The following is a 112609-nucleotide window of genomic DNA, read 5'->3' on the forward strand; positions in this document are numbered from 1 at the left end:
AAACCGCAGCGCAAGCTGATTCAGAACATCGGCGGCGAAGCTCATACCAGAGCAACGATCTTGTCCTATGAAAGCAACGGGTTGATTCTTTACGGCTTCCCTTGACCCCGTACGCCTTCCGGCTGGTGGTGCTGCTCACCGGGAGACCCCGAAACCCTGCTTCTTCATGTCGGCGACCGTGTCGTCCTGCATCTTGTGCAGGGCGGCGGCGAAGTCCGACTTGTTCTTGGCGGCGGAGCCGAACGCGTCCTTGAAGGAGGCGTAGGCGACGTTCACGTTCGGACCCCAGGCCGCCGGCGCGGTGGTCTTCGCGATCCGGGCCGCCTCGGGGTAGAAGTCGGCCTGGTTCGAGAAGTAGTCCGGCGGGTTGGAGAACGCGCCGCTGAGCTGGGCGGACGTGGAGGCCGGGTAGATACCGCCGTCCTTCGCCAGCGCGTTGAGGGCGTCGGGATCGGTGTTCAGCCACGCCGCGAACTCGGCGGCCGCCTCCCGGTGCGCGGAGTCGGTGGTCACGGCCGTGGAGGAGCCGCCCCAGCTGCCGGTCAGGTCCTCGGTCGCCGACCACTGCGGCAGCGGGGCCATCGCCCACTTGCCCTTCGTGTCGGGCGCGGCCGTGGTAAGCGTCCCCGGCGCCCACACGGCGCTCACCCAGGCGATCTGCTTGCCGGTGTCCAGCGCCTTGTTCCAGGCCGGGGTGTACATCGGCTGGTTGTCGATCGCGCCCTCCTTGACCAGCCCGCCCCAGAACGCGGCGACCTTCCGGGTGGCGGTGTCGTCGATCGCGACCTTCCACTTGCCGCCGGACGTGGTCCACCACGTGGCGCCGGCCTGCTGGGCCAGACCCGCGAAGAGGCCGGAGTCGTTGGCGGAGAAGGTCGTCAGGGACTTGTCCGGCGCCTTCTTCTTCAACTGGCGGGCGGTCTCGGCGAACTGCTCCCAGGTGGTGGGGACCGTCAGGCCGTACTTCTTGAACAGGTCCTCGCGGTAGTAGAACATCATCGGGCCGATGTCCTGGGGTATCGCGTAGACCGCGTCGGTGCCGAGCGTGGTCTGCTGCCAGACGCCCTCGGCGAACTTGTCCTCGACGTCGCCGACCTGCTTGGAGATGTCGGCCAGCGCGTCATTGCTGACCAGCGTCGGCAGCGCCTGGTACTCGGCCTGCACCAGGTCCGGGGCCTTCTTCGCCTTGTGCGCGGTGAGGATCTTGGTGACCAGCGTGTCGCCGGACGCCTGCTTCTTCACCGTGACGGTGATCCGGTCCTTCTTCCCCGGCCCCTTGTTCCACAGGTCAACGACCTTGTCCATGCCGGGCGTCCAGGTCCAGTACGTCAGTGAGACCGGGCCGGACTCGGACGTGCTGTCGTCCCCGGAGCCGCAGGCGGCGAGGGTGGTCGCGCCGAGCGCGACGGCGAGGGCGGTTGTCACGAGGCGGCGGCGCTTCGTGTGCGGCATGGTTTCTCCCCTGACCTGGGTCCCCGCCCGCTGCGGGGACTGCCATGCAGATGTGCACGTTCACATGACCCGGATCTCGTCAGCTGCAAGTCCCTGGCATGCTTCTGTGAGCGTTCACAGTAGAGAAACATCCCGGACACTTGTCAATGGTTGTTGCTGTGCGGTTATGTTGGGCTCACATCACCGCTGCTGTGTGTGAACGTTCCCAAATGATCGATTTCCCGGGAGAGATCCATGCCGGACACCAGCCCCAGGGGCCTCACCAGGCTCGCCTTCGGCGGGGACTACAACCCCGAGCAGTGGCCGGAAAGCGTCTGGCAGGAGGACGTCCGGCTGATGCGGGAGGCCGGTGTCACGATGGTGAGCGTCGGGATCTTCTCCTGGGCCCTGCTGGAGCCGGCGCCGGGGGAGTACGACTTCGGCTGGCTGGACCGCGTCCTCGCCCTGCTGCACGCCGGCGGCATCCGCGTCGACCTCGGCACGCCCACCGTCTCCCCGCCCGCCTGGTTCTACCGCGCGCACCCCGAGGCGCTGCCCGTGACCGCCGAGGGCACGCGGTACGCGTTCGGCTCACGCGGCGCGATCTGCCACAGCAACGCGGACTACCGGGCCGCCGCCAAGGCGATCACCGTGAAACTCGCCGAACGCTACGGCGACCACCCCGCGCTCGCCCTGTGGCACGTGCACAACGAGTACGGCGTCCCCGTCTCGGCCTGCTACTGCGACTCCTGCGCCGCCCACTTCCGCCGCTGGCTCGCGCGGACCCATGGCACGGTCGAGGCGGTCAACGAGGCCTGGGGAACGGCCTTCTGGGGCCAGCACTACACCGGTTTCGAGCAGATCGGCCCACCCCGGGCCACCCCGACCGTCGGCAACCCGGGCCAGGCCCTCGACTACAAGCGGTTCGCCGACGCGACCATCCGCGAGAACTTCCGGGCCGAACGCGACATCCTGCACCGCCTCTCCCCGGGTGTGCCGGTGACCACCAACTTCATGACCGCGCTCAGCCAGTGCGACTCGATCGACTACTGGGCCTGGGGCCGCGAGGTCGACCTCGTCACCAACGACCACTATCTGATCACCGACGGCCGCCGCACCCACGTCAACCTCGCCATGGCCGCCGACCTCACCCGCTCGGTCGCCGGCGGAGCGCCCTGGCTGCTGCTGGAGCACTCCACCTCGGGCGTCAACTGGCAGCCCCGCAACCCCGCCAAGGCACCCGGCCAGATGGCCCGCAACTCGCTCGCCCACGTGGCCCGCGGCTCCGAGGGCGCGATGTTCTTCCAGTGGCGCCAGTCCCGGCGCGGCGCCGAGAAGTTCCACTCGGCGATGCTGCCGCACGGCGGCACCGACACCCGGGTCTGGCGCGAGGTGGCCGAACTGGGCGCGTCCGTCGGCTCGTTGAGCGGCATCCGCGGCACCCGCACCGAGGCCGACGTGGCCATGCTGTGGGACTGGCAGTCCTGGTGGGCACAGAACCTCGCCTGGCGCCCCAGCGAGGACCACGACCCGCGCGAACGCGCCGACGCCTTCTACGCGTCCCTCTACGACCGCCACCTCACCGTCGACTTCGCCCATCCGGAAGCCGACTTGTCGGTGTATCCCCTTGTCGTCGTACCCGCCCTGTACCTGACGACGGAGGCGGCCGGGAACAACGTCCGCGAGTACGTCGAGAACGGCGGCACGCTCGTGGTGTCGTACTTCTCCGGCATCGTCGACGAGCACGACGCCGTGCACGAGGGCGCCTACCCCGGTGCGCTGCGTGACGTCCTCGGCCTGACGGTGGAGGAGTTCTCGCCGCTGCTGACGGACCAGCGGGTGCGGCTGACCGGCCCCGACGGCGCCGGGTCGACGGAGCTGACCGGCGACGTGTGGACGGAGTTCGTCGTGCCGCGCGGCGCCGAGACCGTGTGGGAGTACGCCGACGGGCTCACCGCGGGCCGCCCGGCCGTCACCCGGCACCGGCTCGGCCGGGGCGCCGCCTGGTACGTCTCCACCCGCCTCGACGCCCACGGCCTCGACGCCCTGATCGGCCGGGCGGCCGACGACGCCCGGATCCCCCCGCGCACCGACCTGCCCCGGGACGTCGAAGTGGTGCGCCGCAGCGGCGAGTCCGGCACCTATCTCTTCGCGATCAACCACACCGCCGGCGACACGAAGGTGCCGCTGGACACGCCCGGCACCGAACTGCTGACGGGCGAACGCGCCGCGGGCCGGCTCGCGGTTCCGGCGGGGGCCGTCCGGGTCGTACGACTCGACGGCTGAGCAGGCCCCCCTCCGCCCGCGTGTGCCACGAGAGCCGCGGGCGGAGGGGCTCTCCTCCAGCCCCACTGGAGGACACCCCTCCCCAGTTACGTCGAAGGGACGACGGACGATGAAGTTCCATCCCAGACGCACCATCAGAGCCCTGCTGCTGCCGCTCGCCGCCGGGCTCGCCCTCACCGCCGTGCCCGCCCAGACCGCGCAGGCCGCGAGCACCCTGACCAACGGCGGCTTCGAGTCCGACGGCACCGGCACGGCCACTCCGGCCGGCTGGTCCGAGTACGGAGACACCGGCGCCTCGTACACCGAGTCCGGTGGCCACAGCGGGAGTTACCGCCTCACCCAGTACGCGTCCGCCGCCTACAAGGTGGAGACGTACCAGTATCTGTCGGGCCTGACCAACGGCAGCTACACCCTGACCGCGTGGGTGCGCTCCAGCGGCGGTCAGAACGCCGCGTACATAGCGCTCAAGAATTGCGGGAGTGCGGAGCAGCGTACCGATCTGCCCGTCTCGTCCAGTGGGTGGATCCGCATCGTCACGCCGGTCAATGTGACCGGCAACCAGTGCACCATCAGCATCAACAGTGACGCGAACGCCGGCAACTGGATCAATGTTGACGATCTGACCTTCACGTCCGGCACGACCGGTACATCCATCCACGGCGCCGACATCTCCTCCCTCGCCAAGAGCGAGGCCAAGGGCGGGGTCTACAGGACGAGTTCCGGCACCACCGGCGACGCGCTGGCCATCCTGAAGTCCTACGGCATGAACTACGCCCGCCTGAAGGTCTGGGTGAACCCCGCGGACGGTTACAACGACAAGGCGCACGTCCTCGCCATGGCCAAGCGCATCAAGGCGCAGGGCATGAAGCTCCTGGTCGACTTCCACTACTCCGACACCTGGGCCGACCCCGGCGCCCAGACCAAGCCGGCCGCATGGGTGGGCCATACATACAGTCAGCTCAAGACAGACGTGTACAACCACACGTACGACGTATTGAACGCCTTGAAGGCTCAAGGCACCACCGCCGACATGGTCCAGATCGGCAATGAGATCAACGGCGGCATGCTCTGGGCCGAGGGATCGACCGACAACTGGAGCCAGCTGGCCGGACTGCTCAACTCGGGCTACGACGCCGCCAAGGCGGTCAGCTCGTCCACGGTCGTCGCGCTGCACCTGGCCAAGGGCGGGGACAAGGCCGGCACCGAGTGGTGGTTCGACAACGCCGTGGCGGACGGCGTGAAGTTCGACGCGATCGGCCTGTCGTACTACGGCTACTGGCACGGCCCGCTCTCCGACTTCCAGAGCACGCTGGACGACGCGGCCTCCCGCTACGGCAAGCCCGTGTTCGTCGCCGAGACCGCCTACCCCTTCACGCTGGCCCAGGACGACTCCCTGGAGAACCAGATCGACACCACCGGCGAGCTGGTGAGCGGCTACCCGGCGACGGTGGCCGGCCAGACCGAGTGGATGAACGACGTGGCGAGCATCGTGGAGGCCGTCCCGAACGGCCGAGGCCTCGGTGTCTTCTACTGGGAGGCCACCTGGACCGCCGTCACCGGCAACGGCTGGGATCCCACCGACGCCACCTCCGGCAACGGCTGGGAGAACCAGGCCCTGTTCGGCTACGACCGCAAGGCGCTCTCCTCCATGACGTGGTTCAGCCACCGCTGAACCACCCGTGACGGGGCCCGGCCTTCGGGGGCGGCCGGGCCCTCGCCCCGTGTCCGGGCCCGGCCGGTGCTCCTCGGTCGCGCGGCGCTCCGTACCGGACAACGGCCGCCGAGTCCCGGACGCGACGGCGTCGCCCGGGCCACAGTGGGAACACTGCGTACGAGGAGGCCGGGGACGGAGGGCGGACGGATGACGGGAACTCCCTCGGGCCGGATGCGGAAGGCGATCCTGGAATGGCTCAAGGACCCCTCGGCCCACTTCCCCGCCCGCGGCCGTCGCGACCTCGCCGAGACCGGCGTCACCGCCCGGGCCGTGGCCGCCAAGCTCGGCGTGCCCTGCCGTACCGCCCGCGCCCACCTGGACTTCCTCACCCGCCTCGGCCTGCTGCGGGCCCACCGCGTGCGCTGCCGCCGCTACTACCGGCGCGACGAGATCCGCATCGTCGAAGTGGCCCGGATGTTCGAGAAGGGCTGGTGAGCACGCCGTTCCCGGACCGTCGTACAGGCGCAACGCCGCTCGGCCGTGCGGCGGTACCCTGGTGCCCGGCCGTGATCACCCGTCGGGGCGGGCCGAACAGGAGACGTACCAGCATGACAGCCCCGGAAGCCGAGAGCATCCGTGTCCGCGCCGCGTCACGCGGGCGGGCCGAGTGGCGTACCCAGGGTCCCGTCGTCGCGGTGGTCGCGATCGGCGGCGCCGTCGGCGCGACGGCCCGCTACGCGCTGACCCTCGCCTGGCCCACGCCCGCCGGCTGCTTCCCCTGGGCGACCTTCTGGACCAACGTCATCGGATGCGCCGTGATCGGCGTGTTCATGGTCCTCATCACCGACGTGTGGGCTGCCCACCGCCTGGTGCGCCCGTTCTTCGGCACCGGCGTCCTCGGCGGCTTCACCACGTTCTCCACCTACGCCGTCGACATCCGCAAGCTGGTCGAGAGCGGCCGCCCGGGCCTCTGGCCGGCCTATCTCGCCGGGACGCTGTGCGCGGCCCTGGCGGCGGTGTGGCTCGGCGCGGTGGCCGCCCGCCGGGTGCTCATCAGGAGGCAGCGATGACGTCGCTCAGCGGCCGGGCCCTCCGGCTCACCGTCTACATCGGCGAGGACGACACCTGGCACCACAGGCCCCTCTACTCCGAGATCGTGCACCGCGCGCACGCGGCCGGACTCGCCGGGGCGAGCGTCTTCCGGGGCATCGAGGGCTTCGGCGCCTCCTCCCGCATCCACACCTCGCGCCTGTTGTCGCTGAGCGAGGACCTGCCCGTGGCGATCGTCGTCGTGGACACGGAGGAGCGGGTGCGGGCGTTCCTGCCGCAGCTCGACGAACTCGTCGGCGAGGGTCTGGTGACCCTGGAGGAGTGCGAGGTCGTCCGGTACGTGGGGCGGACGGCGGGACCGGACGCCGCGGAGCCGGAAGGTAAGAAGTCGTTGTGAACTGGCTACTGGTCATCGCGGGGGCCCTGGTCGGTGCACCGCTGCGCTACCTCGCCGACCGCTCCGTACAGGCCCGCCACGACTCGGTCTTCCCCTGGGGCACGCTCGTGGTGAACGTCGTCGGCTGTCTGGTCCTCGGGCTGCTCACGGGCGCGGCCGCCGCCGGGGCCGCCGGGCCCCACCTGCAGCTTCTGCTCGGCACCGGGCTGTGCGGCGCGCTGACGACCTACTCGACGTTCTCCTACGAGACCCTGCGGCTGACCGAGGCCGGTTCCGGGCTCTACGCTGCGGTCAACGTCGTCACGAGCGTGGCGGCCGGGCTCGCCGCGGCCTTCGCCGGGGTCTGGCTCGCCGGAGCGCTGTGGGCCTGATCCCTGCCCTACGGTCGGGCATAGTAAGACTGTCTACAGCACTGTCGACCAACTCTCCTCAGAACTGGATCCCATGAGCGCCATCTCCGTCGGTCAAGCCGTCGTCCTCGGAGTCGTCGAGGGGGTGACCGAGTTCCTCCCGGTGTCCTCCACCGGTCACCTGAAGATCGCCGAGGGGCTCATGAACATCCCCGTCGACGACACGTCCGTCGTCGCCTTCTCGGCCGTCATCCAGGTCGGCGCCATCGCCGCCGTGCTCGTGTACTTCTTCAAGGACATCAAGCGGATCGTCTCCGCCTGGTTCCGCGGTCTCACCAACCGCGAGGAGCGCTACCACCACGACTACAAGTTCGCCTGGTGGGTGATCGCCGCCACCATCCCGATCGTCGTCGTGGGCCTGGCCGCCAAGCCGCTGATCGACGGTGCGCTCGGCTCCCTGTGGGTGGTGGCCGGCTCGCTGATCGTCGGTTCGGGCGTGATGTGGGCGGCTGACCAGATGGGCCGGCACAAGCGCGGCGAGGACGACACCTCGTTCAAGGACGCGATGTGGGTCGGCTGCTCCCAGATCCTCGCCCTGCTCTTCCCCGGCTTCTCCCGCTCCGGCGCCACCATGTCCACCGCGCTCATCCTGGACCTGGACCGCGTCGCCGCCACCCGGCTGTCGTTCTTCCTCGGCATCCCGGCCCTGACCGGCGCGGGCATCTACGAGCTGAAGGACGCCCTCGGCGCCGGCGTGGGCGCGGCCCCGCTGGCCGTCGGCACCATCGTCTCCTTCGTGGTCGCCTACGCCTCCATCGCCTGGCTGCTGAAGTTCGTCGCCAAGCACTCCTTCAACGCCTTCGTGATCTACCGGATCGCCATCGGCGCGGGCCTGCTCGGCCTGCTCGCCACGGGTGTGCTCAGCGCCTGATCCGCCTGTCCTGGTCGCTCACGGGGTGTGGATGCCTGTATTCAGGTGCCACACCCCGTGAATGTTTCCTTGCCTCGATGCCTTGACAGTCCCGGCGCGCAACCCGCAGGATCGCTCCCGTGAACCTGTCAGACAGCCAGACAGGTGGTCTGGGCCCCCGGCGTGTCAGCGCCATGGAAGCGGTCCTCGGCCACCTTCGCGGCGCCATCGAACGCGGCGCGTACGCCATCGGCGACAAGCTCCCCTCCGAGGCCGAGCTGTGCCGCACCCTCGAGGTGTCCCGGCCCGTGCTGCGCGAGGCGCTGCGCGCGCTGCAGACGATGGGCCTGACGGTCTCCAGGACCGGCAAGGGCACCTTCGTCGTCGCCAGTGCCGTCGAGGACCCCACCTTCGGCGACTACGCGGCCAGCGACCTGCTGGAGGTCCGCCGGCACATCGAGATCCCGGTCGCCGGGTACGCGGCGACCCGCCGCACCCCGGAGAACCTGGACCACCTGGCCCATCTGCTCGACCGCATGGAGCGGGAGACGGACACCACGGCCTGGGTCGCGATGGACACCCTCTTCCATCTCGCGGTCGCCGAGGCCGCCCAGAACCCGGTCTTCCGCCGGGTCATCGAGGAGATCCGCGACGCACTGGCGCGCCAGTCGGCCTTCCTCAACGAGCTGGGCGGCCGTCGTGAGCAGTCCAACCGCGAGCACCGGGCGATCGTCGAAGCGCTGATCGACGGTTGCGAAGACGACGCGGTCGAGGCCATGAGCCACCACCTGGACCGCGTCGAGACGACCCTCACCGACATCGTGCGTCCCCAGCGGACGGACCTCCCCACGGAAGGCGGACCCGAGGCGTGAGCGAGCAGCACCTCAAAGACGAGACGCGCCCCTCGTCCGGCCATGTCGACGCCGGAGACGCCGGCTACAGCAAAGGCCTGAAGCACCGGCACGTCAACATGATCGCCATCGGCGGAGCCATCGGCACCGGCCTCTTCCTCGGCGCCGGAGGCAGGCTCGCCGACGCCGGGCCCTCCCTCTTCATCGCGTACGCCGTCTGCGGCGTCTTCGCCTTCCTGGTCGTGCGCGCCCTCGGCGAACTCGTCCTGTACCGCCCCTCCTCCGGTGCCTTCGTGTCGTACGCGCGGGAGTTCCTCGGGGAGAAGGGCGCGTACACCGCGGGCTGGATGTACTTCCTCAACTGGGCCACCACCGGCATCGCCGACATCACCGCGGTCGCCACCTACACCCACTACTGGGGCATGTTCTCCGACATTCCTCAATGGTTGATCGCATTGATCGCGCTGGCCGTCGTGTTGACCGTCAATCTGATCTCGGTCAAGATTTTTGGCGAACTGGAGTTCTGGTTCGCGATCGTCAAGGTCAGCGCACTGGTGATCTTCATGTGCATCGGCATCTTCCTGCTGGTCACCCAGCACCCGGTCGCCGGCCACCACCCCGGCCCGTCCCTGATCACCGACAACGGCGGCATCTTCCCCAACGGCATGCTGCCCATGCTGCTGATCATCCAGGGCGTCGTCTTCGCCTACGCCTCCGTCGAACTGGTCGGCGTGGCCGCGGGCGAGACCGAGAACCCCGAGAAGATCATGCCGAAGGCGATCAACTCGATCATGTGGCGCGTGGGCCTGTTCTACGTCGGCTCGGTCGTCCTGCTCTCGATGCTGCTGCCCTGGAACAAGTACACCGCCGGCGAGAGCCCCTTCGTGACCGTCCTGTCGAACGTCGGCATCCCGGCGGCCGGCGGCGTGATGAACCTGGTCGTGCTCACCGCTGCCATGTCCTCGCTCAACTCCGGCCTGTACTCCACCGGCCGCATCCTGCGCTCCATGGCCATGAGCGGCTCGGCGCCCAAGTTCACCGGGCGGATGAGCCGCAGCCAGGTCCCGTACGGCGGAATCCTGCTCACCAGCGGTATCTGTGTCCTCGGCGTGGGCCTCAACTACGTCGTCCCCGCCGACGCGTTCGAGATCGTCCTCAACTTCGCGGCGATCGGCATCCTCGCCACCTGGGGAATGATCATGGTCTGTCATTTGTTCTTCTGGCGGAAGACCCGGCAGGGCGAGCTGACCCGGCCGTCCTACCGGCTGCCGGGTTCCCCCTGGACCGAGATCGTGACGCTGGCGTTCCTCGTCTCCGTCCTGGTCCTCATGTACGCCGACGGCGGCGCCGGACGCACCACCGTGCTGTGTCTGCCGCTGATCGCCGCAGCGCTGGTCGCGGGCTGGTACGCCATCCGCGGCCGCATAGCGCGCCCGTCCACCGGTGCCGACGCGTGACCCGCGAACCGGCCCGATCCGACTCATCGATACAGGCAGTGATGTACAGCAGTTCCCCCGCCGACGCACCCGTCGTCCGCGAACCCCTCCACGCACCCGTCGCCCACCTCGTCCGCGACGGGGTGGTCGAGGGCATCCACTACGGTTCCGTCGTCGTCCTCGGCGCCGACGGCCGGGTGGACTTCCAGCTCGGCGACATCGAGGCCGCCTTCTACCCCCGCTCGGCCATCAAGCCCGTGCAGGCCGTGGCCATGCTGCGGGCCGGGCTGCCGCTCGACGGCGAACTGCTCTCGCTGGCCGCCGCGAGCCACTCGGGCGAGGAACGCCACCTCGCCGGCACCCGGCGCATCCTCGAACTCGCCGGGCTCACCGAGGACGACCTGCGCAACGTCCCCGACATGCCGTTCGACCCGGTCGTACGGGACGTCTGGATCCGCGAGGGCCGCCTGCCCGACCGGCTCGCCCAGAACTGCTCCGGCAAGCACGCGGCGATGCTGTGGACCGCCAAGCTGAACGACTGGTCCCTGCCGGACTACCTCGACCCGGCCCACCCCCTCCAGCAGGCCGTCCAGGAGATCGTCGAGGACCTGACCGGCCAGCGGGTCGCCCGGGTCACCGTGGACGGCTGCGGCGCGCCCCTGTTCTCCATCTCCCTGCACGGCCTCGCCCGCGCCGTCGCCCGGATCGCCTCCGCCGCGCCCGGCACGCCCGAGGCCCGGGTCGCCGACGCCATGCGCGAGCACGCCGAGATGGCCTCCGGCTCCGGCCGCGACGTGGCCGCGCTGATGCGTGCCGTGCCGGGGCTGCTCGCCAAGGACGGCTTCGAGGGCGTGCAGGTCGCCGCGCTGCCCGACGGCCGGGCCGTCGCCGTGAAGATCGCCGACGGGGCGAATCGCGCCCGTGTCCCGGTCGCGGCGGCCGCACTCGCGCGCGCGGGCGTGGACCCCGAGTCGCTGACCGAGTTCGCGGGTGAGCCGCTGCTCGGGGGCGGGAAGCCGGTGGGGTGCGTGCGGGCCGTGCGTGCGCTGGATCCCGTTCCGTTCACCACCTGCGCGTAGTGCGCCGCGGAATGCCGGTCGTTCGGGGGACTGCGGGTCGTCGCCGGTCCGCGGGCCGTTCGTGGCTGGTCGCGCAGTTCCCCGCGCCCCTGTGGGGCGCGCTTACTTTCACCCCCTCAGAAAGAGGACCTGAACCCTCATGACCGCCGCCACCCGCAGCGAGCACGACCTGCTCGGCGACCGTGACGTACCCGCCGACGCGTACTGGGGTGTGCACACCCTGCGTGCCACGGAGAACTTCCCCATCACCGGTACGCCGATCTCCGCGTACCCGCATCTGATCGACGCCCTGGCCGCCGTCAAGGAGGCCGCCGCGCTCGCCAACGAGGAGCTGGGGCGGCTGGCGCCCGAGAAGGCCCGCGCGATCGTCGCCGCCTGCCGGGAGATCCGGGCGGGCGGGCTGCACGACCAGTTCGTCGTCGACGTCATCCAAGGCGGCGCCGGCACGTCCACCAACATGAACGCCAACGAGGTCGTGGCGAACCGGGCGCTGGAACTGCTCGGCCACGCCAAGGGCGAGTACACGCATCTGCACCCCAACGAGGACGTCAACCTCGGCCAGTCCACCAATGACGTCTACCCGACCGCCGTCAAGATAGCGACGGTCTTCGCGGTCCGTGGACTGCTCAAGGCGATGGCTGTGCTGCAGGACGCCTTCGCCCGCAAGGCCGTCGAGTTCCGTGACGTGCTCAAGATGGGCCGTACACAGTTGCAGGACGCCGTGCCGATGACGCTCGGCCAGGAGTTCTCCGCCTATGCCGTCATGATCGAGGAGGACCGCAGCCGTCTTGCCGAGGCCGTCGAGCTGATCCATGAGATCAACCTCGGTGCCACCGCGATCGGCACCGGTCTCAACGCGCCCGCCGGCTACGCCGAGGCCGCCCGTCGGCACCTGGCCGCGATCACCGGGCTGCCTCTGGTCACCGCCGCCAACCTGGTCGAGGCCACGCAGGACTGCGGTGCCTTCGTCCAGATGTCCGGCGTGCTCAAGCGGATCGCGGTCAAGCTCTCCAAGAGCTGCAACGACCTCAGGCTGCTGTCCTCCGGTCCGCGCGCGGGCCTCGGCGAGATCAACCTGCCGCCGGTACAGGCCGGTTCGTCGATCATGCCGGGCAAGGTCAACCCGGTGATCCCCGAGGTGGTCAACCAGGTCGCCTTCGAGGTGATCGGCAACGACGTCGCCATCACCATGGCCGCCGAGGCCGGACAGCTCCAGCTCAACGCCTTCGAGCCGATCATCCTGCACTCGCTGTCGGAGTCGATCACCCATCTGCAGAGCGCCTGCCTGACGCTCGCCGAGCGCTGCGTGAACGGCATCACCGCCAACACCGAGCGGCTGCGCGCGACCGTGGAGAACTCCATCGGCCTGGTCACCGCGCTCAACCCGCACATCGGCTACACCGCCGCCACCGACATCGCCAAGGAGGCCCTCGTCACGGGCCGGGGCGTGGCCGAACTGGTGCTGGAGAAGGGCCTGCTGCCGGCCGAGAGGCTTGCCGGTCTGCTGCGCCCCGAGGTCCTCGCCGGAAGTGTGGCACCCCTCGCCTGACCTGCGGCAACGCGCACTCGATGACGCTCTGGGACCGGACGGAAGGCACAATGGTGATCATGACAACGACGTCGTCCCACACCTTCCTGCCGGTCCTGGAGCGCATCGCGGAGGAGATAGGCCGCACCCCCGGCCGAGGCCGCCCCGCCGACTACATCCCGGCCCTCGCCGCCCGCGACGCGCGCAGCTTCGGCATGGCGGTCGCCGAGCTGGACGGCACGGTGTACGGGGTGGGGGAGTGGCGGCAGCCCTTCTCCGCGCAGTCCATCACCAAGGTGTTCACACTCGCCCTGGACCTGGCCCGCGAGGGCGACGAACTCTGGGAGCACGTGGGCCGCGAACCCTCCGGCAACCCGTTCAACTCCCTGGTCCAGCTGGAGTACGAGAACGGCATCCCGCGGAATCCTTTCATCAACGCGGGCGCGCTCGTCGTCACCGACCGCCTGCAGACCCGTACCTCGGACGCGGCCGGGGAACTGCTGGCCTTCCTGCGCGCCGAGAGCGGCAACCCGGCCCTGGACTTCGACCAGGAGGTCGCGGCCTCCGAGACCGCCCACGGCGACCGCAACGCGGCCCTCGCCCACTTCATGGCGTCCTACGGCAACATCGACAACGACGTGACGGTCCTGCTCGACCAGTACTTCCGGCAGTGCTCCGTCGCCGCCTCCTGCGCCGACCTGGCCCTCGCCACCGGCTTCCTCGCCCGGCACGGCATCCGCGCCGACGGTGGCCGGCTGCTCACCCGCAGCCAGGCCAAGCAGGTCAACGCGGTCATGCTGACCTGCGGGACGTACGACGCGGCCGGTGACTTCGCCTACCGCGTGGGGCTGCCCGGAAAGAGCGGCGTCGGTGGCGGGATCATCGCGGTCGTGCCGGGCCGCTGCACCCTGTGCGTATGGAGCCCGGGCCTGGACGAGCGCGGCAACTCGGTGGCCGGGGTGGCCGCGCTGGACCGGTTCACGACCCTCACCGGGCTGTCGGTGTTCTGACGGGACTCGTCGGCACGGGATGCGGAAGGTGCCCCCACCGGTCACATCTCGGCCCCCACCCGGAGGGCTCGGCGTCTCCTTCCGGCCACCCGGCGTTGACACGCTGAGTCAGTGTTGGCCATGGCATTCCCCGTCGATCTCCGCCGCTGCCAGTTGCTCGGGCTGGCCGGTACCGCCTTCCTCGCGCTGGGCGGTGAGACCGCCGGTGCCCTGCCCGTGCAGGACCTGCTGGCCCCCGCCTCGGCGCAGGCGGCGCTCGGTCTGGTCGGGGTGTACTTCGGTGTCGTCCTGCTGATAGCGGCCTGGGTGCTGCTCGGCCGTCTGGTGCGCGGACCGCGGCCGCCGAGCCCGCGCGCCCTGCTGCTCGTGCTGGCCGTGTGGACCGCCCCGCTGCTGCTCGCCCCGCCGCTGTTCAGCCGGGACGTCTACAGCTATCTCGCACAGGGCGCCATGGTCGACGCCCACATGGACGTCTACGCCCACGGTCCGGCCCAGCTCGGCGGCCCGCTCGCCGTCGAGGTCGCGCCGATGTGGCAGCACACCGGCGCCCCCTACGGCCCCGCCTTCCTGGGCCTGGCCTCCGCGCTGTCCGGCCTGACCCGCGGTGAACTGCCCGCGGGCCTGCTCGGCATGCGCCTGGTCGCCCTGCTCGGTGTGGCCCTCATGGCCCTGGCGCTGCCCCGGCTCGCCCGGCACAGCGGCGCCGACCCGGCCGCCGCCCTCTGGCTCGGCGCTCTCAATCCGCTGGTGCTGCTGCATCTGGTGGCGGGTGCCCACAACGACGCCCTCATGCTCGGCCTGCTGGGCCTCGGCCTGGTCGCCGCGCGGGGCCGGCGGCCGGCCGGCGGGGTCGCCGGGGCCGTCCTCGTCACCCTGGCCGCCCTGGTCAAGGCACCGGCCGCGCTCGGGCTCCTGGCGGTGATCGCCCTGCGGGTCCGCTCCGGCCGGCCGCCGCTGCCGACCGTCCTGACCACCGTGGCCACCTCCGCCGCGACCACGGTCGCCGCCACCGCCACAGCCGGTACCGGTTATGGCTGGATCGGTGCCCTGGCCACCCCGGTCTCACCGCAGAACTGGGCGCTGACCAGCCTGCTCGGCCGGGCCACCGGCGCCCTGCTGGCCCACCTCGGCAGCAGCCTGGCCCCGCTCGCCGTCCCGGCCTGGCATCTGCTGGGCCTCGCGGTCACCGCCGTCGTGGTGGCGCTGATATGGCTCCGGCTGCGCCCCCGACCGGTGTACGCGCTCGGCCTGAGCCTGCTGGCCGTCGCCGTGTTCGGCCCGGCGATCCGCCCCTGGTACGTGCTGTGGGGCCTGTTCCTCATCGCCGCCGCCGCGCCCAGCACCTCGATACGGCACCGGGTCGCGGCCCTGGCCGGCGTCCTCGCCCTCGCCGTCCTGCCCGACGGCGGCCCGGCTGACCCGGGGCAGCTGGTGCTCGCCGTCTCCGGCGGGGTGCTCGGCGTGGTCGTCCTGTGGCAGGCCCACCAGGCGGCCCAGGCCCCGGCACCGGGACGCACCGCGTGACCGGGCCGCGTACCACTCGCGGCCGTGTGCTGCTGGTCCTCCTCCTCGTCGCCGCGGTCACCGTCTTCACCGCGACCGTGCCGCTGCTGCGCGACTTCTTCGACCTGCGCGTTTACTACGGGACCGTGCACACGTGGGTGCACCACGGCGGCCGGATCTACGACTACAAGGTGCCGGGCACGACGTACGGCTTCACCTACCCGCCGTTCGCCGCCCTCGCCATGCTGCCGCTGGCCGTGCTGGGCCGGAACGCCGCGATCGCGCTCTGCCTGCTGGTGAACCTGACCGCGCTGGCGGTGGTCCTGCGGATCCTGGCCGGTGCCGGCTGGCGGCGGTACGGCTGGTACCGCTGGTCGCTGTGCCTGTGTGCACTGGCGCTGTTCGAGCCGCTGCGGGACACCTTCAGCTTCGGCCAGGTCAACCTGGTGCTGCTGGCCCTCGTGCTCGGCGACTGCCTGCTGCTGGCGACCGGCCGGGGGCGCCTGGCGGGTGCCGGGATCGGGCTCGCCGCGGCGGTCAAGCTGACGCCCGCCCTGTTCATCGGCCTGCTGCTGCTCGCCGGGCGTCGCAGGGCTGCCGGGATCGCGACGGCCGTGGCGGTCGCGGTGACCGCGCTGGCGGCCTGGGCGGACCCGCGTGCGTCCCGCTTCTACTGGACCGAGGCGCTGTGGGACACCAGCCGGGTGGGCCGGCTCGGTTACGTCTCGAACCAGTCGCTGCAGGGCGTACTGGCCCGGCTCGGCGAGACCGGCCGGCCGCTGTGGGCGACGCTCGTCCTGCTGACCCTGTGCGCGTGGGCCTGGCGGTCCCGTCGGGCGGTGAAGGCGGGCGACTGGCAGGCGGCCTTCGCGCTCACCGGGGCGGCGGCCTGTCTGGTCAGCCCGATCACCTGGGTGCACCATCTGGTGTGGCTGCTGCCGTCGTTCGTCGTGCTGGTCCGCGCCGGGCACCCGCGGATCGCGGGCGCCCTGTACGCGGTGCTGTGCACGAGCGTGGTGTGGCTCTGGTACGACGGGGCGTCCGGCATCGGCGGTTTCCTCGGCAGCAACCTCTACACGTGGATCACGCTGGGTCTGCTGCTCGGGCTGCCGACGGGTCAGCCGCGCGCGGACCGGCTCCTGGCCCGAAGAGCGAGCACCATGGCCGCCGCGCCGAGCCCCGAGATCCCCGAACCGATCGCGATGCCCGACCAGTCCGAGGCGTCGGCCGGCCCCGGTGAGGCGGCCGCGGCCACCGGTACGGCCGCCGGCGGTGCCGGGGGGCGGGGCTTGGCGCGCAGGCCCTCCAGCGAGCCGACCGGATCCACCCGCCCGGCCGCGTCGAAGCCCCAGTCGAGCAGCTCGCGCGCCTCTTCGTACACCGTGGAACCGCCCACCTGAGGGTTCATCACGGTCACCAGAAGCGTGCGCTTGCCCCGGTGGGCCGCGGCCACCAGGGTGTTGCCCGCGTTGCTGGTGTAGCCGTTCTTGATGCCGAGCAGCCCCGGATACGGCTTCACGCCGTTCGCGCCGGTCAGCAGCCGGTTGGTGTTCTGGATCCCGAACGACCAGCCGCCGGCGGGGAACTCGGCCTCGGCGGTGGAGCAGTACCGGGCGAAGTCGGGGTTGCGCAGTCCTTCCCGGCCGAAGATCGCCAGATCGTAGGCGGAGGACACCTGGCCCTCCGCGTCGTAACCGTCGGGGGAGACGACGTGGGTGTCCATGGCACCGAGCGAGCGGGCCTTCGCCTGCATCTTCCTGGCCGTGGCGGCCCAGCCGCCGGACATCGAGGCGAGCACGTGGACGGCGTCGTTGCCGGATCTGAGGAAGACCCCGCGCCACAGGTCGGCCACCTGGTAGCTGTGGCCCTCCTGGATGCCGACCAGGCTGCTGCCCGCGCCGATGCCGGCGAGCTCCTCGTTCCGTACGGTGTGCCGCATCGTGCCCGGCAGCGTGGGCAGCACGGTGAGGGCGAACAGGGTCTTGAGGGTGCTGGCCGGCGGCAGTCCGAGGTGGGCGTCGCTCGCGGCCAGCACCTCCCCGTTTCCGGCGTCGGCCACCACCCAGGACAGTGCCGACACATCCGGCAGCTCGGGCGCGCCCCGGTGCCGCCGGACGTGTGTGCCGGAGCGGTAGAGCAGGGACGGACCGGGCATCGTGGCCCGGGGGGCGGGCGGGGCGGGTTCCCCGACGGGCGGGGCGGAATCCGTGGCCCGGTGTCCGGCGGAGGCGGCGGCCGGCGTGAGCACCAGCACCCCCGCCACGCACAGGGAACAGGCCGCCACAGCCGTCCGATGAGAAAGTCCGTTAATCATACAAATCAACCTAGGAACGGGTCCGCCGTTCTTCGCGCGGTCCGGGCCGTTCGGCCCACGCGAGCAACCCGGACGAGGCACCCAGGGGTCGTGAGCCGTGGTCAGGGCGTCGGCAGGGTGGGCCGGATCTGCCGTAGGAACGTGGCGTTGTCGGGGGTGGCGCGCAGCCGCTCCAGCAGGGTCTCCAGACCGCAGGAGCCGCCCTCCCGGGAGCGCAGGGCGCGGCGCAGACCGTGCACGGCCGTCAACTCGGCCGGGGTGAGCAGCAGTTCCTCGCGGCGGGTGCCGGTGCTGTCGACGTCCACGGCGGGGAAGCGGCGGCGGGCGGCGGCCTCCCGGTCGAGGCGCAGCTCCATGTTGCCGGTGCTCTTCAGCTCCTCGAAGTAGTAGCCGTCGGCGCGGGAGCCGGTCTCCACCAGCACGGTGGCGAGGACGGTGAGCGAGCCGCCCTCCTCGGCCTGGCGGGCGGCGCCGAAGAACCGCTTCGGGCCGAGCAGCGCTCCCGCGTCGACACCGCCGCTCAGCGTGCGCCCGCCGACGGCGGAGGCGTTGTTGTGGGCCCGGCACAGCCGGGTGAGCGAGTCGAGCAGGACGACGACGTCCTCGCCGGCCTCCACCAGACGCTTGGCCCGCTCGACGACGAGTTCGGCGAGCGCGATGTGCTCCTTGGGCGTCCGGTCGAAGGTGGAGGCGTACACCTCGCCGTGCACCGAGCGGCGCATCTCGGTGACCTCCTCGGGCCGCTCGTCCAGCAGCAGGACCATCAGCCGGCACTCGGGGTGGTTGCCGGCCACGGCGGCGGCGAGCTGCTGGAGCAGCACCGTCTTGCCGCTCTTCGGCGGGGCCACGATGAGGCCGCGCTGGCCCTTGCCGACCGGCGCGAGGAGATCGGTGACACGGCCGGCCAGGCCGGCCGCGGGGTGTTCGAGACGGATGCGGTCGTGCGGGTGCAGCGGGGTGAGGTCGCGGAAGCGGCGCCGGTCGCGCAGGTCCGCCGGGGCGCGTCCCTCGACGCGCGTGATCCCGGTCAGCGTGCGCCCCTCGCCCCGGACGCCCTCGACGAGGTCGCCCGTGCGCAGCCCGTGGCGCCGGACGAGAGCCGCGGGCACCTGGGGGTCGGCAGGGCCGGGCAGCAGGCTCGCGGCCCGCAGCTGCCCCTTCCCGTGCGCGTCGATGTCGAGGACACCGGTGACGAGCCGGGCGGCCGGGGTCTGTGCGACCACGGCAGGGTGTTCGAGTGTGGTGGTCATGGACGGGGGTCCTTTCACGGACGGAAGAAGCAGTGTGGGAAGGGGGGAGAGGCCGCGAGCGGGAGGCGGGTACACCTGCCTCCGGGCGGCGCGAACGACACCTCGGGTACGGCGGAAAAGCCCTGGTCACGAGGTGGTGCTGAGAAAGGCCCGGGCCGGTCGGAAACCTCGGCCGAGGGGCTGTTGGAGAAGAGAGCGGCACCGGTGTCCGTACGACGGGACACGCACATGCGCTGATCGCACTATACCCGTGCGTCCGCTTCGGTCAACATGATGGCGTCCGCGTCCATTCCCGCCCGGCTCCGTCCGACCCCCAGGAGAAACCGTGGAGAGCACGCCCGCCCGGCCCCCGCACCGACTGGACCCCTCCGGCGGCTGCCCGCACGCCGTCAACGCGCGACTGCTGGCCGACGGCGCCGTGGCCCCCGTCGAACTGCCCGGCGGCATCGCGGGGATGGCCGTGCTCGGGCACGAGGCGCTGAAGGAGTTCCTCCAGCATCCCGAAGTGGCCAAGAACGCACGGCACTTCAGGGCGTTGCAGGAGGGGCGGATCGCTCCCGGCTGGCCGATGCTGACCTTCGCGACCGTGCGGGGCATGACCACCGCCGACGGCGACGACCACCGCCGGCTGCGGTCCCTGGCCGCGCGGGCCTTCACCCCGCACCGGGTGGCCGAACTACGGCCCATGATCGAGGAGTTGACCGCCTCACTGCTCGACGACCTCGCCCGCGCCGCCGCCGCGGGAGACGGTGTCGCCGATCTGCGGCGGCACTTCGCCCTGCCCCTGCCGATGAGCGTCATCGGCGAACTCCTGGGAGTGGAGACCGAGTTCCGCGACCGGCTGCACCACCTCAGCGACCAGGTCGTGGCCACCGACACCACACCGGACCGGGCCATCGCCGCCAACCGCGAACTCGTCGCGGTTCTCGGCGAGATAGCGGCGGCGAAGGCCGCCCGCCCTGGCGACGACCTCACCAGTGCTCTCATCGCCGCCCGCGACGAGGGCGGCGACCGGCTCGGCGACCAGGAGCTGATCGGCACCCTCGTGCTGATGATCGTCGCCGGGCACGAGACCACCCTCAACCTGATCACCAACGCCGTCCGCGCCCTGTGCGACCACCGCGACCAGCTCGACCTGGTGCGCGCGGGCAAGGCGGGCTGGGCCGACGTGGTGGAGGAGACCCTGCGCTGGGACGCGCCGGTCAGCTACTTCCCCTTCCGCTACCCGGTGCGGGACCTGACCGTCGCCGGCACCCTCGTCCCCGCAGGCACCCCCGTCCTCGCCGGCTACTCCGCCGCCGGCCGCGACCCGGCCGCGCACGGCCCCGACGCCGACCGCTTCGACGTCACCCGCCCCGCCCGGCCCGACGCCGTACGCCATCTCTCCCTCGGGCACGGCGCGCACTACTGCCTCGGCGCACCGCTGGCCCGACTGGAGGCCGGGATCGCGCTGGAGCGGCTGTTCACCCGCTTCCCCGCCCTCGAACTCGCCGCCGACGAAGCCGGCCTGCTGCCGCACGCCGGCTTCGTCGGCAACAGTGTGCGCAGCCTGCCGGTACGGCTCGCACCGCCCGAGGGCTGAGCGCCTACCTGCCGTACGCCCGCCCGACAGACCTTTCCCGGCGCGTTTCTGGTTCCGGCCAAAGGCCCTCCCTGCGCCGCCACCACCGCACTTCGGCGGTATGGGGCGAGGGACTTGGCGATCACGGGTCGACTGGCCGGGACATGCGCGTTCATCAGCGGCACGGGGGCCGGAATCGGGCGGGCCGTGGCACAGGTGTTCGCGGCCGGGGGAGTCATGCGCTCCCTCGCGCCCGTCGACCTGTCCACGGAAACCGGCGCCCGGCAGTGGACCGAGGCCACGGCAGGCGCACGGGCCGCAACATGGTCCTGGCCTTCGAGGACACCACGGTGGCGGGCGTCATCCCGGCGGCGCGGGCCAGGCGCCGGGTGTCGTCCATCGACGGATCCGCCTGCTACGAGCTGGGCATCGCCACCAGCACCGTGCGGCCGGCGGTCGGCAACGGTGCCCTCGTGCGGCTGGGCGGCTCCGTCCGGACCGTCACCGGCACGTCGTAGCTGATCTCCCTCACCCCGGCGCGGACGCGGCCGTACGGACCCCGGGCGGCACGTCCCCCGGTGTGCGCGTGACGGCACGCCGACCACGCTCACACCGGGCCGGACCCGCACCGGTGCCCTCGTCCTGACCGTGGCGTGACGAGGTGGCGGAGGCGCGCCTGCCGTACGCCGGTCACACCGACCGCGCCTGCGCCTCCTGCGCGATGGCGTCGAACCGCGCACCCATGGCCTCGGCCAGCGCGTGCGCGCCGGACAGCGGGCGGACCATGACCATGAAGTCGTCGATCAGGCCGTCCTCGTTCACGTGAAGGAAGTCGCAGCCCGTCAGCTCGCGGTCGCCCACCCGGGCCGTGAAGACCAGCGCGTGGTCGCCACCGTTCGGGTCGCCGATCTCCCGGACGTACCGGAAGTCCTCGAAGACCTGGGCGACCGCGCGCAGGATCGCCGCGGTGATCGCCTTGCCGGGATACGGCTTGAAGACGACCGGGCTGGAGAAGACGACGTCCTCGGCCAGCAGCGCCACGGCGGCATCGAAGTCCCCGGCCTCCACCGCCTCGCGGAACGCGCGCATCGGATCACCTCTATAGTCAACTAATTGAATAGGTGCGGATGACATTAATCAACGACTGTTAGCCTGTCCATATGTCGCTCAAGCACGCCGTCCTGGCCGCCCTGCTGGAGGGCGAGGCCTCGGGCTACGAGCTGTCGAAGGTGTTCGACGTCTCGCTCGCGAACTTCTGGCCCGCCACCCCGCAGCAGCTCTACCGGGAACTGGAGCGCCTCGCGCAGGACGGGCTCGTCCAGGCCCGGACCGTGCAGCAGGAACGCCGGCCCAACAAGCGGATGTTCACGCTCACGCCGGCCGGCCGGGCCGAGCTGAGCGCGTTCGCCGCCGAGCCGCCGAAGCGGCCCACGGCCATCCGCGACGAACTCCTCATCAAGATCCAGGCGATGGACGGCGGCGACCCGGAGGTCACCCGGGCACTGATCGAGGAGCGCAGGGGCTGGGCCCACGGAAAGCTCGACCGTTACCGGCGGGTGCGCGACCGTCTCCTGGACGGGCGGACCGAGGAGGAGTACCTGCGCACCGCCGACCGTGTCGGGCCGTACCTCACCCTCATGGCCGGGATCGCCTTCGAGGAGGAGAACCTGCGCTGGTGCCGGCGGGCCCTCGCGGTCCTCGCGGAACGGGTGGCCCTAGGCTGAAGTGATGTTCGGTCCCGAAGGTCCCAGCCTGCGTGAACTCGCGGTGCAGGCGCTGTCGTCCGTGGAGCGCGGCTACGATCTGCTCGCCCCCAAGTTCGACCACACCCCGTTCCGGACGCCCGACGAGGTGCTGGAGTCCGTCGGGCGGACGCTCGCCCCGCTGGGCCCGTTCGAGGACGGGCTCGATCTGTGCTGCGGCACGGGTGCGGGCGTGCAGGTGCTGACCGGGCTGTGCCGCCGCAGCGTCACCGGCGTCGACTTCAGCGCGGGCATGCTGGACGTGGCCCGGCGCCGGGTGCGGCCGCCCGCGGCAGGGCCCGAGGTCGCCTGGGTGCGCGGCGACGCCCGGGCGCTGCCGTTCCCGGCCGCCTTCGATCTCGTGGTGTCCTTCGGGGCGTTCGGTCACTTCCTGCCCCGCGAACTGCCGGGCCTGTTCGCCCAGGTCCACTCGGTGCTGCGGCCCGGCGGCCGGTTCGCGTTCCCGGTGCTCGCCCCGCCCCGCCCGACCGGGCCCGGCTACTGGATACTGCTTGGCTTCGACGCGGCCATGCGGGTGCGCAACGCCCTGTGGCGGCCGCCCTTCGTCATGTACTACCGCACCTTCCGACTCGGCCATGTGCTGCGGGAGTTGGGGCAGGCCGGCCTCGGCGCCGAACTGCACGCGCTGCCGGAGTTCGGGCGGCGCGGCGACGGCAGCCCGCGGGTCCGGCTGGTGGTGGCCCGGCGGGATCAGCCCGCGGCGGGCAGCGTGAACTCGTAGACCAGCGTGTCCTGTTCGTTCACCACCAGATCGGTGATCTCCAGCGGCCGGGCGAACTGGTCGTGCACCCACCGGGTCACCCGCACCGAGGAGGCGTCGCCGACCTGGCTGATGGCGTCCCGGTGGTGCAGGGTCAGACCGGCCTTGCGCATCCAGTCGTAGGCCCGCCGCAGCTGTGCCGGGGTCGCCCCGTCGGCGCGTTCCCGGTAGCGGGCCAGCTCCGCGACCTCGGCCAGTGCCACCGCCGAGAACGACGTGACCGCGGTGCGCAGCGAGCGGCCGTCGGGCGTCGCCGACCGGTAGCGGTGTACGAGCGTCGGCCGGTGCGGGGCGAGTCCCAGCGCCCGCGCGTGCTCCGGCGGTGGCGCCTCCCAGGTCACCGTGGCCCGGTCGACCGCGCACGGGTCCGCCGGGCGGGCGCCCAGCGGGAAGGTGGGTGTCCCGGGCGCCTCGACCGGCCGGCCGGGCAGCGTGGCGTGGCTGCCGCGCCGGTCGGTCGCGACCAGACCGCCGCGGCGCAGCACCTCCAGCGCCTGCCGGACGGTCTCCCGGCTCACCTGGTAGTGCGCGGCCAAGTGCCGTTCGCCGGGCAGCCGTTCGCCCGGGGGAATGGTGCCGGCGCGCAGTTCGTCGAGCAGCAGAGCCGCGATCCGCCCGTACAGGGGCCGGTCGTCGCCCTGCGCGGTTTCGTGGCTCGGTGCGGGTTCGTGCGGGGTGGTGCGGGCCATGCCGCGCCCTCCTGTGGTGACAAGACGTAGCCGTGCGGGCTCATTGCGCGACCACAATTAGCATTGGTCTAAACCACAAGGGAAGAGCGGCTCGGCGGTTCGGCCGAAACCCGCGCCCTCTCAGGCGTACGACCGCAGCCAGCGCACCTGGTGGGCCTCGTGGAAGGGGCCGCCGCCCTCGTGGTCGTTGAAGTCGTACACCTCGATCGCCTTGTCCTCCTGCGCCCAGGCGTTGAAGGCCGCGAACACCGTCGACGGCGGGCAGGTCTGGTCTTCCAGGGCGGCGGAGAACAGGGCCGGTGCCCGGCCCCGGGCCGCGAAGTGCACCCCGTCGAAGTAGGACAGCGTGCGCCGCACCTCCGCCGAGCGGCCGCGGTGCGTCTTGAGGAACAGGCCTATCTCCCGGTACGGGTGACGGTCCGTCAGGGTCGTCGCGCGCGGAAAATCGCACAGGAACGGCACGTCCGGCGCCACCGCGACCAGGTCGGGGACCAGTCCGCCGACGGCCAGGGTGATGCCGCCGCCCTGGCTCGCACCGAGCGCCACCGTCCGCGTCGCGTCGGTCAGCGGATGCGCACGTGCCGCCTCGACCGCGCGCACGGCGTCCGTGAACACCCGGCGGTAGTAGTAGTTCTCGGGCGCGTCGATGCCGCGCGTCATGAAACCCGGGTACGCCGGTGCCGCGCCCACCGGATCCGCCGTGCCGCCACCCGCGCCCCAGGCGCTGCCCTGGCCGCGGGTGTCCATCGTGAAGTGCGCGCGGCCCGTCGACGCCCACAGCAGGTTCTCGTGCGGCAGACCGCGCCCGCCGCCGTAGCCGATGAACTCCACGACCAGCGGCAGGGGTTCCGCCGCGCCGGCCGGCAACCGAAGCCAGCCCTTGACGGGGTGACCGTCGAAGCCGGCGAACGTCACGTCGTACACCTCGACCGTGGACAGCCCGGTGTCCACGGGCTCGAAGCGGGCGTCCAGTTCGTGCTCGCGCGCCTGCTCCAGGGTCTTGTCCCAGAAGGCGTCGAAGTCCTCGGGCTCGGTGGACTCACTGCGGTATGCGTGCAGTTCGTCGAGGGAGAGGTCGAACAGGGACATGGGCGACCGCCTTTGAGAAGGGCCTACGGGTCAGCTCACCGTACGTGAACGATCGCAGGCCTGACCAGGCCCCACAAGGCGTGCAGACGCGGTATCCGAACGGTCGACGCGCCTGGTCATACGGTGGGCAAGCGCTTGCGCCCGGCAAGGGGCGACCCGCCTGTCAGGGCCTGGTGACCGGCGCCCCGTCACGTCCGGGGCTGGGTCCACCTCGGCCCGGTCCGCGCCCACGCGCGTTCCCACTCCGCCATGCGGTGGCGCAGCGCGGTCCGGCGCTCCACGGCGTGCGCGAAGAGCACGACGGCCGCCGTGCCGCCCGCCGCGCACACGCCGACGGTCACCGCGTGCTGCCAGACGGCCGCTCGGTCCGGCGGCGGGGCGACACCCCGGCCGCGCGAGTCGAACCACACGGACACCGTGTCACCGGTCCGGGTGCCCGCCGGTACCCGGGTCCAGGCGGTACGGGTCGCCTTGCCGGGCTCGGTCCAGCGGACCTCGGCACGGTAGGGGCGCTCGCGGTCGCCGCCCTCCACCGCGGACGCCCGCCGGGGCGGGTCGCCGATCACCAGGGCACGCACCTGGTGGCGTTCGGCGCGCGCCGCCGTCGCGAGCGCCCGGGCCTGGTCATGCGCGCGCAGGCCCGCGGCCACCCCGACCAGGGGCGCCACCACGAACAGCAGGACGGTGACCACCAGCACCGTCCACGTCTCCACGACATCGGAGCGGCGCCGCAGCGGATTGCGCTGCCAGCGCCAGCCACGCACCCGGGTCCGCATGACCACCTCCTCGCCCCGCCGCAGCCGGAACGCCGGACGGGCCGCCGTCACGGGCCCGCCGCCCCCCACCGCTCACGCACACGCGCGTCCACACCCGTCTCGTACCCCGTACGGTGCCCCTCGCTCACGCCATGAACCGCGAGTTCAAGCCCGCTTGGAGCGCGGAACGAGCCATGCGCCCCACGATCGCGCGGACGGCCCCGGCGTGCGACCCGAGTGCCCGGCCCTCGGGCGCGGACGCGCGTGTCAGCCGAAGCGCTCGATGCGGATCCGCTCCACCGGCTGCCCGGCCGCGACCAGCAGCCGGGACGCGTGCTCGGCGAACCCGTTGGACCCACACACATAGGCCTCCCACCCACCGGGAGGCTGCTCGGCCAGCAACGGGGCCACATGTGCGGCCGCCATACGTCCCACCGGCATCCCCTGTGGGGCGCTGCGGGTGAACACGGGGGTCGTCTCCGGGCCCAGCTCCGACGCGTAGATCAGCTCCTCCGGGCTGCGCGCCGACACCAGCAGGCGCAGCGGCACCGTGAGGCCGCGCAGCCGGTGGTGCCGCACCATCGACATCAGCGGTACGACCCCGGAGCCGGCGCCGATCAGCAGCGCGGGCCGGTCGCCCGGCCAGGCGAAGAAACCGCTCAGCGGCCCGCGCACCTCGACGGTGTCACCGGGCCGCGCCTGGGTGTGGAACCAGCCGGAGACCTCGCCGTCCGGCACATGGTCGAGGGTCAGCTCGATGTGCCCGCGGTCGTCGGGCGCCGACGCGAGGGAGTAGTGGCGCTGTGCCGTGTAGCCGTCCGGCGCGGTCAGCCGCAGCAGCAGATGCTGACCGGGCAGATGCCCCGCCCAGTCCGGCACGGCCAGCCGGAACGTGGCCGTGTGCGGCGTCTCGCGCCGGAGCTCCGTCAGCGTGGCGGTCTGCCACCGGGCCGCCGCCTGCTCGCTCACCGCGATCCGCCCGGGCACGGCGAACCGCGTCGCGGGGACGACGGAACCGGAGGGCGCCGTGGTGGACGGCACGTTCAGGTCGGCAGGGGGAACGGTCGTGTGGGTCGTCGGCGTCTCAGTCACCGGAGTACCGCTGCTCCTCCCAGGGATTGCCGCGCTCGTGGTAGCCGTTGCGCTCCCAGAAACCCGGCTCGTCGTGGTCGAGCAGCGTGAGGCCCGCGATCCACTTGGTGCTCTTCCAGAAGTAGAGGTGCGGCACGATCAGCCGTGCCGGGCCGCCGTGCTCGGACGGCAGCGGCTCGCCGCCGTACTCCCAGACGATCCAGGCCCGCCCGCCGGTGAGGTCGGCGAGCGGCAGGTTCGCGGTGTACCCGGTGTGGGAGTAGGCGACTGCATGTGTGGCAGACACATGGGGCCGCACCACAGCGAAGAACGCGTCCAGGGAGACGCCGCCGAAACGGACGCCGAACTTCGACCAGCCGGTCACGCAGTGGATGTCACCGTCGTACGCGGACTCCGGGAGCGCGTGCGCCGCGTCCCAGTCCCAGGTGTGCGGCCGCTCCACCAGGCCGTCGATACGGAAGGACCAGTCGGCCGGGGCGAGGTCGGGGGTGACCTCTGCGGACAGGACGGGCCAGTCCGCGCCCGCGTCGTACTGGCCGGGCGGCAGTCCCGGGTGGTGGACGCGCGGGCGGCCCGTGAAGCCTCGCGTGACGTTCATCCTTCAACCGTACGCTGTCGCACCCCGTGCTCCGTCCCAGGTCACTGCCCCGATCATGGCGCCTGTACGAACTCTTTCGGGCCCAGGGAATAGCTCTGCGGCGCTTCTCCTTTGCCCTCGGTGCCGGCACCGGTAGACCGGTGACAGCGCGAGAGAAGCGAGGGAAGAGCATGCCCAAGGCGTATGTCTACACGCGGCACGGCGGACCGGAGGCCGAGGCGCTGACCGAACTGGACCGCCCGAGCCCGGGCCCCGGCGAGATCCTGATCGCGGTCCGCGCGGCGGGAGTGAACCCCGTCGACTGGAAGCTGCGCCAGGGCTTTCTCCGCCCCGGTGAGCACGAGCGCACCTTCCCGACGGTCTTCGGCAGCGAGGCCGCCGGCGTCGTGGTGGAGGTCGGCCCGGGGGTCACCGGCTTCGCCGTCGGCGACGAGGTGTTCGGTAGCACCGTCCACGGCGGCTACGCCGAGTACGCCCTGCTGAGCGCCGGTGTGACCGCCCGCAAACCTGCCGCGCTCTCCTTCGCCGACGCCGCCACCCTCCCGGTCGCCGCGGCCACCGCCTACGACGGCGTCCGCCAGCTCGACCTGCCCGCGGGCGCGACCCTGCTGGTGACGGGCGCGGGCGGCGGTGTCGGCAGCGCGGTCGCGCAGATCGCCCGCGCCTTCGGACTGCATGTCGTGGGAGTGGCGAGCGAGGGCAAGAAGGACTTCGTGGAGTCGCTCGGCGCCGTGCACGTGGCCTCCGGGCCCGACCTCGTCGAGCGGGTGCGGGCCGTCGCGCCCGACGGGATCGACGGGGTGTACGACCTGGTCGGCGGCCCGGTGCTCGCCGAGGCCGCCGAGCTGCTCAAGGACCGCGGCAAGCTGATCACGGCCGGTTCCCCGCTGGAGGCCGTCACCGCGCTGGGCGGGGCCCGTGTCGAGCGGGCCCGCACCGCCGCCGTCCTGGACGCGGTCGCTGACCTCGTCGTACGCGGCGAGCTGAAGCCGTTCGTGACCCGCACCTTCCCGCTCGCGGATGCCGGCCGGGCGCTGCGCGCCGTCGAGGAGGGGCACACCCGCGGCAAGATCGTGATCGAGGTGGCCGCGTGAGCGTCATAGCCGGCGCGGACGGCGACGACCGGACCGGCACCGGCGCCGCCCCGCACGTCCTCGACAACCCCGCCCTGGCCGCGCTGACCGGCCCGCACGCCCGGTTCGCCGAACGGCGCGGCCGGGTCCTGCGCTACCCGGCCGACGTCTCCCCGTGGCTCGCCCTGCCCGACGAGCCGGACGCGCAGGACTGGGCGGACCTCGCGGCGCTGGCGGGTCCCGGCGCCGAGGTCCCGCTGCCGGGCTTCCGCGGCGAGGTGCCGGACGGCTGGGAGATCACCTTCCGGATCGAGGGCGTACAGCTCGTGGACGACTCCCTCGCCGCCGCACCGGACGCCGAGGCGGTCCGGCTCGGCCCGACGGACGTGCCCGAGATGCTCGACCTCGTGGCCCGCACCCGGCCCGGACCGTTCCTGCCGCGCACCATCGAACTCGGCAGCTACCTCGGCATCCGCCGTGAGGGCGCGCTGGTCGCCATGGCGGGGGAGCGGCTGCGCCCGCCGGGCTGGACCGAGATCAGCGCGGTCTGCACCGACCCGGCCTTCCGCGGCGAGGGCCTCGCCACCCGGCTGATCCTCGCGGTCGCGCACGGCATCCGGGAGCGCGGCGAGACACCGTTCCTGCACACGGGCGCCCAGAACACGAACGCGATCCGGCTGTACGAGTCCCTGGGCTTCCGGCTGCGCCGCCACACCGCGTTCGCCGCGGCCCGGTTCCCGGAACGACTGGCGCACGACCGGACGGCGGTACCGGTGGCGTAGCCGGTGTCCGCGGGTCGCTGCCGTTGCCGTTGCCGTTGCCGTTGCCGTTGCCGCTGCGGCAGCGGCAGCGGCCGTCCGCCGCGAGCGGGGCGGGTGCCTGCGAGCGGCACGGCGCCCCGCACCGCCGCGTCCCGCGCAACCGCCGTCACGCCCGCACCAGGAGTCCCGCCCGCACCAAGTGCCGTACAGGCGCGGGACCCGGACACAGTGCCTCACGGGCGCGGCAACCGGACCAGGCCGCCCGGGTCAGCCGGAGCCCGTGGCACCCGGCCCGGCGTTGTAACGCTCCAGATAGGCCGCGAAGCGGACCAGGTCCTCCTCCGGCCAGTCGGCGAGCCGTTCCCGGAAGGCGGCCCGGCGGCTGCGGGTGACCTGGGCGAGGATCTCCTCGCCCGCCTCCGTCAGATGCAGCACCTGGACCCGGTGGTCCTCCGGATCCAGCCGGCGCTCGATCAGCCCGGCCCGCTCCAGCGCCGCCACCTGACGGCTGACCGTCGACTTGTCCAGGGCGTAGTGCGCCGCCAGGTCCGTCGCCCGGCAGCCGCCCTGCTCCTCCAGGTGCCCGAGCAGGGTGTACGACACCAGCGTCAGCTCGGGGTGCATACGGCCCGCCGAGGCGCGAGCCCGGCGGGCGAAGATCGTCATCTCGCGCTGGATCGTCTCGACGGCCGACTCCGCTGCGGTCACGGGAATACCTCCTCCGGCGTTCTAGTTGTATAGTACAACTTGATGTGGAAGTTGTATAAGCCAACCTTTGGAGGTCGTGCCCGATGAGGTCACCGGCACTGCGCCATGTGCTCACGCACCTGATCACCCCGCTGTTGATGTGCCTGGGCATGGGGCTCGCGTACATGGGGGCCTTCGTCACCCCCGAGCCGCACCACCTGCCGGTCGCCGTAGTCGGCACCACCCCGCAGGCGAAGGTGTTCGCCCAGACGGTCAAGGACACCGCGGGGGGCAAGCTCGACATCCGCACGGTCGCGACCCGTGCCGACGCCGTGGACCTGCTGAAGTCCCGGGACGTGACCGGCGCCTATGTGCCGAGCACCCATGCTCCCGAGCTGCTCGTGGCCAGCGCCGCCTCGGACATGGGGGCGACGGCCGTCGAGAAGGTCTTCACGCCGGTCGCCGCACGGGAGGGCATCCCGCTGAAGGTCACCGACGTGGCCGCGCCGGTCGCTGACGACCCCACCGGTCAGGGCCTGTTCTTCCTGCTGATCGCGGTCAGCATCGGCTCCTACGCCTCGGTCGCCGCCCTCGGCGCCGCCGGTGCCGCGCTCCCGATGCGGATACGGGCGCTGCTCGCGCTCGGGGTCTCCGCCGTGGTCGGCGGTATCGGGACGCTGCTCGCCGGGCCGGTGTTCCACCTCGCGCACCACGACCTCGCGAGCCTGTTCGGGATGGCGTGGCTGTACTCCGCGGGCATCCTCCTCATCGGTGTCGGCCTGCACACCTTCCTGAAGCGGTGGACCACACTGACGATGATGGTGCTGTTCGTGATGCTGAACTTCACCAGCTCCGGCGGCCTGTTCCGCCCCGAGCTGCAGAACGGCTTCTTCGGCACCCTGCACGCCTTCTGGAACGGCGCCGGCTTCGTCGAGGGCATCCGCAGCCTGCTGTACTTCGGCGACGACGGCCTCGCGCGCAACGTGTGGACCCTCGTGGTCTGGCTCCTGGTGGGCCTCGTCGTGACCGGGATCGCGGCCCTGTACGAGCGGCCCCGGCACGCCCGGCACGCGGCCGCCCACGGCGAGAGCACCCCTCGGCCGGCCGCCGTGCCCGCCCCGGCGCGCACAGCTGAGGCCACGGCCGGTCAGGACACCGAGCGGGATGCCGAGCAAGAGGTCGAGGAAGAGGTCGAGGAGACGGTCGGCGTCTGATCCGACGCCGACCGCGGCCTTCCGCACCAGCCAAGGACTTCCACGCCGGCCGGGGCCTTCGACACCGGCCGGGACCACCGGTCACCACGGAACGGACGCGGACACGGACAGGGAGCGCACCGCCCGGCGTCGGGCGGCGCCCCCGCCGGCCTGCCCGTCATCCCGACGCCGAGCCGATCGTCACCACCCGCGCCCACGCGGGCGGCGTGTCCGGCCGGTAGCCGGGATCGTTCTCGTCCCAGGACCCGCCGGCCCGCGCGAACAGACCCACCACCGTCCGGCAGGCCGGCCGCGCCTCGGGCCACGGTGTCTGTCCGTCGGTCAGGACCACCACCACGTCGGGCCGCGTACGCAGCGCCCGGGTGAACCCGGTGCGCAGGTCCGTCCCGCCGCCGCCCATCAGCTCGATGCCCTCCGTCCGGCACAGCGGCTGGACGGTCTGGGCCGCGGCATCGCAGGACAGCACGGTGACCAGGTCCCGCCGTCCGCCGAGGGCCCGGGAGATGGCGGCCACCTCCAGCAGCGCACTGCCCAGTTCGGCGTCGCTGACCGAGCCCGAGGTGTCCACGACCACACAGACCCGAGGCGGTCTGCGCCGCAGGCTCGGCAGTACGACCCCGGGCAGGCCGGCCGAGCGCCGCGCCGGGCGGCCGTAGCGGTAGTCCTCGCCCGCGCCCCCTCCGGAGACCGCCGAGCGGAGCGCCGAGCCCAGCAACTGCCGCCACGGCTGCGGCGGATGGAACACCTCCTCGGCCCAGCGCCGCCAGCCCTGCGGGGCGCTGCCCGGAGCGCCGTTGATGCCCTGGGCCACCCGGAACCGGACCGCGTCCCGCTCCTGCTCGCTCAGTCCGTGCGCGCCGTCGGGTCCCAGCTCCCACGCCCGGTCCAGCCCGTCTGCGCCGCTGCCGCAGTCCAGCCACGCCAGCCGTCCCAGCCATGACCCCAGCCGGAACCGCCCCAGGTACTCCTCCATCAACTCGCCTGTGGGCAGCCCCAGTCTGTCCGGTGTCACGGCGTCCTCCGGGCACACCAGTCCGTCGCCGTACACGTCGTCGTTGATCTCGCAGTCCCCGGCGATGTTCATCCGCAGCCGTTCCGCCGGACCGGTCAGCCCGCGCTCACGGGCGACCCGGTCGCCGCGCCCGTGGTGGTCGCGCAGCAGATGTGACACCTCGTGCACCCACACGGCGGCCAGTTCCTCGACCGGCGTACGGTCCACGAACGCCGGGGAGGCGTAGCACCGCCAGTACCGGTCGACGCCCATCGTCGGCACCTGTCGCGACTCCACCGGGTGCAGTGCGAAGAGTGCCGTGGCCAGGTAGGGCCGGACGCGGGCGGCGTGGAGGCGTGCGGCGAGGAGTTTGCCGAGGTCCAGTGCCCCGGGTGCGGTCGGTGTCGTCATCGGGTTCCGGTGGTCCGGCGGCCGGTTTCGCCGGGGTGCCGGGACGGGGGGCGTACCGGCCCCGTCGGCTGTTCGTCCCCCGTCGGCACCTGTGGTGATCCCGCCGGGTGCGGTGCGAGGAGTGCCGTGGCCGGGCTGGACCGGCCGGCCACCGCGCGATGGTCGCCGAGGTCCGCTGGCCCCGGGTGCGGTCGGCGTCATCGCCGGACTCCGGTGGCTCGGCGGGCGGCTTTGTCGGCCCGTCGGGACAGGGACACCACCCCGGCCAGCCGATCGACCGCCGCCGGCACCTGCCAGTCCTCCCGGCGCAGCGAGGCCAGCGTGGTCGCCGGTACGACCACCACGTCCGGGGCGCCGCTCTCCATCGCCCGCACCAGCAACGCCCAGGCCGCGTCCCAGCGGTCCCGCTCCGGTCGCTGGCGCACCGCGGCCACCACCCCGTCCAGCGCGGCCTGCCGCAGATCCCCGCGCTCGGGGAGCACGGCAGCCGCCGGGTCCGCCAGCAGCGACTCCGGGTCGGGCAGGTCCATCCGGTCCAGGCTCGCCAGCAGCTCCAGTCCGGGACCGTCCCCCACGGTGCCCCGTACCAGCAGCGACAGCACGTCCCGCGCGGATCCGGCGGCGGTCGCGAAGGCGATGAGCCGCAGCGTCGCCTCCCAGCTCCGGGGCGACGGCCAGGCACCGCCCCGCCGGCTCTCCCCGGTGGGCAGCCGGTGCACGAGCCCCGGCCGCGCGACCAGGAAGGCGCACACCGCGCGGCGGGCGAAGTCCACCGCGTCCGCCAGCCGCTCCTCGTCGAGCCGGGGCAGGGTCGCCCGCGGCCAGGTCCCGCCGAGACCGCGGACGACGACGTCGTGGTCGTGGGTCCACTGCAGATGCACGAACCGGTTGGCCAGCGGAGGGCTCAGCTCCCAGCCGTCGGCGGCCGAGGAGCGCGGGTTGGCGGCGGCCACGATCCGCACCCCGGGCGGCAGCCGGAGGGCGCCGATCCGCCGCTCCAGCACGAGCCGCAGCAGCGCCGCCTGCACGGCCGGGGGAGCGGTGGACAGCTCGTCCAGGAACAGCAGCCCCCGCCCGGCGCGCACGAGCCGTACCGCCCAGTCCGGCGGGGCCATCGGGACGCCCTGTACGGCGGGGTCGTCGCCCACGACGGGCAGCCCCGAGAAGTCGGACGGCTCGTGCACACTCGCGATCACGGTGGTCAGCGGCAGGTCGAGAGCGGCGGCGAGCTGGGTCAGCGCGGCCGTCTTGCCGATGCCGGGTTCACCCCACAGCAGTACCGGAAGGTCGGCGGCCACGGCCAGGGTCAGTGCCTCCAGCTGGATGTCGGCGCGCGGCTCGGTGGTGGTGTCGCGCAGCAGGGTCAACAGGGTCTCGGCCACGTCGAGTTGAGGAGCGGGCGGGAGGGAAGCAGTCATGTGGGATCACCTGAGGGGTGTGAGGTCGACAGGAAAGGACGAAGGTGGTCACGCTCCGTCAAGTGGGCGTGAACGCAAGGGAGTTCAACCCTGGTGGCGGCGGTGCCGGCGCCGTGTCGGGTTGCGGTACGGGTCGGCGGGGGCGTGGCCGGGGCCGGTCAGACCGGCCCGGTAGAGGCCGTAGGCGATGCGCCGCCGCGCCGCGGCCGCCAGTTCGTCCCGCAGCGGCCCCTCGCGCAGCACCGCGCCCGGACCGAGCAGCGACTCGACCACGGCCAGGGCCCCCGCGCTGTCGCCGTGGTCCAGCCGCTCCCGGACGCCGGTGAGGCAGTCCGGACGCCGATGCGCCTCGTCGACGAACCGCAGACAGGGCAGCGGAGGACCGCCGAGCGCGGCCAGCAGCTCCTCGCGCCGGATCTCGTCCGGGCCGTGGTCCAGCGGGACCAGGACGCCGTCGACCAGACCGATCCGGTGCCGCTCCCCCCGGCACTCCACGAGACGCGCCTCCGCCACCGGGTCGGTGCCGCGCGGCGGCCCGGCCGGCCGGTGTCCGGGAGCCAGCGCGGCGGCGACCAGCGGGTGCAGCCGGTCGGGTGCCAGCAGCCCGGCGCGAAGCAGTTCCAGGTCGGGCGGGATCCAGGTCGCCGCGTCGGGCAGGACGGGCAGCGCGGCGAGCCCTTCGGCCGGGGGCCGCGGTGCGCGCCGCAGACCGGGTGCCCCGCCGCCCTTGTCCGGGGACAGCTCCAGGACCAGCCCGCGCCGGCCGCCGCACCGTACGGCGAAGGCACCGGCGGACCGTCCCTCGGCGCCGAGCAGGATGGCCGCCTCGGCCGCCCACCGGCCCACGGCACAGCCGTGCTCCGGCGGTGCGAGCCCGAGCGGATCGGCGTCCGGCGGCGCGGGCCCGCCGGCCCCGGAACGGTCGCGCAGCTCGGCGGCCCTGCGCGCGTCCCACAGGTGCCGGTGCAGATCGAGCCGGTAGCGCCGGCTGGGGCGCGGATGGGGATGGCCGCCGCTGTGTGCACGGGCCGGATCCCACAGGGCCAGGCTGATCCGCTGGCCGGCGTCGGCCCAGGCCGGCGGGGTGCGGGCGACGAGCGTCGGTGGACCGGCCCGGCCGGCTCCGGCGTACCGGGCCAGCGTGAGGGTCAGCCCGGGGCGCATCAGCCCGTCGGGCGCGATCCTCGGCATGTGCCAGCGCAGCAGGTCAGGGGCGAGATGGCGGAGGTCGGCGCGGAGTCGGGCCGCCAGCTCCCGGCCGTGGACTCGGGCGACGGAACGAAGATCGAGGTCGACGTCGATCCGGGCGGCGGCGCAGGCACCCGCCCAGTCCCCGGCGGCACGGCGGACGGTGGCGAGCTCGATCATGGACGGTGGCACGGCGTACGCACGCACGCGCTGCCACAGGGAAAGCCGGGAATCCCCGTACGCGGTGAAGGTGGGCATCAGCACTCACCTTGCGCGGACGGGACCCCCAATCCGAGAGTGGAGTGAGTCGTCATCGCAGGGATCGTAACCACGGGCCGGGCGGCGCGTCACCCGCTTTTCCGCGGCGGCTTCGCGCGGTCGCTCCGGACCGGCTCCGCGCGGCCGTTGGGGTAGGGTGGCCGTCCGGTCGCGGGCGTCGCGGCCCCGATCGCCGAGGAGGTGGGACCCATCACCGCTGTGTCAGCCGGGGTGCTCTCTCCTCAGGACGGCGCGGTGCACCGGTAGCGGTGACCGCGGGAGCGCCCACCGGTCAAGCGCTCCCGAAAGGCTCTCGCCCTCCGTGGCCACTTCTTCTTCCCCCTCGTCTTCGTCTTCCTCTTCCGTTCCCTCCTCCTCCGCCATCGTCTCCGCGCTGCGTGCCGCCGGTTGCGTCTTCGCCGAGGACGAGGCGGAGTTGATCCTCGCCACCGCCCGTGACGTGCGGGAACTGACCTCCATGGTGGACCGGCGCGTCGCCGGGCTCCCGCTCGAACAGGTGCTTGGCTGGGCCCAGTTCCACGGGCTGCGCGTCCACCTGGACCCGGGGGTGTTCGTCCCCCGCCGCCGTACCGAGTTCCTGGTCGACCAGGCGCTGGCGATGGCGCCGCACGCGTCCGTCGTCGTGGACCTGTGCTGCGGCTCCGGCGCGCTCGGCGCGGCCCTCGCCGCCGCCCTCAACGGTGCCGAGGTGCACGCCGCCGACATCGACCCGGCCGCCGTCCGCTGCGCCCGCCGGAACCTCGCCCCCTTGGGCGGCCGTGCCCACGAGGGCGACCTCTACGCCGCCCTGCCCCACGGACTGCGCGGCCGCGTCGACGTGCTCATGGCCAACGTGCCCTACGTCCCCACCGCCGAGGTCCCCCTGCTGCCGGCCGAAGCCCGCGAGCACGAGCCGCTGGTCGCCCTGGACGGCGGCGCGGACGGCCTCGACGTGCTGCGCCGGGTGGCCGCCGGGGCACCCGAGTGGCTCGCCCCGGGCGGCTGCCTGCTGACCGAGACCAGCCGACGCCAGGCACCGGACGCCCTGAGAGCCTTCGCGGACGCCGGCCTGACGGCCCGTCTGGCGGTGTCCGAGGAACTGTACGCCCACGTCGTGGTCGGCGAACTGCCCTGACCGCTACGGCAGTTCCTGTGCCCGGGCGATGAGCAGGGCGACGTCGTCGTGGTTGTCGGGGTGGTGCAGGGTCCGCAGGAGGAGGTCGCAGGTCTCCTCCAGCGGGCGGGCGGGGTCGTCGAGCAGGGACAGCAGGAAGTCCAGGCGCTCGTCCAGCGAGTGACGGCGGGTCTCCACCAGCCCGTCGGTGTAGAACACCAGCTCGTCGCCGGGCTCGAAGTCGACGGTGACGGTGGAGAAGTCGATCCCGCCCACCCCCAGCGGCACCCCGGTGGGCAGGTCGAGCAGCTCCGGCGGCCGGCCGGGGCGGACCCGGACCGGCGGCAGATGGCCGGCGTTGGCGATCCGGCACTGCCGCAGCCGCGGGTCGTGGACGGCGTACACACAGGTCGCGATGGAGTGGTCCAGGGCCGACGTCGTCTTGTCCAGGTGCTCCAGCAGCAGCGCCGGGTCGAGGTCGAGGGCGGCCAGTGTGGTGGTCGCCGTACGCAGCCGGCCCATGGTCGCCGCCGCGCTGATGCCGCTGCCCATCACATCGCCCACCACGAGCGCGGTGTTGCCGCGCTCCAGCGGGATGACGTCGAACCAGTCGCCGCCGACCTCGCTGGTGGCCCCGGCCGGCTGATAGCGGGAGGCCACCTCCAGGCCCGTGGTGACCGGCGGATGGCTGGGCAGCAGACTGCGCTGCAGCGTGAGGGCGGTGTTGCGGGCGTTCTGGTACCAGCGCGCGTTGTCGATCTGCACGGCCGCGCGGTTGGCCAGCTCCCGGGCGAGCAGGACGTCGTCCTCGTCGAACGGCGCCGGGTTGCGGGTGCGTTTGAGGTCCAGGGCGCCGAGCACCTCGCCGCGCGCGATCAGCGGCACCGCGAGATACGAGTGCAGGCCCGCGCGGCCCAGCAGTGCGGCCGCCTCGGCGGAGCGGGCGATGCGCGGCAGGTCCTCGTCCTTGACCTGCGGCACCAGCACCGCCTCGCCCGAGCGCACGCACTCGGTGACCAGGCGGTCGGGCGCGTACCGGGCGATGCGGCCGGGCGGGTCGGCGGCGCGTACGGCGTCCGAGTCGTCCTGCGGGCGCACCGCGAGGGCCCGGATCACCGCCGACTGCGCCGGGCCAAGTGTGCTGCGCCGGCCGTCCACCACCGCGTCCAACAGGTCCACGGCGGCCACGTCGGCCAGTTCCGGTACGGCGACGTCGGCCAGCTCGCGGGCGGTGCGGTCCAGCTCCAGCGTCGTACCGATGCGGGCCGAGGCGTCCGCGATGACCGCGAGCCGGCGCCGGGCCGCCTCCGCCTCCACGGAGGCGCGGTGCTGCTCGGTGATGTCGACCACCGAGACCGCGACGCCGAGCACATGGCCCATGGCGTCCTCGAGCCGGTACAGCGAATGGGCCCAGGTGCGGTCCTCGTCCGGGTCCGCCGGGGTACGCCCGACCAGCGTGGCGTCGATCACGGGCACGCCGCTGTCCAGCACCCGCCGGGCGCCCGCCTCGAAGAGCTCGGCGTTCAGCAGAGGAAGTACCTCGTGCAGGGTCCGTCCCGTGTGCTCGGCGGCCGGCACCCCGTTGATCCTCTCCAGGGCCGGGTTGACCGAGACGAACCGCAGTCCGGTGTCCAGGACGGCGTATCCGACCGGTGACTGCTGCACCATCCGTTCGGACAGGGCCACGTCCTGCTCCAGCCGCCGTACGGTCGACTGGTCGGCGGCGAGTCCGAGCGCGTACACGTCACCGCGGTCGTCCAGCAGCCGCATGTTGCGGAACTCCACCAGGCGCGTGCTGCCGTCCTTGTGCCGGACCGGGAAACCGCCGGCCCAGCTCTGCCCGGTGCGCATCACGTCGGCGAAGAGCCTGCCGACCAGCTCGATGTGCGGCTCGTGGACCATGAGCCGGGCGGCGTACTCGCCGAGGGCCTCGCGCGCGCTGTAGCCGAACAGCTCCTCCGCCTGCGGGCTCCACAGCACGATCCGGCCGTCGGTGTCCAGCACCACCGACGCGACGCCCAGCACGTCGAGCAGGCCACCCGGGCGCACCGGACCGCGCACCGGCTCGCCGCCCTGCGTCACCGGAGCCTCGGCTGCACCCATGCCCTGTACCGCCTTCGCCCGTCCGCACGACACGTCGTCCCCCGTGCCGAGTCCCCTTGCTCCACCGCGCTCACACCCGACTCCCCGGCGTTTCGCCGACTGCCTCCACCATCTCTCACCACGGCGGCGCACGTGTGCCGATGCGGCCGTGCCCGGCGCCGACCGCCGCCCCGGACATCGTGCAGCCTTTGCCCGCGTACCGGGAGAGTTCACGCTCATGTTGCTTCATTGGCCTGTACATGACCATCAGGCCACGCCAGACTGTCCGCCGACCGAGTGTCCCCGCTGCCCCACCCCCCTTCCGAGGAGTCGGCCATGCCCGCGCCCGCCCGGCAACGTTGTCACGCAGTCCTCGCCGGACTCGTCACCCTGGCCACCGCCGCCGTCGTGTCCCTCGCCGCACCCGCGTCCGCGTCCGCGGCCGACGCCTGGACCGAGACCGGCTCCGACCGCGCCGACCCGCTCACCGAGAGCCAGGGGCTGGCCTCGGTCGAGGTCCCGGCGAACAGCCCCAACCGGTACACCGGCATCGGCACCATCCCGATCGGCGTCTCCATCCGGGGCTGGAACCACGTCGGCGACCCCGACGCCTCGTACAACGGCTACTACATCGAGCCCTACCAGCAGGACTCCGGCAACTCCAAGATGTACCGCGTGCAGGCGCCGGACGGCACCTGGTCGGAGTACGTGCACACGCTCAGCCCCGGCGAGGCCCTGAACAACTCCTGGGACGCGATCTCGCCCGACGGCCAGTGGATGCTCTCGGGCGAGTGGGGCACGATGAACCGCCTCCTGGTCTTCCCGACCCCCGGCGTCAACCCGAGTACCTCGCCCTCGGCCAACCTCCCGCAGGCCTCCACGGTCAACCTGGACCACCCCGTCCGTGACGTCCAGGGCTGCGACTTCTCCGGCCCCACCACCCTGCTGTGCTCCTCGGACGACCCCGACGGCACCCTCTTCGGCATGACCAAGCCGCTGCTCCAGATCGACCTGTCGGCCGCGCCGAACGGCTCCTCGGACGTCACCGGCCACGTCACCGCCCTGCGCCAGCTGCCCCTGCGCAGCGGCTGCTCGGGCACCTTCGAGGTGGAGGGCATCGACTACGACCGGCGCACCGGCATCCTGCGCGTGATCGTGATGTCGCCCGGCTTCTGCATCCTGACGGACAGCAAGACGTACAAGTTCTCGCGCGGCTGAGCCCCGGCTGGGGGTGTGTTCACCGGCCGGTGGTGCTTTCCTGAGGGTGGGCGCGGTTCGGCGGGGTACCCCGTTCCACCGCGGCACGGCCACGAAAGGAGCGATCAATGGCACGCACGGAGCGGTCGCATCCGGAAACCGTCACGGTGGAGATCAGCGGCTCCAAGGAGGACGCCCGTATCGTCTTCGACGCCCTGAGGTCCTGCTTCGCGTCCGACCGGCGCGCGGACGAGGTGCCTCAGCAGTTCCACGAGACACGGCCGATGGTGTGGCTGGGCACGTACGACGTGGCGGACGCCCGGGGCCAGGGCTGCCCGCCGGTCCACCTCGACTCGTCCGTCCAGGCGGACGTCCAGGGCGGCTACTGGGCCGTGAGCCGGTTCCGCACCACCCTGGACTCGATCTTCGTCGTGCAGGAGACCTGTACGGCCTCCGGCGACCAGGAGCGGGATCTGCATCTGCGCCTGGAAAGCCGCTGACACCAACGCAGTCCTACGACGACGCCCCGGCCGGCTCCTCGCCGCCCGGGGCGTACTGCGCCACCCCGTGGCCGAAGGACCAGTCGACGGGCGCGTTCTCGGTGACCGTGACGAACACGTTCCCCGGGTCGGTGCCGGTGCGCTCGTGCACCAGCTCGGCGATCCGGCGGTACACGGCGCGCTTGCGGTCCGGGGTGCGCCCGGCGCGCATGGTGATCGCGACGAACACCACCGCGTCGTCGCGGTGTACGCCGAGGTAGTCGTCGTGGCGCAGGGTGCTGCGTGCGCCGTCGTGGCCGGTCAGGACCTGGAAGCGGTCGTCGGGCGGCACGCCGAGCGTCTCCACCAGGGCGTCCTGGACGGCCTGGCCGAGCGCGTCGAGCCGGCCGGGGTCGGTGCCGAGTGCGTCGATGCGGACGAAGGGCATGGTGAGACGTCCTTTCGGGGAGGGGCATGCATCTGCCATGCGTGTACATACTAGTAGGTACAGAGTGGTCGGTGTCACCCCCCAACGTTTGTGCAACTAGTTGCATAAACGCGCTCGCCTCCTCTACAACAAGAGGCGACGACACCTGTGCACGGAGGGCCCGATGAGCCGTTACCCGCATCTGATGACCCCGCTCGACCTGGGCTTCACCACCCTGCCCAACCGCGTGCTCATGGGCTCCATGCACGTCGGCCTGGAGGAGGCCGAGCGCGGCTTCGAGCGGATGGCGGCGTTCTACGCGGCCCGCGCGCGCGGCGGCGTGGGCCTGATCGTCACCGGCGGCATCGCCCCCAACGACGAGGGCCGGCCGTACGAGGGCGGCGCCAAGCTCACCACCGAGGCGGAGGCCGAGCAGCACAAGGTCGTCACCGAGGCCGTGCACCGCGAGGGCGGCCGGATCGCGATGCAGATCCTGCACTTCGGGCGGTACGCCTACCACCGCGACCTCGTCGCACCGAGCCCGCTGCAGGCGCCCATCAGCCCCTTCGCGCCGCGCGAACTGAGCGACGCCGACATCGAGCGGACCATCGACGACTACGCCCGCGCCGCCCGCCTCGCCCGGCAGGCCGGCTACGACGGCGTGGAGATCATGGGCTCCGAGGGCTACCTCATCAACGAGTTCATCGCCCTGCAGACCAACCGGCGCACCGACCGCTGGGGCGGCTCCTACGAGAACCGGACGCGCTTCCCCGTCGAGATCGTCAAGCGGGTGCGCGAGGCCGTCGGCGAGGACTTCATCGTCATCTACCGGCTCTCCATGCTGGATCTGGTCCCGGGCGGCTCCTCGCTCGACGAGGTGATCGCCCTCGGCAAGGCCGTGGAGGCCGCCGGCGCGACGATCATCAACACCGGCATCGGCTGGCACGAGGCCCGCATCCCCACCATCGCCACCTCCGTCCCGCGCGGCGCCTACACCTGGGTCACCAAGAAGCTCATGGGCGAGGTGTCCGTCCCGCTGGTGACCACCAACCGCATCAACACCCCCGAAGTCGCCGAGGAGTTGCTCGCGGGCGGCTGCGCCGACATGGTCTCCATGGCCCGTCCGATGCTCGCCGACCCCGACTTCGTCGCGAAGGCGGCCGCCGGGACACCGGAGGCCATCAACACCTGCATCGGCTGCAACCAGGCCTGCCTCGACCACACCTTCAGCGGCCAGATCACCTCCTGCCTGGTCAACCCGCGCGCCTGCCACGAGACCGAGCTGGTGCTCTCGCCGACCCGGCTGAAGAAGCGCGTCGCGGTCGTCGGCGCGGGACCGGCCGGCCTCGCCTGCGCGGTGAGCGCCGCCGAACGCGGCCACGAGGTCACTCTCTTCGACGCCGCGAGCGAGATCGGCGGCCAGCTCAACATCGCCCGCAAGGTCCCCGGCAAGCAGGAGTTCGACGAGACCCTGCGCTACTTCCGCCACCAGCTCGACGCCCACGGGGTCGACGTTCGCCTCGGCACCTGGGCCACCGCCGAGACCGTCGACGGCTACGACGAGGTCGTCGTCGCCACCGGCGTCACCCCGCGCACCCCCGACATCCCGGGCGTGGACCACCCCCGCGTCCTCAGCTACCTCGACGTGCTCCAGGGCGGTGCCCCCGTCGGCGACCGGGTCGCCGTCCTCGGCGCCGGCGGCATCGGCTTCGACGTCGCCGAGTACCTCACCGACGGCGGCGACAAGGCGAGCGAGGACCCGGCGACGTACTTCCGTGCCTGGGGCGTCGACATGGACTACCAGGCGCCGGGCGGCCTCGCCGCGCCCGAGCGGCCCGCCCCGCCGCGCACCGTCCACCTGCTCCAGCGCAAGACCACCAAGGTCGGCGCCGGGCTCGGCAAGACCACCGGCTGGATCCACCGCACCGAACTGAAGCACCGCGGCGTCACCATGGTCCCGGGCGTGCGCTACGACCGGATCGACGACGCCGGCCTGCACATCACCGTCGGCGAGGAGAGCACGGTCCTCCAGGTCGACACGGTGGTGCTGTGCACCGGCCAGGAGCCGCGCCGCGACCTGTACGAGGAGCTGTCCGCCGCCGGGCACAGCGTCCACCTGATCGGCGGCGCGGACGTCGCGGCCGAACTGGACGCCAAGCGGGCCATCAAGCAGGGCACCGAGCTGGCGGCGGCGCTCTAGGGCTGCGCGCACGCGTCCCTAGGATGAGCCCATGTCACTCCCGCACGCGATCCTCACCGCCCTGCTGGAAAAGCCGTCGTCGGGACTGGAACTGACCCGCCGGTTCGACAAGTCGATCGGTTACTTCTGGTCCGCGACGCACCAGCAGATCTATCGCGAACTGGGGAAGCTGGAGGCCGAGGGGCTCATCCGCGCGCTGCCGGCCGCACAGCCGGCCCGCGGGCAGAAGAAGAGCTACGAGGTCCTGCCCGCGGGCCGTGCCGAACTGGCCCGCTGGACCGCCGCCGAGCAGGACCCCAAGCCGCTGCGGGATACGCTCCTGCTGCGGCTGCGGGCCGCGGCGGTGGTCGGCACGGCCGGCCTGGAGGCGGACCTGCGCCGCCATCTGGATCTGCACCGGCGGCAGTTGGCCGAGTACCGGGAGATCGAACAGCGGGACTTCCCGCCCGACCGGGACGCCCCCGAGGACCGGCTGCGTCATCTCGTGCTGCGCGCCGGCATCGATCTGGAGACCTTCTGGACCCAGTGGCTCGACCACGCCCTGACGGAGTTCGCCGACCTGCCCGACGCGGGCTGAGTCCCGCTCAGCGCCGGTGCGGCCGCGCGCGCCGGCGCAGACACCAGCCCGTGGCGATCACCCCGGCGCCGACCAGGGCCGCGCCGATGCCCGGCGTCAGCGGCCCGTGGTCCCGGGCGGCCCCGCCGAGGCCGCCCAGCACACCCCGGACCGGCGCGGGCGAGGACGCAGCGGAGATCGTCGGGGCCGCGTGCGCGGAGACCATCACCGACGGGGTGCCCACCCTGCTGCCGCTGGAGCAGACCACGACCACGGTGCACCTTCCCGGGCCCGGCGCCGGATCGCCTGCCGGGTGGGCCGCCCCGGCCGGCGTGCGGAGGTGCGCCCTCCCCGCGACGGCCTGCCCGTCAGCCGCCCGTCGTCACCGTCCGCTCCGCCGACCAGCCGCCCCAGGTACCGTCCGGCAGGCGCGCCCGCAGCCGCACCCGGTGCTGCTCGCCGGCGTTCCGGCCGACGTAGAAGCTGTAGCTCGACCGCCCGGTCGGGGGCGTGCCGCCCCAGACCAGGGAGGTGGCCGCCGTGCCGTCGAGCCGGATCTGGTACTCGGTGATCACCCCGTCCGTGCGCGGAGGGTCCCAGGACAGGTCGACGTAGTAGGCGCCGGCGGAGAGGTGGGTCCCGGCCGTGAAGCCGGTGGGCGCGGTGTTCCGGCCGTCGTCGGTGCCCGGAGTGGTGAGGCGGACCGGGGCGCTCGCGGGGGAGAGGTTGTCGGCCGCGTCCCGGGCCCGGATCGTGAAGACATAGGCGGTGCCGGGGCGCAGCCCGGTGACCACGGTCGCCGTCTGGTTCCCGCCGACACTGTGGATCCGCACCCCGCCCTGGTCGACGTCGTACGACACCACGCCCCGGTCGTCCCGGGAGGCACCCCAGGACAGCTGGACCGCGCGGCTGGCGACGGCCCGCCCGGCGGGCGACGACGGCCGGGTCGGTGCCGAGCGGTCCGCCGCCACCCGCGCCGGTGTCCGCGCCCGCACCGCCCGGCCCGGCGGACCGAGGCGGCCCGCGGTGTCCCGGGCCCGCACGGTGAAGGCGTACAAGGTGGACGGCCTGAGCCTGACAACGTCCACCATGTGCTCCGAACCCGGCACTTCGGCCGCCTTCGTGGTGCCCTGATACACCTCATAGGTGCGGATGCCCGGACTGTCGGTCACCGCGTTCCACATCACGTGCACGCTCGTGGCGCTGCCCGCCTGTGCGGTGATCCCGGTCGGAGCGCCCGGCGCCCGGCCGTCCCCGCCGCCGTCGGCCCGGCTCCGGCCGCAGGACGCGACCAGCAGCAGGGACGCGCAGAGCAGTACGAGCGGCAGGAGTACGCGTCGCACGGCTCTGCCTCCCCGGGGACGGCATCGGCATCACGTAAAGGTCCGGACCAATATGCCCGGCGCTCGCGGCGGCGGCAAGGGGCCCGTACGCGACGACCGGCCGGTGGGACCCGCATGGGTGGCCGTCCGGGAACGTTACGTATGCTGAGGCCCCCTACGGCCGAACTGCCCGTGAGGACAGGGGAGTTCATGCCGTTGGCGCGGACACGCTGTCGTCGCCGAAGCCGCGCCGACGCGGGCGGCCGGGGGATCCGGGCAGGTTCCTTCCCGGATCCCCGGCCCCTGTTGTCGCCATCCTTCCCGCTGTCCCTCACGGGGCGTCAGAAGCGTGCTCCATCCGGCCTCTTCGGAGCGGCCCGGACGGCCGCGGGCACGGGCCCGCACCACAGTGGCCTGGATGTCCGCCCCGTCCCCGACGAGAGGGTCCCCCATCGTGCGTGTCCCGTCGCTGACGCTGGCCGCGGCCGGCGCGGCCCTGCTCACCCCGGCCGCGCTGCCCGCCCAGGCCGCCGCCGTCCCGCCGCCGCAGCGGCCCGAGGTCCGCAGCGGGGGCGCCGTCGCCGCCGCCGCCCTGCTGACCCGGGTGGGCGAGTGCCACCAGATCTCCCGCGGCCGGTACCGCACCGACGCCGGCCGCCCCGCGACCGTGCCCGTGTGCGGCACCCAGGACGCCGTGTTCTGGAAGGCAGACCTGGACATCGACTGCGACGGCCGGACCACCGCCCGCTGCAACCGCCGTACCGACCCGCTGTTCGCCGCCGCCACCGCCTTCGCGCAGTCCGACGGCCGCTACCTGAACGCCGAGACACTGCCCTACATCGTCGTCCCGGCCTCGAGCCGGATCTGGAACCACCGCGCCGACGGCGTGCGGGGCGGCTCCGTCGTCGCCGTCGTCTACCGCCACCGGGTGCAGTACGCGGTGGTCGGCGACACCGGCCCGCGCGACCTCATCGGCGAGGCCTCCTTCGCCACCGCCCGGGGCCTCGGCATCAGCACCGACCCGGTCGACGGTGGTGCGCCCTCCGGCGTCACCTACATCGTCTTCAGGAACTCCCGGGTGCACCCCATCGAGGACCAGGCGGCCACGGTGGCGGCGGGAGAGCGCCTCGCCCGGCAGTTCCTGGCCCGCCGATGACCGGCTCCGGTCCCGCCGCCCGCGGCCGTCACACCTTGCGGTAGGTGTACGCCTGCACCGCCGCGGCCTCCACCGCGTCCAGGTCCGCGCCCGTGGCGGCGGTGACCACCGCGGCCACCGCGCCCTCCAGGAACGGCGCGTCCAGCAGCCGGGCGTCGTCGGGCAGTTCGTCCCCCTCGGCGAGCAACGCCTTCACGGTCAGTACGGCGCTGCCGAGATCGGGCAGCACCGCGACCCCGGCACCCCGGTCGACCGAGGCCGCCGCGGCGGAGATCAGCTCGGCGCTCGTGCCGAGCCCGCCGCCCTCGGTGCCGCCCGCCACGGCCACCGGGACCGCCGTGGCCCCGCCCGCCAGCCCCTTGGCCAATGCGGCGACCGAGGCGGCCACCTGGGCGCTGTGCGACACCAGTACGATCCCGACCAGCTTCTCCTCACTCACCGTCGCCCTCCGCGGCCTCGGCCAGGGCGGCGATCAGCAGCGCCGACGAGGTCGCCCCCGGGTCCTGGTAGCCGATGCTGCGCTCGCCGAGGTAGCTCGCCCGGCCCTTGCGGGCCTGCAACGGGACGGTGGCCTCGGCGCCCTGCTCGGCGGCGGCCCGCGCTGCGGCGAAGCCGTCCCCGAGCGCGTCCACGGCCGGCACCAGGGCGTCGATCATGGTCTTGTCGCCGGGTGCCGCACCGCCCAGCTTCATCACCCCGTCCACCCCGTCCCGCAGCGCCCTGGCCAGTTGCTCCTCGCTGACCTCGGCCGCCTCGCCGAGCGCCTTGCCGGTGCGGCGCAGCAGCGTGCCGTACAGCGGCCCGGACGCGCCGCCGACCGTCGAGATGAGCTGCCGTCCCGCGAGCGTCAGGACGGCGCCCGGGGTGGCGGGCGCCTCCTTCTCCAGGGTGGCCGTCACGGCCCGGAAGCCGCGTTGCAGATTGCTGCCGTGGTCGGCGTCCCCGATGTCCGAGTCGAGGTCGGTGAGTCGCTGCGCCTCGCGTTCGACGGACGCGGCGGTCACCGTCATCCAACGGCGGAAGAAGTCGGCGTCGAGCACTGGATCTCCTTGCGTGGTAAGGGCCTTCATCGGCGGAAGGGGGGAATCGGTCGCCTGCCGCGCCCTGTCACATCCCCCAGCGCAGCGCCGGGGTCTTCACCGGCGCGTCCCACAGCCGCAGCAGCTCCTCGTCGACCTGGCACAGCGTCACCGAGGCACCGGCCATGTCCAGGGAGGTGACGTAGTTGCCGACGAGCGTGCGGGCCACCACTACATCGCGCTCGGCGAGCACCCGCCGCACCTCGGCGTTGAAGCCGAACAGCTCCAGCAACGGGGTGGCACCCATGCCGTTGACCAGCACGAGCACGGGGGCACGCGGGGGCATGTCCTCCAGGATCGCGTGCACCGTGAAGTCGGCGATCTCCCCGGACGTCATCATGGCCCGCCGCTCCCGGCCCGGCTCGCCGTGGATGCCGACGCCCAACTCCAGCTCGCCGTCGGGCAGATCGAAGGTCGGGCTGCCCTTCGCCGGGGTCGTACAGGCGCTGAGGGCCACGCCGAAGCTGCGGGAGTTCTCGTTCACCTGGCGGCCGATCGCCTCCACGCGCTCCAGCGGCTGCCCCTCGGCCGCGGCGGCACCCGCGATCTTCTCCACGAACAGGGTCGCGCCGGTGCCGCGCCGGCCCGCCGTGTAGAGACTGTCGGTGACCGCGACGTCGTCGTTGACGAGCACCTTGGCGACCTGGATGCCCTCGTCCTCGGCCAGTTCGGCCGCCATGTCGAAGTTCAGCACGTCACCGGTGTAGTTCTTCACGACGAACAGCACCCCGGCGCCGCTGTCCACGGCGGCCGCGGCGCGGGCCATCTGGTCCGGCACCGGCGAGGTGAACACCTCTCCGGGACAGGCGGCGGACAGCATGCCCGGGCCCACGAACCCGCCGTGCAGCGGCTCGTGCCCCGACCCGCCGCCCGACACGAGCGCGACCTGCCCGGCCACGGGAGCGTCCCGGCGGACGACCACCCGGTTCTCCACGTCCACGGTCAGGTCGGGATACGCGGCCGCCATACCGCGCAGCGCGTCCGCCACGACGGTCTCCGGCACGTTGATCAGCATCCTCATCGCAATCTCCTAGGTGGCCTCGCGGGAGCTGGGTGGAGGGTACGGAGCTACTGGCAGTATCGACCTTGGACAGGACGAGGTCACGCGCACAGGCCACGATCACGGAACGCGATGACCGTCGCCCGGTGGGTGATCAGGAGCCCGCGGACGCGCCAGCGCCGCGATCACCCTGCGGTGCCCGCTTTCGGGGTCGGCACGCCGGGTTCGGCGTAGAGGCAGCCGATGTGCTTGTCCACCGAACTCTCCGCGAGGAACAGCAGCTCGGCGATGGCCGCGTCGGTACGGCCCTGCGCCATCGGCGCGAGCACCTCGCGCTCGCGCCGCGCCAGCGCCTGAAGCGGACCGCCGGCCACCTTGCGCACCATCAGCTGCGAGATACGGTCGGACCGGACGGCTCCGTGCTGCCGTCGCACGCGGCCACCCGGCGCCCGCAGCCCGAGCAGCCCGCCACCGGTCTCCTCCGCCGGCCGCCCCGGCCGTCGTCGCGCACCCGGACGCGGACGGCGCTCCCGTCGACGCGCAGCAACACCAGCGCGCCGCTCGCCCCGCTGTGCCCGGCGACGTCGGTCAGCGCCTCGGACACCACGAAGCAGGCCGCCGCCTGCACCGCGGCGGGCGCGGCACCGGAGTCCTCGACGTCGGCCTTCGTCGGCACCTCGCACAGCTCCGCCAGCGCCCGAACGGCGTCTGCCAGGCCCCGGTCGGCCAGAACGGGCGCACTGATGCCGCGCACCGGCTCCCGCGGCGACCACAGGGCCTGTTCGGCCACCTCCTGGGTGGCGTCCACCAACTCCGGTATCCGCCGACTCCGGTAACTGCTCGGGCCGTTGGGCGACGGTGCGGTTGATCAGCCCAGGCGCGGCGACACGGCCACGATCCCGGCCTGGGCCCCGTCGTGCAGATCGCGCTCGACGCGCCGCGGCTCGGCGTCGTGCGCCTGCGGCGCGGCGGTGCGACTGGCTGTCAACTCACTTACTCACTCAGCCAGTTGCTCCCGCGGTGGCCGGGCGGTGAGCAGCCGCCGGGACATCGCGGCGTGCGCCCGCGTCAGTGGACGGGTGACCGCCGCCGCGGCCACGGCGAAGCCGATTCCCGCGCACAGCGCGGCGATCGCCTTCCCCCAGGAGTCGACGCCGAGCGGGATGATCGCGTCGCGCCCGGCGGCCGCGAGCCGCCACCACACCGGCGCGGTCGGCCAGTTGACCACCTGGCCCCACGCATCCGGCACCGCCGCGCACAGCGGTGTGCCGGGGACGGTGTGGACCACGAGCCAGGGCAGATCCTTGCGGACCGCAGGATCCCGCAAGGAAGGCCGGGGCGTCCGGCGGGGCCTGCGCGGCGGTGTCCCGGCAGGCGGTCCGTACAGGCGGTCCGTACAGGCCGCCCGGTCAGCCGGCCGGCCCGCCCGCGGCGGAAGTCCGCGTACCGGCGCAGCAGGCGCAACGCGCCCGGCGGCAGCAGGAATCCGGTGCCCACCAGACAGAGCGCGACCACCGCGACGGCCAGATACGCCGGCACCACGACGAGCAGCCCCGTACCGAGTCTGGTGACGACGTGACCGGCGGCGGCCGGAAAACGCTCCGCCGTCCGGCGTACCCGGACCCTCGGACGCGGTCGTCGCCACGCGGGAACTCCGGGTGGGCGCACCGTCCTTCACGCGCTCCCCGTCGCCTCCGCGGTCACCGCGCCACCTGCGCTGATCTCGCAGAACGGCGGTTTTCTGCACCGTCGAGCCGGTAGTTGACGACAGGTTCGGTGCCGGACGGCACCCGCACGGCGCCGGCCCGGCCGCACCCGCCCGGCGTGCGACACGCCCGGGGGAGACGTCGTTGCATCGGGCGCGCGCGCGGAGCACAGTGAAGCCCCGGTCAAGACGCGGCTGGCTGATCCTTCCCCACCCAGGAAGCCCGATCCCATGGAAAACGATCGGCCGTCCCGTGCCCGCGCCCACCCCCGCGGCTCGGCCCCGCTGCTCCTGCAGACCGTGCACGAGCGGCGCCCGGAGGTCGGCGGGATCAGCGTCCTGAAGGCGCGGGGCACGGTCGACGCCTCCAACGCCACGGAGTTCTCCGAGGTGCTCGCCGAGCACATCGCCCGCGCCGACCGGGCCGGAGAACACGCGCTGCTGGACATGACCGAGATGTACCTCGCCTGCGCCGCCGCCGTGCGCTCCCTGGACCGGGCGACCGGTGTCCTCGCCTTCTCCGGCCGCGCCCTGCCCGTCGTACAGCCCCGGCCGCACGCGCGGGACGCACTGCGCACCGCCGGCCTGCCGGGCATCCGGGTGCACGCCACGACGGCGTCGGCCCTCAACGCGCTGGAGGCCGGAGGGGACGCCGTGCAGGCCGGCAGGGACGCCGTGCGAACCGGCAGGGACGTGCTGCGCGCCGACAGGGGCGTGGCGCGGGTCGCGCGAGACGCCGTGCCGGCCCCCGGAGCGGAGGCCGTCCCGGACGACGCCCCGGGGGTTGGACGGGACGCCCCCACCACGAGACGGCGGGCGGGGCCATGACACCCTCCTGCGACCCGTCGAAGCCCTCTTCCCGTACGTCCGGCGCGTCGGCCCCGCTGGTCATCGAGTCGTCCGTGGTCGACGGGCTGCCCGCCGAAGGGGCGCTGCTGCTGCGCATGTCCGGCAGCCTCGACGCCGAGGGCGCGCAGGCCTGGTCGGCGGAGCTGCGCGGCCACCTGGAACAGGCGGACCGCGCGGGGCTGCGGCCCGTCCTCGACATGGCCCACGTACAGCTCGGCGGCGCCGCCGTCCTGCGCGCGCTCAGCGAGACGACCCGCGCCCGCACCGGCCGCCCGGACCTGGTCATCGTCCGGGCCCGGCCCGGAGTGCGCGAGGCGGTTCACCTCGCGCGCCTCGACGGCGTCCGGCTCTGCGCCACCCTGGACGAGGCGCTGCGCGAGCCGGCCCGCGCCGCCGCCCGCGGTGCGGACCTGCCCGTCTGGCGCTCGCACATGGCCGACCCGCTGCGGCCCAGCTACGAGGACCTGCGCAAGGAGGTCCGCGCGCTGCGCGCCCGGGTGCGCAGCGCCCCGGTCATCGGCATGGCGCAGGGCGTGGTCATGGTCCGCTACGGCCTGCCGGACTCCGCCAGCGCCTTCCGGGTGCTGCGGGAGGTCTCGCAACGGTTCAACGTGCCGCTGCGCGTCCTCGTCTCCGCCGTGGTGGTGGCCCGGCCGCCGGACGGCGCGGTGTGGTTCCCGGGCCGCCGGCCGCTGCCCGTGCCGCCGCTGCGGATCCTGCCCCGCGACGGCCGGGACCCCCGCTACCGGCGGCAGATGATCGACGCCGTACTCCACGAGGCGCTCGCCGTGGGGCGGGCCCCGGCCGGGTACGTGCGGTGCGTCGACCCGGCCGCGAACGCGCTGATGCTGGAGACCCACCACGGCTGTGCGGATACGTTTCTCGACCACCTGGTGCGCGGCTGGGACGAGGGCACGGCGGACGCGGTGGCCCGGCTGCGCGAACGCCGGGTGAGCGTGCCCGACGTGGCCGCCGACACGCTGCTCTCCGAGGAGTTCCGGCGCGTCCTGCTGGCCACGGGCACACATGCCGTGCAGAGCGTCCCCGTACTGTCCTCGGCCGGGTCCTGCACCGCTGTGATCACCCTGCACTGGCCCGACGCGGGCCACCGCCCGACCGCCGTACAGGCCGAGGCCCTCGGCCTGCTCGCCGCCGACACGGCGGCCTGGCTGAGCTGGTACCACCGCTGCGTCCTCCTCGACGCCCTGGAACACCTCCACCGGGTGCTGACCGACCTGGCCGGGCACCCCGAAGGGGCGCGGGCCCGTCTCGGCGTGCGGCTCAGCCGCGCGGCGCGACCGGCCACGGCGGACCCGCGGTCGGCCGACGGCCCGGCCCGGCACCACGAGCGGAGCGACTAGGCTCCCTGCCATGCGGATCTCCGTCTCCTCCGACATGGACGAACCCGTGGCCCGGCTTCTCCTCGCCGAGCTGGAAAAGCGCGGCCACGAGGTGCGGGCGCACGGTGCGCTGCGGCCCGGGGCGGACGCCCGGTGGGCGGCCTGCTCCGAGGCCGCCGCCCGGGACGTGGCCGAGGGCGCCGCCGACCAGGCCGTGGTGTGCTGCTGGACCGGCACGGGCGCGTCCATCGCGGCCAACAAGGTGCCCGGAGTCCGGGCCGCCCTGTGCACGGACGCCGTGACGGCGGAGGGCGCCCGGCGCTGGAACGATGCCAACGTCCTCGCGCTCGGTCTGCGTCTGACCTCCGGGCCGCTGCTGACGGAGATCCTCGACGCCTGGTTCGCCGCCGAGCCCAGCCAGGATCCCGAGGACCGGCAGAACGTGGCCCGCGTCGGCCGCCTGGACGCCGCCCGGAAGGACTCCTAGGCGGAGTACGGCGGCCCGGCGCGGGCCGGGGAAGTCAGTGACCGTCTCAGTGACCGCCGGGGATCAGTGGGCGCCGAGTCCGCCGCCGCCGAACGAGCCGCTGGACCCCTTGCTCCAGCGTGGACGCTCCTTCGACGCGCTCGGCCTGGTGTCCATGTTGCTCAGCTCGTACGGGGTGAGCGGGCGACCGCCCTTGGGCATCTGGGGAACCTCCTGGGATTCCCTGTTCTCGCGGACCTCGTGCACCGGCCCCTCCGGCGGCAGCGTGGGTTGTTCGTCGGGGCGCGGCCGGGGGGACTCGCGGTACTTGACGCGGGAGTTCATCCAGAAGCCGCCGGCGAGCAGCGCGAGCACACCTACGGCCACGATGAACAGAACAAGGCTCATCAGGCCGCTTGCTGCGGCCAGCTGTGTCGATGCGGTACTCATAGGACAGGTTTACCCCATATAAACCAGGATGAATCGGACACAATGCGTGACCGGTGGAGGGGGGCGGCCGGACGGCTGCCGCGGGAGCCGCCCGCGGGGCGGCCGCTGAATTCGTCATTCGTCCCGGACGCCTCATTCCCAATTTCTGGAACACGTTCTACGGTGTGCGCCGTCAGGACCGCCCTTGGGGAGCCTGGAGGCGCCGTGCATCTCGACCACACGCCCGAGCAGCAGCGACTGCGCACCGAACTGCGCGCCTACTTCGCGCAGCTGGTCCCGGACAACGCCTACGCCCGTTACGCCGACCCGGCCGCGCAGAAGCGGTTCTACCGCGACACCATCCGCCGGCTCGGCGCCGACGGATGGCTCGGCGTGGGATGGCCGAAGGAGTACGGCGGGCGCGGTATGACGGCGATGGAGCAGTTCATCTTCTTCGACGAGGCCGCGCAGGCCGGCGTACCGCTGCCGCTGATGGCGCTGAACACGGTCGGCCCCACGCTGATGCGGTTCGGCACCGAGGAGCAGAAGGCGTACTTCCTGCCGCGCATCCTGTCCGGCGCGATCGACTTCGCGATCGGCTACAGCGAGCCCGACGCCGGCACGGATCTTGCCGCGCTGAAGACCAAGGCCGTGCGCGACGGCGACGAGTACGTCGTCAACGGACAGAAGATCTGGACCACCAACGGCGACACCGCGGACTGGGTGTGGCTCGCCACCCGCACCGACCCCGCCGCCCCGCCGCACAAGGGCATCACCATGCTCCTGGTGCCGACCACCGACCCCGGCTACTCGTGCACCGTCATCAACACGCTCGCCTCGCACGACACCACCGCCAGCTACTACGAGAACATCCGCGTCCCGGTCTCCCGCCGCGTGGGCGAGGAGAACCAGGGCTGGCGGCTGATCACCAACCAGCTCAACCACGAGCGCGTCACCCTCGCCGCCCACGGCACCATGGCCATCCGTGCCCTGCACGACGTCCAGCGCTGGGCCCGCGAGACCAAGCTCGCCGACGGCCGCCGGGTCGCCGACCTGTCCTGGGTGCGCCGGCTGCTGGCCCGTACCCACACCCGGCTCGACGCGATGAAGCTGATGAACTGGCAGATGGTCACGGCCGTCCAGGAGGGCACGCTCACCCCGCAGGACGCCTCCGCCGTCAAGGTCTACGGCTCCGAGGCCCGCCGGGACGCCTACGCCTGGCTCATGGAGATCGTCGCCGCGGCCGGGCCGCTGCGCGAGGGGTCGGCGGGCGCCGTGCTCCACGGCGAACTGGAGCGCGGCTACCGCTCGGCGGTCATCTTCACCTTCGGCGGAGGCAACAACGAGATCCAGCGCGAGATCATCTCCTGGATCGGTCTGGGGATGCCGAGAGTGCGGCGCTAGCCTGCGGCCATGGGCGACCCCGGGCTCTTCACACCGCACTCCGTGACCTGGCAGATGCACGGCGACCCGATGATGTGGGTCGCCGGCGTCCGCGCGCTGTATCTCCAGGCCCTGCATCCGCGCGCGGTGCGGGGCGTGCTGCAGAACTCCGACTTCCGGCGGGACGCCTGGGGCCGGCTCCTGCGCACCGCCGACTTCGTCGGCACCACGACCTACGGCACCACCGACGCCGCCGAGCGGGCCGGCGCCCGCGTCCGGAAGATCCACGGGATGCTGACGGCCACCGACCCGGACACCGCCGAGCGCTACGGCGTGGACGAGCCCGCGCTGCTGCTGTGGGTGCACTGCGCGGAGATCGACTCGTATCTGCACGTCCTGCGCCGCTCCGGCTTCCCGCTCTCCGACGCGGCGGCCGACCGGTACCTGGCCGAACACCGGGTCAGCGCACGCCTGGTGGGCCTCGACCCGCAGACCGTACCGGCGAGCCGCGCGGAGTTGGCCGCCTACTTCGACCAGGTGCGGCCCGAGCTGGCCGCGGGACCCGAGGCACGCGTGGTGGACGACTTCCTGCTCCGGCCTCCGACGCATCCCCTCCTCGTACCGGCGCGCGAGGTGCTGTGGCGGCGCGTGGCGGACCTGGCGTACGCCGCTCTGCCGCCGTACGCCCACGAGCTGTACGGCAGACCGGCCCCCGCACCCGCCGTCGTGACCCGCAGGCTGCGGGCCACGGGCGGGCTCCTACGGCGCGTTCCCGCACGTGTGCGCTGGCAACTGCCGCCCAAACACATCCTGCGCGCGATGGCGAGGCTCGGCCCGGACGCGCGTCCGGCACCGTACAAAGTTGGACGATAGCCCGCCATACTGGGCGAGCAGGGGGTGCGGTCCCAGGCGGCCTCGGCCGGCGCGCCGGCGGCCTCCCGCGGCGGGGCGGACGGCGACGGGGGCGGCGGATCGCTATGGGGGAGAACAGGCTCGTTCAGGGCCGTTACCGGCTGCTCGGCCTGGTCGGGCGGGGCGGGATGGGCGAGGTGTGGCGGGCCCGGGACGAGTCCCTGGGCCGGCAGGTCGCGGTGAAGTGCCTCAAGCCGCTCGGTCCGTACGACGATCCGGTCCTCGCCCGCGTGCTGCGGGAACGGTTCCGCCGTGAGGCCCGGGTGGCCGCCGCGCTCTCGCACCGCGGGGTGACCGTCGTCCACGACTTCGGTGAGTGCGACGGCATGCCGTACCTGGTGATGGAGCTGCTGGAGGGGCGCGACCTGAGCCGGCTGCTGACGGACAACAAGGGGCATCCGCTGCCCGTGGACGCCGTGGCGGACATCGCCGCCCAGGTCGCCGACGCCCTCGCGTACACCCACCGGCACGGCATCGTGCACCGAGACCTGAAACCGGCCAACATCGTGCGGCTGACCGACGGCACCGTGAAGATCTGCGACTTCGGCATCGCCCGCCTCGGCCACGACATCGGCCTCACCGCCCGGCTGACCGGCACCGGCGTCGCCCTCGGCACCCCGCACTACATGTCGCCGGAACAGATCGGCGGCGGCGAGGTGGACCAGCGCAGCGACCTGTACTCACTGGGCTGCGTGCTCTACGAAATCGCCACCGGGGCACCGCCGTTCGACCTGGAGGACGCCTGGGCGATCCTCATCGGCCATCGCGACACCCCGCCCCGCCCCCTGCGCGAGAGCCGGCCGGAACTGCCCCGCCACCTGGAGGAGATCATCCTCGACCTGCTGGCCAAACAGCCCGCGGAACGGCCCTACGACGCCGGGGAGCTGGCCCACCGGATCCGGGCCGGGCGCCCGGCAGCCGCCCCCGCCAGGGCCGTGGAGCCCGCCGGTGCCGGGGGCGGAACCCGGCTGCCGTCCTGGACCCGCGACATGACCACCGGCCACAAGGCGCTCGGCGCCGGGCTCGGTGCCCCGCCCCCGGATCCGGGGGCGGCCCTGTCGGCCCGGTGGGCGCCCGTACCCCGCAGGGACGCGGAGCCGTGTCCGGCAACCGGCCACCACCCCGGGGGCGCGACCGGCCCCGACGGATCCGCAGCCGCACGACGGCCCCTCGCGGCACCACCCGCCAAGCGCTCGGTCGCCGAGACGCTCGCCGCCTGCACGGACATCGCCGAGGCGAGAGCGCGCGCACTCGGCCGGGAGCACCCGGACACCCTGGCCGCCTACTGCGAAGTCGCCTACGTACAGGGCCGGTCGGGCCGCTGGGAGGAGGCCCTGCGCGGCTACCGCGAGGTCGCCGAGGCGCGGGAGCGCGTGCTCGGCGCCGACCACCCCGACACGCTCGCCGCCCGCCAGGAGACCGCCTACGCGCTCGGCCGGCTGGGCCGCCACTTCGAGGCCCACCAGCTGTACGGCGCGGTGCTCACCGCCCGGACGCGGGCCATGGGCCCCGACCACCCGGACACCCTGCGCTGCCGCCACAACCTCGCCTGCACCCTGGGCCGGCTCGGCCGCCCGGCCGACGCGCTCCGCACCGCCCTCGACGTGGCCGCCGCCCGGGCCCGGGTACTCGGCCCCGATCACCCCGACACCCTGGTCTCGCGCTGCGAAGTCGCCTACGCGCACGGCCAGTCGGGCCACTGGGAGGAGGCGCTGCACCTCTACCGCGCGCTCGCCGAGGACCGGGCCCGGGTGCTCGGCCCGTACCACCCCGACACCCTGGCCGCCCGCTACGAGACCGCGCTCAGCCTCGGCCGCCTGGGCCGCGGCGCCGACGCCCTGCGCCTGTACCGCGACCTGATCGGGGACCGCACCCGCGTCCTGGGCCCCGACCACCCCGACACCCTGCGCGCCCGGCACGGCCTCGGCGTCAGCCTCGGCCGGCTCGGCCGCTGGGAGGAGGCCCTGACCGAGGCCCGCGACGTCCGCCTGCTCCGCGAGCAGGCCCTCGGACCCGCCCACCCCGACACGCTCGTCAGCCACCGCGAGGTCGCCGTGGCCCTCGGCTGGCTGGGCCGCTGGGACGACGCCCTCACCGAATACCGCCGGGTCGCCGCCGCCCGCGAGAACGTCCTCGGCCCGGACCATCCCGACACCCTCGCCAGCCGCAACGACGAGGCCCACTGCCTGGAGCGGCTCGGCCGGGGCGCCGAGGCCGGCGAGCTGTACCGCCGGGTCGCGGTGGTCCGCCGGCAGCACACGCCCGGCGGCACCTGACCGAGTACGGGGCGCACCTCTGGCCCGTGTGGATCAGCACGTGTTACGAAGGACCATGCCTGCCACCGAGGGAACCCGCAGCTACGACGCCGTCATCGTCGGCGGCGGACACAACGGCCTGGTCGCCGCCGCCTACCTGGCCCGGGCCGGCCGCTCCGTACTGGTGCTGGAACGGCTGGACCACACCGGCGGCGCCGCCGTCTCCAGCCGCGCCTTCGCCGGCGTCGACGCCCGGCTGTCGCGCTACTCCTACCTGGTCAGCCTGCTGCCCCAGAAGATCGTGCGCGATCTCGGGCTCGACTTCCGCCTCCGCTCACGGACCATCTCCTCGTACACCCCGGCCGAACGCGACGGCCGGCCCACCGGACTCCTCGTCGGCGGCGGCGAGCGGCGCACCCGCGAGGCCTTCGCCCGGCTGACCGGCGGCGAGCGCGAGTACGCGGCCTGGCAGCGCTTCTACGGCACGACCGCCCGCGTCGCCGAGCGGGTCTTCCCGACCCTCACCGAGCCCCTGCCGGGCCGCGACGAGCTGCGCCGCCGTATCGACGACGAGACCGCCTGGCGCACCCTGTTCGAGGAGCCGATCGGTCTCGCCGTGGAGCGGGACTTCGCCGACGACCTGGTGCGGGGCGTGGTCCTCACCGACGCCCTCATCGGCACCTTCGCCGACGCCCACGACCCCTCCCTCGTGCAGAACCGCTGCTTCCTGTACCACGTCATCGGCGGCGGGACCGGCGCCTGGGACGTGCCCGTCGGCGGTATGGGCGCCCTCACCGACGCGCTGGCCGCCGCGGCCCGCTCGGCCGGCGCGGTCCTGCGCACCGGCCACGAGGCGGTCCGCATCGCCACCGACGGCGACCGCGCCGAGGTCACCTACCGCACGGCCGACGGCGAGGGCGTCGCCGCCGCCCGGCACGTCCTGGTGAACGCCTCACCGCAGGAACTGGCCACGCTCACCGGGGACTTGGCGCCCGCGCCCGCCGAGGGCGCCCAGCTCAAGGTCAACATGCTGCTCACCCGGCTGCCGAGACTGCGCGACCCGGACGTCGACCCGCGCGAGGCCTTCGCCGGCACCTTCCACGTCGCCGAGGGCTACCGGCAGCTCGCCACCGCCCACACCCAGGCCGCCGCCGGTGAACTGCCCGCCGTGCCGCCCTCGGAGATCTACTGCCACTCCCTGACCGACCCCACCATCCTCGGCCCCGGCCTCGCCGAGCGCGGCTACCAGACGCTCACCCTGTTCGGCCTGCACACCCCCGCCCGGCTCTTCGACCGGGACAACGACGCCGTACGCGAGGAACTGCTGAAGTCCACCCTGGCCCAGCTCGACACCCACCTCGCCGAGCCCCTCGAAGACTGTCTGGCCACCGACGCCCACGGCCGCCCCTGCCTGGAGGCGAAGACCCCGCTCGACCTCGAACGCGACCTCGGGCTGCCCGGCGGCAACATCTTCCACCGCGCCCTGTCCTGGCCGTACGCCCAGGAGGGCACGGGCCGCTGGGGCGTGGAGACGCGGCACGCGAACGTCCTGCTGTGCGGTGCGGGCGCGGTGCGCGGGGGAGGGGTGAGCGGGGTGCCGGGGCACAACGCGGCGATGGCCGTGCTGGAGGCCACGGCATAGCGGCCCTGCCGCCAAAAGAATCTGACGGAACGTCAGAAAAGCTCTTCCGTCGTCCGGCCCGCTGCGGCATCCTGCGCCCATGCAGACGGAGCTGAGCAAGCAACTGGGAGTCGAGCACGCCGTCTTCGGCTTCACGCCGTTCCCTGCCGTCGCCGCGGCCATCAGCCGGGCCGGCGGCTTCGGCGTGCTCGGCGCGGTCCGCTACACCGCCCCCGACGACCTCAAACGCGACCTCGACTGGATCGACGCACACGTCGGCGACCGGCCGTACGGGCTGGACGTGGTGATGCCCGCCAAGAAGGTGGAGGGCGTCTCCGAGGCGGAGGTCGAGGCGATGATCCCCGAGGGGCACCGGCAGTTCGTCCGGGACACCCTCGCCCAGCACGGGGTGCCGGAACTCGCCGAGGGCGAGGCGTCCGGCTGGCGCATCACCGGCTGGATGGAGCAGGTGGCCCGCACCCAGCTCGACGTCGCCTTCGACCATCCGATCCGGCTGCTCGCCAACGCCCTCGGCTCCCCGCCCGCCGACGTCGTCGCCCGCGCCCACGACCAGGACGTCCTGGTCGCCGCGCTCGCGGGCAGCGCCCGGCACGCCCGCAAGCACCAGGCGGCGGGCATCGACATCGTCGTGGCCCAGGGCTACGAGGCCGGCGGCCACACCGGTGAGATCGCCACGATGGTGCTCACCCCCGAGGTCGTGGAGGCCGTCGCCCCACTGCCCGTCCTGGCGGCGGGCGGCATCGGCAGCGGACAGCAGGTGGCGGCCGCCCTCGCGCTCGGAGCCCAGGGCGTGTGGCTGGGCTCTCTATGGCTGACCACCACGGAAGCCGATCTGCACGCGCCCGCCCTGACCCGCAAGCTGCTCGCCGCCGGGTCCGGGGACACCGTCCGCTCCCGCGCCCTGACGGGCAAGCCCGCCCGCCAGCTCCGTACCGAGTGGACGGACGCCTGGGACGACCCGGCCGGACCCGGCACCCTGCCCATGCCGTTGCAGGGACTGCTGGTGGCCGAGGCGGTCTCCCGGATCCAGAAGTACGAGGTCGAACCGCTGCTCGGCACGCCCGTCGGCCAGATCGTCGGCCGGATGAGCGCCGAACGCAGCGTCCAGGCCGTCTTCGACGACCTCACCCGCGGCTTCGAGCGGGCCGTGGACCGCATCAACCGCATCGCCGGAAGGAGCGGCCAGCAGTGAGCACACCCGTGAACACGCCCCCCGCCGGATTCTGGGCGCAGGCCGCCCAGCACCCCGACCACACCGTCCTCATCGCCCCCGACGGCGAGGAATGGACCGCGGGACGGCTGCACGCCGCCGCCAACCGCCTCGTCCACGGGCTGCGCGCGGCCGGCCTCGAACGCGGCGACGCCTTCGCCGTCGTCCTGCCCAACGGCGTCGAGTTCTTCACCGCCTACCTGGCCGCCACCCAGGCCGGCCTCTATCTGGTCCCGGTCAACCACCACCTCGTCGGCCCCGAGATCGCCTGGATCGTCGCCGACTCCGGCGCCAAGGTGCTCATCGCCCACGAGCGGTTCGGCGCCGCTGCCCGCGCCGCCGCCGACGAGGCGGGCCTGCCCGCCGCCCGCCGGTACGCGGTCGGCGAGGTAGAGGGCTTCCGGCCGTACGCCCAACTGCTGGACGGACAACCGGAGTCGGCCCCCACCGGACGCGAACTCGGCTGGGTGATGAACTACACCTCCGGCACGACGGGCCGCCCGCGCGGCATCCGGCGCCCACTGCCCGGCAAGGCGCCCGAGGAGGCCTATCTGGGCGGCTTCCTGGGCATCTTCGGCGTCAAGCCGTTCGGCGACAACGTCCACCTGGTCTGCTCGCCGCTCTACCACACGGCCGTCCTCCAGTTCGCGGGCGCGTCCCTGCACATCGGACACCGGCTGGTGCTCATGGACAAGTGGACCCCCGAGGAGATGCTGCGCCGCATCGACACCCACCGGTGCACGCACACCCATATGGTCCCGACCCAGTTCCACCGCCTGCTGGCCCTCCCGGACGAGGTGAAGGCCCGCTACGACGTCTCCTCCATGCGGCACGCCATCCACGGCGCCGCCCCCTGCCCGGACCATGTGAAGCGGGCCATGATCGACTGGTGGGGGCACTGTGTGGAGGAGTACTACGCCGCCAGCGAGGGCGGCGGTGCCTTCGCCACCGCCGAGGACTGGCTGAAGAAGCCCGGCACGGTCGGCAGGGCCTGGCCCATCAGCGAACTCGCGGTCTTCGACGACGACGGCAACCGGCTGCCGCCCGGCCACCTGGGCACCGTCTACATGAAGATGAGCACCGGTGGCTTCTCGTACCACAAGGACGAGGCCAAGACCCGCAAGAACCGCATCGGTGACTTCTTCACCGTCGGCGACCTCGGTGTGCTCGACGAGGACGGCTACCTCTTCCTCCGCGACCGCAAGATCGACATGATCATCTCCGGCGGGGTCAACATCTACCCGGCCGAGATCGAGTCCGTGCTCCTGTCCCACCCGGCCGTCGCCGACGCCGCCGCCTTCGGCATCCCGCACGACGACTGGGGCGAGGAGGTCAAGGCCGTGGTCGAACCGGCCCCCGGCCACGAGCCGGGCCCGGCCCTCGCCGCCGCCCTCCTCGACCACTGCGCACAGCGCCTCGCCGGCTACAAGCGGCCCAAGAGCGTCGACTTCATCACCGAGATGCCCCGCGACCCCAACGGCAAGCTCTACAAGAGGCGCCTGCGGGACCCGTACTGGCAAGGCCGCACCCGGCCGGTGTGACGGCAGCGGCACCGGGGTGCTTGACCGGCACGTCCGGCGGCCCGAGGATCGGCTGTCATGACGCACGGACACGGCAGCACGGTCGACGGGGTGCTGCGGCGCACCGCCCGGCGCACCCCGGCCCGCCTCGCGGTGGAGTACGGCGAGCGGCGGTGGACGTACGAGGAACTCGACGACGCCGTCTCCCGCGCGGCCTCGGTGCTGCGCGCGCAGGGGCTCGCGCCAGGCGACCGGGTCGGCGCCTACGGCCACAACTCCGACGCCTACCTGATCGCCTTCCTCGCCTGCGCCCGGGCCGGCCTGGTCCATGTGCCCGTCAACCAGAACCTCACCGGCGACGACCTGGCGTATCTCGTCACCCAGTCCGGCAGCACCCTCGTGCTCGCCGACCCGGGCCTGGCCGGCCGACTCCCGGACGGGACAGGGGTGTTGCCGCTCAGGGACGCCGAGGACTCGCTCCTGGCGCGGCTTGCCGACGCGCCGCCGTACGACGGGCCGGAACCCCGCGCCGAGGACCTGGTGCAACTGCTCTACACCTCCGGTACCACGGCCCTGCCCAAGGGCGCCATGATGACCCACCGGGCCCTCGTCCACGCGTACTTGAGCGCCATCACCGCCCTCGACCTGAGCGCCGGCGACCGTCCGGCGCACGCGCTGCCGCTCTACCACTCGGCGCAGATGCACGTGTTCCTGATGCCGTATCTGGCGATCGGCGCGAGCAGCGTCATCCTGGACGCCCCCGACGGGGACCTCCTCTTCGGGCTGATCGAAGCGGGCCGCGTGGACAGCCTGTTCGCGCCGCCCACGGTGTGGATCGGCCTGGCGAACCGGCCCGACTTCGCCACCCGCGACCTCGACGGCCTGCGCAAGGCCTACTACGGCGCCTCGATCATGCCCGTCCCGGTGCTGGAGCGACTGCGGGAACGCCTGCCCGCGCTCGCCTTCTACAACTGCTTCGGGCAGAGCGAGATCGGCCCGCTGGCCACGGTGCTCGCCCCCGGCGAACACGAGGGCCGGCTGGACTCCTGCGGCCGGACCGTGCTCTTCGTCGACGCGCGCGTCGTGGACGACAAGGGCGAGGACGTGCCCGACGGCACCCCGGGCGAAATCGTCTACCGTTCACCGCAGTTGTGCGAGGGCTACTGGGACAAGCCCGACGAGACCGCCGAGGCCTTCCGCGACGGCTGGTTCCACTCCGGCGACCTCGCGGTCCGCGACGCCGACGGCTACTTCACCATCGTGGACCGGGTGAAGGACGTCATCAACTCCGGTGGTGTGCTGGTGGCTTCACGCCAGGTCGAGGACGCCCTCTACACCCATGACTGTGTCGCGGAGACCGCAGTGATCGGCCTTCCCGACGAGCGCTGGATCGAGGCCGTCACAGCGGTCGTCGTCCCACGCGCCGAAGTGACGGAGGATCAGCTCATCGCCCACGTGAAGGAGAGGCTCGCCCCGTTCAAGGCACCCAAACGCGTGCTGTTCGTGGACCGGTTGCCCCGCAACGCCAGCGGCAAGATCCTCAAGCGCGAACTGCGGGACCGCTTCAGCGGCTGACCGCGAAACGGTCGTCGCCGCTGCCCGAGAAGCCGTCGTAGCCGGTCGACCGAGAGCCGCCAACTCCTGGACGCGGTCATGGGTCCGCGCGGCCGGCCGGTACGCGCACGCGCCGGAGAGGCGAGGGGCGCGAGGTGAGGGGTGCGGGTTGGGGAGGGCAGAGCGACCGGCCGAGCCTCGCGACCAGGTCGGCGATGCGCTGCTCGTCCCGCTCGTAGCAGGCCCACTTGCCCACACGGGTGGCCCGGACCAGCCGCGCCCGCCGGAGTCCGGCCATACAGGCCGACACCGTCGACTGGGCCGGCCCCGCCTGCGCCCGGATGTGGCTCACGCACACACCCGCCTCGGCCGGGGCGGCGACGGCCGTATCCGTGGGGAAGCGCCGCTCGGGAGCACGCAGCCAGCGCAGCATCCGCAGCCGCACCGGGTTGGGACGGCCATGCGAAGACCCATCGTCCTGGTGGTGGGACGGGCGCCCCGCCCTGCCGGTGACCGGCCCGGCCACAAGGCCGCCCTACCCCGCGTCCCGGGACCGCAGGTCCACGATGCGGCGGATCTTGCCCACCGACCGTTCCAGCGACTCCGGGTCCACGATCTCCACGTCGACGGAGACCCCGATGCCGTCCTTCACGCCCGCGACGATGGCCCGGGCCGCCGCCTCGCGCACCTGGGGCGGGGCGTCCGGGCGGGCCTCGGCGCGCACGGTCAGCCGGTCCAGGCGGCCCTCGCGGGTCAGCCGGAGCTGGAAATGGGGTGCCACCCCGGGCGTGCGGAGCACGACCTCCTCGATCTGGGTCGGGAACAGGTTCACCCCGCGCAGGATCACCATGTCGTCACTGCGCCCGGTGACCTTCTCCAGCCGCCGGAAGACCCGCGCCGTGCCGGGCAGCAGCCGGGTCAGGTCCCGGGTCCGGTACCGGACGATCGGCATGGCCTCCTTGGTCAGCGAGGTGAACACCAGCTCGCCCCGCTCGCCGTCCGGCAGCGGCTCGCCCGTGATCGGGTCGACCACCTCCGGATAGAAGTGGTCCTCCCACACCGTCAGCCCGTCCTTGGTCTCCACGCACTCCTGTGCCACCCCGGGGCCGATCACCTCGGACAGCCCGTAGATGTCGACGGCGTCGATCGCGAACCGCTCCTCGATCTCGCGCCGCATCTGTTCGGTCCAGGGCTCGGCCCCGAACACGCCGACCCGCAGTGAGCTGGTGCGCGGGTCGATGCCCTGCCGCTCGAACTCGTCCAGCAGCGTGAGCATGTAGGAAGGGGTCACCATGATCACGGTCGGCTTCAGGTCCCGGATGAGCTGGACCTGCCGGGCGGTCATGCCGCCGGAGGCCGGGACGACCGTACAGCCGAGGCGCTCGGCACCGTAGTGGGCACCCAGACCACCGGTGAACAGCCCATAGCCGTAGGCCACATGCACGAGGTCGCCGGGCCGCGCGCCGGCCGCCCGGAGCGAGCGCGCCACCATGTCGGCCCACATGGAAAGATCGTTGTCCGTATAGCCGACCACCGTGGGCAGACCCGTGGTGCCACTGGAGGCGTGCAGCCGGCGGATCCGTTCCCGGGGCACGGCGAACATGCCGTACGGGTAGTGCTCCCTGAGGTCGTTCTTGGTCGTGAACGGGAAGCGGGCGAGGTCCGCGAGCGAACGGCAGTCCTCCGGACGGACACCGGCCTTGTCGAAGGACTCCCGGTAGAACGGCACGTGGTCGTAGGCGTGCCGCAGCGAGGCGCGCAGCCGCTCCAGCTGAAGCGTCCGCAGCTCGTCGGGCCCGAGCCGTTCACCCGCGTCGAGCAGGTCCGTCGCATCCGCCATCGAGACGCCTCCCTTGCCGGCCGTACATTCCGGACGACCGATCATTCGGTCGATCTGTTCGGGGCCAGTAATTCAGGCCATCCGCGTCCAGGCAAGAGGGCTGCGCGGATTTTCCGGGCGACCCGGTACCGGTGCCGTCTGCGCAAAAACGTTGCACCCGGCCGCCGTGGACCGACATGATCACGCCCATGCCGACCTTCACCGCGACCGACGGCACCCGGCTCGCCTACCACCTGCGGGGCGAGGGCGATCCCCTCGTCGTCCTGCCCGGCGGCCCCATGCGTGCCTCCGCCTACTTCGGGGACCTCGGCGGACTGACCGCGCACCGCCGGCTGGCCCTGCTCGATCTGCGGGGCACCGGTGACTCCGCGGTGCCGGCGGACCCGGCGACGTACCGCTGCGACCGGATGGTCGACGACGTCGAGGTGTGGCGCGCACACATGGGCCTGGAGCACATGGATCTGCTCGCCCACTCGGCGGGCGCCGCCCTGGCCATGCTCTACGCGGCCCGCCACCCGCGGCGGATCCGGCGCCTGCTGCTGATCACCCCCAACCCGTCCGCCCTGGGCATGCGGGCGAGTTCCGGGGACCGGCTGGCCGCGGCCCGGCTGCGCGCGGACGAGCCCTGGTTCGCAAAGGCCTTCCCCGCCTTCCGGGCCTGGCTGACGGGCGAGGCGGACTTCGACGACGCGTTCCTGCCCTTCTTCTACGGCCGTTGGGACGCCACCGCCCGTGCGCACGCCGACGCCGAGCCGGCACAGACCAACGACGAGGCGGGCGAGCGGTACTTCGCCGACGGCGCCTTCGCGCCCGGCGTGACCCGGGCCGCCCTCGCCGCGTTGACCGCTCCGGTCCTCGTGCACGCCGGCGAACTCGACGGCGGCCCGCGCCCCGGCCTCGCCCGCCGCACCGCCGAGGCCTTCCCCGGGGCGCAGGTCAGCGTCCAGCCCCGCGCCGGCCACTTCCCCTGGCTGGACGACCCGCAATGGTTCGTGCACCGCGTCCTCGCCTTCCTCGACGGACCCGCGGACTTCGCTCTGCTCTCGGCAGAGTAGGTACCCACGGCCGGCCCGCCCGGTTACCGTGCCCGGCGTGGACACCGTGGAGCCGCACACCATCGAAGCGAACGGCATCACCCTGGCCTGCCGGACGTGGGGCCCGCCGGACGCCCCGCCCGTCCTGCTGCTGCACTGCCGGGGCGCCGACGGCGCCGACTGGACGACCGTCGCCGAACGGCTCGCGGCACCACCGGCTCCGCGCCGCGTGTACGCCCCCGACCTGCGCGGCCACGGACGCAGCGCCTGGCCGGGGGAGTACGGGGTGGAGGCGATGAGCGACGACATACGCGCCCTGCTGGCCGCCCTCGGCCTGGACAGCGCCGATGTGGTGGGCCACTCGCTGGGCGGCCTGGTCGCCTGCCTGCTGGCGCAGCGCCACCCCGGTGTCGTACGACGCCTGGTGCTGGAGGACGTCTGCGCACCGGTACCGCTCGACCCGCCCCGGCCGCCCGCCCCGCGACCCGAGGGGGAGCTGTCGTTCGACTGGGCGATGGTGCGGGCCACCGACGAGCAGCGCAACGCGCCCGACCCTGTGTGGTGGGACCACATGGGCCGGATCGCCATGCCGACGTTGGTCATCGGGGGCGGCCCGGCCAGTCTCATCCCGCAGGACCAGGTGGCGCAGCTCGCCGCCCTGATTCCGGACGCCACGCTCGTGACCGTCGACGCCGGGCACCTGGTGCACCAGCGGCGCCCGGCCCGGTTCCTGGCCGTACTGGAGGAGTTCCTCGCCCGGTGAGGGCCTTCACCGGTGCGTGCCGGCCCCCGGCTGTGGTCCGTACGCCGTCAGAAAGCGGTCGCGGAACGCGTCCATCGGCCAGACGGGGGCGTTCGGGGCGGGCTTGAGGCCCTGTGTCCAGCCCCAGCCGGAGATCCGGTCCAGCACCTTGGGGTCGCGGGCGACGATGGAGACCGGCACGTCCTTGCGGGGGCTGTTCGCGGTGACCGTCGGCACGGGCTGGTGGTCGCCCAGGAAGACCAGGACCGTGTTCTCGTCGCCGTAGCGCTGAAGGAAGCCGACGAGGCTGTGCAGCGAGTACTCGATGGAGGTGCGGTATGCGGTGCGCACGCTCTGCGGGCTCCTCCAGACCTCCTTCTCGTCGTTGCCCTCACGCCTGATCTGCCGGAAGACCGAGCCGTCGCCCAGCTTCGCCCAGTCGACCATGCGCGGCACGGGCGCCCACGGATAGTGGCTGGAGGTGAGGATGATCTCCGCCATCAGCGGGCCCCGGCCCCGCTTGCCGAACTCCTGGCGCCGGAAGGTGTCCAGGGCGAACTGGTCCGGCACCTGTGACCAGCCGAAGTCCGGGCCGCGGTAGCCGAGGTGACGGCCGTCGTAGACGTGGTCCAGGCCGAAGAACCGGCCCTCCGGCCAGGCCACCAGCACGCCGGGCACGATGCCGACCGTGCGCCAGGCGCCGGCCTTGCGGAAGGAGCCGGTGAGCGTGGTGCGGCCGCTGGAGGTGAGGCTGCGGAACCTCTGCTGGTTGCTGATCCACAGGCCGGACAGGAAGGTCGAGTGGGCCAGCCAGCTGCCGCCCCCCGTCACCGGCGAGCGCAGCCAGCCGCTGCGGGCCTGGAACCCGGCCGCCTTCAGGCCGGCCGCGCTCTGAGCCAGGACCGCGTCGATGCGCGGGGCCGGCGACGGGTCCTCGATCGCCGAACGCCCGTAGCTCTCGACGAAGGTGAACAGCACGTCCTTGCCGCGCAGGCCGGTCAGCAGCCGGTCGGGCGGGGTGTGCGCGAAGGCGTCGACGGCGGCCTGGCGCCGGAAGAGGCGCGCGTCCGCGAGCGAGACGCTGACCTGCCGCGCGCGGTCGCCGAGCAGGTCGGCGTCGATCGTGGCCGCGACCGGCAGGCCCGCGCTGTGCAGGCCGAGCAGGACACAGGTGACGCATGCGGTGCCCAGGACCAGGGTGCCGCGGACCGCGCGGGCCCGGTGCCGGGCCATCAGCGTCGTCAGCCGGACCGCGGCGCCCGTGGTCAGGACGAGCACCGTGACCGCGAGCAGCAGGGCACCCGCGATGGCGGCCAGCTCACCGGCCCGGCCGGACGTCTCGCGCAGATAGTCCGCCGCGTTGCCCAGCAGGCCCCAGTCCAGCACCAGGTCGAAGGGGCGGAACAGCACCGAATAGAAGCCCATGTCGAGGCACTTGAGCAGGGCGACCAGCCCGATCAGCACACCGGCGGCCACCGCCCCGGTCCGCCGCGCCCGGGGCGGCACCACGAGCAGCAGGGCGGCGAGCAGGACACCTTCGGCCGGGAGGCGTACGAACGCGGCCGGAGTGAGGTGGTCGGGCCGGTCCGGCAGCAGCAGCGCGCCCAGCAGGAGCGCGGCCGCCAGGACGGTCGTGCCGATGCTCGCCCCCCGGCCGATCCGGGTGTGCCGACGGCACCACGCGAACCAGGGACGAGGCGTGGGCTGCGACACCTGAGGGTCCTTCCGTGCGTGGCCGGGCGCCGGTGCGGAAGGGACCGGGACCGGCAGCACTCGTCGACCGATCGTCACCGTTGGTGATCGGGTGACGCCCATCGTGCGCACAGGGTAGTCCTCTGACGCCGCCGAGGAGGCGGGACACCCCGGAGCTCGGGACACCCCGGAGCTAGGGACGGTCCGCCGCCACCGCCACTTCGCGTGCCCACCGGTAGTCGGCCTTGCCGCTGGGGGACCGCTGGATGGCGTCCGCGATCACCAGCTGGCGAGGGATCTTGTAACCGGCGAGCCGGGTGCGGCAGTGGCTCTGGATGTCGTCCAGGGAGGGGTGTGACGCCCCCGCGCGCAACTGCACCACGGCCGCCACGTGGTTGCCCCACATGGTGTCCGGCACCCCGGCGACCAGCGCGTCGTACACGTCCGGATGTGCCTTGAGCGCCTGTTCGACCTCCTCGGGATAGACCTTCTCGCCACCGGTGTTGATGCACTGCGAGCCCCGGCCGAGCACGGTGACCACGCCGTCCTCGTCGACCGTCGCCATGTCGCCGAGCAGCACCCAGCGCCGGCCGTCCTTGACGAAGAAGGTCTCGGCGGTCTTGCCCGGGTCGTTGTAGTAGCCGAGCGGCACATGGCCGCACTGCGCGACCCGGCCGATCTCGCCGACCGCGACGGGCTCGTAGGTCGCCGGATCGACCACCTGCGTACGGGAGTTGACCCGGATGCGGAAGCCGCGCTCCGGCCCGGAGTCCTCGGTCGCCGTCCCGTTGAAGCCGGACTCGGAGGAGCCGAAGTTGTTCAGCAGCATGGCGTTCGGGACGAGCTCCCGGAACTGCCGGCGCACCGTCTCCGACATGATCGCGCCGGACGAGGAGACGCTGAACAGGGCCGAGCAGTCGGTGTCCTTCAGCGGCCCGCTCAGCGCGTCGATCAGCGGCCGGAGCATCGCGTCGCCGACCAGCGACACGCTGGTGACCTTCTCCTTCTCGATGGTCCGCAGTACCTCCTCCGGCACGAACTTGCGGTGCAGCACGACGCGTTGGCCGAAGTTGAAACCGATGAACGCCGTCAGTGTCGAGGTGCCGTGCATCAGCGGGGGAGTGGGGAAGAAGGTGATCCCGGTGCCCCCGGCCGCGACCCGCTCGGCCAGCTCCTGAGGCGTCTTCACCGGCTCCCCGGTCGGCGCCCCGCCGCCCAGACCGGCGAAGAACAGATCCTCCTGACGCCACATCACCCCCTTGGGCATGCCCGTCGTGCCGCCGGTGTAGATGATGAACTCGTCGTCCCCGGAGCGCGCCGGAAAGCCCCGCTCGGGCGACCCGGCGGCCTCCGCGTCCGCGAACGGCACCGCACCCGGCACCCCGGCCGCGTCCGGGCCCACGCACAGCAGGTGCCGCAGCCCCCGCGCCCGCGGCAGCGCCCCCGCCACCCGGTCCGCGAACTCCGCGTCGAAGACCAGCGCGACCAGATCGGCGTCCTGGTAGAGATACACCAACTCCTCTTCGACATAGCGGTAGTTGACGTTGACCGGGACGATCCGCGCCTTCAGGCAGGCCAGCACCGTCTGCAGGTACTCGACGCCGTTGTACAGATGCAGACCCAGATGCTCCCCGGGGCGGATCCCGCTGTCGGTGAGGTGGTGCGCGATGCGGTTGGCGGCCGCGTCCAGCTCCGCGTAGGTCAGACGGCGCTCCGCGCCGGTGCCGGGATGATCGAGGTACACGAGCGCCTCGCGGTCCGCGGCCACGTCGACGACCGACTCGAACAGATCGGCAAGGTTGTACTCCACCGCTCCTCCTGACCCGGGCAGTCCTGACGAAGAAAGGTGAGAACCATCGCTTCGCCGGTCATCAGAGCAAAGGGCGCCGCAACTGTGAAGGGTGCGCGCCAATAAATCTGACTGACTGTCAGAAAACCCTTGAAGTGCCTCCCCGCCTACTGCAACCTGTTCTCGTTCTCACCGAGGGGAGATGGCCCATGGGCGGGACGGAACACCTCACCGTGCGGCGCGAGGGCGCCACACTGGTGCTCACACTCAACCGGCCCGACGCCCGGAACGCGCTCTCGCTTCCGATGCTCGTCGGCCTCTACGACGGCTGGCTCGAGGCCGACGCGGACGAAGGGATCCGCTCGATCGTGCTCACCGGAGCCGGCGGATCCTTCTGCGCCGGCATGGACCTGAAGGCCCTCGCCGGCAACGGCATGCAGGGCGAGCACTACCGCGACCGGCTCAAGGCCGATCCCGACCTGCACTGGAAGGCGATGCTGCGCCACCACCGCCCGCGCAAACCGGTGCTCGCCGCCGTCGAGGGGTACTGCGTCGCGGGCGGCACCGAGATCCTCCAGGGCACCGACATCCGGGTCGCGGGCCAGTCCGCGACCTTCGGCCTGTTCGAGGTCAGGCGCGGCCTGTTCCCGATCGGCGGCTCCACCGTCCGGCTGCAACGCCAGATCCCGCGCACCCACGCCCTGGAGATGCTGCTCACCGGACGGCCCTACACCGCCCAGGAGGCCGCCGGCATCGGTCTGATCGGCCACGTCGTCCCCGACGGCAGCGCGCTCGACAAGGCGTTGGAGATCGCCGAGCGGATCAACGCCTGCGGCCCGCTCGCCGTCGAGGCCGTCAAGGCCTCCGTGTACGAGACGGCCGAGCTCACCGAGACCGACGGCCTCGCGGCCGAACTCGCGCGCGGCTGGCCGGTCTTCGACACCGCCGACGCCAAGGAGGGCGCCCGCGCCTTCGCGGAGAAGCGGCCCCCCGTCTACAAGCGCGCCTGAACCGCCGAAGGAGTCCTCAAGGATGTCCGAAGTCCTCCAAGCCCCCCTCGTGGTCGAGTTCCCGTTCACCCGCTCGCTGGGCCCCGTGCAGAGCGCCTTCCTCACCGGCCTGCGCGAACGCGTCGTCCTCGGCGTGCGGACCGCCGACGGACGCACCCTCGTCCCACCCGTCGAGTACGACCCCGTCACCGCCGAGGAGATCCGCGACCTGGTCGAGGTCGCCCCCACGGGCACGGTCACCTCCTGGGCCTGGAACCCCCGGCCCCGGCGCGGCCAGCCCCTCGACGGGCCGTTCGCCTGGGTCCTGGTCCGGCTCGACGGCGCCGACACCGCCCTCCTGCACACCCTCGACGCCCCCGGCCCCGATGCCGTGCGCTCCGGCATGCGGGTGCGCGTCCGCTGGGCCGCGGAGCGTACCGGCGCCATCACCGACATCGCCTGCTTCGAGCCGTACGACGGAGAGCCCGTCCGGCCCGGCGGCCACACCGGCGAGTTCGAGAACCCGCTCACCGGGATCGTCGCCCCCGCCCGCCTCGACTACACCTACTCGCCCGGCCGCGCCCAGTCCGCCTACATCGGCGCCCTCTCCGCACACCGCACCGTCGGCGAACGCTGCCCCTCCTGCCGCAAGGTGTACGTCCCGCCGAGGGGTGCGTGCCCCACATGTGGCGTGGCCACAGCCGAACAGGTCGAAGTAGGTCCTCGCGGCACAGTGACCACCTACTGCATCGTCAACATCAAGGCCAAGAACCTCGACATCGAAGTCCCCTACGTCTACGCCCACATCGCGCTCGACGGCGCCGACCTCGCCCTGCACGCCCGGATCGGCGGCATCCCCTACGACCAGGTGCGCATGGGCCTGCGCGTCGAGCCGGTGTGGACCGAGGGAGCCCGCTACCCCGACCACTACCGGCCCACCGGCGAGCCCGACGCGGACTACGAGACGTACAAGGAGCTGCTGTGACCAGCGAAGAAGCCCCCGCCGCCCGGGACATCGCCGTCGTCGCCTTCGCCCAGAGCGACCACCGCCGCTCCACGGAGGAGTCCTCCGAGGCCGAGATGCTCATGCCGGTCCTGCACGACGTGCTCGCGCAGACCGGCCTGAAGGCCGCCGACATCGGCTTCACCTGCTCCGGCTCCAGCGATTACCTCGCCGGCCGGGCCTTCTCCTTCACCCTCGCCCTCGACGGCGTCGGCGCCTGGCCGCCGATCTCCGAGTCGCACGTCGAGATGGACGGCGCCTGGGCCCTGTACGAGGCCTGGACCAAACTGCTCACCGGCGACGCCGACACCGCGCTCGTCTACTCCTACGGCAAGTGCTCACCCGGCTCCGTGCGGGACGTACTGACCCGCCAGCTCGACCCGTACTACGTCGCCCCACTGTGGCCCGACTCCATAGCCCTGGCCGCTCTGCAGGCACAGGCCCTCATAGATGCCAGCCACACCGACGAACCGGCACTCGCGGCCGTCGGCGCCCGTAGCCGCGCCGACGCGCAAGACAACCCGCACGCCCAGCTCAAGGGCCCTGTCCCACAGGGTGACTACGTCGTACGGCCGCTGCGCACCGGCGACTGCCCGCCCGTCGGCGACGGCGCCGCCGCCGTGATCCTCGCGGCGGGGGAGCAGGCCCGCCGGCTGTGCGCGCGGCCCGCCTGGATCCGGGGCATCGACCACCGCATCGAGGCACACGGCCTCGGCGTCCGTGACCTCACCGACTCGCCCTCCGCGCGACTCGCCGCGCAGAAGGCAGGCGCCTTCGAACGACCCGTCGACACGGCCGAGTTGCACGCACCCTTCAGCGCCCAGGAGGTCGTCCTGCGCCAGGCGCTCCGCCTCGGCGACGACGTGCGCGTCAACCCCTCCGGCGGGGCACTGGCCGCCAACCCCGTCATGGCCGCCGGACTCATCCGCATCGGCGAGGCCGCCGCCCGCATCCACCGCGGCGCATCCGACCGCGCCCTCGCCCACGCCACCTCCGGCCCCTGCCTCCAGCAGAACCTGGTCGCCGTACTCGAAGGGGATCCACGATGAGCAAGGAGCCCGTGGCCGTCACAGGAATCGGCCAGACCAAGCACGTGGCCGCCCGCCGGGACGTGTCGATCGCCGGACTCGTCCGCGAGGCTGCCGGGCGGGCCCTGGAGGACGCCGAGTTGACCTGGGCCGACATCGACGCCGTCGTCATCGGCAAGGCGCCCGACTTCTTCGAGGGCGTGATGATGCCCGAGCTGTACCTCGCCGACGCCCTCGGCGCCGTCGGCAAGCCCATGCTCCGAGTGCACACCGCCGGCTCCGTCGGCGGATCCACCGCGCTCGTCGCCGCCAACCTGGTCGCCGCCCGCGTCCACGGCACGGTCCTCACCCTCGCCTTCGAGAAGCAGTCCGAGTCGAACGCCATGTGGGGACTTTCCCTGCCCATCCCCTTCCAGCAGCCCCTGCTCGCCGGGGCGGGCGGCTTCTTCGCCCCGCACGTGCGCGCCTACATGCGGCGCAGCGGTGCCCCCGACACCATCGGCTCCCTCGTCGCCTACAAGGACCGGCGCAACGCCCTGAAGAACCCCTACGCCCATCTCCACGAGCACGACCTCACACTGGAGAAGGTCCAGGCCTCGCCCATGTTGTGGGACCCCATCCGCTACTCCGAGACCTGCCCCTCCTCCGACGGCGCCTGCGCCATGGTCCTCACCGACCGCGCCGGAGCCGCCCGCGCCCCCCGGCCGCCCGCCTGGATGCTCGGCGGCGCCATGCGCAGCGAACCGACCCTGTTCGCGGGCAAGGACTTCGTCTCCCCGCAGGCCGGCAAGGACTGCGCCGCCGACGTCTACCGGCAGGCTGGCATCGCCGACCCGCGCCGGGACATCGACGCCGTCGAGATGTACGTGCCGTTCTCCTGGTACGAGCCCATGTGGCTGGAGAACCTGGGCTTCGCCGAGGAGGGTGAGGGCTGGAAGCTCACCGAGTCCGGGGTGACCGAACTCGACGGTGACCTGCCCGTCAACATGTCGGGAGGCGTGCTGTCCACCAACCCCATCGGCGCCTCCGGCATGATCCGCTTCGCCGAGGCGGCGCTCCAGGTGCGCGGCCAGGCCGGGGAACACCAGGTGGACGGCGCCCGGAAGGTACTCGGGCACGCCTACGGCGGCGGCTCGCAGTTCTTCTCCATGTGGCTCGTGGGAGCACGGCCGCCGGAGTCCTGAAAGTCCTTCCCACGTGGCCTGTCGGCCGTCGGAAGCGGTCGCTAGGCTGAGCCGCGGACGACGAACCGGGAGGAGCACGGACGTGGCCGAGAGCACCATCCAGCAGCAGCCGCTCAAGGGCTGGGACAAGCCGGACCTGGACCTCAGCAAGGCCGACTGGCAGTCCAGCAGCCGGGGTCTGGGCGATGTCCAGATCGCGTTTGTCGAGGGCTTCATCGCGATGCGCAACAGCGGCAGCCCGGAGAGTCCCTCCCTGATCTTCACGCCCGCGGAATGGGGCGCCTTCGTCTCGGGCGCGCGGGAAGGGGAGTTCGACCTCACCTGAGCCGGACCGGGGGCATACCGGGCGGATTTCCGGACACGCGACCAACAGCGCCCCACGGGAGCCGAGCCTGCGTCAGGCTGGCACCAGCAAGGGGAAGGTCGTGTTCCGGAGGTGAGGAACGATGAGCACTGAGCCGGTCATCGCCGCGGTCGACGGTTCGGACGACAGCCTGGGCGCGCTGGACTGGGCCGTCGACGCCGCCCGGCGCCGCGCGGCACCGCTGCGCGTGGTGCACGTACGGCAGTACGCCGCCTGGGGCCAGGCCGACGTACTGGTCGCCGGGCCGCCCGACGCGCAGGGCGACCCGGTCCTGGACGAGGTGCGCGCCCGGCTCGCGGGCACCGGCGAACCCGCCGCGGAGTACGTCGCCCTGGAGGGCGTACCCGGCGCCGTCCTGCCCGAACTCGGCACCGACGCCCAGCTGTTGGTCCTCGGCTCGCGGGGCCGCGGCGGCTTCGCCAGCCTGCTGCTCGGCTCCAACGGCCTCGCCGCCGCCCGGGACGCCGACTGCCCGGTGGTCGTCGTACCCCGGCCCGGCCGCGAGGTGCACGGGGACGGGCCGACCGAGCCCGGGCCCCGGGTGGTCGTCGGCCTGCACGCCGACAGCCCCGACGACGCCACCCTCGCGTTCGCCTTCGCCGAGGCCGCCCTGCGCGCGGCCCGGGTGCAGGTGATCGCCGCCTACCCGTGGCCCGTACAGACCTGGTCCGCACCCGGCCAGCTGATCCCGCCCGCGGTCGACCAGGAGGCCGTCGAGAGCGAGACCCGCGCGCTCGCCGAAGGCTTCCTCGCACCCCACCGCAAGCGGCACCCCGAGGTCCGCGCCGACACCGAGGCAGTGCCGGGCGACGCGGCCGGGCACCTCGTCGCCGCCTCCCAGGACGCCGACCTGGTCGTCGTCGGCCGTCACCGGCGCCGCCTGCTCGCCCCCGCCCGCATGATGGGCTCGGTCACCCAGGCCGTCCTGCTGCACGCCGCGAGCCCGATCGCGGTGGTACCGCCGGCACCACTGGAGCAGTGAGCGGTGCCCGCCCGGCCCGTGCCGCGCCCCGGCCCACGGCGCCCCGCACCCGCGGCTCCGGCGACCGCACCCGCCTGGCGCAGCGACCGGGACGGACCCGGCGACGCCCGGGAGCCGGCGCCCGTACCGCCGGCCGGTCGCACCGCCGGCGCCCTCCGGACGAACCTGGCGGGCCTCGGGCCCGGCACCCGCACGGCCCCCCGATCGCGCCCACGCCGCCACTTGACCGCGCCCGCACCGGCCCCGCGCGACACCCGTGCCGGCGGCCCCGGCCCGGGCACCGCGTCGCCGGGCGCCCGCAGGTCACCCAGGAGAGCCCGGGCACGTACCATGGCCGCATGTCGTTCCTCCGCCGCCGCAGCGCCACTCCTGCCGGGCCCGACTTCGACGTGCTGGCCATGGACCCGGGTGACTGGCCGGGCAACCTCGGCGCGGGCCTGCTGCCCGCCCCCGACGGCACCTGCCAGGGTGTCTTCCTGCGCTACGACCTCTTCGGCGGCCGCGGCCCCGCGATGATCATCGGCAACCTGCCCGAGGGCTCTCCGGCCCGCGAGGTCGACGAGGGAGAGATCCCCTTCGAGGTGGGCCAGCTGCTCCTCGCGCTGGAGAACGACGAGGAGGTCATCGTCGTCGGCACCGAGGACACCCCGGTGCTCCAGGGCGACAACCTCCTGATCGTGCGGCGGCTCAAGTTGTCCGAGAGCCGGATCTCCTGCGTGCAGTTCGACCGCAGCGACGGCGTCCTCGTGACCATCGCCGCCTGGGACCGCCCCATCACGGACGACCTGTACGCCCTGCTGAAGCCGCTCCCGGCGGAGCTTTTCCAGCAGGGCTGAGGCACCGCGGCCGGCTAGCCGGCCGAGCGCTGCAGAGTGACGTCCGCCGCGCGGACGAACCCGACCCGGTGACCGTACTGGATCTCGTAATACAGGTCCTTGCCCACCACGACCCGGTGCGAGTCGGTGGTGAAGGTGACCGAGTAGTCGTACTCGCCCGGCACCTCGTCACCGACCACGTACCTCTGCCCGGCCGCGATCGTGTACGACAGCGGTACGACCGACTGCACGGGGACGCCCGCCGGATAGGCCTCCTTCTCCGGGTAGGCGCGGCCGTACACCGGGATGCTCGCGAGTCCCTCCTTCGGCGTCACCGTCAGCCCCTTCGCCGGCACCGCCGTCGGCGCCTTCGACGGGTTCCGGAACCAGGCCTTCTGCCCGAGGTACCAGATGGCCGTCCAGTCGCCCCAGCGGTCCGCGACCGCGTACTGCTGGCCGGTGGCGGCCCGGGAGGACAGGTCGTTCACATCGATGGTCGGGTCCTTGCCCAGGCCGATGTCCTTGATCAGCGGGGCGCTCGTGTCGTGGTCCGAGTACAGCCGCACCTCGCTGGAGCCGTGTGCGGCGCAGGGCTCGCCCGACGTGGTGCAGCCCGTGTACGCCGGCTGGTTCGAGGCGTAGTCCGGCAGGATCGTCACCAGACCGGACCGCTTGCCCGCGGTGCGTTCGAAGGGGTGGCCCAGCAACTGGAAGTAGTGCCGCCAGTCCCAGTACGGACCCGGATCCGTGTGCATGCCGGGGATGGTGGACGTCGTCGGGCCGGGCACGTTGTCGTGGCCCAGGATGTGCTGCCGGTCCAGCGGGATGTCGTACGTCCGGCTCAGGTACTTCACCAGCCGCGCCGAGGACCGGTACATCGCCTCCGTGTACCAGGCGTCCGGGTTGGCGAGGAAACCTTCATGCTCGATGCCGACGGACGTGGCGTTGACGTACCAGTTGCCCGCGTGCCAGGCCACGTCCTTCGCCTTCACATGCTGGGCGATCAGACCGTCCGTGGAGCGGATCGTGTAGTTCCACGACACATAGGTCGGGTCCTGGATGAGGTTCAGCACCCCGTCCCAGGTGCCCTCCGTGTCATGGATGACGATGTACTTGATGCTCTGTGACACCGGCCGGTCACCGAGGTCGTGGTTGCCGTAGTCGTTGTTGCCGAACTGGGCGTACGGCGCCCACACCGCCTCGCAGGACACCGACCTCGGGCATTCGACGCCGTCCGTGGGAAGCGTGCGCAGGCCGGCCCGCTTCAGCTGGGCGGTGTCGGCGGCCAGCCGCGGCTGCGCGGCCAGCGCGACCAACTGGCCGTCGTCCGTGGTGCGCTCCTCACCCGTGTGCAGGACGTCGTACACGTCGTTCGCGTACGCCGCCGCGGTCGCGGTGTCGTCCGCGCCGGAGAAACGGGCCACCGCGCCGTACCAGTCGGCGGGGTCGGCGCTCAGCGGCTCCCCCAGCTGTTTCTGCGCGGCGGCGAGCAGGGCGGCGCCGCCGGTCACGTTCGCCGTCGGGTCGGTGCGCAGCTTCTCGGCGGACAGGCCCGTCAGCCGCGCCGCCTTCACCAGCGTCTTCAGCCGGGCCGGGAGCGCGGACTCGGCCGGCACCTCGATGCCGGGGTGTACGGCCGGGCGGGCGCCGTCGCCGCGGGCGTCCTCGGTGCCCTCGGCGTAGTGCTCCGTGGCGGCGATCGCGGTCCGGGCGTCGGTGAGATGCATGGGGCCGTAGCCGCCGGTCACGCTCGGCGCGCCGGCGTGCCAGTCCCAGCGGGACTGGAGGTAGGAGACGGCCAGCAGCACACTCTGCGGCACGTGGTACTCGGCCGAGGCGGTGGCGAAGGCCTGTTGCAGCCGGCCCGCGGAGGAGTCGGCGGTGCTCTGCGCGGGGGCCGCGCCGAGCAGCGGCAGCAGCAGAGCGGCGGAGGCGAGCGGGACAGCAGCCCGCCGTAGATGTCTGTGGCCGGGAGTGGACGTGGGATCGGTGGCGGAACCTCGCAATGCGGCCTCCTGTGACGGGCGGGCGTGGCGGGGTGTGCGGCGCCAAGCTGGGTCAGTGGTACCGGCTTGCCGACGATCCGTCAATAATGCATTCGGGTCGTTGATTTCCCACGTCACGGAGGGTTTCGGCGAGTTTCGCCACGGCGGTGCGCGGGCCTGCGGGGCGTCACTGGCGTACACCAGTGACCGCGCCGGGCACGGCCGGGATTCGGGGCCGAACGGGCTTCGGGCCGGGACGGGCGAAGGTCCGCGGCGCGCCGCCGCTCTGGCGCGCCGCGGACCTTCGTCCCCGTCAGCGAGTGCCGACCGCCGCTCGGACGGCCTTGCGGGCCATCTGGCAGTCGTCGTGCAGCCGCCGGAGCAGCAGCCGCTGTTCCTCGCCGGACGGCGCGGCGCCCGGGTGGGCAGTGCCCGGTGCCGCCGGGGCCGTGTCGTGCATCGAACGCTGCACGGCCGTCTCGTACGTACGGATCTCGCGGGTCAGCAGCAGCATCAGATTCACCAGGAAGGCGTCCCGGGAGGACGGGCCCGCCGACTGGGCGATCTGGCTGATCTGCCGCCGGGCCGCCGGGGCGTCCCCGAGGACCAGCCACAGCGTCGCCAGGTCGTACCCCGGCAGATACCAGCCCGCGTGCTCCCAGTCCACCAGCACTGGACCGGCTGGTGACAGCAGGATGTTCGAGAGCAGGGCGTCGCCGTGGCAGAACTGGAGCATGCCGTGCCGACCCACCTCGTGGGCGATGCCGTGCAGCAGCTTCTGGAGGTCACCGAGATCCCGGTCGGTGAGCAGGCCCAGCTCGTGGAACCGGGAGATGCGGGCGCCGTAGTCCAGCGGCATGTCGAACGTGCCCGCCGGGGGCCGCCAGGCGTTCACCCGGCAGATCGCGCCCAGCGCCGCCCGGATGTCCGGGCGGGGCGGTGCCTCCACCGGATGGCGCTGGAGCGCCGCCACACGGCCCGCCATCCGCTCGATCACCAGGGTGCCGTTGTCCGGATCCGCCGCGATCAGCCGGGGCACGCGGACCGGGGGCCGGTGCCGGACGAACGAGCGGTATGCGGCTATTTCGTGGCGGATCTGCTCGGCCCAGGCCGGCGAGTGGTCCAACAGACACTTGGCCACGGCCGTGCTGCGCCCCGTCGTCCCGACGATGAGGACGGACCGCCCGCTGCGCCGCAGCACCTGCACCGGAGCGAACTCCGGACAGATCCGGTGCACCGACGCGATCGCGGAGCGCAGTTGCGCGCCCTGGGGACCGGACAAGTCGAGTCTCCCGCTGAGCGGTGGCGTGCCGGGCTGGCCCGGGATCCTCCGGGGCCGGCCCGCGCCCAGCACGGGTCCGCCCGGACGCGCCACCGGGTCGAGGAACGGTCCGCCGCCCGCCGGTCGGGGGCGCAGCGGCCGGGGCGGGGCGGACACGGAGGACGATGCTGCGTACATGGGAGATACAGATCCCTTCGTGTGCCTGCTGTGCCTGCCTGAAAGTCCTGCGCGCAGCCCGGCCCGGCCGATCGGGAACACCCTGGGGAATGTCCCTCGAGGTGACCGGGTCGGGGTGGCGCTTTCCTACCTGACACCGGATGCCCAGTGGCACACCATCTGGCGCACCCTGGCGAACCGTGGCGAATAGTCGCCCGGCAACCTCCACGGGGCTACTGTCAACTCAGCCGAGAACCTGGGGGCTTGATGTGAGCGGACAACCCAACACCCGTCTGGCGGACCTGTTCGGCCTGGCCGGCTGGTCGAAGGGCGAACTCGCGAGACTGGTCAACAAGCAGGCGGCGGCCATGGGCCACCCCCAGTTGTCGACCGACACCTCCCGGGTCCGCCGCTGGATCTACATGGGAGAGATCCCGCGCGATCCCGTGCCACGGGTGCTGGCGGCCCTGTTCACCGAGCGTCTCGGCCGTGTCGTGACCATGGAGGACCTCGGTCTGGTGCGGCACGGGCGTAACGGGAAACGGCAGGGCGACGGGATCGACGAACATCCCGACGGCGTGCCGTGGGCGCCCGAACGCACCGCCGCGGTCCTCACCGAATTCACGGGAATGGACCTCATGCTCAACCGACGCGGCTTGGTGGGCGCGGGTGCCGCGCTCGCCGCGGGATCCACACTCAGCAGCGCCATGCACGACTGGTTGCACACCGACCCGGCCCTGAAGGCCGACGCCCCCGTCCTCGACGACCCCCTGCACGCCGACCCCGCTGGGTTCGACCGCTACGAGGCCGCCCCCATCGGATCACAGGAGATCGAGGAACTGGAGCGCTCGGTCGAGGTGTTCCGCGCCTGGGACGCGGCCCGCGGCGGCGGGCTTCAGCGCAAGGCGGTCGTGGGCCAGCTCAACGAGGTGGGCGGCATGCTCGCCTACCACCACCCACCCCATCTCCAGCGGCGCCTGTGGGGCGTCGCCGCCAACCTCGCCGTCCTCGCGGGCTGGATGTCGCACGACGTCGGCCTGGAGCCCACGGCCCAGAAGTACTTCGTCATCGCCGCCCATGCGGCCCGTGAGGGCGGCGACCGGCCCCGCGCGGGGGAGGCCCTGTCCCGCGCGGCCCGGCAGATGGTGCACCTCGGCCGGCCCGACGACGCCCTGGACCTGATGAAACTCGCCCAGTCCGGAGCGGGCGAGCGCCTGCAGCCGCGCACGAAGGCGATGTTCCACACGATCGAGGCCTGGGCGCAGGCGTCGATGGGCAAGGGCCAGGCGATGCGCCGCACCCTCGGTCAGGCGGAGGACCTCTTCGTCTCGGACCGGCAGGACGTGGCACCGCCGGACTGGATGCAGACCTTCAAGGACGAGGATCTGTACGGCATGCAGGCCCTCGCCTACCGCACGCTGGCGGAGTTCGACCCGGCCGCGGCCGCGCACGCCCAGTACTACGCGGACAAGGCGCTCGCCCTGCGTATCGACGGGCGGGAGCGGTCGAAGATCTTCGACCATCTGTCCATGGCGTCGGCCTGCTTCCTCGCCGACGACCCCGAACAGGCCGACCGCTACGCACGCCTCGCCCTGATGTCGATGGGCTCGAACTCCTCCCGTCGCACCTGGGACCGGCTGCGCCAGATGTACCGGCTGACCGCGGAGTACGCCGGCTATCCGAAGATCCACGAACTGCGGGAGGAGATCAGGCTCGCCCTGCCCCGGCCCCGGGCCAAGGGAGACAGCGCACAGGCGTGAGCGCACAGGCATAGCGGGCCCGTGCGCTCAGTTCACCTGACAACAGCCAGAGTTCACCCGGTCACCCTGGCGACGAGTACACACGCGTCGTCCTCGCGTCCGGCCCCGCCGAACTCCTCGACCAGCGTCCGGACGCAGTCCTGCGCGGTGCGCGCCGCGCCGAACCGTGGGGCGAGGTCGAGCAGTCGGTCCACGGCGGCCGTCGTGACGTGCCCCGGCACCAGTCCGTCGGTGTGCAGCAGCAGGAGGTCGCCCGGCCGCAGGGTCTCCTCGGCCTGCCCGTAGACGGCACCCGAGGTGGCGCCGAGCAGTACACCGTCCGGTGCGGTCAGCACGCGCCCCGTCCCGTCGCGGAACAGCAGCGGGGCGGGGTGTCCTGCCTGCGCCCATACCAGCGTGTGGGTCTCGGGCCGGTAGCGGCAGCACACGGCGCTGCCCAGGGCGGGCTGCACGGTGGCGTCCAGTAGCTGGTTGAGCATGCCGAGGAGTTCTCCGGGGCGGCTGCCGGCCAGCGCCATGCCGCGTACGGCACCGAGCAGCATCGCCATGCCCGTGGCGACGGCCACGCCGTGTCCGGTGAGGTCGCCGACGCTGAGCAGGCTCTCGCCGTCGGGCAGGTCCAGCGCGTCGTACCAGTCGCCGCCGATCAGCGCGCTCGTCGCCGCCGGCAGATGGTGGGCGGCGAGATCGAGGGTGCGCGGTCCCTGGTGCGGGAGTCGCAGGGAGCCGAGCCAGGGCGGCAGCACGGCTTCCTGCAGCTCGGCCGCGATCCGGTGCTCGGTCCGCTCCTGCCGACGCCGGCGATGCAGTGAGTCACGGGTCTCGCGCACCGTCCGCTGGCTGCGGCGCAGTTCGCTGACGTCGCGCAGCACGGCCCACATCGAGGCGGTGCCGCCGTCGGCGCCGAGCACGGGCTCGCCCATCATGTGCACCGTACGCACGGAGCCGTCGGGCCGTACGACGCGGAACTCGCCGTCGATCGGCCTGCCGTCGACCAGGCAGCCCGTCACCATGCCGGTCAGCCTCGGCCGGTCCTCCTCCAGGACCAGCGAGGGCAGCTCGTCCAGGGTGAGGGCGGGGTCGGCGGGGTCGCGGCCGAGGATCTGGTACAGCTCGCCGGACCAGGTGGCCTCGTCCGTCAGCAGGTTCCACTCCGCGCTGCCGACCCGGCTGAGCAGCGAGCCGCGCGGGACGGCGGCCGGCACGGAGCGGACGCCGGGCGCCGCCGCAGGTTCGGCCGGGGCCTCGGGCATGGGGTCCGGGCCGTCCCGGAGCTGGGCCAAGTGCGCGTCCAGGTCGTTCAGTTGATGCAGGGCGAGGTCGTACAGTGCGCGCTGCCAGCGGTCCTCCGGGTCCGCGCCGGCGCTCCGGGCGTCCCGCCGTACGGCGTCCACGTCGCCCTTGAGCTGTCGCGTCTGCGTGATCAACGCCTCGACCGAGCCGCGCCCGGGTGGCTGGGCGGCTGGGTGGCCCGCGGAGACTGGGGACGGCATGACGCACTCCGTTGGGGGGACGATACGGCCAAGCAGGACGGGGGGACCGTTACGACTGTGGCACAGCCCGCGACGCCCTGTAAGGGATTTGGCAACACACGATACGGTGGTGCTTCCGGCATATGCCAGAGTCTTCCCGGAGCGATCCGCGGGCGCGAATGACGTACGCGCCGGGCGGGTCAAGTCGTAGAAATCCTACGAGAGTTGGCACGGTTGGACGATTTTCGTGTAGCGATCACCCATATGTTCGACGCACCGGTGTTCGCATGTGTTGTCGACCGGCCTGTACCCGTCGAACTCTGACCGGATTTGGCGGCATGCGAAGGGCCTTTGCGCACTCCATATAGGCATGGACACCACTGTCGAACAGCCCGTGCTCGCCCGGCTCATCACCGCGGAGGACCAGGAGATCCCCGTGTCGGCCACGCTGCGCTACGCCACGGACGATCCGCTCGCCGTCTTCGTGGACTTCCCCGCCGAGGCCTCCCTGGAGGGCGAGGACGTCACCTGGACCTTCGCACGCTCCCTGCTCGACCAGGGGCTGCGGGCCCCGGCCGGCCATGGGGACGTGCAGATATGGCCGTACGGGCGCACCCGGACGGTCATCGAGTTCCACTCGCCGCACGGTCTCGCCCTGCTGCAGTTCCACGCCCTGACGCTGCGCCGCTTCCTGCTGCGTACCTACGACGTGGTGGCTCCCGGACAGGAGGATCTGACAAGGGTGGTGGAGCGGGGGCTGTGCGCCTTGTTCGGCGGGGTGTGAGCGGCGTCGGCTGTATTTGACTTTTGTTCATCTTCGGCTCACCGCGCGGGTATGGACCTCGACGGCCACCCCGTGCACCCTGGCGCGCGGTGTGCCGCAGGGGCACTCCGGTGACGAGGACGAGGCGAATGACACCGATCAGCCGAAGAGGCTTCGTGGGGCTGGGCGCAACGGTCGCGGCGGGCGTGGCGCTGGGTGCCGGCACGCGGACGGCTGCCGCCGCGTCGACCACGGCGACCGGCACGATCCAGGACGTCAAGCACGTGGTGATCCTCATGCAGGAGAACCGCAGCTTCGACCACTACTTCGGCCGTCTGAAGGGTGTGCGCGGCTTCGACGACCGCAGTGGGATCACCCTGAGCGGCGGCTACCCGGTCTTCAACCAGCCGAACGGGCTGGGCCGCCAGTACCCGTGGAAGCTGAGCGCGACCCCGTCCGCCGGCGGCACGGACGGCGAGACCCTGGCCCAGTGCAACGGCGACCTGCCGCACTCGTGGTCCTCGCAGCACTCCGCGTGGAACAAGGGCCGCATGGACAACTGGGTCTCCGGCGTCGGCAACGTCCGCTCGCTCGGCTACCTGGACCGCTCCGACATCCCGTTCCACTACGCGCTCGCGGACAACTACACCATCTGCGACGCCTACTTCTGCTCCACACTCAGCGCCACCGGCCCGAACCGGACGTACCTGTGGAGCGGCAAGGTCGACTCCTCCAGCTACGACGGCGGCGACGAGTCCGGCCTGACCTGGCAGAACTACGCGGAGGCGCTCCAGGGCGCCGGGGTGAGCTGGAAGGTCTACCAGAACACGGCCGACAACTACGGCGACAACGCCTGCGCCTACTTCAAGAACTTCACCAACGCCAAGCCGGGCGACCCGCTGTACGACCGGGGCATGTCCTCGGTGCCGAAGGCGACCGGCTCGACCCCGGACGACATCGCCGCCGCCATCAAGGCCGACGTCCTCGCGGGCACCCTGCCGCAGGTCTCCTGGATCGTGCCCAACCAGGCCTTCTCCGAGCACCCGTACGCCCCGCCCGGCGACGGTGCCCACTTCGTCAGCCTCGTCTACCAGGCCCTCGCCGCCGACCAGGACGTGTTGGACTCCACCGTCCTGTTCCTCAACTACGACGAGAACGACGGCTACTTCGACCACGTGCCCCCGCCGGCGCCGCCCGCCGGGACGGCCGGGGAGTTCCTCAACGGGGTGCCCTACGGCTTCGGCTTCCGCGTACCCATGATCGTCATCTCGCCCTGGACACGCGGCGGCTGGGTCTCTTCGGAGGTCTTCGAGCACACCTCGGTGCTGCGCTTCCTGGAGACCTGGACCACGGCTGTGGGCACACCCGCCAAGTGCGCCAACATCAGCGACTGGCGGCGCAAGGTGAGCGGCGATCTGACCAGGGTCTTCGACTTCGCCAACCCGGTCCACGGCGCGGTCTCCCTGCCCGCGACCAGCGTCATAGGCATCGACACCTGCGGTCCGCTGCCCAACCCGGCGCCGACCGACAACGTCCTGCCCGCGCAGGAGCCCGGCACCCGGCCCGCCCGCGCGCTGCCGTACCAGCCGAACGGCTACCTGGACCACCTGGAGTTCGACGCGGCCGGCAAGACCCTCGCCTGGTTCACCATGACCAACCAGGGCACGCCGGCGTCCCGGGCGGCCCACTTCTCCATCCACCCGAACGCCTACCGCGACACCACGCCCTTCCAGTACACGGTCGACGCGGGCGGCACCGCCTCCGACTTCTTCAACATCGGCACCGGCTTCGGCGGCGGCAAGTACGACCTGTCCATGGTCGGCCCCAACCGCTTCCTGCGCCGCTTCCAGGGCGACGCCACCAAGGCCGGCAAGTCGGTCGAGGTGAGCACCCGCTACGCCGTCGAGCCCGGCACCGGCAAACTCGCGATCTACTTCAAGATGACCAACTCCGGTACGGCATCGGTGAAGTTCACCATCACCTCCAACCACTACCGCGGCGACGGTCCCTGGACCTACACCGTCGCCGCGGGCGGCTCGACGGAGGACTTCTTCAACGCCGTCGCGTACCAGAACGGCTGGTACGACTTCACGGTGACCGTCGACTCCGACGCGACGTGGTCGCGCCGGTTCACCGGGCACCTGGAGACGGGCGCCGCGAGCGTCAGCGGCTGACCCGGGCGTACAGGTCCGGGCGCGGGGCGAGTCCGACGGCCACCCGGCCGCCGGTCTCCAGCGCCCGGACCCCCGCCTCGGCGACGGCGGAGGCCGCGTAGCCGTCCCAGACGCCCGGGCCGGTGACCTCGCCGCGCCGGGTGGCGTCGACCCAGCTCTGCACCTCGCGGTCGTAGGCGGCGGCGAAACGGACGAGATAGTCCTGCGCCACCTCCTCGCGCGCGCCGCCGCCGGTGGTGACGACCATGGTGTGCTCGTCGCCGATCCGGGCGCTGCCCCGCTCGCACACGGCCTCGCAGCGCACCTGGTAGCCGAAGCCGCAGTTCACGAAGACCTCGACGTCGACCAGCGCACCCCGTTCGGTCTCCAACAGCACGAACTGCGGGTCGAGCAGGCCGGCGGGGGCGCCCGAGGACGGCGTGGGACGCAGCACGGTCACCGCCGTCAGCTCCTGCCCGAGCAGCCAGCGGGCCGCGTCGATCTCGTGCGAGACCGAGCTGTTGACCAGCATGGCGCTGGTGAAGTGGGCCGGCGAGGAGACGTTGCGGTGGGTGCAGTGCAGCATCAGCGGCCGCCCCAGGCTGCCCCCGTCCAGCATGTTCTTCAGCCGCAGGTACTCGGCGTCGTAGCGGCGCATGAAACCGATCTGCGCCAGCCGGCGGCCCAGCCGCGCCTCGGCCTCCACGACCCGCAGCGCGCCGGTGGAGTCCGGCACCATGGGCTTCTCGCACAGCACCGGCAGGCCCCGGGCGAACGCGGCGAGCAGGGCATCCTCGTGCGCCGGGCCGGGGGAGGCGATCAGCACGGCCGTGACGCCGGGTGCGTCGAGCGCGGCCTCCGCCTCCGTGTGCACGCTGACCCCGTCGAGACCGGCCACCGCGTCCTTCGCCCGCTCGACATCGGGGTCGGCCACGGCCGCGACCCTGGCTCCGCTCACCACCTGGTCGAGACGTCGTATGTGATCGGCCCCCATGTGTCCCGCACCCAGTACCGCCACACCCAGCAGGTCACCCATGCGCGCGCTCCCTTACGCCGACGATCACGCCGTAGAGTACGCCGCGCAGGGAGCGCTGCCGGGGGAGTCGATCAGTACCGCAGGACCGCCGCGATCCCGTCGGCGTCGCCCAGGGTGCCGTCGGGCACGAAGCGGACGTCGGCGCCGGTCTCCAGGCACTGCTCGACGATCTCGTCCACGATGTCGTCGCGGGCGTCCAGGTCACCGGCCGCGGCCGGCATCAGATGCTCGCCGAGGTCACGGACGGCCGCCCGGAAGTTCTCCTCCACGGCGAGCAGCCGGACCCGGCCGTCGCGGGCGCTCTGCCACAGTTCGTCCAGGCCGGCCGCGTACGTCCGGCGGCCGCGGGCCGAGGTCAGCTCCCGCACCACGGACGTGGTGTCCTTGCGGGCCTCCGCCTCCAGCACCGGCAGCAGCGCCTGCCACACGGCGTCGGGACCGGCGTGCGCGAGGCCGCCGTGCGGGACCTGGACGGCGTTTCTGGCCACGCTGCCGGCCTCGTCCAGCAGCGACAGCGCCGCCTGTTCCCCGGTGACGTAGAGGGGCCGGGGCTGGTCGCGCAGGAGCGCGGCCATGGCGGTGTCCGCCTCGCGCAGGAACTGGCGCGTGCCCTCGTCGCGGAAGGTGCTCGGCTGGTCGCCGATCTGCATCTGGCGCTCCGCGTCGAAGTTCTGCTGCCGGCGCTCCAGCGGGAAGCCGGCGGACCCGTCGGGCACGACCCGGTCCTCGCCGCCGCTCCACAGGGTGATGCGGTCCGCGGAGACCGACAGCACCCAGAAGGGCCGTTCGGCGGCCTGCGCGGCGACCAGGTTGCGGGTGAGGAAGGTGTCCGAGAGCACCACGCGCTCGGGGACGGTGCGGGCCAGGGACCAGACCTGGTGCTCACCCGGGGCGGCGAAGATCACCAGGCCGTCCTCGGCGTGCGCCAGGTCCACCTCCGCCAGCGCCCGGTCGAGCTGGGCCACGACGTCGTTGCGCCGCTCACGGGTGACGGAGGGGTCGGCCTCCAGGCGTTTGCGCGCCTCGGTGACGACATTGCGCAGCCGTACGGGATCCTGCCCGTTCTCCGGTTCACGGCGGTGTGTCGGGGTCAGTACGGACACCGCCGGGTAGGGACGCGGGCGCCGCAGTTCGGCCAGGGTCGCGGGACTCAGTGCGTGCTCCATGACAGCACGATAGGGCGGAATCACGGGTACGGCATTCGGGGTAAACCGGGCCGGGCGCGCGGCGGGGCCGTGCGGCGCGCGACGGTGACGCGACGCCCGGCGGACGGCTACCGTACCCGTCAGTAACCAGACCGCAGCGCATACCAGGAGGCCACCCATGCCGCAGTTCGACGTCGCCGGAGCGGTCCTGACATACGACGACGAGGGCCTTCGTGACGCGCGGGAGGTGCCCGTGGTGTTCGTGCACGGCTGGACCGCGAACCGGCACCGCTGGGACCACCAGACGGCGCACTTCTCCGCGAGACGCCGGGTCATCCGGCTGGACCTGCGCGGGCACGGGGAGAGCACGGGGGCCGGCGTGCGCACGATCGCGGAGCTGGCGGACGACGTGCTCGCCCTGCTCGATCACCTGGAGGCCGAACGGTTCGTGCTGGTCGGCCACTCCATGGGAGGGATGATCGCGCAGACCATCGCCCTCGCCCGTCCCGAGCGGGTGGAGCGCATGGTGCTGGTCGGCTCCATCGGCCGGATGACGTACAGCCGCGGCCGCGGGCTCCTCATGGCCGTCTCCACCCTGGTGCCGTTCAGGCTGTTCGTGGCGGCCAACGTCCAGCGGGCCTTCGCACCCGGTCACCCGCGCGAGGAGATCCGTGCGCACATCCGCGCCGCGGCCGGCATCCCGCGCGAGGTCGTCATGACGCTGTACGGCGCCATGCGGGCCTTCGACGTCCTGGACCGGGCCGACGAGATCCGCACGCCCACCCTGATGGTGCACGGCTACCACGATGTCCAGCTGCCGGTGCGGCAGATGCTGCGGATGGCCAAGGCCTACCCGGACGCGGTCGTCCGGATCCTCGACGCCGGTCATGAGCTGCCGGTGGAGAGGCCGGCCGAGCTGACCGCGGCCCTGGACCGGTTCCTGACCGGAAAGGTCTGACCTGCGGCGCGCTTGGGGAAGTTTTTGCCTCTGGCCGGTTCCGGGCGGCGGAGGCCCGGTCCTGCCGCCCCCGCCGGATTTCGCACGGGCAAAAAGCGGCCGAAACTGTGAGGGAGGCGAGGGGGATCGTGTTACGTCCGCGTTGACTGCCTCGGGCAACTGACGGACGCTCGTCATATAGGTGCTCGATACAACTGGTTTGTCGGCCGGATCCGTCTCCTCGCGGAAAGCGCAGGCGGGCACCGGATCCGGGCGCGAACCGGAGGCAGGAGGTAGCGCATGTGCGGCATCACCGGATGGGTGTCCTACGACCGTGACCTGACCACCGAGGCCACCACATTGCATGCGATGACCGAGACGATGGCCTGCCGTGGCCCGGACGACCGCGGCACCTGGACCGAGGGCCCGGCCGCCCTCGGACACCGCCGTCTCGCGATCATCGACCTTCCCGGCGGACGCCAGCCGATGTCCCTGCTGACCCCCCAGGGAACCATCGCCATGGTCTACTCCGGGGAGGCCTACAACTTCACCGAACTGCGCCGCGAACTCGAAGGCCGGGGCCACCGGTTCAGCACCGACTCCGACACCGAGGTCGTCCTGCACGGCTACCTCGAATGGGGTGACGCGGTCGCCGAACGCCTCAACGGCATGTACGCGTTCGCCGTATGGGACGGCCGTCACGACAAGCTCGTGATGATCCGCGACCGTATGGGCATCAAGCCGTTCTACTTCTACCCCACCGCCGACGGCGTCCTGTTCGGCTCCGAGCCCAAGGCCGTCCTCGCCAACCCGCTGGCCCGCCGCCGGGTCACGCTGGACGGCCTGCGCGAGCTGTTCGTCATGATCAAGACACCTGGGCACGCGATCTGGGACGGCATGCGCGAGGTGGAGCCCGGCACCGTCGTCACCGTCGACCGCTCCGGTATCAGCACGCGTGTCTACTGGCGGCTGCGGACCCTCGCGCACACCGACGACCGCGACACCACCATCACCACCGTGCGCTCCCTCCTCGACGACATCGTGCGCCGCCAGTTGGTCGCCGACGTGCCGCGCTGCACGCTGCTCTCCGGCGGCCTCGACTCCTCCGCGATGACCGCGATCGCCGCCCGGCAACTCGCCGAACAGGGCGAGCAGGTCCGCAGTTTCGCCGTCGACTTCGTCGGCCAGACCGACAACTTCGTCGCCGACGAACTGCGCGGCACCCCCGACACGCCCTTCGTGCACGACGTCGCCAAGCTCGCGCAGACCGACCACCAGGACATCGTGCTGGACGCCCAGTCTCTGGCCGACCCCGCCGTGCGCGCCCAGGTGATCCGCGCCCGCGATCTGCCGGCCGGCTTCGGCGACATGGACTCCTCGCTGCTGCTGCTCTTCCGCGCCATCCGCGAGAAGTCCACGGTGGCCCTGTCCGGCGAGTCCGCCGACGAGGTCTTCGGCGGCTACCTGCAGTTCTTCGACGAGGAGGCGCGCCGCGCCGACACCTTCCCCTGGCTGGTGCGCTTCGGGCAGCACTTCGGCGACGACAGCGACGTCCTGCGCGGCGACCTGACCAAGTCGCTCGACCTGCCGGGCTACATCGCCGACGGCTACCGGACCGCCGTCGCCGCGGTCGACCGGCTGGACGGCGAGAGCGACTTCGAGTACCGGATGCGGCAGATCAGCCATATGCACCTGACCCGCTTCGTACGCGCCCTGCTCGACCGCAAGGACCGGATGAGCATGGCCGTGGGTCTGGAGGTCCGGGTGCCGTTCTGCGACCACCGGCTGGTCGAGTACGTCTACAACGCCCCCTGGGCCCTGAAGTCCTTCGACGGCCGGGAGAAGAGCCTGCTGCGCGAGGCGGCCGCGGACGTCCTGCCGCGCTCGGTGTACGACCGGGTGAAGAGCCCGTACCCCTCCACCCAGGACCCGCTGTACGCCGTCGCCCTGCAGGAGCAGGTCAAGGACCTGCTCTCCCGGCCCTCGCACCCGGTCTTCGACCTGGTCGACCGCGACCGGGTCCGGCAGGCCGCCGAACGCGAGACACCGGTCAGCACCCAGGTGGCCCGGCGCGGTCTGGAGCGCACCCTGGACATCGCGGGCTGGCTGGACGCCTACACCCCCGAGGTGGTGCTCAGCTGAGGCCGATGGCCCGGTCCGCGGCCGCCGCCGTGGGCTGCCACCACGTCGTCACCGGCTCCCACACCAGGACCCGTGTCCCGGTGCCGAGCCGGCCAGCCGTGAAGGAGCGGCCCCGGTGCGCGGCCGAGGCGGCCACGGTGAGGCTGTCCGTCCGGCGGGCCTCGCGGTCCGCCGGGTCGGCGATGGTGCGCACGTCCGCGTAGACGGTCGCGCCCGCCGCGAGCCGGTAGCCGCCGGTGCTGCCCGCCGGCACCGGCAGCGCCGCCCCGTCCAGGTTCCCGAAGGTCACCGTGGGCACCCGGTCCACGGCGCACGCGCGGGCGCCGGGGTTGGCGACGCTCATGCGCACCACGGCCGGGTCCCCGGGCACGGCCTTCGCCCGGACCGTCAAGGACGCCTCGGCGCAGCGGACGGGCCGCGCCCGATCCGTGGGGGCCGTGGCGGTCGTGACTGCGTGGCTCGGCTGTGCGGCCAGCAACACGGCCGCCGCGGCGACGGGTACGGCGAGGGCGGCGCGGATGCGCATGATGGTCTCTCCCTGTGGTGGTCACGTACGGGGTACGGCGGCCGAAGTGTCATCAGTCGTCGGTGGTCGTCGTCACGCTCCAGTCGCCCCCGTCGGCCGGGCAGGAGCTGCCGCTCGGGGGCAGGGAGCCGTAGAGCAGGAAGTCGTCGGTCTCGTGATGGACGCACATGGAGGAGGCGTACCCGGTGTGGCCGTCACCCTTGTTGTCGAGCACCACCGCCGACGGCCCGAGCCGCGCGGCCGTCTCCACGGTCCACCGGTACGGCGTCGCCGGATCGCCGCGCGTGCCCACGAGCAGCATCTTCGCGGTGTCGACGTTCTTCACCCGGTCGCGGATGAAGTCGGTGCCCCTGGGGCGGCCGTAGCACATGAGCAACTGGGTGAGCCGGTAGCGGCCGAAGACCGGGGAGGCCTGCTCGTACGTGCCCAGCAGGTCCTTGAGGTCCTTGGTGAGCCGGGCGCCGTCGGGCCGGTCGGGGTCGTCCGCGCAGTTGATCGCCGTCAGTGCGGCCGGCAGGTTGTCCGCGGGGATGTCCTGCGGATCGACCAGGCCGCCGTCCTTGCGGGGTCCGGCAGGGGAGGTCGCTGCCGTTGCCTTCACCGCCGCCGTGCCCGGGCGGAGCGGCAGGCCGACGCCGTCGGCGGCGAAGCTCAGCACGCCCCGGGTGTCGTCGTCCTGGACCAGCGAGGCCAGCGCCCGCTCCAGCGAGGGCCACAGCTGCTTGCTGTACAGGGCCTGGCTGATGGCGCCCACCAGGTCCTGGCCGGAGAACGAGGCGCCGAAGTCCGTGGGGGCCGGTTTCTCGTCGAGCGCGTTCACCAGCCGGACGATCCGGTCCCCGGCCGCGCGCCGGTCCTGGCCGAACGGACAGGCGACGTCCGCCGTACACCAGTCCAGGAAATCGTCCAGCGCGGTCTGCTGCCCCGCGGCCCCCGCCGCCCCCTGGGCGGACAGCGGCTCGGTCAGGGTGTCCACGCCGTCGAGGGCGAACCGGCCGACCTTGTGCGGGAACTGTGCCGCGTACACCGCGCCGAGCCGTGTTCCGTAGGAGAAACCCAGGTAGTTGAGCTTCTTGTCGCCGAGTGCCTGGCGGATGACGTCCAGGTCGCGGGAGACGTTCACGGTGCCTATGTGGGCCAGTACCGGGCCGGAGTAGCGGGCACACTCGGCGGCGTCCTGCCGCACGCGTTGGAGCAGCGCCTGCGGATGACTGAGGTCGGCGTGGTCGTCCGTCGTGCCCGAGGGCTCGTCGCCACCCTCACCGCAGCTGACGGGGGAGGAGCGGCCGACCCCGCGCGGGTCGAAGGTGACCACGTCGTATCCGTTGGTCAGATCCATGAACTCCTTTCCGTCAGCGGCGAGTTCACTGATGCCGGGCCCGCCGGGACCACCGAAGTTCAGCAGGACCGAGCCCTGTGACGCGCCGGTGGCCCGGTAGCGGGCCAGGGCGATGTCGAGGGTGCCCGAACGGGGCCGGGCGTAGTCGAGCGGGACGGTGACCTTGGCGCACTGCAGGTCCTTCGGCATGTCCGTGCCCTTGCAGGGCGACCAGGTCGGTTGCTGCCGGTAGAACCGGGACAGGTCGGGCTGCGGCCGCTCGGCGGCGGCCGCGGGCAGCCCGGCGCCGAGCAGCGCCAGCGTGAGGACTCCGGCACCCGCGCAGCGCCGCACGGCGGGCCGTGTGGTCAGCTTGGCCAGCATCGATCGCCTCCCGGGACGCCTGTCGCGGACCGGGCACGGCGCCCTCGGATCACCATAAGCGGGCCCCGGAGCGCCCGCCTCCGGACGAGCGGGACGCTGTCCGATGCCATACGCTTTGCACTTTTTACGCCCTCTTATTGATCATTGAGAGGCTTTACGTGCGGTTCGATAACAGTGTCGCTCGACGGGGTGAAAGACCGATAAGCCATAACTCGCATGGTTCGCCTGCGTTCTACGGGGTGCGGGTGACTGCCCGCTACGACGTCTGGAAGGCAGGGAACCCTATGAGACGGGCAACCCGAAACGGAGTGATCGCCCTCGCCGCCGCCTCCGGAGCGATGGCCGTGACGCTGCCGGTGTCGGCCGCGTTCGCGGCCGACGGCGCGGATGCCGACGGCACCGCGGCCGGCTCGCCCGGGCTGATCTCCGGCAACGGCATCCAGCTCCCGGTGCACGTGCCGGTGAACGTGTGCGGCAACACCGTGAACGTGGTGGGGCTGTTGAACCCCGCGTCGGGCAACGCCTGCGCGAACCGCGCCGCGGGCAGGAGCGGGGCGTCGGCGTCCGGCGGCGCGTCCGCCCACGGCGGCACGAAGGACTCGCCCGGGGTGCTCTCCGGCAACGGCATCCAGCTCCCCGTGGACCTGCCGGTGAACGTCAGCGGCAACAGCGTCAACGTGGTCGGCATCGGAAACCCGGCCACGGGCAACCAGTCGGTCAACGGCCCCGTCGAGCACCCCCGCACACCCCGGCACCCGCACACCCCGGCCCCCACGCCGCCGGTGCCCGTGCGGCACCGCCCGGCCGCGCCCGAGCCGACGGTGTCCTCCCTGGCCCACACCGGTGCCGACGCCACCGTCCCCGCCGTCGCCGGCAGCGCCGCGTTCCTCCTCAGCGGCGCGATCCTCTACCGCCGCTTCCGCCCGGGCCGCTCCCGCTGAACTCCCCCCACCCGCAAGGCCCCACCGGACGCCGGCCCGGTGGGGCCTCGCCGCGACGCGGTAGGTTGATCCGGTGACGGACGGCATACGGGGGCGGTGGCGGGCGCTGCCGCGCTGGGCCCGCCGGGTTCTCGTGGTCTACGCCGCCGGACTCGTGGAGGGGACCGGCGACCACGCCGTCGTCCTCGCGCGCGGCGGACCGCACGCCTACGCGGGCTTCGGCCCGCCGCCGCTGCAGGTGTTCTTCGTCGCCCTGGTCGTCCTCGACCCGCTCGCCGCCGCCCTGACCCTGCGGCTACGGCCCTCGGGCATCCGGCTGGCGGCCGGGGTGATGACGCTGGACGTCCTCGCCAACTGGTACGTCAACCGGGCCTGGGTGAAGGCGAATCCCCAGGAACTGCTGCAGCCGGTGGGGCTTTTGCCCATCACCCTCTTCGGGCTGTTCGTCCTCGCGACGGCGCTGCCGCTGCTCCGTACGGTCGCCGGTGGCGCAACGGCCGATCTCCCCGTGGCGCGGCCCCCGTCGATCCGGAAGGATGCGGCACGGCAATCCGGTCCCGACGGAAATGGAGCTCACCGATGACCCCTGCGGCCCCCCACGACCTCGTCGTCACCCAGGCCACCCTCGCCGACTGGCCGGTGATCGCCGGGTGGGCGGCGGCGGAGGGCTGGAATCCCGGGGTGTGCGACGGGCCCGCGTTCTTCGCTCAGGATCCCGCCGGGTTCTTCCTCGGACGGATCGACGGGGAGCCGGTGTCGGCCATCTCGGTCGTCACCTACGGCCCCGACTACGCCTTCCTCGGCTGCTACCTGGTCCGCCCCGATCTGCGCGGCCACGGCCACGGCCTCACCACCTGGAAGACCGCCCTGGCCCATGCCGGGAACCGTACCGTCGGCCTGGACGGAGTCGTCGCCCAGCAGGACAACTACCGCCAGTCCGGCTTCGAACTCGCCTACCGCACCGTCCGGTTCACCGGCACCGCCCCCAAGGACGAGTCGCCCGCCGGCGTCCGGCCGGCCCGTTCCGCCGACCTCGCCGCGATCACCGCCTACGACGGCGTCTGCCAGCCGGCCGACCGGCCGCGCTTCCTCGCCGAGTGGCTCACCGGCCCCGGCCACCGGGCCTTCGTCCGCCACGACGGCGAGCGCCTCACCGGCTACGGCGTGCTCCGCCCCGGCCACGACAGCCTGCGCATCGGCCCGCTGTTCGCCGACACCGCCGAGGACGCCCGGGCCCTGTTCGCCGCCCTCACCGCCGAGGCCGCCGGACGCGAGGTCGCCATCGACGTGCCCGAACCGAACGCGGCCGGCGCCGTCCTCGCCGAAGAGGCCGGATTCCGCGCCTCCTTCGAGACCGCCCGCATGTACACCGGTCCGGTCCGCGCGCACGCCCGGCACCGGGTGTTCGGCGTCACCAGTCTCGAACTGGGCTGAGTGGCAAGGGAGTTACGACCGGAAACGGCGCCGGTGCAGCTCCCGCACCTGCTCCACCAGCTCCGGCACCGGTCCCTCCACGGTCACGCCGGGCGCGACCTCGTGGACGGGCAGTGGCCGCACCGGAGCCTCAGGCACACCCCACTCGGCCAGCCAGCGGGTCAGTTGAGCGGCGGAGGCGACGTACACGATACGGCCGAGCCCCACCCAGGCGTGCGCGGCCGCGCACATCGGGCAGTGCTCGCCGGAGGTGTAGACGGTGGCCCCCGCCCGCTCCTCGGGCGTCAGACGCGCGGCCGACCAGCGGGCCAGCTCGTACTCGGGGTGGCGGGTGTGGTCCCCGCCGGCCACCCGGTTGCGGTCCTCGGCCCGCACCGTGCCGTCCGCCGCCACGAGCACCGACCCGAAGGGCTCGTCACCGGCGTCCAGCGCCTCGCCCGCCAGCTCCACGCAACGGCGCAGATGCCGCAGCTCACTGTCCTTCACCATGACCCACCGACCTCCTGACGGCATGATCTCCGGCGGTGCATGGTACGGCCACCCGGCCGGGCCCGGCCGGCTGGTCCGCCTCCGGGGCGACGGCGCGCCGCACGGCCGGGAAGGCGTGGCGGCGGCCCGCCGCGACCGTCGTGAGCGCCAGCACGACCGGCACCAGCGCGGTCCACGGCAGGGCGCCGGCGCCCCGTGCGTCCAGCGCCACCCCGCCGGTGAGCGAGCCGGCCGCGATGCCCGCGTTGTAGACCGTCGTCTGCAGCGAGGTCGCCACATCGGCGTCGGCCGGGCCCGAGGCGTCGACCAGCGCGGTCTGGATCAGTGTGGGCGCCCCGCCGAAGGCGATGCCCCACAGGGCGACCGCGCCGACCAGCACCGCGTGGGCTCCCGCAGCCAGGCCCAGCACCAGCAGCACGCCCGTGAACACGCCGAGCGCCACCAGCAGCGTGCGGCGCGGCCACCGGTCGATCAGCACCCCGGTGAGCCAGATCCCGGCCACCGTGGCCGTCCCGAACACCGCGAGCAGCAGGCCCGTACGGGCGTATCCCACATGTGCGGCGAACGGGGCGACGTACGTGTACATCACCTGGTGTCCCAGCAGCAGGAACAGGGTCACGGACAGCACCGGGCGGATCCCGGGGCGCCGTGCGACCCGGCCGAGCGGCACGCGCGCGTGCCGCGGTTCGCCGGGGAAGCCGGGCACGCGCAGCCGTATCCACACCACGAGCAGCACGGCGAGCACGGCCAGCGTGCCGAAGGCCGCCCGCCAGCCCACGGCACCGGCCAGCGCGGTACCGGCGGGCACCCCGAGGGACAGGGCGAGGGTGATCCCGGCGAGCACGATCGCGATGGCCCGACCGCGTCGCTCGGCCGGCACCATCCGGGCCGCGTAGCCGGCCAGCATGGCCCACAGCGTGCCGCCCATCGCCCCGGCCAGCAGGCGGGCGGCGAAGGTGAGCGGGTACGACGAGGACAGCGCGACCAGCGCGTCGCTGACCGCGAACCCGAGCAGCGCCCCGCACAGCACCGGCCGCCGCGGCAGCCCGCGCAGCGCCGCGGTGACCGGGACCGCGGCCACGAAGGACGCGGCCGCGTAGGCGGTGACGAGGAAGCCGATCCGGGATTCGGCGACCCCCAGCGGCCGGGCCATCGAGGGCAGCAGCCCGGCCGGCAGGAGTTCCGTCATGACGGCGGTGAACGCGGCGCAGGACAGGGCGAGCAGCCCCGGCCACGCCAGTTGACCGCCCTTGACCTGGGATGACGTAGAGGACGACGTGGAAAACACTGTCATGCGACCATGGTCGGAGCTTCACATCAGTGTGAAGGTCAAACATGTGTCGGGAGACCATATGCGGATCGGTGAACTGTCGCGCCGCACGGGGGTCCCCACCCGGCTGCTGCGCTACTACGAGGAACAGGATCTGCTCCACCCCGAGCGCGCCGACAACGGCTACCGCAGCTACCCCGAGTCCACGGTGGCCGACGTCCAGCAGATCCGCGGCCTGCTCGACTCCGGGCTCACCACCGAGATGATCCGCGCGATCCTGCCCTACCTCTCCGGGCCCGGCGAGCTGCACCCGCCCGCCGAGTGCGTGAGCCCGCAGACGGCTGACCTGCTCCAGGGCCACATCGACCGGATCCAGGCGCGCATCGACTGCCTGGCCCGCAATCGCGACCGGCTCAGCGCCTACCTCGCCGTCGTACGGCCCAACGCGCGGTAATCCCGTTGCCCGGCCGGAGCGGACCTGCTCAGCTGGACGCATGGATCACACAGCGGTACTCGCCCTCTACGACCGGGACGTGCGCGAGCACGCCAGGCCCGACGGGTCCGGTGCCCGGGTCGAACGCGTCGGCGCGGTGGTGCGCCAGGTCGCGGACGCGCAGGGCTGGAACGGCGTGCTCTGGAGCGACGTGGACGAGGCGGGCGCCGACCGGGCGATCCGCGACCAGATCGCCCACTTCACCGGACTCGGCCGGGACTTCGAGTGGAAGCTCTACGGTCACGACCGGCCGGCGGATCTGGGCGCCCGGCTCACGGCCGCCGGTTTCCGCGCCGAGCCCGAGGAGACACTGCTCGTCGCCGAGGCAGGCCGGCTCGGACCGGACGCCGAACCGCCCACGGGCATCCGGCTCGTGGAGGCCTGCGACGCGGCCGGCGTCGACCTCGTCGTGGACGTGCACGAGAAGGCCTTCGGCACCGACGGCACCCGGCTGCGGCACCGGCTGCTCGCCCGGCTGGCCGCCGATCCCGACACGGTCGTCGCCGTGGTCGCGCTCGCCGGCGCGGAACCGGTCAGCGCCGCCCGCATGGAGTTGGTGCCCGGCACCCCGTTCGCCGGGCTGTGGGGCGGCGGCACCGTCGAGGCCTGGCGCGGCCGGGGCATCTACCGCGCCCTGGTCGCCCACCGGGCCCGCGTCGCCGCCGCCCACGGCTACCGCTATCTCCAGGTCGACGCCTCACCCATGAGCCGCCCGATCCTCGAGCGCCTCGGCTTCCATGCGCTGAGCACCACGACGCCGTATCTCTACGGCGCCTGACTCAGCGGCGGGCCCGCGTCCGGCGGTCCAGCGCCGCGATCCCGAGCGCGGCCAGGCCGATCTGGATGAACCACTCGATCCAGTCGGGCCCCTTGGTGTCGGCGACCCCGAACCCGGCGGCGACGGCCGAGCCCAGCAGCGCGGCCACGATGCCGACCACGAGCGTCCACAGGATGCCGATGTGCTGTCGCCCGGGGACGACCAGGCGCCCCAGGAGACCGATGATGAGTCCGATGACAATGGCGCTGATGATGCCCGAGATCTCCATGTCCACCCCTTTTGGTGTTGCCTCCCGATACCTTCTGCCCACCGTGAGCGGAGGCACTCCGCACCGGTTCATTGCCGGGACTTTCTGTTCACCGGCCCTTCATGCCATGTACCTTTCAACAAATCGACGCGTGTAGAACCCTCAATCCGGTTCTACGCGCGCAGACTTGGCGCCCGCACCGCCTCTCCCCACCCCTCACGGAGGTTCGCCGGATGCTTGGATCCAGGAGATCCCGCCGCAGACTCACCACCGCCCTGGCCGGATTCGGGCTGCTCCTCACCGGAGCCGCCGTCCAGGTCGGCAGTGGCAGCACCCCCGCCCACGCGGCGACCACGCATCGCGTCCTGTTCGACAACGCCCACGCCGAGACGGCCGGCAACGCCGACTGGATCATCTCCACCAGCCAGCCCGACCCGCTCGGCCAGGACTCCTCCCCGTCCGCCGAGACGGACTGGACCGGCGCCCTCTCCTCCTGGGGTGTGGCGCTGCAGAAGACCGGCAACTACAGCCTGAAGACGCTGCCTTCGGGCTCCAGCCTCAGCTACGGCGGCTCGTCCTCGACCGACCTGTCGAACTTCGACACGCTGGTCCTGCCGGAGCCCAACACGCTGTTCACGAGCGCCGAGAAGACGGCGATCATGAACTTCGTGAAGAACGGCGGCGGTCTGTTCATGATCTCCGACCACACCGGGGCCGACCGCAACAACGACGGCAAGGACGCGGTCCAGATCCTCAACGATCTGATGACGAACAACAGCGTCGACTCCACCGACCCGTTCGGCTTCTCGATCGACTCGCTGAACATCGCCTCCGGCTACCCGGCCGCGATCAGCGACAGCACTGACCCGGTCCTGCACGGGTCCTTCGGCACGGTCACCAAGAGCCTCATCGCCAACGGCACGACCGCCACCCTCAAGCCCGCCGACAACTCCGCCGTCAAGGGCCTGGTCTACCGGAGCGGTTATTCCGGCAACACCGGTGCCTTCTTCCTCACCAGCACCTTCGGCAGCGGCCGCGTCGCCTTCTGGGGCGACAGTTCCCCGATCGACGACGGCACCGGCCAGTCCGGCAACACCCTATACGACGGCTGGAACGACTCCGGCGCCACCAACGCGGCCCTCGCGCTCAACGCCACCGAGTGGCTCTCCGGCGCGAGCGGCAGCAGCGGCGGGGGCGGAGGAGGCGGCGGCACCGGCACCTGCACCGCCGCCCAGCTCCTCGGCAACAGCGGCTTCGAGTCGGGCAACTCCACCTGGAGCGCCACGAGCGGTGTCATCACCAACTCCACGAGCGAGGCGGCCCGTTCGGGCTCGTACTACGCCTGGCTCGACGGCAACGGCACCGCCACCACCGACACCCTCTCCCAGTCGGTGACCGTCCCGTCCGGCTGCACCTCGGCCAAGCTCGGCTTCTACCTGCACATCGACACGGCCGAGACCACGACCAGCACCGCCTACGACACGCTCAAGGTCCAGGTGCTGAACAGCTCCGGCACGGTCCTGGGCACCCTGGCCACGTACTCGAACCTCGACGCGGCCTCCGGCTACACCCAGCGCAGCCTCGACCTCAGCAGCTACGCCGGGCAGAGTGTCACCCTGAAGTTCACCGGTACCGAGGGCTCGAAGTACCAGACGTCGTTCGTCATCGACGACACCGCGCTCAACGTCGCCTGAGCCGGACAACCGCGCGGGGGTGGGCCGACCGGGCCCACCCCCGCCGTCGTCATCCCGCCGGAACCGTCCGCTCCGGCGTGTTCCAGCCGGAGACCCGCACGCCCGGTGCCGAACCGTGCAGATCGGCCGTCCGGCAGTCGGCGGTCAGCGTCACCGACTCGCCCGGCCACAGGCTCACCTCGTTGTCCGACCAGCGCACCGGAAGCACCGGCTCGCCCCGTGCGTCCACGAGATGCACGTCCGTCAGCAGGGCCGGGGTCTTCCCGCTCCCGGTGTTGCGCAGGGTGACCGTGGTGGTCGTCGTGCCGTCCGACGACTGGGTGTCCGCCGTGGCCGACACCGGCACCTGCGCCATCGAGGCGAGCCCCGTGAGATCGGCGTAGCCCGTCGTCGGGGTGTAGTACCAGGTGGTGCCGGACCAGTCGAGGGTGTCGGGCCGGGTGGAGAGCCAGTACACGTTCCGGCTCACCTCCTTGCCGTCCGCGTCCGTCAGGACCAGGCGCAGCAGATACGTCGTCGACAGCCCGCTCGCCGAGGCCGGCAGGGTGAGCGGGGTGGTGTGTGCGCCGTCGCCGGTCACCGAGACACCGCGCACCGACGTGTCGTACTTCTGTGTGCCGTCGGGGTTGAACAGCGTGGCCCGTGCGGTCAGTCCGCGGACCGCGTCGTGCCGGTTGTTCACGACCGCGACCGAGCGGTTGTCGTACCCGTACTGGATGTGCAGCGGCTCGTTCGCCTTCTTCGCGCCGAAGTAGGATCCGCCCTGGTCGAGATAGCGGTCCGTCAGCTGCCAGTGCAGGGACGTCCAGCCGCTGTTGAACATCCAGTGGATGACCCCGGTGGCGGGCTTCGAGGAGTCGGTCGCGCCCCGCTCGTACGCCTCGAACTGGGCGCGGACGTTCTCGTACTGGGCCAGCTGGGCCTTGCGCACATAGTCGGCGAGGCTCGTCGGGGCGCCGTAGCGGCCGGTGAGGGCTTTGTCGTAGATCTTGAGCGTGCCGAAGACGGGCGACGGCGAGCGGTGGTACTGCTGGGCGGCCGGGTCCTTCCAGAGGGTGTCGAGTTCGGCCGGGGTCAGCATGCGGCGCAGGGTGTCGAGGGTGGGGATGCTCGGGCCCGCACTGGTCTCGGAGTTGAAGCCGGTGGCCCCGCCCTCGCGCTTGGCGTACCAGTAGCCCGGCGGCACCCAGTCGTACGGACCGGTCATCTTCATGCCCGAACTGCCCAGTTGGGGAGAGGAGTTGTCGGAGGCCGCGGAGACCACCGGGGCGGTCCAGTCGGCGGCCTTCAGGGCGTCCAGATACGTCTTCTCGATCTTGGCGTCGGGGGCGAAGTCGCTGCCGATCAGGAAGGAGATCACGCTGGGGTGGTCGCGCAGCCGGGCGGCCTCGGCGGCCATGGACGCCTTCGCCACCGGATAGTCGGCGTCGGTCCACGGCTCCCCGGGCTCGTTGGTGCCATTGACGTTGCCCTCCCACTTGTCGCAGCACTCCCAGCCCGGCAGGGTGAGCACGCCGTAGCGGTCGGCCAGGTCGAAGAACTCGTCCGGCTCCAGATGGCCCTCCAGACGGATCGTGTTCAGACCCAGGTCGACGGCGTACTTCAGCCGGTCCTCGGCGTAACGGCTGTCCCAGCGCAGGAACTCGTCGGGCGACCAGCCGCCGCCCTTGATCAGCAGCTTGCGGCCGTTGACGCTGTACTGGCGGGCGCCGTCGGCGTTCAACGGGGCCCGGACGTCGCGGATGCCGAAACTCTCGTGCGCGGTGTCCGACGTCGCGGCGGCGACGGACGCGGTCAGATCGAGGCCGTACAGCGGCTGTTGGCCCATCCCGGCCGGCCACCACACCTTCGGCGCCCTCAGGTGCAGGGCAGGGGTGTCGGCGGGGGAGAAGGTGACGGTCTTCGTCTCGTGTGCGGCGAGCGGGACCTGTCGGGTGAAGCGCGTCCGGCCGATGGCGCCGGTGATCTCGGCCGTGACCGGTGCGCCGGTGTCGTTGCGGGCCTCGGCCTTCACCGTCAGGTCGGCGGTGGCGAGGGAGGGCAGGGCCAGCTTGGTGAGCACGTGCGCGTCGCGCAGCGCGACCGGGCCGCCCCTGCGCACCAGGACGTCCCGGACGATTCCCATGTTCCGGTCGGGCGGCGGCTGGAGCCAGTCGATCCAGCCCATGGTCAGATCCTTGTCCGGGTCGTTGGGCCGGATCCGGAAGGCGACCGTGTTGGTGCCCGCCGCGACCAGTGGGGTGACGTCGAGTTCGTGGTGGGTGGAGGAGCCGGTGACGTCCTTGGCGGTCGCCACCTGGTGGCCGTTGACGTAGACGTCGGCCGCCGAGACGACTCCGTCGAAGTCGAGATAGGTGCGCCGGGCGGTGTCCGGGACGGTGAAGTCGGAGCGGTACCACCAGGGGACCTGGAAGTCGGCCTTCGGGATCTTCTGCTGGTTGGCCGAGTAGAACGGGTCGGCGTAGACGCCGTCGGCGAGCAGCGCGGCCAGCACCGTGGAGCGGGGGCCCGCCGGATACCAGCCCTTCGCCGGATAGCCGGGCGAGGAGACGGCGGCGGCGGAGTCGGTGACCTTCGCCGAGGACTGGATGGCGTATCCGGTGAGAGGCGTGCCGGTGCCCGCGACGGAGGGGACGTGGGTGACCCGGGCGGGCCGGTGCCGCGGCGCCGGCTGCCGGGCACCGGCCCAGGCGCCGGCGGTCAGGGAGGCGAGCAGGCCGAGGGCGAGCGCCGTGACGGCGTACCGGCGGGCGGGAGCGGGGCGAGGGAACACGGGGCTTTCTCCAGCCTCGTAAAGTTAGGAAACTTTACTAACCTGGTTCAAGCTAGGGCGCCGCACGGGGCGTGTCAATGACCGTGGACGGCGCCGGACTTCGGTGTCTCAGGCGCCGGCCGCCCTGCGCTCGAAGACCAGGTCGCGGGCCGTGTCCAGGGCCGTGGCCACCGCACCCAGCAGCACCGCGTCCTCGCCGAGCCGGCTCGGGGCGATCGTCGGCCGCAGCGGCGTGAGGGCGCGCACCCGCTCCTGGACGGGGCGCAGCAGCAGGTCGACGCTGTGGCCGACACCGCCGCCGAGCACCACAAGGTCCGGGTCGAGCACGGCGGCGGCCGCCGCCACGGTGTGTGCGATCCGCTCGCCCTCCAGCTCCACCGCCCGCACGGCGGCCGGATTGCCCTGCCGGGCCGCGTCGAAGACGGCCTTCGCCGTGAGCTGGCCGCTCATCCCGAACTGCCGGGCGGCCTCCACCACGGCCACCCCCGACACCGCGTCCTCCAGTCGCTCCGGCTTCTGCCGCCCCGGCCAGGGCAGGAAGCCGATCTCGCCGGCCAGTCCGTGCGCCCCCGTGAACAGCCGTCCCTCGCTGACGACGCCCATGCCGAGGCCGGTGCCGATGAGGATGTACGCGAACAGCCGGCTGCCTGTGCCGACGCCGTAGGTGTACTCGCCGAGCGCGGCGAGGTTGGCGTCGTTGTGCACCTCCAGGGGCACGCCCAGCTCCTCGCGCATCCGGTCGACCAGCCCCGCGCGCCCCCAGCCCGGCAGATGCATCGCGTACCGCACGCGCCGCTGCCGCTCGTCGTACACGCCCGGTGTGCCGATCACCCCGTGCACCACGTCGGCCCGGTCGACGCCCGAACGGGCGATCACCTGGCGGGCTGTGTCCACGACCAGGTCGGCCAGCGCACCGGAGGTGCGGGCCCGGTTGCGTACGTCGGCCCGGGCGACGACCGTGCCGTCCAGGTCGGCCACGGCCACCCGCAGCCAGCCCCGGCCGATGTCGACGCCGAGGGCGTGTCCGGCGGCCGGGTCGGGGGCGTAGAGCACGGCGGTGCGCCCGCGCTCCGGGGCGTGCGTGCCGACCTCGTGCACCAGGCCGGCCTCGGCGAGCGAGGCCAGCGCGCTGGAGACCGTCGGCTTCGACAGTCCGGTCTCGCGGGCCAGTTGTGCCCGTGAGGCGGCACCCCGGGCGCGCAGCCGGTCCAGCAGCAGCCGCTCGTTGGTGCTGCGCAGGCGCCGACGGTTCCAGGGCTGTTCCTGCTGCTCTATGACATCGCTGGCGCCCATCGCCCCATTCTCACGCATTCTCTACGGATACTTGACGCCGCTAGTAAGGCTCCTTAACTTTATCGCGCAGCCAGCCCGGTCCGGGCGTGTCACCCCCGCAGACACGCGGCCCGCGTGCCCGTCGCGTCAGGAGTCCCCATGTCCGGTAGCCCGCCGCCCCCGGGTGGTTTCGTCCGTCGTGTCGGCCTGTTCCAGGCCACGGCCATCAACATGAGTCAGATGTGCGGTATCGGCCCGTTCGTCACGATCCCGCTGATGGTCGCCGCGTTCGGCGGCCCGCAGGCGGTCGTCGGCTTCGTCGCGGGCGCGGTCCTCGCGCTGTGCGACGGACTGGTCTGGGCCGAGCTGGGTGCCTCGATGCCCGGTTCCGGCGGCAGTTACGTCTATCTGCGCCAGGCCTTCCAGTACCGCACCGGGCGGCTCATGCCGTTCCTGTTCGTGTGGACGGCGATGCTCTTCATCCCGTTGATCATGTCCACGGGCGTGGTCGGTTTCGTGCAGTACCTGGGCTATCTGGCCCCGCATCTCGGCCGGACGGCGGGGGACCTGATCGGCCTCGGCATCATCGTGCTGGTCGTGGTCCTGCTGTGGCGCGGCATCGAGCACATCGCCCGGATCACCGCGGTGATGTGGGCCGTGATGATCGCCTCCGTGCTGCTGGTGATCGCCGCCGCGGCCTCCGACTTCAGCCCGCACCTGGCCTTCAGCTACCCGTCGGGCGCCTTCGACCTGACGGGCAACCACTTCTGGCTCGGCTTCGCCGGGGGCCTGACCATCGGCATCTACGACTACCTCGGCTACAACACCACGGCCTACATGGGCGCCGAGATCAAGGACCCGGGCCGCAACCTCCCGCGCTCCATCCTCTATTCGATCGTCGGCATCATGGCGATCTACCTGCTGCTCCAGATCGGCACCCTCGGGGTGATCGACTGGCACCGGATGACCGACCCCCATGACATCGCCTCGACCTCGGTGGCCTCCGCCGTACTGGAGAAGACCTGGGGCAAGGGCGCCGCCGACACGGTGACCGTGCTGATCCTCATCACCGCGTTCGCCTCGGTCTTCACCGGTCTGCTCGGCGGCTCCCGGGTGCCCTACGACGCCGCCCGCGACCGCGTCTTCTTCCGGCCCTACGAGAAGCTGCACCCCGAGCACCGCTTCCCGATGCTCGGCCTGGCGACCATGGGCGTGATCACCGCCATCGGCTTCCTGATCGGCCGCCACACCGATCTCGCCACGCTGATCCAGCTGTTGACCACGGTGATGGTCATCGTCCAGGCGCTCGCCCAGATCATCGCCCTCACCGTGCTGCGCAAGCGGCAGCCGACCCTGCGCCGCCCGTACCGGATGTGGCTCTACCCGCTGCCGAGCATCCTCGCGTTCGTCGGCTGGTGCGTGATCTACGGCTACGCGGACAGGAACTCCCCGGGGCGCCACCCCATCGAGTGGTCCCTGGCCTGGCTGGCCCTCGGCTGCGTGGCCTTCCTGGTCTGGGCCCGGCTGGAGAAGGTGTGGCCGTTCGGGGCGAAGGAGATCGCCGAGGAGTACAAGGCCCTCGAGATGAGCTGAGGGGTGCAAGTCCCTTGAACTGAGGTAGGGTTACCGCAGTCTTCACGAGCCTCCCCGGACCGGACGCCACGTCCGCCGGGGAGGCTGCGTTCCATGACCGATTCATTCTCCGCGGACGTGATCGTCCGCCCCGCGACCCTCCAGGACCGGCCCACCGTCGAACGGCTGTGGCTGATGTTCCACCACGACCTGTCCGAGTTCCGGGGCGCTCTGCCCCGCCCGGACGGCACCTTCCGCGACGAACGGGTCGCGTACGCCTTCACCCGGCCCGGCTGGGCGCCGTACCTGTTCCTGCGCGGCGAGCGTCCGGCCGGCTTCGCGTTCGTGCGCGGACTGGACGGGCCGGTGCGGGTGCTCAACAGCTTCTTCGTCGCGCGCGGTGCGCGGCGGAGCGGGGTCGGGACGCGGGCCGTGCGCGACGTGCTGCGCCGGCATCCCGGGAACTGGGAGATCGCGTTCCAGGACGACAACCCGGCCGCCGCACGGTTCTGGCCGCACGTCGCCCGGGACCTCGCCCAGGACGCCTGGACGCGCGAGCTCCGGCCGGTACCCGACCGGCCGGAGCTGTCCCCGGACGTGTGGATCTCGTTCGCCGTGACCGGCTGAGCGGAGCAGGGTTACCGGGCCTGCGCGGGCTCCGGCGTGGCGTCGCTCTTGTCCGGCTGCGGCCGCGGGGCCGGCCGCTCGTCGGAGGCGTCCTTCGTCGGCGCGGGCTTCGGCGCGTCGTAGGCCGGGGCGTCGACCCAGGAGCTCAGCCGGCCGTCGGGCTGGAGGGCCACGTGGAGCCCGTTGTTCTCGCCGTACGCGGTGCGGTCCTTGGCGACGAGGGTGTCGATCTTGGAGCCGTGGGCGTAGATGTCGGCCTCGTAGTGGTGGGCGCCGATCTTGTAGACCTTGCCGGTCGAGACGTCGTCGGCCAGTGTCGTTATGGAGACGAGGATCCGCTTGGTGACGGGCTGCGGCTTGGGCTTCGGCTTCGACTCGGTCCGCTCGACCCAGGACGTCACCTTGCCGTTCGGGTGCAGGGTGACGTGCAGGCCGTTGCTCTGGCCGTGAACCGGCTTGCCCTTGGTGATGAGGGTCCCGTACTTCTCGCCCTTCGCCCAGATGTCCGCCTCGAAGCGGTGCTTGCCGGTCTTGTAGACCTTCGCGACGGAGACCTTGTCCGCGAGCCGCACCGTCTTGACGAGGTGGCCCTTGTCCTTGCAGTGGGCCGAGGCGTGGGAGACGGGCGCCGACTCGGGGGCGGTGGCGGCGAACGCGCCGCCCGCGGAGGCGGCGAGAACGGCGGTGGCGCCCGCGGCGACGAGGGTGGTGCGCAGGGTGCAAAGAGCACGCATCGGTGACTGTCCTTCGATCGGTTTCGTTCGTCGGTGTGTCTTCGACGCTACGGACCCTCCATCAAGGTCACCCATACGCCGTGTAACAGGTGTTTGTAGCGTTCGACTCAAATCGGCGCATAATCCACGGTTCAATCGATGAAACGATGGGAGATCCTGCCGTCGTGCCTGGTCATCCTTGACATGCAAGTAATTGCCTGCATAACGTGGAGTGTGCGATCGGAGGAGGGCACCGGGATGGACCAGGTCTTCAAAGCGCTGGCGGACGACACACGCAGACGCCTGCTGGACCGGCTCCACGAGAACAACGGCCAGACCCTGGGTGAGCTGTGCGAGCGCATCGCCATGACGCGCCAGTCCGTCACCCAGCACCTGGCCGTCCTGGAGGCCGCGAACCTGATCAGCACGGTGCGGCGGGGGCGGGAAAAGCTGCACTACCTCAACCCCGTGCCGCTCCATGAGATCCAGGAGCGGTGGATCGACAAGTTCGAGCGCCCGCGCCTGAGCGCGCTCGGTGCCCTCAAGCGACGAGCCGAGGAAGCCATGACCGACAAGCCCAGCTTCGTATACGTCACCTACATCGCCAGCACCCCCGAGAAGGTCTGGGAGGCGCTCACCGACGCCGACCTCACGGCCGCGTACTGGGGCCACCGCAACGTCTCCGACTGGCAGCCCGGCTCCCGCTGGGAGCATGTGCGCACCGACGGATCCGGCATCGCCGACGTCGTCGGCCGGGTCGTGCTGAGCGAGCCGCCGACCCGGCTGGTCACCACCTGGGCCGCGCCCGGCGAGGAGGACCGGGAGGACCGGCACTCCCGGGTCACCTTCGAGATCCGGCCCCACGAGGACATCGTCCGGCTGACCGTCGTCCACGAGGATCTCAACGACGAGGGCGAGCGCTCGGACGCCGCCGCGGGCTGGCCGGCCGTGCTGTCCAACCTCAAGTCGCTGCTGGAGACCGGGCGGACGCTGCCGCAGGAGCCGTGGCTGGTGCCGGGCCGCTGAGCAGGCACGGGCGGGGGCGGGCCCCCCCCCCGGGACCGCCCCCCCCGCTCCCTTCTCCCTTTTTCCCTCTCCCGCCACCCCCCCGGGGTGCTCTTTTCCCCCCTGCCCGCGCCGACCCAACCCCGCCGATGACGATGTTGTTGATGATCACGCCCTTGTCGGGGCCGCTGCCCACGATCCAGGGAGCGATGATCAACCAGATGCCCATGGCGCACATGGCCCAGCTGAGGCCGTACATCCGCTCGGGAGCCCTGGTGAAACCGAGTGCCAGCAGGCCTATCGCTATGCCCAGGATCAGGTTGTGGGCCATGAGCGCGGGCTGGCTCGTCGCGTAGTGCACGATCCACGGAGATGCCGCGCAGTACAGACCGAGCAGGAAGACCGGCCCGTCCACTAGTGCGACATCGCGACCGCCGAGCATGCGGGCGTAGCGGTCCCGCATTTCGGAGACATCGGGGTGAGTCATCATATCACCCCTGTGCGAGACGTTGGCCATGACTCGTCTCCTTTGACTTCGCAGGCCAGACGGCGTCTGGTGCGGTGTGAGATAAGCACCGCTTGCTTCCAGTTTGCTCTTATTTCTTCTTTATGTGTAGACCTGTCCCGCGCCGGCCCCGGCCCAGGACGCCGGTCGCCGCTCCGATGTCCGGCCCCCTGGTCGTAGACCGTGCTCCGGAGGCCGCCCCGCCGTCAGTTCCCGGGCCCGGTGCGCGAAAGCCGTGTGCGGGTCCCGCGCCGCCCGCGGTACCGAGTCCGGAGCATCAGCAGTGCCCGGGACGCGTCGTCCACCAGTGGCCGGGAGGTGATCAGGCCGGGCCGCTCCAACGGATCCCGGGTGACGCCGGCGTCCGGCAGCGCCGTCGCCCCGAGCCCCTCGGCTCGCCCCCCTCTGCGCCGTCCACGCGGCGCCCGCGGGTACGTCGTCCTCGCCCAGATGGTTGACCAGCCGGCACGCTCACGACGGGCGGCAGCCGCTCCCGGCCCGGCGCGGACCGCTTCCGCTCCAGCAGGTCGACGCCTGGTCCCCGTTCCGGATTCCGCACGGTCTCGCTCAACGCGGGCTGGGGCAGGCGCAGTTCGCCGCCGGCCCGGCGCAGCGGACCGAGCCGGGTCGCGGCCGCAGGGCATGCCGGCCGCTCGGGCCGCACCGCCGCGGAATGCGGGGCCCGCCGGATCCGGTTCAAGGGGTTTCCTGTCACGCCTTCGTGAAATTCGCTGGTCCGCGATACGAGACCGGCCGGGTTTTCCTTGACGGTCCTCGCGGGCGGCTGCCACGATCGGCGGCATGACGATGCGACTGGACCTCACGCGGCGACGCCATGTCGACCTCGCGCGTGTCTCCAGCGCCTCCTGTCGCGCCGCGGCCTGACCGCCCCACCTGCTCCGATCCGCCGCGCTCCGCTCCGCTCCGGCACCGTCTGAATTACCCGGCACTTTCCCGCGCGTGGAATTCGGCATGCCCGGAAACATCACCGAGCAATTCCGCACCAGGAGTTCCGGATGCCCGCAACGCCCGTGAAATCCGCCCACTGGGTCCCCAAGGTCAGCGGGGGACTTGTCACCAGCACGATCGAGCAGCGCACCGACCGGGAATACGCCGACGGCCGGCAACCGGCCGTCCGCGCCGAGCACAACGGGCTCGACCACGCCCTCGGTCAGGTCCGGTACGTGGCCGGTTGCGGCGCCGCATGCCGGGGCGGCCGCTTCGCCGTGCACGTCGTATCGGGCCGGTCGAACGGCGAGTGCACGGCGCTCGGCGAGCGTCGGCTGGAACACGACGAACGACACCGCCGCTCTGAGGAGTTCATCATCGCCCCGCGGACGATCCGGACCGACGTCCGTGCCGAACTCGCCGGTGACGTACTCCGGTGTGCTCAAGGCGCTGCTCGACCTGATCCCTCAGTGCGCGCTCACCGGCAAGACCGTATTGCCGCTCGCCACCGGTGGCTCCACCGCACATGTCCTCGCCATCGACTACGCGCTGCGCCCGGTGCTGAACTCCATGGGTGCTGCCCACATAGTCCAGGGCTGGTTCACCCTCGACAAGGACATCACCGTACGCGAGGACGGCTCGCTGGCCCTCGCCCCGGCCACCGCCGAGGCGCTCGGCCAGGGGGTGGACCAGTTCTCGGCCGCCCTCGGCCGGACCCCGGTCCTCGCGGCGACGAGCTGAACGGCTCCATGACCGCGCACGTCATCGCGGACGACACCGAGGCACTCGGCGTCGCGGCGGCACCGGCCACGGATTCCACGCCGGGGCCGCCGAGCAGGACGCCGAACGCCGGTCAGCCCGGGCCGAGTTGGACCGGTTGTCCCGCTCCGGGCTGCTCGCCGTGACCGTGCCCGCCGAAGCCCGCCGAACACGGCGGAGCCGACGCCGCGCCGCGACCCCCGCAGAAATCCTCCGGCCGCCACACGTGCAGGACATCGGCCCCCGCCCACCCGTTGCCCGCCCGCCACCGCTCGACGAGGCGCTTCGCACCGCACCTTTCCCCGCCCCGCCCCGCCCCGGCCCGCCCGCTGGAAGATCCAGCACCTGGGCCGGTACGCGCTGACCGGAACCCGGCCGCCCCGCCACGGCCTGCTCCGACGCACGATCCCGAACGGAGACCCCACGTGTCCCTCACCTTCCACTGGTTCCTGCCCACCAACGGCGACAGCCGTCACGTCGTCGGCGGCGGCCACGGCACCCCGGCGACCGCATCCGGCCGGGACCGGCCGCCCACGGTCGCCTATCTGAGCCAGATCGCCCGGGCCGCCGAGTTCCTCGGCTTCGCCGGCGCGCTCACCCCGACCGGGGCCTGGTGCGAGGACGCGTGGCTGACCACCGCCATGGTCAGCCAGAACTCCGAGCGGCTGAAGTTCCTGGTCGCCTTCCGGCCCGGCTCCGTCTCGCCGACGCTCGCCGCGCAGATGGCGTCCACCTTCCAGCGGCAGACCGGCGGACGGCTGCTGCTCAACGTCGTCACCGGCGGCGAGAACCACGAGCAGCGGGCCTACGGCGACTTCCTCGACAAGGACGCCCGCTACCGCCGTACCGGCGAATTCCTGCACATCGTGCGCCAGTTGTGGGACGGCAAGAGCGTCGACCTGCACGGCGAGCACCTGCGGGTCGAGGAGGCGAAGCTCAGCCGGGTGCCCGACCCCGTGCCCGAGGTGTACTTCGGCGGCTCCTCGCCCGCCGCAGGCGAGGTCGCGGCCCGGTACGCCGACGTGTACCTCACCTGGGGCGAGCCGCCTGCCCAGGTCGCCGAGAAGATCGCCTGGATCCGCGGGCTGGCCGCGGAGCACGGACGTACGCTGCGCTTCGGCATCCGGCTGCACGTCATCACCCGGGACACCGCCGCCGAGGCCTGGGCGGAGGCGGACCGGCTGCTCGACGGCTTCGATCCGGAGACGGTGCGGGCCGTGCAGGCGGGGCTCGCCCGCAGCGAGTCCGAGGGCCAGCAGCGGATGCTCGCCCTGCACGGCGGCAGCCGGGAGAGCCTGGAGATCCACCCCAACCTGTGGGCCGGCATCGGGCTG

102 protein-coding genes and 7 pseudogenes (1 of these 109 cut by a window edge) are annotated in these 112609 nt (G+C 72.5%); 65 read left to right on the plus strand and 44 right to left on the minus strand.

What is annotated here, in order from left to right; translation table 11 throughout:
- Positions 1 to 135 precede the first annotated feature (135 nt).
- Positions 136 to 1452, minus strand: a complete 1317-nt coding sequence (locus tag ADK64_RS16715) for an ABC transporter substrate-binding protein (protein WP_053659669.1) — start codon at positions 1450 to 1452, stop codon at positions 136 to 138.
- A 234-nt stretch (positions 1453 to 1686) separates the two neighbouring features.
- Here ADK64_RS16715 and ADK64_RS16720 point away from each other — a divergent pair, with 234 nt between their 5' ends.
- From ADK64_RS16720 to ADK64_RS16785, 14 genes are all read left to right on the plus strand, one after another.
- Positions 1687 to 3717, plus strand: coding sequence for a beta-galactosidase (locus ADK64_RS16720; RefSeq protein WP_053659671.1), 2031 nt, complete (start codon positions 1687 to 1689; stop codon positions 3715 to 3717).
- Positions 3718 to 3826: 109 nt separating this feature from the next.
- Positions 3827 to 5389, plus strand: a complete 1563-nt coding sequence (locus ADK64_RS16725) for a glycosyl hydrolase 53 family protein (RefSeq protein WP_053659673.1) — start codon at positions 3827 to 3829, stop codon at positions 5387 to 5389.
- 189 nt (positions 5390 to 5578) lie between these two features.
- Entirely contained in the window at positions 5579 to 5866 is a 288-nt protein-coding gene (locus ADK64_RS16730; protein WP_053659675.1) for a hypothetical protein, read from the plus strand.
- Between the two features lie 113 nt (positions 5867 to 5979).
- Positions 5980 to 6441 (plus strand): fluoride efflux transporter CrcB, encoded by a 462-nt coding sequence (gene crcB, locus ADK64_RS16735; RefSeq protein ID WP_053659676.1) that lies wholly within the window; start codon positions 5980 to 5982, stop codon positions 6439 to 6441.
- On the plus strand, positions 6438 to 6818 hold the full coding sequence (locus tag ADK64_RS16740; RefSeq protein WP_053659678.1) for a DUF190 domain-containing protein: 381 nt from the start codon (positions 6438 to 6440) through the stop codon (positions 6816 to 6818). The genes crcB (ADK64_RS16735) and ADK64_RS16740 overlap by 4 nt, the downstream gene beginning before the upstream one ends.
- The gene (crcB, locus tag ADK64_RS16745; protein ID WP_053659680.1) at positions 6815 to 7189 is read left to right on the plus strand and encodes a fluoride efflux transporter CrcB; all 375 of its coding nucleotides are present in this window, start codon (positions 6815 to 6817) and stop codon (positions 7187 to 7189) included. Before ADK64_RS16740 ends, crcB (ADK64_RS16745) begins: the two co-directional genes overlap by 4 nt.
- 73 nt (positions 7190 to 7262) lie before the next feature.
- On the plus strand, positions 7263 to 8099 hold the full coding sequence (locus ADK64_RS16750; RefSeq protein ID WP_053659681.1) for an undecaprenyl-diphosphate phosphatase: 837 nt from the start codon (positions 7263 to 7265) through the stop codon (positions 8097 to 8099).
- Positions 8100 to 8272: 173 nt separating this feature from the next.
- The gene (locus ADK64_RS16755; RefSeq protein ID WP_053659683.1) at positions 8273 to 8950 is read left to right on the plus strand and encodes a FadR/GntR family transcriptional regulator; all 678 of its coding nucleotides are present in this window, start codon (positions 8273 to 8275) and stop codon (positions 8948 to 8950) included.
- Positions 8947 to 10386, plus strand: coding sequence for an amino acid permease (locus tag ADK64_RS16760; protein WP_053659685.1), 1440 nt, complete (start codon positions 8947 to 8949; stop codon positions 10384 to 10386). Before ADK64_RS16755 ends, ADK64_RS16760 begins: the two co-directional genes overlap by 4 nt.
- Before the next feature lie 41 nt (positions 10387 to 10427).
- Entirely contained in the window at positions 10428 to 11444 is a 1017-nt protein-coding gene (locus ADK64_RS16765) for an asparaginase (protein WP_053659687.1), read from the plus strand.
- Between the two features lie 139 nt (positions 11445 to 11583).
- The gene (gene aspA / locus ADK64_RS16770) at positions 11584 to 12993 is read left to right on the plus strand and encodes an aspartate ammonia-lyase (RefSeq protein ID WP_053659689.1); all 1410 of its coding nucleotides are present in this window, start codon (positions 11584 to 11586) and stop codon (positions 12991 to 12993) included.
- 50 nt (positions 12994 to 13043) lie between these two features.
- Positions 13044 to 13982: a glutaminase gene (locus ADK64_RS16775; RefSeq protein WP_053659691.1), complete on the plus strand. Its 939-nt coding sequence runs from the start codon at positions 13044 to 13046 to the stop codon at positions 13980 to 13982.
- A gap of 120 nt (positions 13983 to 14102) precedes the next feature.
- Positions 14103 to 15506, plus strand: coding sequence for a polyprenol phosphomannose-dependent alpha 1,6 mannosyltransferase MptB (gene mptB / locus ADK64_RS16780; RefSeq protein WP_053659692.1), 1404 nt, complete (start codon positions 14103 to 14105; stop codon positions 15504 to 15506).
- Entirely contained in the window at positions 15503 to 16885 is a 1383-nt protein-coding gene (locus ADK64_RS16785; protein ID WP_053659694.1) for a glycosyltransferase family 87 protein, read from the plus strand. Before mptB ends, ADK64_RS16785 begins: the two co-directional genes overlap by 4 nt.
- 59 nt (positions 16886 to 16944) lie before the next feature.
- Here the strand turns inward: ADK64_RS16785 and ADK64_RS43050 are convergent.
- Together ADK64_RS43050 and rho are read right to left on the minus strand one after the other, a co-directional pair.
- Positions 16945 to 17799: pseudogene (locus tag ADK64_RS43050) on the minus strand (D-alanyl-D-alanine carboxypeptidase family protein); the annotation flags it as partial.
- A gap of 101 nt (positions 17800 to 17900) precedes the next feature.
- Positions 17901 to 19049 (minus strand): transcription termination factor Rho, encoded by a 1149-nt coding sequence (rho, locus tag ADK64_RS16795; protein ID WP_053659698.1) that lies wholly within the window; start codon positions 19047 to 19049, stop codon positions 17901 to 17903.
- Positions 19050 to 19374: 325 nt separating this feature from the next.
- On the opposite strand from rho, the gene ADK64_RS16800 reads away from it, so the two are divergent.
- Entirely contained in the window at positions 19375 to 20631 is a 1257-nt protein-coding gene (locus ADK64_RS16800; RefSeq protein WP_053659700.1) for a cytochrome P450 family protein, read from the plus strand.
- Positions 20632 to 20897: 266 nt separating this feature from the next.
- Positions 20898 to 21128, plus strand: a complete 231-nt coding sequence (locus ADK64_RS45945) for a hypothetical protein (protein ID WP_053659702.1) — start codon at positions 20898 to 20900, stop codon at positions 21126 to 21128.
- Positions 21129 to 21300: 172 nt separating this feature from the next.
- On the opposite strand, the gene ADK64_RS16810 is transcribed toward ADK64_RS45945, so the two are convergent.
- Positions 21301 to 21699: a nuclear transport factor 2 family protein gene (locus ADK64_RS16810; protein WP_053659705.1), complete on the minus strand. Its 399-nt coding sequence runs from the start codon at positions 21697 to 21699 to the stop codon at positions 21301 to 21303.
- 71 nt (positions 21700 to 21770) lie between these two features.
- Here ADK64_RS16810 and ADK64_RS16815 point away from each other — a divergent pair, with 71 nt between their 5' ends.
- Both ADK64_RS16815 and ADK64_RS16820 read left to right on the plus strand, forming a co-directional pair.
- Positions 21771 to 22334, plus strand: a complete 564-nt coding sequence (locus ADK64_RS16815; protein WP_053659706.1) for a PadR family transcriptional regulator — start codon at positions 21771 to 21773, stop codon at positions 22332 to 22334.
- A 4-nt stretch (positions 22335 to 22338) separates the two neighbouring features.
- Positions 22339 to 23094: a class I SAM-dependent methyltransferase gene (locus ADK64_RS16820; protein ID WP_053659981.1), complete on the plus strand. Its 756-nt coding sequence runs from the start codon at positions 22339 to 22341 to the stop codon at positions 23092 to 23094.
- Here ADK64_RS16820 and ADK64_RS16825 read toward each other — a convergent pair.
- The 5 genes from ADK64_RS16825 to ADK64_RS16845 all read right to left on the minus strand — a co-directional run bounded on the left by ADK64_RS16825 (position 23064) and on the right by ADK64_RS16845 (position 27356).
- Positions 23064 to 23822, minus strand: a complete 759-nt coding sequence (locus ADK64_RS16825) for a GntR family transcriptional regulator (RefSeq protein ID WP_053659707.1) — start codon at positions 23820 to 23822, stop codon at positions 23064 to 23066. The genes ADK64_RS16820 and ADK64_RS16825 overlap by 31 nt on opposite strands.
- Positions 23823 to 23942: 120 nt before the next feature.
- On the minus strand, positions 23943 to 24911 hold the full coding sequence (locus tag ADK64_RS16830; protein ID WP_053659710.1) for an acetylxylan esterase: 969 nt from the start codon (positions 24909 to 24911) through the stop codon (positions 23943 to 23945).
- A gap of 188 nt (positions 24912 to 25099) precedes the next feature.
- Entirely contained in the window at positions 25100 to 25687 is a 588-nt protein-coding gene (locus tag ADK64_RS16835) for a hypothetical protein (protein ID WP_053659984.1), read from the minus strand.
- Positions 25688 to 25933: 246 nt separating this feature from the next.
- Entirely contained in the window at positions 25934 to 26707 is a 774-nt protein-coding gene (locus ADK64_RS16840) for a ferredoxin reductase (RefSeq protein ID WP_053659986.1), read from the minus strand.
- Positions 26708 to 26750: 43 nt separating this feature from the next.
- On the minus strand, positions 26751 to 27356 hold the full coding sequence (locus ADK64_RS16845; RefSeq protein WP_053659712.1) for a sulfite oxidase-like oxidoreductase: 606 nt from the start codon (positions 27354 to 27356) through the stop codon (positions 26751 to 26753).
- A 170-nt stretch (positions 27357 to 27526) separates the two neighbouring features.
- On the opposite strand from ADK64_RS16845, the gene ADK64_RS16850 reads away from it, so the two are divergent.
- Positions 27527 to 28450, plus strand: coding sequence for an NADP-dependent oxidoreductase (locus tag ADK64_RS16850; RefSeq protein WP_053659714.1), 924 nt, complete (start codon positions 27527 to 27529; stop codon positions 28448 to 28450).
- 5 nt (positions 28451 to 28455) lie between these two features.
- On the plus strand, positions 28456 to 29211 hold the full coding sequence (locus ADK64_RS16855; RefSeq protein WP_053659993.1) for a GNAT family N-acetyltransferase: 756 nt from the start codon (positions 28456 to 28458) through the stop codon (positions 29209 to 29211).
- 246 nt (positions 29212 to 29457) lie between these two features.
- Here ADK64_RS16855 and ADK64_RS16860 read toward each other — a convergent pair whose 3' ends face one another.
- Positions 29458 to 29856, minus strand: a complete 399-nt coding sequence (locus tag ADK64_RS16860; protein ID WP_267888552.1) for a MarR family winged helix-turn-helix transcriptional regulator — start codon at positions 29854 to 29856, stop codon at positions 29458 to 29460.
- 125 nt (positions 29857 to 29981) lie between these two features.
- On the opposite strand from ADK64_RS16860, the gene ADK64_RS16865 reads away from it, so the two are divergent.
- Positions 29982 to 31091 (plus strand): hypothetical protein, encoded by a 1110-nt coding sequence (locus ADK64_RS16865; protein ID WP_053659718.1) that lies wholly within the window; start codon positions 29982 to 29984, stop codon positions 31089 to 31091.
- Between the two features lie 157 nt (positions 31092 to 31248).
- On the opposite strand, the gene ADK64_RS16870 is transcribed toward ADK64_RS16865, so the two are convergent.
- The 3 genes from ADK64_RS16870 to ADK64_RS16880 form a co-directional block, all read right to left on the minus strand.
- Complete coding sequence (locus ADK64_RS16870) at positions 31249 to 32493, minus strand: DUF2201 family putative metallopeptidase (RefSeq protein ID WP_053659720.1); 1245 nt, start codon at positions 32491 to 32493, stop codon at positions 31249 to 31251.
- Between the two features lie 197 nt (positions 32494 to 32690).
- Positions 32691 to 33911, minus strand: coding sequence for an AAA family ATPase (locus ADK64_RS16875; protein ID WP_053659722.1), 1221 nt, complete (start codon positions 33909 to 33911; stop codon positions 32691 to 32693).
- Between the two features lie 84 nt (positions 33912 to 33995).
- Positions 33996 to 35357: a hypothetical protein gene (locus ADK64_RS16880; protein ID WP_053659723.1), complete on the minus strand. Its 1362-nt coding sequence runs from the start codon at positions 35355 to 35357 to the stop codon at positions 33996 to 33998.
- A gap of 322 nt (positions 35358 to 35679) precedes the next feature.
- Here ADK64_RS16880 and ADK64_RS16885 point away from each other — a divergent pair, with 322 nt between their 5' ends.
- Complete coding sequence (locus tag ADK64_RS16885; RefSeq protein ID WP_053659725.1) at positions 35680 to 36492, plus strand: putative protein N(5)-glutamine methyltransferase; 813 nt, start codon at positions 35680 to 35682, stop codon at positions 36490 to 36492.
- Between the two features lie 3 nt (positions 36493 to 36495).
- Here ADK64_RS16885 and ADK64_RS16890 read toward each other — a convergent pair whose 3' ends face one another.
- On the minus strand, positions 36496 to 38574 hold the full coding sequence (locus ADK64_RS16890; RefSeq protein WP_107093006.1) for a SpoIIE family protein phosphatase: 2079 nt from the start codon (positions 38572 to 38574) through the stop codon (positions 36496 to 36498).
- A gap of 315 nt (positions 38575 to 38889) precedes the next feature.
- Here ADK64_RS16890 and ADK64_RS16895 point away from each other — a divergent pair, with 315 nt between their 5' ends.
- Positions 38890 to 39771, plus strand: a complete 882-nt coding sequence (locus ADK64_RS16895) for a hypothetical protein (RefSeq protein WP_053659727.1) — start codon at positions 38890 to 38892, stop codon at positions 39769 to 39771.
- Between the two features lie 107 nt (positions 39772 to 39878).
- Entirely contained in the window at positions 39879 to 40250 is a 372-nt protein-coding gene (locus ADK64_RS16900) for a hypothetical protein (RefSeq protein ID WP_053659729.1), read from the plus strand.
- 13 nt (positions 40251 to 40263) lie between these two features.
- Here the strand turns inward: ADK64_RS16900 and ADK64_RS16905 are convergent, their stop codons facing one another.
- A complete protein-coding gene (locus ADK64_RS16905) occupies positions 40264 to 40677 on the minus strand; it encodes a tautomerase family protein (protein ID WP_053659732.1) in 414 nt (137 codons plus the stop codon).
- A 163-nt stretch (positions 40678 to 40840) separates the two neighbouring features.
- Here ADK64_RS16905 and ADK64_RS16910 point away from each other — a divergent pair, with 163 nt between their 5' ends.
- Positions 40841 to 42856, plus strand: a complete 2016-nt coding sequence (locus ADK64_RS16910) for an NADPH-dependent 2,4-dienoyl-CoA reductase (RefSeq protein ID WP_053659734.1) — start codon at positions 40841 to 40843, stop codon at positions 42854 to 42856.
- Positions 42857 to 42887: 31 nt separating this feature from the next.
- Entirely contained in the window at positions 42888 to 43433 is a 546-nt protein-coding gene (locus ADK64_RS16915) for a PadR family transcriptional regulator (RefSeq protein ID WP_053659736.1), read from the plus strand.
- A gap of 7 nt (positions 43434 to 43440) precedes the next feature.
- Here ADK64_RS16915 and ADK64_RS16920 read toward each other — a convergent pair whose 3' ends face one another.
- Together ADK64_RS16920 and ADK64_RS16925 are read right to left on the minus strand one after the other, a co-directional pair.
- Positions 43441 to 43686, minus strand: a complete 246-nt coding sequence (locus ADK64_RS16920; RefSeq protein WP_053659738.1) for a hypothetical protein — start codon at positions 43684 to 43686, stop codon at positions 43441 to 43443.
- Positions 43687 to 43780: 94 nt separating this feature from the next.
- On the minus strand, positions 43781 to 44755 hold the full coding sequence (locus tag ADK64_RS16925; protein WP_053659740.1) for a fibronectin type III domain-containing protein: 975 nt from the start codon (positions 44753 to 44755) through the stop codon (positions 43781 to 43783).
- 433 nt (positions 44756 to 45188) lie between these two features.
- Between ADK64_RS16925 and ADK64_RS16930 the strand changes: the two genes are divergently transcribed.
- Complete coding sequence (locus tag ADK64_RS16930) at positions 45189 to 45890, plus strand: glycoside hydrolase family 75 protein (RefSeq protein WP_053659742.1); 702 nt, start codon at positions 45189 to 45191, stop codon at positions 45888 to 45890.
- 28 nt (positions 45891 to 45918) lie between these two features.
- On the opposite strand, the gene ADK64_RS16935 is transcribed toward ADK64_RS16930, so the two are convergent.
- From ADK64_RS16935 to ADK64_RS49020, 7 genes and pseudogenes are all read right to left on the minus strand, one after another.
- Entirely contained in the window at positions 45919 to 46329 is a 411-nt protein-coding gene (locus ADK64_RS16935; RefSeq protein WP_053659744.1) for a PTS fructose transporter subunit IIA, read from the minus strand.
- The gene (gene dhaL, locus ADK64_RS16940; RefSeq protein WP_053659746.1) at positions 46322 to 46930 is read right to left on the minus strand and encodes a dihydroxyacetone kinase subunit DhaL; all 609 of its coding nucleotides are present in this window, start codon (positions 46928 to 46930) and stop codon (positions 46322 to 46324) included. Before dhaL ends, ADK64_RS16935 begins: the two co-directional genes overlap by 8 nt.
- 67 nt (positions 46931 to 46997) lie before the next feature.
- Complete coding sequence (dhaK, locus tag ADK64_RS16945; protein WP_053659747.1) at positions 46998 to 47990, minus strand: dihydroxyacetone kinase subunit DhaK; 993 nt, start codon at positions 47988 to 47990, stop codon at positions 46998 to 47000.
- Between the two features lie 164 nt (positions 47991 to 48154).
- Positions 48155 to 48355: a LuxR C-terminal-related transcriptional regulator gene (locus ADK64_RS16950; RefSeq protein ID WP_053659750.1), complete on the minus strand. Its 201-nt coding sequence runs from the start codon at positions 48353 to 48355 to the stop codon at positions 48155 to 48157.
- Positions 48355 to 48777 carry a hypothetical protein gene (locus tag ADK64_RS16955; RefSeq protein ID WP_053659752.1) on the minus strand — a complete coding sequence of 141 codons (423 nt, stop codon included), beginning with the start codon at positions 48775 to 48777 and terminating at the stop codon, positions 48355 to 48357. Before ADK64_RS16955 ends, ADK64_RS16950 begins: the two co-directional genes overlap by 1 nt.
- A 189-nt stretch (positions 48778 to 48966) precedes the next feature.
- Positions 48967 to 49296 (minus strand): sensor domain-containing protein, encoded by a 330-nt coding sequence (locus ADK64_RS49015; RefSeq protein WP_420712985.1) that lies wholly within the window; start codon positions 49294 to 49296, stop codon positions 48967 to 48969.
- 116 nt (positions 49297 to 49412) lie between these two features.
- Positions 49413 to 49637: pseudogene (locus ADK64_RS49020) on the minus strand (hypothetical protein); the annotation flags it as partial.
- Between the two features lie 268 nt (positions 49638 to 49905).
- Here ADK64_RS49020 and ADK64_RS47350 point away from each other — a divergent pair.
- Genes ADK64_RS47350 through ADK64_RS16975 form a run of 3 tightly spaced genes read left to right on the plus strand, consistent with a single transcriptional unit; the run spans position 49906 to position 52350 of the window.
- Entirely contained in the window at positions 49906 to 50502 is a 597-nt protein-coding gene (locus tag ADK64_RS47350) for a hypothetical protein (RefSeq protein ID WP_234384604.1), read from the plus strand.
- Positions 50499 to 51884, plus strand: a complete 1386-nt coding sequence (locus tag ADK64_RS16970) for an ANTAR domain-containing protein (RefSeq protein ID WP_078992689.1) — start codon at positions 50499 to 50501, stop codon at positions 51882 to 51884. Before ADK64_RS47350 ends, ADK64_RS16970 begins: the two co-directional genes overlap by 4 nt.
- 10 nt (positions 51885 to 51894) lie before the next feature.
- Entirely contained in the window at positions 51895 to 52350 is a 456-nt protein-coding gene (locus tag ADK64_RS16975; protein ID WP_053659756.1) for an RpiB/LacA/LacB family sugar-phosphate isomerase, read from the plus strand.
- Between the two features lie 63 nt (positions 52351 to 52413).
- Here the strand turns inward: ADK64_RS16975 and ADK64_RS16980 are convergent, their stop codons facing one another.
- Complete coding sequence (locus tag ADK64_RS16980; RefSeq protein ID WP_053659758.1) at positions 52414 to 52779, minus strand: DUF6479 family protein; 366 nt, start codon at positions 52777 to 52779, stop codon at positions 52414 to 52416.
- A 204-nt stretch (positions 52780 to 52983) separates the two neighbouring features.
- Between ADK64_RS16980 and ADK64_RS16985 the strand changes: the two genes are divergently transcribed.
- The 7 genes from ADK64_RS16985 to ADK64_RS17015 all read left to right on the plus strand — a co-directional run bounded on the left by ADK64_RS16985 (position 52984) and on the right by ADK64_RS17015 (position 63255).
- Complete coding sequence (locus ADK64_RS16985) at positions 52984 to 54162, plus strand: acyl-CoA dehydrogenase family protein (RefSeq protein ID WP_053659760.1); 1179 nt, start codon at positions 52984 to 52986, stop codon at positions 54160 to 54162.
- A 9-nt stretch (positions 54163 to 54171) separates the two neighbouring features.
- Entirely contained in the window at positions 54172 to 55014 is an 843-nt protein-coding gene (locus ADK64_RS16990) for an oxygenase MpaB family protein (protein ID WP_053659762.1), read from the plus strand.
- A gap of 104 nt (positions 55015 to 55118) precedes the next feature.
- A complete protein-coding gene (locus ADK64_RS16995) occupies positions 55119 to 57329 on the plus strand; it encodes a serine/threonine-protein kinase (protein ID WP_053659764.1) in 2211 nt (736 codons plus the stop codon).
- A gap of 55 nt (positions 57330 to 57384) precedes the next feature.
- On the plus strand, positions 57385 to 58950 hold the full coding sequence (locus ADK64_RS17000; RefSeq protein ID WP_053659766.1) for a phytoene desaturase family protein: 1566 nt from the start codon (positions 57385 to 57387) through the stop codon (positions 58948 to 58950).
- A 79-nt stretch (positions 58951 to 59029) separates the two neighbouring features.
- Positions 59030 to 60142 (plus strand): nitronate monooxygenase, encoded by a 1113-nt coding sequence (locus ADK64_RS17005; RefSeq protein ID WP_053659768.1) that lies wholly within the window; start codon positions 59030 to 59032, stop codon positions 60140 to 60142.
- Between the two features lie 8 nt (positions 60143 to 60150).
- Complete coding sequence (locus ADK64_RS17010; RefSeq protein ID WP_053659997.1) at positions 60151 to 61701, plus strand: acyl-CoA synthetase; 1551 nt, start codon at positions 60151 to 60153, stop codon at positions 61699 to 61701.
- A gap of 57 nt (positions 61702 to 61758) precedes the next feature.
- On the plus strand, positions 61759 to 63255 hold the full coding sequence (locus ADK64_RS17015) for an acyl-CoA synthetase (protein ID WP_053659771.1): 1497 nt from the start codon (positions 61759 to 61761) through the stop codon (positions 63253 to 63255).
- A 76-nt stretch (positions 63256 to 63331) separates the two neighbouring features.
- On the opposite strand, the gene ADK64_RS17020 is transcribed toward ADK64_RS17015, so the two are convergent.
- Both ADK64_RS17020 and paaK read right to left on the minus strand, forming a co-directional pair.
- A complete protein-coding gene (locus ADK64_RS17020) occupies positions 63332 to 63679 on the minus strand; it encodes an ArsR/SmtB family transcription factor (RefSeq protein WP_234384605.1) in 348 nt (115 codons plus the stop codon).
- Between the two features lie 90 nt (positions 63680 to 63769).
- Positions 63770 to 65074, minus strand: coding sequence for a phenylacetate--CoA ligase PaaK (gene paaK, locus ADK64_RS17025; protein WP_053659774.1), 1305 nt, complete (start codon positions 65072 to 65074; stop codon positions 63770 to 63772).
- A gap of 188 nt (positions 65075 to 65262) precedes the next feature.
- On the opposite strand from paaK, the gene ADK64_RS17030 reads away from it, so the two are divergent.
- A complete protein-coding gene (locus tag ADK64_RS17030; protein WP_199829636.1) occupies positions 65263 to 66129 on the plus strand; it encodes an alpha/beta fold hydrolase in 867 nt (288 codons plus the stop codon).
- Between the two features lie 37 nt (positions 66130 to 66166).
- Positions 66167 to 66871, plus strand: coding sequence for an alpha/beta fold hydrolase (locus ADK64_RS17035; RefSeq protein WP_053659778.1), 705 nt, complete (start codon positions 66167 to 66169; stop codon positions 66869 to 66871).
- Positions 66872 to 66877: 6 nt separating this feature from the next.
- Here the strand turns inward: ADK64_RS17035 and ADK64_RS17040 are convergent, their stop codons facing one another.
- Positions 66878 to 68665 carry a sulfatase gene (locus tag ADK64_RS17040; RefSeq protein ID WP_420712986.1) on the minus strand — a complete coding sequence of 596 codons (1788 nt, stop codon included), beginning with the start codon at positions 68663 to 68665 and terminating at the stop codon, positions 66878 to 66880.
- 70 nt (positions 68666 to 68735) lie between these two features.
- Positions 68736 to 70352 carry an acyl-CoA synthetase gene (locus ADK64_RS17045; protein ID WP_053659780.1) on the minus strand — a complete coding sequence of 539 codons (1617 nt, stop codon included), beginning with the start codon at positions 70350 to 70352 and terminating at the stop codon, positions 68736 to 68738.
- A 188-nt stretch (positions 70353 to 70540) separates the two neighbouring features.
- On the opposite strand from ADK64_RS17045, the gene ADK64_RS17050 reads away from it, so the two are divergent.
- The 7 genes from ADK64_RS17050 (at position 70541) to ADK64_RS17080 (ending at position 76717) form a co-directional block, all read left to right on the plus strand.
- A complete protein-coding gene (locus tag ADK64_RS17050; protein ID WP_053659782.1) occupies positions 70541 to 71341 on the plus strand; it encodes a crotonase/enoyl-CoA hydratase family protein in 801 nt (266 codons plus the stop codon).
- 22 nt (positions 71342 to 71363) lie between these two features.
- Entirely contained in the window at positions 71364 to 72305 is a 942-nt protein-coding gene (locus ADK64_RS17055) for a Zn-ribbon domain-containing OB-fold protein (protein WP_053659784.1), read from the plus strand.
- Positions 72302 to 73372 carry a thiolase domain-containing protein gene (locus ADK64_RS17060; protein WP_053659786.1) on the plus strand — a complete coding sequence of 357 codons (1071 nt, stop codon included), beginning with the start codon at positions 72302 to 72304 and terminating at the stop codon, positions 73370 to 73372. The genes ADK64_RS17055 and ADK64_RS17060 overlap by 4 nt, the downstream gene beginning before the upstream one ends.
- The gene (locus ADK64_RS17065) at positions 73369 to 74535 is read left to right on the plus strand and encodes a thiolase domain-containing protein (RefSeq protein WP_053659788.1); all 1167 of its coding nucleotides are present in this window, start codon (positions 73369 to 73371) and stop codon (positions 74533 to 74535) included. Before ADK64_RS17060 ends, ADK64_RS17065 begins: the two co-directional genes overlap by 4 nt.
- An 82-nt stretch (positions 74536 to 74617) precedes the next feature.
- Positions 74618 to 74860 carry a DUF397 domain-containing protein gene (locus tag ADK64_RS17070; RefSeq protein WP_053659790.1) on the plus strand — a complete coding sequence of 81 codons (243 nt, stop codon included), beginning with the start codon at positions 74618 to 74620 and terminating at the stop codon, positions 74858 to 74860.
- Between the two features lie 121 nt (positions 74861 to 74981).
- Positions 74982 to 75881 (plus strand): universal stress protein, encoded by a 900-nt coding sequence (locus tag ADK64_RS17075; protein ID WP_053659792.1) that lies wholly within the window; start codon positions 74982 to 74984, stop codon positions 75879 to 75881.
- 338 nt (positions 75882 to 76219) lie between these two features.
- Positions 76220 to 76717: a hypothetical protein gene (locus ADK64_RS17080; RefSeq protein ID WP_053659794.1), complete on the plus strand. Its 498-nt coding sequence runs from the start codon at positions 76220 to 76222 to the stop codon at positions 76715 to 76717.
- A gap of 14 nt (positions 76718 to 76731) precedes the next feature.
- Here the strand turns inward: ADK64_RS17080 and ADK64_RS17085 are convergent, their stop codons facing one another.
- Positions 76732 to 78702, minus strand: coding sequence for an N-acetylmuramoyl-L-alanine amidase (locus ADK64_RS17085; RefSeq protein ID WP_053659796.1), 1971 nt, complete (start codon positions 78700 to 78702; stop codon positions 76732 to 76734).
- Between the two features lie 292 nt (positions 78703 to 78994).
- Entirely contained in the window at positions 78995 to 80140 is a 1146-nt protein-coding gene (locus ADK64_RS17090; protein ID WP_053659798.1) for an aminoglycoside phosphotransferase family protein, read from the minus strand.
- 248 nt (positions 80141 to 80388) lie between these two features.
- Between ADK64_RS17090 and ADK64_RS17095 the strand changes: the two genes are divergently transcribed.
- Positions 80389 to 81879 (plus strand): hypothetical protein, encoded by a 1491-nt coding sequence (locus ADK64_RS17095; protein WP_053659800.1) that lies wholly within the window; start codon positions 80389 to 80391, stop codon positions 81877 to 81879.
- 53 nt (positions 81880 to 81932) lie between these two features.
- On the opposite strand, the gene ADK64_RS17100 is transcribed toward ADK64_RS17095, so the two are convergent.
- Positions 81933 to 83372, minus strand: coding sequence for a PP2C family protein-serine/threonine phosphatase (locus ADK64_RS17100; RefSeq protein WP_053659802.1), 1440 nt, complete (start codon positions 83370 to 83372; stop codon positions 81933 to 81935).
- Between the two features lie 349 nt (positions 83373 to 83721).
- Between ADK64_RS17100 and ADK64_RS17105 the strand changes: the two genes are divergently transcribed.
- Positions 83722 to 84135, plus strand: a complete 414-nt coding sequence (locus ADK64_RS17105) for an SsgA family sporulation/cell division regulator (RefSeq protein ID WP_053659804.1) — start codon at positions 83722 to 83724, stop codon at positions 84133 to 84135.
- A gap of 128 nt (positions 84136 to 84263) precedes the next feature.
- The gene (locus ADK64_RS17110; protein WP_053659805.1) at positions 84264 to 86288 is read left to right on the plus strand and encodes a phosphocholine-specific phospholipase C; all 2025 of its coding nucleotides are present in this window, start codon (positions 84264 to 84266) and stop codon (positions 86286 to 86288) included.
- Here ADK64_RS17110 and ADK64_RS17115 read toward each other — a convergent pair.
- The gene (locus ADK64_RS17115; RefSeq protein ID WP_078992690.1) at positions 86278 to 87303 is read right to left on the minus strand and encodes a Gfo/Idh/MocA family protein; all 1026 of its coding nucleotides are present in this window, start codon (positions 87301 to 87303) and stop codon (positions 86278 to 86280) included. The two genes, ADK64_RS17110 and ADK64_RS17115, sit on opposite strands and share 11 nt — an antisense overlap.
- 71 nt (positions 87304 to 87374) lie before the next feature.
- Entirely contained in the window at positions 87375 to 88469 is a 1095-nt protein-coding gene (locus ADK64_RS17120; protein ID WP_053659807.1) for a hypothetical protein, read from the minus strand.
- Positions 88470 to 88626: 157 nt separating this feature from the next.
- Between ADK64_RS17120 and ADK64_RS17125 the strand changes: the two genes are divergently transcribed.
- Complete coding sequence (locus tag ADK64_RS17125) at positions 88627 to 89406, plus strand: alpha/beta fold hydrolase (protein WP_053659809.1); 780 nt, start codon at positions 88627 to 88629, stop codon at positions 89404 to 89406.
- A 279-nt stretch (positions 89407 to 89685) separates the two neighbouring features.
- Positions 89686 to 91527: an asparagine synthase (glutamine-hydrolyzing) gene (gene asnB, locus ADK64_RS17130; protein WP_053659811.1), complete on the plus strand. Its 1842-nt coding sequence runs from the start codon at positions 89686 to 89688 to the stop codon at positions 91525 to 91527.
- Here the strand turns inward: asnB and ADK64_RS17135 are convergent.
- Together ADK64_RS17135 and ADK64_RS17140 are read right to left on the minus strand one after the other, a co-directional pair.
- Positions 91520 to 92053, minus strand: coding sequence for a DUF4232 domain-containing protein (locus ADK64_RS17135; protein WP_053659813.1), 534 nt, complete (start codon positions 92051 to 92053; stop codon positions 91520 to 91522). The genes asnB and ADK64_RS17135 overlap by 8 nt on opposite strands.
- 52 nt (positions 92054 to 92105) lie before the next feature.
- Positions 92106 to 93755, minus strand: a complete 1650-nt coding sequence (locus ADK64_RS17140) for an alpha/beta hydrolase (protein WP_053659815.1) — start codon at positions 93753 to 93755, stop codon at positions 92106 to 92108.
- Positions 93756 to 94039: 284 nt separating this feature from the next.
- Between ADK64_RS17140 and ADK64_RS48675 the strand changes: the two genes are divergently transcribed.
- The 3 genes from ADK64_RS48675 (at position 94040) to ADK64_RS17155 (ending at position 96130) form a co-directional block, all read left to right on the plus strand.
- Positions 94040 to 94696: a chaplin gene (locus ADK64_RS48675; RefSeq protein ID WP_199829637.1), complete on the plus strand. Its 657-nt coding sequence runs from the start codon at positions 94040 to 94042 to the stop codon at positions 94694 to 94696.
- Between the two features lie 73 nt (positions 94697 to 94769).
- A complete protein-coding gene (locus tag ADK64_RS17150) occupies positions 94770 to 95279 on the plus strand; it encodes a hypothetical protein (protein ID WP_063789913.1) in 510 nt (169 codons plus the stop codon).
- On the plus strand, positions 95276 to 96130 hold the full coding sequence (locus ADK64_RS17155; RefSeq protein ID WP_053659819.1) for a GNAT family N-acetyltransferase: 855 nt from the start codon (positions 95276 to 95278) through the stop codon (positions 96128 to 96130). Before ADK64_RS17150 ends, ADK64_RS17155 begins: the two co-directional genes overlap by 4 nt.
- Before the next feature lie 12 nt (positions 96131 to 96142).
- Here ADK64_RS17155 and ADK64_RS17160 read toward each other — a convergent pair whose 3' ends face one another.
- Together ADK64_RS17160 and ADK64_RS17165 are read right to left on the minus strand one after the other, a co-directional pair.
- Positions 96143 to 96619 (minus strand): nucleoside deaminase, encoded by a 477-nt coding sequence (locus ADK64_RS17160; RefSeq protein ID WP_053659821.1) that lies wholly within the window; start codon positions 96617 to 96619, stop codon positions 96143 to 96145.
- Entirely contained in the window at positions 96603 to 97913 is a 1311-nt protein-coding gene (locus ADK64_RS17165) for an MFS transporter (protein WP_053659823.1), read from the minus strand. The genes ADK64_RS17160 and ADK64_RS17165 overlap by 17 nt, the downstream gene beginning before the upstream one ends.
- 58 nt (positions 97914 to 97971) lie before the next feature.
- Here ADK64_RS17165 and ADK64_RS17170 point away from each other — a divergent pair, with 58 nt between their 5' ends.
- Together ADK64_RS17170 and ADK64_RS17175 are read left to right on the plus strand one after the other, a co-directional pair.
- On the plus strand, positions 97972 to 98343 hold the full coding sequence (locus ADK64_RS17170) for a MerR family transcriptional regulator (RefSeq protein ID WP_053659825.1): 372 nt from the start codon (positions 97972 to 97974) through the stop codon (positions 98341 to 98343).
- A gap of 40 nt (positions 98344 to 98383) precedes the next feature.
- Complete coding sequence (locus ADK64_RS17175) at positions 98384 to 99160, plus strand: GNAT family N-acetyltransferase (RefSeq protein ID WP_053659827.1); 777 nt, start codon at positions 98384 to 98386, stop codon at positions 99158 to 99160.
- A gap of 1 nt (position 99161) precedes the next feature.
- Here the strand turns inward: ADK64_RS17175 and ADK64_RS17180 are convergent, their stop codons facing one another.
- On the minus strand, positions 99162 to 99428 hold the full coding sequence (locus tag ADK64_RS17180) for a GlsB/YeaQ/YmgE family stress response membrane protein (protein ID WP_053659829.1): 267 nt from the start codon (positions 99426 to 99428) through the stop codon (positions 99162 to 99164).
- A gap of 212 nt (positions 99429 to 99640) precedes the next feature.
- Between ADK64_RS17180 and ADK64_RS17185 the strand changes: the two genes are divergently transcribed.
- Positions 99641 to 101101, plus strand: coding sequence for a hypothetical protein (locus tag ADK64_RS17185; RefSeq protein WP_053659831.1), 1461 nt, complete (start codon positions 99641 to 99643; stop codon positions 101099 to 101101).
- A 49-nt stretch (positions 101102 to 101150) separates the two neighbouring features.
- Here the strand turns inward: ADK64_RS17185 and ADK64_RS17190 are convergent, their stop codons facing one another.
- Positions 101151 to 103874: a glycoside hydrolase family 2 protein gene (locus ADK64_RS17190; protein WP_053659833.1), complete on the minus strand. Its 2724-nt coding sequence runs from the start codon at positions 103872 to 103874 to the stop codon at positions 101151 to 101153.
- A 108-nt stretch (positions 103875 to 103982) separates the two neighbouring features.
- On the minus strand, positions 103983 to 105167 hold the full coding sequence (locus ADK64_RS17195) for an ROK family transcriptional regulator (RefSeq protein WP_053659835.1): 1185 nt from the start codon (positions 105165 to 105167) through the stop codon (positions 103983 to 103985).
- 138 nt (positions 105168 to 105305) lie between these two features.
- Between ADK64_RS17195 and ADK64_RS17200 the strand changes: the two genes are divergently transcribed.
- Both ADK64_RS17200 and ADK64_RS17205 read left to right on the plus strand, forming a co-directional pair.
- Complete coding sequence (locus ADK64_RS17200; protein WP_078992691.1) at positions 105306 to 106739, plus strand: APC family permease; 1434 nt, start codon at positions 105306 to 105308, stop codon at positions 106737 to 106739.
- Positions 106740 to 106832: 93 nt separating this feature from the next.
- Positions 106833 to 107345, plus strand: coding sequence for a GNAT family N-acetyltransferase (locus ADK64_RS17205; protein ID WP_053659837.1), 513 nt, complete (start codon positions 106833 to 106835; stop codon positions 107343 to 107345).
- 11 nt (positions 107346 to 107356) lie between these two features.
- On the opposite strand, the gene ADK64_RS17210 is transcribed toward ADK64_RS17205, so the two are convergent.
- Positions 107357 to 108079, minus strand: a complete 723-nt coding sequence (locus ADK64_RS17210; protein WP_053659839.1) for a hypothetical protein — start codon at positions 108077 to 108079, stop codon at positions 107357 to 107359.
- 237 nt (positions 108080 to 108316) lie between these two features.
- Here ADK64_RS17210 and ADK64_RS17215 point away from each other — a divergent pair, with 237 nt between their 5' ends.
- Positions 108317 to 109084, plus strand: coding sequence for an ArsR/SmtB family transcription factor (locus tag ADK64_RS17215; RefSeq protein ID WP_053659841.1), 768 nt, complete (start codon positions 108317 to 108319; stop codon positions 109082 to 109084).
- A gap of 82 nt (positions 109085 to 109166) precedes the next feature.
- On the opposite strand, the pseudogene ADK64_RS43060 reads toward ADK64_RS17215, so the two are convergent.
- Both ADK64_RS43060 and ADK64_RS49025 read right to left on the minus strand, forming a co-directional pair.
- Positions 109167 to 109580 (minus strand): annotated as a pseudogene (locus ADK64_RS43060) (SPW repeat protein); the annotation flags it as partial.
- A gap of 454 nt (positions 109581 to 110034) precedes the next feature.
- A pseudogene (locus tag ADK64_RS49025) lies at positions 110035 to 110232 on the minus strand (LysR family transcriptional regulator); the annotation flags it as partial.
- Positions 110233 to 110375: 143 nt separating this feature from the next.
- On the opposite strand from ADK64_RS49025, the gene ADK64_RS49030 reads away from it, so the two are divergent.
- The 5 genes and pseudogenes from ADK64_RS49030 to ADK64_RS17230 form a co-directional block, all read left to right on the plus strand.
- Positions 110376 to 110453: a putative leader peptide gene (locus ADK64_RS49030; RefSeq protein WP_351405193.1), complete on the plus strand. Its 78-nt coding sequence runs from the start codon at positions 110376 to 110378 to the stop codon at positions 110451 to 110453.
- 131 nt (positions 110454 to 110584) lie between these two features.
- Positions 110585 to 110983, plus strand: a pseudogene (locus ADK64_RS45025) (dimethyl sulfone monooxygenase SfnG); the annotation flags it as partial.
- Positions 110943 to 111257 (plus strand): annotated as a pseudogene (locus tag ADK64_RS17225) (NAD(P)H-dependent oxidoreductase); the annotation flags it as partial. The pseudogenes ADK64_RS45025 and ADK64_RS17225, both read left to right, overlap by 41 nt.
- A gap of 8 nt (positions 111258 to 111265) precedes the next feature.
- Positions 111266 to 111492 (plus strand): annotated as a pseudogene (locus tag ADK64_RS47355) (SfnB family sulfur acquisition oxidoreductase); the annotation flags it as partial.
- Positions 111493 to 111700: 208 nt separating this feature from the next.
- Positions 111701 to 112609: the 5' portion of an LLM class flavin-dependent oxidoreductase gene (locus ADK64_RS17230; RefSeq protein WP_053659845.1), read on the plus strand. 234 nt of this gene lie beyond the right edge of the window; the window shows 909 of its 1143 coding nt (coding positions 1–909); the start codon lies at positions 111701 to 111703; its stop codon lies off the right edge, out of view.

It is taken from the genome of Streptomyces sp. MMG1121 (assembly GCF_001280015.1).
Classification (GTDB): Bacteria; Actinomycetota; Actinomycetes; order Streptomycetales; family Streptomycetaceae; genus Streptomyces.

Coding starts and splice junctions, on each gene's coding strand:
- ADK64_RS17065 (WP_053659788.1), top strand. CDS start 73,369: ATGAGCAAGGAGCCCGTGGCCGTCACAGGAATCGGCCAGACCAAGCAC.
- ADK64_RS17135 (WP_053659813.1), bottom strand. CDS start 92,053: ATGCGCATCCGCGCCGCCCTCGCCGTACCCGTCGCCGCGGCGGCCGTG.
- ADK64_RS17040 (WP_420712986.1), bottom strand. CDS start 68,665: ATGGGCGTCACCCGATCACCAACGGTGACGATCGGTCGACGAGTGCTG.
- ADK64_RS16890 (WP_107093006.1), bottom strand. CDS start 38,574: ATGGGTGCAGCCGAGGCTCCGGTGACGCAGGGCGGCGAGCCGGTGCGC.
- ADK64_RS17055 (WP_053659784.1), top strand. CDS start 71,364: ATGTCCGAAGTCCTCCAAGCCCCCCTCGTGGTCGAGTTCCCGTTCACC.
- ADK64_RS16740 (WP_053659678.1), top strand. CDS start 6,438: ATGACGTCGCTCAGCGGCCGGGCCCTCCGGCTCACCGTCTACATCGGC.
- ADK64_RS17050 (WP_053659782.1), top strand. CDS start 70,541: ATGGGCGGGACGGAACACCTCACCGTGCGGCGCGAGGGCGCCACACTG.
- ADK64_RS17110 (WP_053659805.1), top strand. CDS start 84,264: ATGACACCGATCAGCCGAAGAGGCTTCGTGGGGCTGGGCGCAACGGTC.
- ADK64_RS16910 (WP_053659734.1), top strand. CDS start 40,841: ATGAGCCGTTACCCGCATCTGATGACCCCGCTCGACCTGGGCTTCACC.
- ADK64_RS16850 (WP_053659714.1), top strand. CDS start 27,527: ATGCCCAAGGCGTATGTCTACACGCGGCACGGCGGACCGGAGGCCGAG.
- ADK64_RS16915 (WP_053659736.1), top strand. CDS start 42,888: ATGTCACTCCCGCACGCGATCCTCACCGCCCTGCTGGAAAAGCCGTCG.
- ADK64_RS47350 (WP_234384604.1), top strand. CDS start 49,906: ATGGAAAACGATCGGCCGTCCCGTGCCCGCGCCCACCCCCGCGGCTCG.
- ADK64_RS17160 (WP_053659821.1), bottom strand. CDS start 96,619: ATGGTGAAGGACAGTGAGCTGCGGCATCTGCGCCGTTGCGTGGAGCTG.
- ADK64_RS16975 (WP_053659756.1), top strand. CDS start 51,895: ATGCGGATCTCCGTCTCCTCCGACATGGACGAACCCGTGGCCCGGCTT.
- ADK64_RS16765 (WP_053659687.1), top strand. CDS start 10,428: ATGTACAGCAGTTCCCCCGCCGACGCACCCGTCGTCCGCGAACCCCTC.
- ADK64_RS17090 (WP_053659798.1), bottom strand. CDS start 80,140: ATGTACGCAGCATCGTCCTCCGTGTCCGCCCCGCCCCGGCCGCTGCGC.
- ADK64_RS16875 (WP_053659722.1), bottom strand. CDS start 33,911: ATGACTGCTTCCCTCCCGCCCGCTCCTCAACTCGACGTGGCCGAGACC.
- ADK64_RS16880 (WP_053659723.1), bottom strand. CDS start 35,357: ATGCCCACCTTCACCGCGTACGGGGATTCCCGGCTTTCCCTGTGGCAG.
- ADK64_RS48675 (WP_199829637.1), top strand. CDS start 94,040: ATGAGACGGGCAACCCGAAACGGAGTGATCGCCCTCGCCGCCGCCTCC.
- rho (WP_053659698.1), bottom strand. CDS start 19,049: ATGACCACCACACTCGAACACCCTGCCGTGGTCGCACAGACCCCGGCC.
- ADK64_RS16860 (WP_267888552.1), bottom strand. CDS start 29,856: ATGACGATCTTCGCCCGCCGGGCTCGCGCCTCGGCGGGCCGTATGCAC.
- asnB (WP_053659811.1), top strand. CDS start 89,686: ATGTGCGGCATCACCGGATGGGTGTCCTACGACCGTGACCTGACCACC.
- ADK64_RS16990 (WP_053659762.1), top strand. CDS start 54,172: ATGGGCGACCCCGGGCTCTTCACACCGCACTCCGTGACCTGGCAGATG.
- ADK64_RS17115 (WP_078992690.1), bottom strand. CDS start 87,303: ATGGGTGACCTGCTGGGTGTGGCGGTACTGGGTGCGGGACACATGGGG.
- ADK64_RS17105 (WP_053659804.1), top strand. CDS start 83,722: ATGGACACCACTGTCGAACAGCCCGTGCTCGCCCGGCTCATCACCGCG.
- ADK64_RS16895 (WP_053659727.1), top strand. CDS start 38,890: ATGCCCGCGCCCGCCCGGCAACGTTGTCACGCAGTCCTCGCCGGACTC.
- ADK64_RS16995 (WP_053659764.1), top strand. CDS start 55,119: ATGGGGGAGAACAGGCTCGTTCAGGGCCGTTACCGGCTGCTCGGCCTG.
- ADK64_RS16815 (WP_053659706.1), top strand. CDS start 21,771: ATGTCGCTCAAGCACGCCGTCCTGGCCGCCCTGCTGGAGGGCGAGGCC.
- ADK64_RS17015 (WP_053659771.1), top strand. CDS start 61,759: ATGACGCACGGACACGGCAGCACGGTCGACGGGGTGCTGCGGCGCACC.
- ADK64_RS17180 (WP_053659829.1), bottom strand. CDS start 99,428: ATGGAGATCTCGGGCATCATCAGCGCCATTGTCATCGGACTCATCATC.
- ADK64_RS16750 (WP_053659681.1), top strand. CDS start 7,263: ATGAGCGCCATCTCCGTCGGTCAAGCCGTCGTCCTCGGAGTCGTCGAG.
- ADK64_RS17005 (WP_053659768.1), top strand. CDS start 59,030: ATGCAGACGGAGCTGAGCAAGCAACTGGGAGTCGAGCACGCCGTCTTC.
- ADK64_RS17165 (WP_053659823.1), bottom strand. CDS start 97,913: ATGACAGTGTTTTCCACGTCGTCCTCTACGTCATCCCAGGTCAAGGGC.
- ADK64_RS16720 (WP_053659671.1), top strand. CDS start 1,687: ATGCCGGACACCAGCCCCAGGGGCCTCACCAGGCTCGCCTTCGGCGGG.
- ADK64_RS16970 (WP_078992689.1), top strand. CDS start 50,499: ATGACACCCTCCTGCGACCCGTCGAAGCCCTCTTCCCGTACGTCCGGC.
- ADK64_RS16980 (WP_053659758.1), bottom strand. CDS start 52,779: ATGAGTACCGCATCGACACAGCTGGCCGCAGCAAGCGGCCTGATGAGC.
- ADK64_RS16830 (WP_053659710.1), bottom strand. CDS start 24,911: ATGTCCCTGTTCGACCTCTCCCTCGACGAACTGCACGCATACCGCAGT.
- ADK64_RS17080 (WP_053659794.1), top strand. CDS start 76,220: ATGTCGTTCCTCCGCCGCCGCAGCGCCACTCCTGCCGGGCCCGACTTC.
- ADK64_RS17140 (WP_053659815.1), bottom strand. CDS start 93,755: ATGCTGGCCAAGCTGACCACACGGCCCGCCGTGCGGCGCTGCGCGGGT.
- ADK64_RS17125 (WP_053659809.1), top strand. CDS start 88,627: ATGCCGCAGTTCGACGTCGCCGGAGCGGTCCTGACATACGACGACGAG.
- ADK64_RS16730 (WP_053659675.1), top strand. CDS start 5,579: ATGACGGGAACTCCCTCGGGCCGGATGCGGAAGGCGATCCTGGAATGG.
- ADK64_RS17000 (WP_053659766.1), top strand. CDS start 57,385: ATGCCTGCCACCGAGGGAACCCGCAGCTACGACGCCGTCATCGTCGGC.
- ADK64_RS16870 (WP_053659720.1), bottom strand. CDS start 32,493: ATGACGACACCGACCGCACCCGGGGCACTGGACCTCGGCAAACTCCTC.
- ADK64_RS16900 (WP_053659729.1), top strand. CDS start 39,879: ATGGCACGCACGGAGCGGTCGCATCCGGAAACCGTCACGGTGGAGATC.
- ADK64_RS16825 (WP_053659707.1), bottom strand. CDS start 23,822: ATGGCCCGCACCACCCCGCACGAACCCGCACCGAGCCACGAAACCGCG.
- ADK64_RS17175 (WP_053659827.1), top strand. CDS start 98,384: ATGGATCACACAGCGGTACTCGCCCTCTACGACCGGGACGTGCGCGAG.
- ADK64_RS16775 (WP_053659691.1), top strand. CDS start 13,044: ATGGTGATCATGACAACGACGTCGTCCCACACCTTCCTGCCGGTCCTG.
- ADK64_RS16820 (WP_053659981.1), top strand. CDS start 22,339: ATGTTCGGTCCCGAAGGTCCCAGCCTGCGTGAACTCGCGGTGCAGGCG.
- ADK64_RS17215 (WP_053659841.1), top strand. CDS start 108,317: ATGGACCAGGTCTTCAAAGCGCTGGCGGACGACACACGCAGACGCCTG.
- dhaK (WP_053659747.1), bottom strand. CDS start 47,990: ATGAGGATGCTGATCAACGTGCCGGAGACCGTCGTGGCGGACGCGCTG.
- ADK64_RS17200 (WP_078992691.1), top strand. CDS start 105,306: ATGTCCGGTAGCCCGCCGCCCCCGGGTGGTTTCGTCCGTCGTGTCGGC.
- ADK64_RS17120 (WP_053659807.1), bottom strand. CDS start 88,469: ATGGAGCACGCACTGAGTCCCGCGACCCTGGCCGAACTGCGGCGCCCG.
- ADK64_RS16810 (WP_053659705.1), bottom strand. CDS start 21,699: ATGCGCGCGTTCCGCGAGGCGGTGGAGGCCGGGGACTTCGATGCCGCC.
- ADK64_RS16755 (WP_053659683.1), top strand. CDS start 8,273: ATGGAAGCGGTCCTCGGCCACCTTCGCGGCGCCATCGAACGCGGCGCG.
- ADK64_RS16905 (WP_053659732.1), bottom strand. CDS start 40,677: ATGCCCTTCGTCCGCATCGACGCACTCGGCACCGACCCCGGCCGGCTC.
- ADK64_RS17210 (WP_053659839.1), bottom strand. CDS start 108,079: ATGCGTGCTCTTTGCACCCTGCGCACCACCCTCGTCGCCGCGGGCGCC.
- aspA (WP_053659689.1), top strand. CDS start 11,584: ATGACCGCCGCCACCCGCAGCGAGCACGACCTGCTCGGCGACCGTGAC.
- ADK64_RS17075 (WP_053659792.1), top strand. CDS start 74,982: ATGAGCACTGAGCCGGTCATCGCCGCGGTCGACGGTTCGGACGACAGC.
- ADK64_RS16845 (WP_053659712.1), bottom strand. CDS start 27,356: ATGAACGTCACGCGAGGCTTCACGGGCCGCCCGCGCGTCCACCACCCG.
- ADK64_RS16835 (WP_053659984.1), bottom strand. CDS start 25,687: ATGCGGACCCGGGTGCGTGGCTGGCGCTGGCAGCGCAATCCGCTGCGG.
- ADK64_RS16950 (WP_053659750.1), bottom strand. CDS start 48,355: ATGGTGCGCAAGGTGGCCGGCGGTCCGCTTCAGGCGCTGGCGCGGCGC.
- ADK64_RS17185 (WP_053659831.1), top strand. CDS start 99,641: ATGCTTGGATCCAGGAGATCCCGCCGCAGACTCACCACCGCCCTGGCC.
- ADK64_RS17030 (WP_199829636.1), top strand. CDS start 65,263: ATGCCGACCTTCACCGCGACCGACGGCACCCGGCTCGCCTACCACCTG.
- crcB (WP_053659676.1), top strand. CDS start 5,980: ATGACAGCCCCGGAAGCCGAGAGCATCCGTGTCCGCGCCGCGTCACGC.
- ADK64_RS17100 (WP_053659802.1), bottom strand. CDS start 83,372: ATGCCGTCCCCAGTCTCCGCGGGCCACCCAGCCGCCCAGCCACCCGGG.
- ADK64_RS49030 (WP_351405193.1), top strand. CDS start 110,376: ATGCGACTGGACCTCACGCGGCGACGCCATGTCGACCTCGCGCGTGTC.
- ADK64_RS16725 (WP_053659673.1), top strand. CDS start 3,827: ATGAAGTTCCATCCCAGACGCACCATCAGAGCCCTGCTGCTGCCGCTC.
- ADK64_RS17195 (WP_053659835.1), bottom strand. CDS start 105,167: ATGGGCGCCAGCGATGTCATAGAGCAGCAGGAACAGCCCTGGAACCGT.
- ADK64_RS17205 (WP_053659837.1), top strand. CDS start 106,833: ATGACCGATTCATTCTCCGCGGACGTGATCGTCCGCCCCGCGACCCTC.
- ADK64_RS17170 (WP_053659825.1), top strand. CDS start 97,972: ATGCGGATCGGTGAACTGTCGCGCCGCACGGGGGTCCCCACCCGGCTG.
- mptB (WP_053659692.1), top strand. CDS start 14,103: ATGGCATTCCCCGTCGATCTCCGCCGCTGCCAGTTGCTCGGGCTGGCC.
- ADK64_RS17155 (WP_053659819.1), top strand. CDS start 95,276: ATGACCCCTGCGGCCCCCCACGACCTCGTCGTCACCCAGGCCACCCTC.
- paaK (WP_053659774.1), bottom strand. CDS start 65,074: ATGGCGGATGCGACGGACCTGCTCGACGCGGGTGAACGGCTCGGGCCC.
- ADK64_RS16715 (WP_053659669.1), bottom strand. CDS start 1,452: ATGCCGCACACGAAGCGCCGCCGCCTCGTGACAACCGCCCTCGCCGTC.
- ADK64_RS16865 (WP_053659718.1), top strand. CDS start 29,982: ATGAGGTCACCGGCACTGCGCCATGTGCTCACGCACCTGATCACCCCG.